The sequence below is a fragment of the Streptomyces sp. NPDC059743 genome (genome assembly GCF_042732975.1).
Lineage (GTDB): Bacteria > Actinomycetota > Actinomycetes > Streptomycetales > Streptomycetaceae > Streptomyces.
This window is the reverse complement of sequence record NZ_JBHWGS010000001.1, coordinates 230,720-343,776: the sequence shown is the minus strand read 5'-3', so window position 1 is coordinate 343,776 and position 113,057 is coordinate 230,720. Positions and strand designations below refer to the sequence as shown.

Here is a 113,057-nt window from a genome sequence, read left to right as displayed (position 1 = left end):
CCGGGCTGGATCTTCGTTCCGTTGCCCGGGTCGCCCGCCGCCACACCGATGTCGATGTCGTCGAACACCGCGTCGGCCTCGAGCTGGGCGACGTCGAGGTAGATGTTCGTCGCCACGACCGGGTTGTCGACGTCCTGCCCGGCACGCAGCTCAAGGCTGATGTTCCCGAACACCGGAACATCCGGAGTGACCACCGACTGACACATGTTGGTGATCGTGGCCGTGCTGAATCCGGAGACGGCGACCGGATGCGCGTTCTTCTTGCCCTTCAGATCCGTGCCTTCGGCGATGCTTCCGTACTGGACGAAGTCCTCACCGACCAGACTGTCGGCACTCACCTTGAAGCTCTGGCCGGACACACTGAACGAGGCCGCCAGCGCCCCCTGTGCCAGAGCGACACCTATCGCTGCCGTCGCGGCCACGCTCGGCACCATGACGACCGCGAACCGCTTCCATCTGGTCCCGCCACGCACTTGGGACTCCATGAATTTCCTCCTTCTCGGACGTACATCTCCGGATCGGGTTGGAGCCCGTCCTGGGATGGGAGAAGTGCTACGTCCTCGGGAAGGAGAGCGCCTGGCCCGGAGACGCGGACCGCGTCCGGAACCACCGGCGATCACCCCCGAGCGACAACCACTGGCCACGCCTTCGCGCAACCTCTGGACAGGCCCTGCCGGGAAGGCAGGAACCCCCCTGTCCGGCCCGGCGGCGCTGCCACCGGTCCGCTCGGTGGGGACCCAGGACCGACGGCGCGACTGGTTGCCGTGCTGGTGCGGAATTGGACCGAGCGTCGCCGATCGTGGTCCATTCACGGCCTTGACACAAGGGGGTTCGTTACTGGCTGGTAACGGCCCGATGAGCGGCAGGCGACCCGGCGCCGCCGGGCGGCCACACAGGGTGCCGCCCGGCAGTGCGGCAGAAGCGGCGAATGCCCCCCATAGCCGGACAGAACAAGGGGGGCGATTTACTGCCAGTAACAGCAGTCGCTTTTATCAAGATTTGGTAAAGCGCGGCGGCTGTTGCCGTTGCGCCGCCGCGTCAATGTGATGCGGCGGAGAGACCGACGGGAACCATCGGGCCGACGGACCGACGAAGAACGCCGGACCGGCCGGAAACGTCAGAAGAGCACTCTCGCGAGGGCCGAACGCGCCGCCGTCACCCGGGGATCGTCACCGCCGATCACCTCGAACAGTTGCAACAGCCGTACGCGCGCCGCCTCCCGCTCGTCACCGAACGTCCGGCGTACGGTCTCGACGAGCCGTCCGAAGGCGTCCTCCACATGGCCGCCGACCAGATCGAGATCCGCCGCGGCGATCTGCGCCTGGACATCGTCCGGCCGCTCCGCCGCGTCCTTGCGGACCTGCGTCTGGTCCATGGCCCGTACCCGGCCGAGCAGTTCGGCCTGGGCGAGACCGAGCTTGGCCTCCGTATTGCCGGGATCGTCGGCGAGCACATTGCGGTACGCCTGGGCCGCGCCGCCGAAGTCATTGGCGTCCAGCGCCTGTACGGCCGCCTCCAGCAGCGCGTCGTACGGGCCGACCGGAACGGCCTTCTCCGCCGGGCCCTCCGCCTCCGCGCCCGGATCGACCGCGATACCGGTGAGCCCGAAGCGCTCCTCACCGACCTGGATCAGCTGATCGAGCGTCTGGCGGATCTGGGCTTCCGGAGCCGCGCCCTGGAAGAGCGGCAGCGCCTGCCCGGCCACCACCGCGAAGACCGCGGGAATGCCCTGGATCCCGAACTGCTGCATCAGCATCTGATTGGCGTCGACATCGATCTTGGCGAGGACGAACCGGCCGTTGTACTCCCGCGCCAGCCGCTCCAGCACCGGACTGAGCTGCTTGCACGGCTCGCACCACTCGGCCCAGAAGTCGATGACGACCGGGACCTCCGTGGAACGCTGGAGGACATCGCGCTCGAAGCCCGCCTCATCGACGTCGGTCACCAGACTGGACGGAGGGACGGCACCGGTGCCTCCCTGGCGGGCCGCCTCGGCACGGGCCTGCTCCGCCTTCGCCTTGGCCTCGTTGGCCGCCTTCACCGCGGCGAGGTCGACGACGCCGCTCATGGACATGTTCCTAGGCTGCATGAGTACATCCTCCCCCTTCCGCGCGCACTTCAGAAAAGCGGTGCGTACACCGCGGTTCGACGCGCGGTCCCCACCTCGCGTCTTGTGGTTGTCGCCACGGGCCCGTCAAGGCCCCCCACGGGCCTCTGGCACAAGCGTTACGGGCTTTCGCTACGGCTCGTAGCGTAACTCCCGGCTCCGGGCCACAGGTGAGATCTTTCCGGTGAACTGGCTCACAACACATTCTCCACCGGCCGATATGGTCGCCGTCATGTGCAGCAGCCACAGCGGTCCCGTCGGCGCGCGTACGTCCCGTACGGGCCGTACGTCCCGGAGTACATCCGGTGGTACGGCCCGTACGGACCGCGGCACGTCCCGTACGGGCCGCCCGCGCAGCGCCGAGGCCGACGCGGCGATCCTGGCGGCGACCAGGGCCGCTCTGGTGGAACTGGGCTGGCCCAAGTTGACGATGAGCGATGTGGCGAGCCGCGCGGGCGTCGCCAAGACCACGCTCTACCGGCGCTGGCCGGGCAAGAGCGAGCTGGTGGTGGACGCGGTCGCGGCGCTCTTCGACGAGCTCGAACTCCCGGGCTCCGACAGCCTCGTCACCGATATCGAGGATGTGGTGCTCCAGTTCGCGGCGCTGCTGGAGCGGCCGGAGGCCAAGACCGCGCTGATGGCGGTGGTCGCGGAGGCCACCAGGGACGAGGCGCTGCGGCAGCGTATCCGTACCTCGATCGTGGACCGCCAGAAGCGGCTGGTGCTGCTCGGGCGCGAGCGCGCGCAGGCCCGTGGCGAACTTCCTCGTGAGCCGGACGCGGCGACGGCCGCCCGTACCGCGGATCTGATCTTCGATGTGATCGCCGGCACGGTGGTCCACCGTGCGCTGGTCAGCGCGGAACCGGTCGACCGGCAGTGGGCGCGCACCTTCACGGCCCTGCTGTTGGGCGGCCTGTCCGCCGTAACCGCCGGGCCCTGAGAGTGGCGCCCTGCTGGTGCTACCGCGCCAGACGGCCCAGCAGCGACGAGGCCGCCGCGATGCCCACGACCGCCGCGAACGCCAGCACGCCGTAGTCCAGCAGCAGATGGGACGGCGTACCGAGCAGCAGCCCGCGCAGGGCGTCCACTTGATAGCTCAGCGGATTGATCTTGCTGATCACCTGGAGCCAGCCGGGCATGATCGCCACCGGATAGAGCGCGTTCGACGCGAAGAACAGCGGCATGGTGATGGCCTGGCCGATGCCCATCAGCCGGTCACGTGTCAGTACGATCCCCGCGATCGTCATCGACAGACACGAGAAGAAGGCCGAGCCGAGGACCACCGCGACCGCGACGCCGAGCAGCTTCAGCGGATTCCAGGTCAGTCCCACACCGAGGGCCGCCGCGATGACGATCACCACCACCGCCTGGATCAGCGCCTTGACGCCGGACGCGAACGCCTTGCCGCTGATCAGGGCGGCTCTCGGCGTCGGAGTGACCAGGAGTTTGGTCAGTATGCCCGCGTCCCGCTCCCAGATGATCATGATCCCGTAGAAGATCGCGATGAACATCGCGGACTGGGCGATGATGCCGGGCGCGAGAAAGTCGATGTACGGGATGCCGCCGGTCGGGATGGCCCTGATCCGGGTGAAGGTCTCACCGAAGATCAGCAGCCACAGCGCGGGCTGGATGGCCCGGGTGTACAGCTCGGTACGGTCGTGGCGCAGCTTCTGGAGCTCGACCGCGCACATCGCCATGACCCGGGCGGGCAGCACCTGCCAGCCGGTACGGGCGCGCGGCGGCTTGAGCAGCAGACCGATCCGGGCGGGATCGAGGCCCTCAGCCGACCCGGGACGCTGTACGGCGCGTGTTCCTGACATCGCGGAAGTCGCCTCCTTCCTCGTCCAGTCCTCGGCCCGCCACCTCGCGGAAGACGTCTTCCAGCGTCGGCATGGCGTCGTCCTTGTCCGCCGACTCACCCTTCGCCGTGCCGGCCTCCGCCGTTTCGGCCGAGGCCCTGCGGCGCTCGCGCAGCTCGGTCCTCAGCTCGTCGGGAGTGCCGAGGGCATGGATCCGGCCGCGGTTCATCAGCCCGACCCGGTCGCAGTACTGCTCGGCCTCGTCCATGTAGTGCGTCGTCACCAGCACGGTCATGCCCGTGGCGTGCCGTACGGCGTTGATGTGCTCCCAGACGCTGGTACGGGCGATCGGGTCGAGGCCGATCGTCGGCTCGTCCAGCATCAGCAGCCGAGGCGCGCTGACCAGCGCCTGCGCGAGTTCGAGGCGGCGGATCATGCCACCGGAGTAGGTCTTGGCCATGCGGTCGGCCGCGCTCGTCAGATCGACGGCCTCCAGCGCCTGGGCGACACGTTCGGCACGCTCGCGGCGCGGGACGTCGAAAACCCGGGCGAAGAGCGTCACATTCTCGCGGCCGGTGAGCTGGGCGTCGGCGGAGAGCTGCTGCGGTACGTAGCCCAGCAGACGGCGTACGGCCATCTTCTCCTTGGCCGCGTCGTGCCCGAACACCCGCACCATGCCCGCGGGAACGGGCAGCAGAGTGGTGATACAGCGGATCGCGGTCGTCTTGCCGGCGCCGTTGGGACCGAGCAGTCCGAAGACCTCGCCCGCGCGGACGGAGAGGTCGAGGTGGGAGACGGCCTTGGTGTCACCGAAGGAGTACTCCAGACCACGGCAGCTCACGGCCTCAGTCTCGGCGCCAGTGCCGGTGCCAGCGCCCGTACCGGCGCCTGTGCCGGTGGCGGCATTGGCCGTATCGGTGGTGGTGCTTGCGGCTCTGTCCGTCATACGCCCTCCACTTCCTCATGCAGGTTCTGGGCGAGCTTGCGCAGTGCCGGAAGGGCCGCGGCCAGGGCCGCGCGCTCCTCGTCCGTCAGCCGGGCCACCTGCTCCCGTACCAGCGCGGAGCGCCGTGCCTCCCAGTCCGCCAGCCGCGAGGTGGCCGCCTGGGTGGGCAGCAGCAGCGCGGACCTGCGGTCGGACGGATCGGTCTCACGGCGCAGATATCCGGCCCTGCTGAGCTGGTTGACCAGGGTGGAGACCGAGTTCCCGGCGAGATACAGCTCCTTGGCCGCAGCCGACACCCGGATCCCGGGCCGCGCCGCGACCAGCCGCAACAGCTCGATCTGCGCGCCGCGCAGCCGCGGCGCCGTCATCCCTTCACGCAGCCGGCGCCGGACCATCCGCTGGACTCCCGCCAGTACATCGGCGAGCGAGTCAGGAAACTCGGCTGTGGTCATACCATCACTTTAGCTCTGACTAAGAGCTAACTGCCATGGGATGCGCCGAGAAAAAGCCGACGGCCGCCCTCGGAGAGAGGGCGGCCGTCAGTGGCTTGCGCAAAGGGCTCAGAAGCCGGGCGGCTCCGTGTACGTGCCCCACTCGTCCCGCAGGACGCCGCAGATCTCGCCGAGCGTGGCCTCCGCCCGTACCGCCTCCAGCATCGGGCCGATCATGTTCGAGCCGTCGCGCGCCGCGGCCAGCATGGCCTCCAGGCCGGCGCGTACCCGGGCGTCGTCGCGGGCGCCCTTGCGCTCCGCGAGCACCTTCACCTGCTCGCGCTCGACCTCATGGCTGACCCGCAGGATCTCCAGATCGCCGGTGACCGAGCCATGGTGCACATTGACGCCGACGACCCGCTTGTCGCCCTTCTCCAGCGAGCGCTGGTACTGGAACGCCGACTCGGCGATCTCGCCCGTGAACCAGCCGTCCTCTATCCCGCGCAGAATGCCGGAGGTGACAGGGCCGATCGGGTGACGCCCGTCCGGGTGGGCCCGCAGTCCGCGCTCCTTGATCCGGTCGAAAATCTTCTCGGCGTCGGCCTCGATACGGTCGGTGAGCTGCTCGACGTACCAGGAGCCGCCGAGCGGATCGGCCACATTGGCCACGCCCGTCTCCTCCATCAGCACCTGCTGCGTGCGCAGCGCGATCTCCGCGGCCTGTTCGCTCGGCAGGGCGAGAGTCTCGTCCAGCGCGTTGGTGTGCAGGGAGTTCGTACCGCCGAGGACGGCCGCCAGCGCCTCCACCGCCGTCCGTACGACGTTGTTGTACGGCTGCTGCGCGGTCAGCGAGACGCCCGCCGTCTGCGTGTGGAAGCGGAGCCACTGCGCCTTGTCGGTCCTCGCTCCGTACACCTCCTTCATCCAGCGCGCCCAGATCCGCCGGGCCGCGCGGAACTTCGCGATCTCCTCGAAGAAGTCGAGATGCGCGTCGAAGAAGAAGGAGAGCCCGGACGCGAACGTGTCCACGTCCAGACCACGGCTGAGGCCCAGCTCCACATAGCCGAAGCCGTCGGCCAGCGTGTACGCCAGCTCCTGTGCGGCCGTCGCGCCCGCCTCACGGATGTGGTAGCCGGAGACCGAGAGCGGCTTGTACGCGGGGATGGAGCGCGCGCAGTGCTCCATCAGATCGCCGATCAGCCGCAGATGCGGCTCGGGCTGGAAGAGCCACTCCTTCTGGGCGATGTACTCCTTGAAGATGTCGGTCTGGAGCGTGCCGTTGAGCACCGCCGGATCGACGCCCTGGCGCTCCGCCGCGACGAGGTACATACAGAAGACCGGGATGGCGGGCCCGCTGATCGTCATCGACGTGGTGACATCGCCGAGCGGGATGTCACCGAAGAGGATCTCCATGTCGGCGGCCGAGTCGATGGCGACACCGCAGTGGCCGACCTCGCCGAGCGCACGCGGATCGTCGGAGTCACGGCCCATGAGCGTCGGCATGTCGAAGGCGACGGAGAGCCCGCCGCCGCCCGCGGCCAGGATCATCTTGTAGCGCTCGTTGGTCTGGAGGGCGTTGCCGAAGCCGGCGAACTGGCGGATGGTCCACGTCCGGCCGCGGTAGCCGGTCGGATGGAGCCCTCGGGTGAAGGGATACTCACCGGGCCAGCCGATCCGCTCGAATCCCGCGTAGGTGTCACCGGGCCGGGGCCCGTAGACCGGCTCCACGGGATCACCGGAGAGCGTCGTGAAGTCCGCGTCACGCTTGCGGGCCTTGTCGTAGCGAGCCTGCCAGCGCTGGCGGCCCTCGTCGATCGCGTCAGCGTCCATGCCTTCAAATTTACTAGGACGTCCAAGTAAATGTCGATGGCAACCGCCCACGCGTTCGTCCGCGCGGGCGGGAAGGGCGGCCGTCAGGTCTTGACAATCGTTACGGCCGTTACGGTCGTCACGCCTTGACGAGGGCGGGATCACTCTCCGCGAGCTGCGCCCTGACCTCGCGGGTGACTCTCGGCTCGACGAAGAAGGACGCCACGGGGATACAGCCGGCGGCCAGCACCCAGAGCAGCTTGCCGAAAGGCCACTTCATCTTGGAGCCCAGATCGAAGGCGAAGATCACATAGATGATGAAGAGCACACCGTGGATCTGGGAGATCAGCATCGTGTCGCCGGTGTCGAACCCGTACTTCATGACGATCGCCACGGTGAAGACCAGCAGCCATACGGCGGTGACATACGCCATCACCCGATAGCGGGAGAGCACGCTTTGTTTCATGGCGACGAGCGTAACGGGACGCGATCGGCGATCTTCGGGCGGCCCGTACGCGGCGGGCTCGCACCCGGGAGGCGTCGCGGTACGGCCCGTACACCGGAGCCCGCACCCGCGCGGCCGGCGCCCGCTACTCCTCGAAGTCCTGCGCCGCCACCCGTAGCGGGCGCAGCATGGCGAAAATCTCCGCGCACTCCTCGGCGTCGTACGCCCCGAGCCCGAACTCCATCTCCATCAGATCGCGGGTGGCGGCCTCCACCACCTCGCGGCCCTTGTCCGTGATGGAGGCGAGTGTGCCGCGTCCGTCGTTGGGATTGGGCCGCTTGTCGACCAGTCCCGAGGTCACCAGCCGGTCCACGGTGTTGGTGACCGAGGTCGGATGGACCATGAGCCGCTCGCCGATCTTGGACATCGGCAGCTCGCCCTCCTTGGAGAAGGTGAGCAGCACCAGCGCCTCGTACCGGGCGAAGGTCAGTCCGTACGGCTTGACCACGGCGTCGACACCGGCGAGCAGGATCTGGTGCGCGCGCATGATCGAGGTGATGGCGCCCATGGCGGGAACCGGACCCCAGCGCCGCCGCCAGTGCTCGTCGGCGCGGGCGATGGGATCGAACGGAAGGTTGAGCGGCTTCGGCACGGCATCGACCTTACCCACTGGTCATATAGCGGTCAGCCCTGTCTCGCCCTTCGGTCCGACCGGTCCCGGCCGACGGGACCTCGCGGTGTCGCAGCCCGGCAGCGTTGTGCCGTTATGTCACGATTAGCCATCCTTTACCTGCCCAGTCACCACCCCACCATCCGGCAGTCACCGCATCCCAGTCACCACATCCAGTCCACCACTCCCCGGTGGTCAGCCGTCGTCCGAGGGGGCTGTATGTCCGGCCGCAGACCGCACCGCTCGTACTCACTCACCGCCGCCTTCACCGCCGCCGTCACGACCGTTCTGGCGCTGACCGCCGCCGCCTGCTCCTCGTCCTCCTCCGACTCCCGCCGGGCCTCCGCAGGTGAGCAGACCGCCTCGGCGGCCCAGGGCGAGGCGGCCCGGGGCGAGACCGTCCCCACGGCCGGTGGGCCTTTCTGGATCGATCCGGAGAGCGACGCGGCGCGCCAGGTCAGACAGTGGGAGAAGGAGGGCCGCACTGACGACGCGAAGGCCCTGAGGCGGATCTCGGAGCGCGCGGTGGCGGAGTGGCCGGCCGGGGACGATCCCGTTCCGGAGATCAGCAGGGCGGTACGCGGCGCCGCCGCGGACAAGCGGACGGCGGTCTTCGTCGCGTACAACATCCCGCACCGCGACTGCGGCCTGTACTCGGCGGGCGGCGCGCACGACGCGGCGTACTACCGGGAGTGGATCGACGCCTTCGCCGGCGCCATCGGTGACGCTCCGGCCATCGTGATCCTGGAGCCGGACGCCGTACCGCATCTCGCGGACGGCTGCACTCCGGCCCAGCACCACGCCGAGCGGTACGAGCTGCTCGCCCAGGCCATCAGTCGGCTGAAGCGGCAGCCGAAGACCAAGGTCTATCTGGACGCCGGTAATCCGGCCTGGATCTCCGATCCGGCGAGACTCGCCGAGCCGCTCAAACGGGCCGGGATCGAAGCGGCCGACGGCTTCTCGCTCAATGTGTCCAACTTCCAGACGAACGACACGGTCAAGGCGTTCGGTACCCGGCTCTCCGGCCTCCTCGGCGACGCCCACTTCACCGTCGACACCAGCAGAAACGGCGTCGGCCCGCTCTCGGGCGACCGGGACGAGGCCTGGTGCAACCCACCGGGCCGCGCCCTCGGCACACCGCCGACCACCAACACCGGCAACGAACTGCTCGACGCCTACCTCTGGATCAAACGCCCGGGCGAATCCGACGGCCCCTGCCGAGGCGGCCCCACCGCCGGCACCTGGTGGCCCGACTACGCCTTGGGCCTGGCCCGGAAGGCGAAGGTTTAGCACCCGGTCCGGGTTGCGGAGACGTGCCGGTTGCGCACGGCCGCCGGCGAGTGAGCCGAAGGGCGCGCCGCTGTCGAAAGGGAGGCTGTGCTCGATATGCGGCTCCGCCGCGCGGGCGGAGGGACCCGAGCACGGTCGACCGTCGGCAGTGCCCGCGGCCGGAGGCCGCTAATGGACACGGCAAGCGCCCGGAGGCGAACCGAGCCCTCAAAAAAGAGGGGCTACTCAACCAGCAGCCACTTCGCCTCGGACGGTGTGCCCGCCGTGTCCGTGACGAAGAGCATGTACCAGCCCGGAGGGACCAGGGTGCGGTCCCTAGGGACCTCTATCGTCACCGCGTCCTTGGTTCTCGTCAGGCCCACCTCTATCGAGCGCTGTTCGACGTCCGTCGTGTGGGTCACCGCGCTCGGGCGCATCAGGCGGGCCTTGGCTATGCGGTCCGGTTTCGCCGTGCGGAAGGTCGCCCGGCCGTCGTGGTCCGTGCGGCGCGGGCCGTCGCCGAGGGCCGGGCGGTTCTTGTCGGAGGCGCGGTCGCCCTGGAGGTAGGGCGGCGTGTAGATCTCCACGCGCTGCTCGAAGGTGCCGAGCTTGGTGTTGTCCGCGTCGTCGAAGAGCGGGTCCGAGCCGAAGGTGACCACCCGGCCGTCCGGCAGCAGCAGCGCCTCCGAGTGGTAGTTGCGGCCCACGGTCGGATCGGCCGCACGCCGGAAGGAGTTGGTGGCCGGGTCGTAGAACTGCGCCTTGAGGATGTCGCTGGCGCTGCGCCCGCGGTAGTCCGAGGAGCCGCCGGTGGTGAACACCGAGTCGTCGGGCAGCAGCACACTGCTCAGATAGCGCGTGCCCTGCGGCAGGCGCGGTCCTTCCTGGAACGTCGGGCTCTCCTTGTTCAGGTCGATGATCGCCGTACGCGGCGTGGCCTTGGCCGACTCGCCGACGCCTCCGCCGCCGAGCAGCATCACCCGCTGGTCCTGGACCGGCGCCAGCATCAGCGAGGCCGAGGTCTCGGTCTGGTCGCCGTCGGTGAGCCCGTCGACCGGTGTGAAGGTGTTCTTCACGGGGTCCCACACACCCGGCTGCCGGCCCTTGTCGGCGGGCCCGTACCCGGCGTTGGATCCCGAGTAGAAGAGCTTTCCGCCCTTGGTCAGAAAAAGCGCTGGATAGGTCGGGAAGTACCGTTCCGGGCCCTTGGACCACTTCTTGGTCTTCGGGTCGTACAGCTCGTTGTAGCCAGTGAGCACCGCGCCGACATCGTCCAGGCCCGAGACGGCGAGCACCCTGCCGTCGTCCAGACCGACCAGCGTGGGATACCAGCGGGCCTCCTTCATCGGATCCACCGGGATGTACTTCTCGGCCGTCGGATCGAACTCGTACGCGGACCTGATGCCCTGGAAGTCCTGCTTCTCCGTGGTGAGTTTCTGTGCCAGACCGTAGAGGTTGTCCGCGTCCTTGCCCTTCAGACCGACGATCTCGTACTGCGCGGCCTGCGTGGTCAGCGCCTGCGGGCCCTCCTTGACCGCCTCCACGAAGACCCGTGCCTCACCGGCCGTGACCTTCGTCTTCCAGGGCAGCATCCGGTCGCCCTTCCCGTATCCGACCTGGAGCTGCTTCTTCGCCCTCGGCACGGTGACATCGGTCGTGCTGACGTACTCGACGCCCGACGGAGAGCGGAAGCGGGTGCCCTTCTTGAACGTGTAGGACCGGTCCGGGTTCTCGTTCTTGACGCGCATACCGCCGCCCGCACGCCGGATCTCGCCGTCGAGCACCTCGTAGCGCGCCGTGCCGCCCGCCACCAGCAGCCGGCCGTCCGGGAGCTGCGCGTGGCCCGAGCAGAAGAAGTCCTCCGGAGTGGGGATCTTCTTGAAGCTGTTGTCGGCCGGGTTCCAGAGGATCGTGTCGAACGATCCCTCGTCGAACTTCTTCTGGTTGTTGCCCGAGCCGGCCACGATCAGCACCTTGCCGGTGTGCAGCAGGGCCGCGTGGATCGCGTTCGTACGGAACTCCTTCGGGACGTCGAGCCTCGCCCAGGAGCCGTACTGCCGCTTGTAGCCCGGCTGCGCGATCTTGTACGCGTGGTACTTCTCCTGGGCGAAGGAGAAGGCCGCGGGAGCGTTGAGCCCCACGAGCACGACCAGCGCTCCGCCGCCCAGCAGCGTCTTCTTGAACTTCGTCGACGGTGTGAACTTCTTCGACGGTCCGTACCCGTAGGAGTTGGACCCGTCGGAGTCGGATCCATCGGAGTGGGACCCGTAGGAGTTGGACCCGTAGGAGGCCATGGCTCAGTTCCCTCCGGTCGTCGTCACGAGCGCGGGCTCCGGCTCCTCACCCGGCTCGGGAGCGGTTACGGTGACGGCCGGGCCGCCGACGGCCCGGCGCTCCGCGGCCTCGCGCCAGGTGGTCCAGGCCCAGACACCGACCGGCGCGAGAGCGATGGCCAGGGCCAGCAGGGCCCAGGTGCGCATCGCCGCGTGGGTGTGGTCCAGGAACACCGACGCGATCAGGGAGACGATCAGGACTCCGGCCCAGTAGAGATGGAGCCGGAAGGTCATCAGCCGGTCCGGGCTGGCGCTGCCGCCCTTCGGCGTGACGACGAAGCGGCCTCGCGTGCGCAGTACGGCCGAGCCGAGCGATCTGAGATAGATCGGCGCGGAGAGCGCGGACATCGCCATCCCGGCCAGTCCGCCGGAGCCCTCGGGCTCGTGCGGCGAGACATTGTGCCGGCGGTTCCAGAGGTAGAGGCCGATCTGGAGGGCGGCGGCGTCGCTGTAGAGCATCAGCAGCACCGAGGAGGAGACCTGGGTGCCGGAGGCTCCGAGCCAGAGGAAGAGTACGCAGCTCAGGATGCCGAGGAGCCAGTTGACCGCGGTCATCGGGTAGTACACGAGCATCAGCGTGTAGCTGAACAGCCGGCCGCGCGGCATCCGCAGAGGCGCCTTCCAGTACTGCGTGAAGAGCGTCTCGTAGGTGCCCCGGGACCAGCGGAGCTGCTGGGTGAAGAAGTCGGTCCAGGATTCCGGGCCCTCGCCGACGGCGAGGACGTCGGGCGTGTAGACGGAGCGCCAGAACCGGCCGGTACGGGGATTGAGCCTGCGGTGCAGTTCGAAGCCGGTGGCCATGTCCTCGGTGATCGAGTCGTACAGACCGCCGATCTGCTTCACCGCCGCGATCCGCACGACATTGTTGGTGCCGACGAACATCGGCGCGTCGTAGCGGTTGCCGGCCCGCTGGATCAGCGCGTGGAAGAGGAACTGCTGCGACTCGGCAGCCTTGGTGACCGGTGAGGTGTAGTTGCCGTACACCTGAGGGCCGACGACAAAGGCGATGTCCGGATCGCGGAAGTAACCGAGCATCCGCTCAAGGAAGTTGGGGAGCGGTATGTGGTCGGTGTCGACGGAGGCGAAGAAGTCGTACTCCTCGCCGTGCATTGCGATCCAGGCGTTGTAGTTGCCATGCTTGGTGCGTGCCTTGTGGGAGCCCTTCGGCTGGTTCCACTCGGGCACACCGTGCCGGGTGAAGTGATGGACTCCCAGCTCCTCGCAGAGAGCCCTGGCCTCGCTGTCGTCGCCCTCGTCGAGCAGCCAGACGTCGAGCGGGCCGCGGTGGCGCAGCCGTACCGCTCCTTCGAGCGTCGCCCTCGCCATGGAGAGCGGTTCCTTGCCCGGCACGTACGTGGTGAGGAACGCGACCCGGGTGCCCGCCTCGGCGGGCACGGGTATCGGGTCCCTGGCGACCAGCGTGGCATGGGCCACGGAGGTGACGTTCACCAGCATGAAGAAGGCGATGAGGCCGATCGCGCCGAGCATCACCTGGTCGAAGACGACCAGCCAGCGCTCGCCGCCCTCGCGCTCGGTCCGGTGCGTGGGCCAGACCAGATAGACCAGCAGGACGGCCGAGAGCACCGGGGCGAGGGTCATCAGCAGGACCGCGCGTATTCGGTGCGGCTCGCGTGCGAGCAGGCTGTGATACCGCACCCGGTACGCGCCGGGCCCGTCCGGCTCCGTCAAGGGACCGGCCAGGCAGCTGTACGTGTCGTAGTCGTAGCCGTCGGGCCGCACGGTGCCTCCCCAGCAGATTCGCGAGGTCGTTATCCCCACAGAACGGGACAATGACCTGCGTGTCGACCGGGAGGCGTCCGTGCGAGCGGTTTTCCGGCCGCGGAGTACCGCTTACGGCTGCGGGCGGTGGCGCGTAGCGGCATACGGAGCTGACACTTCCACGTTGGGCAGGCAACTGTGCGCGAGGGCACGGGCTTCCGTCAGGGAGTCGCCCGCCATGGAGCCGGTGCTCAGGCGTCGGCGCTCGGCATGCGTCGGCGCTCAGGCGGAGAGGTGCCGTTCCACCGTCTCGACCTTCGAGGTGAGCGCGTCCGTGACACCGGGCCTGATGTCGGCCTTGAGGACGAGTGAGACACGCGGCGCGCGCGCCTCGACGGCGGCGACGGCGCGCTTGACCACGTCCATCACCTCGTCCCACTCGCCCTCGATGGAGGTGAACATGGCATCGGTGCGGTTCGGCAGCCCGGACTCGCGGACCACCCGGACGGCGTCGGCCACGTACTCACCGACGTCCTCGCCCACACCGAGCGGCGAGACGGAGAAGGCGACGATCATGCCTTCACCGTACCTTCGCGGTCCTCGCGGTCCTCGTGACGGGCGCGCGAGGCGATGACCTCGTCCTCGGCGGCGCGCTTGAGCTTCCGCTCGGCGAAGAAGCCGCCGGTCGGCAGGACGGAGAGGACGAAGTAGAGGGCCGCCGTCCCGAAGGACCACTTGGTGCGGTTCCAGGCGTCCAGCCAGAAGACCACGTACAGCACGAAGAGCAGACCGTGGATCGCGCCCATCACGGGCACCGCGTTGAAGTCCGTCGTCCGCTTGAGCACCGAGCAGACGAGCAGCAGCAGGAAGGACACGGCCTCGGGCGCGGAGACCAGGCGGAGTCGGTGGAGGGAGGAGGCGGTCTTGATGTCCACGAGGGAGGCACCTTCGTCGTCGGTCGTCGGGGCAGCACGAGGCTGTCGGGGCAGCACAAAGCTACGGAGACTGCATCAGGGCGGCGCGATCTTGTGAACGCACGCACAAGCGCGACCATTGTGGCAGCCCGCTTTTGCTTGACCGTTACCAGGGTGGGACGCGGCCGGGACGGAAAGACCTGTTCGTCCCCGCCTCGGCCCATTACCTTCGATCCGTGGCTCAGTTCCGACTGCAAGGCAGCAAGGTGCTCGCCGTGGACATGTCCGGCGACTCCGTCAAGGCGAAGAACGGCTCGATGGTCGCGTACGACGGCCAGATGGCGTTCAAGAAGATGTCCGGCGGCGGTGAGGGCCTGCGTGGGATGGTGACGCGCAGGCTCACCGGCGAACAGATGACCGTCATGGAGGTGAGGGGCCAGGGCACCTGCTACTTCGCCGACCGCGCGAGCGAGATCAACCTTGTCTCGCTGCACGGCGACAAGCTCTATGTCGAGGCCAGCAATCTGCTCTGCACCGACGCGGGGCTGCGGACCGGTACGACCTTCACCGGACTGCGCGGCGGAGCGACCGGCAACGGCCTGTTCACCACCACCGTGGAAGGCATGGGCCAGGCCGCGATCATGTCGGACGGCCCGGCGGTGATCCTGCGGGTGACGCCTCAGTACCCGCTCTCGGTCGACCCGGGCGCGTACATCGCGCACCAGGGAAATCTCCAGCAGCACTTCCAGGCCGGAGTGACCTTCCGCACGCTGATGGGCGAGGGCGGCGGCGAGGCCTTCCAGATCCGCTTCGAGGGCGACGGGCTCGTGTACGTACAGCCGAGCGAGCGCAACACGATCGGAGGTGACGTCTGATGCCGTTCCGTGAGATCAACTCGAAGATGGTCGAGGCCACGGTGGTGCCCGGCCAGAAGATGTTCAGCCAGCGCGGCGCGATGCTGGCGTACCGCGGCGAGGTCAGCTTCACGCCGAACATACAGGGCGGCCAGGGCGGTCTGATGTCGATGATCGGCCGGCGGGTGGCCAACGAGGCGACACCGCTGATGACGGTCGAGGGCAGCGGTACGGTGCTGTTCGGCCACGGCGGCCATCACATCCAGGTCATCGGGCTCTCCGGCGACACCCTGTATGTCGAGGCGGACCGGCTGCTCGCCTTCGACGGGACGCTCCAGCAGGGCACGATGTTCATGGGCTCGCAGGGCGGGATCATGGGCATGGTGCGCGGCCAGGTGACCGGCCAGGGCCTGTTCACCACCACACTCAAGGGCCATGGCGCGGTCGCCGTGATGGCACACGGCGGAGTGATCGAGGTGCCCATCAGCCCGGGCAGGGATGTCCATGTGGACCCGCAGGCGTATGTCGCGCACCACGGCGACGTACGGAACAAGCTCTCCACCGCGCTCGGCTGGCGCGACATGGTGGGACGCGGCTCGGGCGAGGCCTTCCAGCTCGAACTGAGCGGCAGCGGTGCGGTGTACGTCCAGGCGTCGGAGGAGAAGCTGTGAGCGCGCCCGTGATCTTCGACCCGATGACGCTGCCGAGCGACGACAACGTCAACGCGTACACCTTCTGTGTGGAGCTGAAGGGCGGCCAGTGGTTCCTCCAGAAGGGCAAGATGATCGCCTACTACGGGCGGATCGACTTCAACGGGATCGGCCACGGCCGCTTCGAGCGGCTGCTGCGTACGAGCTTCCACTCGCCGCTGCACGCCGCCGACTGGGTGGTGGCGGAGGGCAGCGGCAAGATGCTGCTCGCGGACCGCGCCTTCGACGTCAACTCGTACGACCTGGAGGACGGCAATCTGACGATCCGTTCCGGGAATCTGCTGGCGTACCAGCCCACGCTGGCGCTGAAGCAGTCGATCGTGCCGGGCTTTCTGACCTTGATCGGTACGGGCAAGTTCGTGGCGGCGTCGAACGGTCCGGTCGTCTTCATGGAACCGCCTATCAGGGTGGATCCGCAGGCGCTGGTGGGCTGGGCGGACTGCCCTTCGCCGTGCCACCACTACGACCACGGCTATATGACCGGCGTGCTGGGCGGGCTGCGCTCGATGACGGGCCTCGGAGGCACCTCGGGCGAGGAGCATCAATTCGAGTTCGTCGGAGCGGGTACGGTACTGCTCCAGTCGACCGAGATGCTGATGGCCGAGCAGGCGACCGGCGCGGTGCCGAACGAGCCCGGAGTGCCGGGCGGCGGCGCGGGCGTCCCGGGATCCGGCCACCCGGGCCAGGGCGCCGCACCCAGGCTGCCCGGGCAGCTCGGGGACCTCCAGCGTCGCTTCGGCCTGTGAGGGCTTCGCTCTGTGAACGGTAGGCTGCGGAGTGTGACGTCGAACGTGGGTGCGCGACGTCACCTCGCGGAAGCTTTGTACAGAATTCAACTTCTTAGGTAGAATCCACACATGGAGACCGAGACCGCCACCCGCTGGCTGACCGACGCGGAGCAGTGCGCCTGGCGCACCCATCTCGACGTCAACAAGCTTCTCACGCACCAGTTGGAAAAGGACCTCCAGCCGTTCGGACTGACCATGAACGACTACGAGATCCTGGTGAATCTCTCGGAGTCGGCGGAGCGGCGTATGCGGATGAGTGATCTCGCGGCGACGACACTCCAGTCCAAGAGCCGGCTCTCCCACCAGATCACCCGGATGGAAGCGGCGGAACTGGTACGCAGGGAACACTGCGAGTCGGACCGGCGCGGGCTCTACGCCGTACTGACCGACCACGGCATGGAGACCATGCAGAAGGTCGCGCCGCACCATGTCGCGTCCGTACGGAAGCACTTCATCGACCTGCTGCCACCGGAGGCCCTGGCGGAACTACGAGCATCCCTGGGCCCGGTGGCGGACCACCTACGGGGCCGCCGCGGCAAGCTGTGAGCCCCTCTTTTTAAAGGCTCGGTTCGCCTCCGGGCGCTTTATGCCACTGTCGACGGTCGACCGTGCTCGGCCCTTCGTTCCTCAGGGCCTCCGCCCGCGCGGCGGAGCCGCATATCGAGCACAGCCTCCCTTTCGACAGCGGCGCGCCCTTCGGCTCACTCGCCGGCGGCCGTGCGCAACCAGAGCGTTTCCGCAACCCAGGGGGCCGGAGCGGGGCTCAGGCGCTCGCTACGGGCAAGCTGAGAACGAAGTGGGCGCCGCCCGACGAGGAGTTGGCGACTGTGAGGGTGCCGTTGTGGCGTTCGGCGATGTCGCGGGCGATGGCGAGTCCGAGTCCCGCGCCGCCGTTGTCACGGCTGCGGGCGTCGTCGAGCCGTACGAACCGTTCGAAGATCCGCTCGCGCTCCGCCTCCGGCACACCGGAGCCGTCATCGCTGACCGCGAGGACCACCTGACCGTCGTCCGCGCGGTGTACGGACACCTCTACCGAACCCCGCGCGTGGCGCTGGGCGTTGTCGAGCAGGTTGCCGAGGACCCGGGCCAACTGGCCGCGTGAGCCTGTCACTTCGATTTCCTGACCGGTGTCGACCGTCACCGGTATACGGTCCGAGGTCCGCTGCGAGACCTCCTCGCGGACCAGCGCGCCCAGATCGAGCCGCGTCCGTCCCGGCCGCTCCCCGGCGTCCAGCCGGGCCAGCAGCAGCAGATCGGCGGCGAGTTGCTGGAGCCGTACGGTGTCCGCGACCGCGCCCGGCACATCCAGCAACTCCGGGTAGGCGTCGCCCACTTCGAGCTGAGTGCGGAGGGAGGCGATGGGACTGCGCAGTTCGTGCGAGGCGTCCGCGACAAAGCGGCGCTGCCGGTCGACGGCCGCCTCCAGCGCGGTGAGCGTCTCATTGGTCGTACGGGCCAGCCGGGCCACCTCGTCATGGGCGGCGGGCTCCGGCACCCGCCTGGACAGATCCTCGGACGCGGTGATGGCCGCCATCTCACGCCGGATGCCTTCCACGGGCCTGAGCGCCCGCCGGGTCACCAGCCAGGTCACTCCCCCGACGACCAGCAGCAGGACGGGCAGTCCCAGCAGCATCGCCACGGCGGCCGTGCCGACCGCGCTCTGCCGGGCGTCCAGTGACGCGCCCGCGTGGACGACGACCGTCTGGCCCGCGGTGTCGGTCACCGCGATGGTGGCGAAGCGGTAGTCGCCCGTCCTGCCGTCGACGGTGGCGCTTCCCGAGCTGCGATCCTTGATCTCACCGATCTCACCGATGGCGGGATCGTCGCTGCCGCGCCCGTGGCCCCCGTGGTCGTCCCCGCTGTCGTCGTCTCCTCCGCTGTCGTCACCTGGCTCGGCGCTCGGCTGCGAGGGAGGGCTCCGTACGACCCGTACGGCGGGCACTCCGGTGCCGCTGATCCGCTCCAGGTCCTCACCGGCCACGAGCAGCCGACCCTCCTCGGTGACCACCTGCACCGGATGCTCCTCGGTGGCCGGCAGTTCGAGATCCGCGTACGAGGTCCGGGCGGGAACCTGGGACGCGATGTCCAGGGCGACATCGCGCGCCGTGGAGTCGGCCTGGCGGTCGGCCTGGTCGGTGAGGTTCGCGCGGAGCGAGAGGAGGACGGCGATCCCGGCGGCCACGAGCGCGACCGCCACGACGGCCGTCGCCCCGAGGGAGGTCTTGGCCCGTACGGAACCGAACGGTCGTCTTACGGCGCTCATGACGACACCAGCCGGTAGCCCGCACCGCGCACGGTCTGGATGGCCGCCGCGCCTATCTTGCGCCGCAGGGTGCTGATGTAGACCTCGATGATGTTGGGATCGCCGTCGTAGGCGAAGTCCCAGACGTGTTCCAGGATCTCCGGTTTGCCGACCACCTCGCCCGCCCGGACCGCGAGTTGCTCCAGTACGGCGAACTCCTTGGCGGTCAGCGCCACTTCGGTGCCGTCCCGGAAGACGCGGCGGGCCGCGGTGTCGACGGTGAGATTCCCGGCCCGCAGGACGGGCGAGGCCCCGGCCGAACCGCGGCGGCGCAGCAGCGCCTTGACCCGCGCGACGAGCACGACGTACGAGAACGGCTTGGTCAGATAGTCGTCCGCGCCCGTGTCGAGCCCTTCCGCCTCGTCGTACTCGCCGTCCTTCGCGGTGAGCATCAGGATCGGTACGTCATTGCCGGCGGCGCGCAGGGCGGCGCAGACCCGATAGCCGTTCATCCCGGGCAGCATGATGTCGAGCACGACCAGGTCGTAGACGCCCTCGCCGGCCCGGTGCAGCCCTTCGAGACCGTCGTGGACGACATCCACGGCGAAGCCCTCGGCCCGCAGCCCCTTGGCCAGCGACACCGCGAGCCGCTTCTCGTCCTCCACGATCAGCAAACGCATGTCCCCACCCTGCCAAACGGAACCTGAAGATCTCTTCAGCCTGCTTCAGGCTGGCTTCAGCTTCCCTCAGGGACATTGAGGTCGTTCGCAATCGGACCGACTGGGGAGAACCTCATGAAGCGCAATCTCGTCATCGCCGCCATCACCGCGGCGGCTCTGATCGGCGGCGGAACGTACACCGCGGTCGCCATGGGCGGCGACGACGGCACGGCCGACCCGGGGACGCCGCCCGCGCCCGTGTCGCAGCTCGCGTCGTCGGACGACTCCCCGAGCCCGCGTGTGAGCCGGGCGGACTTGACGGCGGGACAGGCGGCGGACGCGGCCCTGAAGAAGGTCCCGGGGACGGTGACCTCCGTCGAGCGGGACGACGACCGTACGGGCCGCTGGGAGGTCGACGTACGCGGCAAGGACGGCCGCATCCACGAACTGAACATCCACGCACGCACGGGCAAGGTCACGCCGGACCGTACCGACGACCGGGGTGACGACCACGGCGGTCGGCACGGTGACGGCCGGGACGACGACGGTCGCGACGACTGACGGCCGTGGTTCCGGGGTGCGTTTCGGCTGGGCCCGGCCGGGCGCACCCACACCGTCCGGAAGCCCGGCGCCGGGGCGGGCGTTTCCGTCCTCAATCGCCGGACGGGCTGGTTTTTCCGGCCTGCGGCCGGTGGCGCGATGGGGCAGACCTCTACCGACTGCGAACCCGGCACCGGGGTCGCCGGTTCCGTCCTCAATCGCCGGACGGGCTTGATTTTGCCCCACCGTCTGGGCACCCGGCACCAGGGTTGGCCGTTCCGTCCTCAAACGCCGGACGGGCTTGGTGGGTGCCCGGCACGAGCCGCAGACGGCGTACGGCGGGAGGGGGGCGGGGTCGTAGGAGGTGCGTGTCCGGACACTAAAGCGTGATTTGTGCCGCACACGAAACCCGCACCAGACAACCAACCCGCACGCGGCGTAAATCATGCCGTCCGGACATGTACCTCCCGAGGCCCCGACACCCGCACCCACCACCGGCCCCGCGCCGCAGGCGCGCACCGCCCCGCCGTCAGGCGCCCTCCGTGAGGCCCGCCACCAGTTCGTCCGCCGCGCCGTACGGGTCCAGTTCGCCCGCTACGATCCGTTCCGCCAGGGCGCCCACGCGGCGGTCGCCGTGGAGGTCGGCGATGCGGGTGCGGAGGGCTGTGACGGCGATCGCTTCCACCTCGTGGGCCGCGCGGCTGATGCGGCGTTGGGCCAGGACGTCGTGTTCCTCCATCCAGGCGCGGTGCTTCTCCAGCGCCTCCACGACCTCGTCGATGCCCTCGCCCCGCGCCGCGACCGTCTTGACGATCGGCGGGCGCCAGTCGCCCGGGCCCCGGGACTCGCCCAGGCCGAGCATGTGGTTCAGCTCGCGGACCGTCGCGTCGGCGCCGTCGCGGTCCGCCTTGTTGACCACGTACACATCGCCGATCTCCAGGATTCCGGCCTTCGCGGCCTGGATGCCGTCGCCCATGCCCGGCGCCAGCAGCACCACCGAGGTGTCGGCCTGGGAGGCGATCTCGACCTCCGACTGGCCGACTCCGACGGTCTCCACCACGATCACGTCGCAGCCCGCCGCGTCCAGCACCCGGATGGCCTGTGGAGCCGCCCAGGCCAGACCGCCGAGATGGCCGCGGGTGGCCATCGAGCGGATATAGACGCCCGGGTCCGAGGCGTGTTCGGACATCCGGACGCGGTCGCCGAGCAACGCGCCGCCGGAGAAGGGCGACGAGGGATCGACGGCCAGCACCGCGACCCGCTTGCCCGCCCGCCGGTACGCGGTGACCAGCGCCGAGGTGGACGTCGACTTGCCGACACCGGGCGAGCCGGTGATCCCGACGACATACGCCCGGCCCGCGAGCGGTGCCAGCGCCGCCATCACCTCCCGCAGCTGCGGGGACGCCCCCTCGACCAGTGAGATCAGCCGGGCCACGGCCCGCGGCCGGCCCTCACGCGCCTGAGCCACCAGCTCGGGGACGTCCTGCATCACAGCTCCAGCTCCGTTACTCGGCCGTTCGGCCAATCGTTCAGCTACTCGTACTCAGCGGCGTATTAAACGTACGTACTACGGACTACCCCGCCACCCGCACAATCAGCGCGTCCCCCTGGCCCCCGCCGCCGCACAGCGCCGCCGCGCCGATCCCGCCGCCACGCCGCTTCAGCTCCAGCGCCAGATGCAGCACGAGCCGCGCGCCGGACATCCCGATCGGGTGACCGAGAGCGATCGCGCCGCCGTTCACGTTCACCTTTTCCGGCGACACCCCGAGGTCCTTCATCGACTGCACGGCGACCGCCGCGAAGGCCTCGTTGATCTCGATCAGATCGAGGTCGCCGACGGCCAGGCCCTCCTTCTTCAGGGCGTGCAGGATCGCGTTGGACGGCTGGGACTGGAGCGAGTTGTCCGGGCCCGCCACATTGCCGTGGGCGCCGATCTCGGCGATCCACTCCAGGCCCAGTTCCTCCGCCTTGGCCCGGCTCATCACCACGACCGCCGCCGCGCCGTCGGAGATCTGCGAGGAGGTGCCCGCCGTGATCGTGCCGTCCTTGTCGAAGGCCGGGCGCAGCCGGGCCAGCGACTCCACCGTGGTCTCCGGGCGGATGCCCTCGTCCTGGGCGAAGACCACCGGATCGCCCTTGCGCTGCGGGATCTCCACCGGAGTGATCTCGGCCTCGAAGACGCCGTTCTTCTGCGCGGCGGCGGCCCGCTGGTGGGAGAGCGCGCCGAACTCGTCCTGCTCCGGGCGCGCGATACCGAGCCGGGTGTTGTGCTTCTCGGTCGAGGCGCCCATGGCGATCTCCTCGAAGGAGTCGGTCAGCCCGTCGTACGCCATCGAGTCGAGCAGCTCGACCGCGCCGTACTTGTAGCCCTCACGGGACTTGGGCAGCAGATGCGGCGCGTTGGTCATGGACTCCTGGCCGCCCGCGACCACCACCTCGAACTCGCCCGCGCGGATGAGCTGGTCGGCGAGCGCGATCGCGTCGAGGCCGGAGAGACAGACCTTGTTGACGGTGAGCGCCGGGACGTTCATGGGAATGCCGGCCTTGACCGCGGCCTGGCGTGCCGGGATCTGCCCTGTCCCGGCCTGGAGCACCTGGCCCATGATCACGTACTGCACCTGGTCGCCGCCGATCCCGGCGCGCTCCAGCGCGGCCTTGATGGCGAAGCCGCCGAGCTCCGCACCGGAGAAGGACTTCAGCGAGCCGAGCAGCCGTCCCATCGGGGTACGGGCGCCCGCGACGATCACGGAGGTGGTGGTGTTCGTATCCGACATGAGACGCGATCCCCTTAGCTTGGAGCGTGAGGAGTGAACGATGGTTTACTTCCAATGTACTGAGCGGTACGCGCCGGGGTCATCCGGCCGTGCGTGTGATCGCGCGCACGTTGCGTAACCGGCGCCATGACGCTCCACTGTCTCCATGCTGACGCGAATCGACCACATCGGAATCGCCTGTTTCGATCTCGACGCCACCGTCGAGTTCTACCGGGCCACCTACGGCTTCGAGGTCTTCCACACCGAGGTCAACGAGGAGCAGGGCGTACGCGAGGCCATGCTCAAGATCAACGGGACGTCGGACGGCGGGGCTTCGTACCTTCAGCTCCTCGAACCGGTACGGGAGGACTCCCCGGTGGGCAAGTGGCTCGCGAAGAACGGCGAGGGCGTGCACCACATCGCCTTCGGGACCGCGGATGTCGACGGGGACGCCCAGGCGGTCCGTGACAAGGGCGTACGGGTCCTCTACGACGAGCCGCGCCGGGGTTCCATGGGCTCGCGCATCACTTTTCTCCACCCCAAGGACTGTCACGGAGTCCTCACAGAACTCGTCACCTCCGCCCCGGAGCACTGACCTTAAGGATTCCCGGCCCGGTAGAGTGGGGCGCTCCGGGCCGGGGCCGGGCCGGGGCCGCGCCCCTGCCGTTGATCTGACACCATTCCCCGGGGGGCCGTTCGCCGCGAACGGTGCTCGATTGGGCAGTTGCGACCAGGGGACGGATGGGACCGCGCAGTGCGGGGCTACGAACGCCAGGAGAGCCACCGAGCTGACGACGACCACCTCTCGCGGTTCGAAGCCGAGATGGAACGGCTGAAGACCGCGCGGGAGAAGGCCGTCCAGCACGCCGAGGACCTCGGTTACCAGGTCGAGGTATTGCGCGCCAAGCTCCATGAGGCACGCCGCACACTGGCCACGCGCCCGTCGTCCTACGACAACGGCGACCTCGGCTACCAGGCCGAGCAGCACCTCCGTAACGCCCAGATCCAGGCCGAGCAGATGCGCGCGGACGCGGAGCGCGAGCTGCGTGACGCCCGGGCCCAGACGCAGCGCATCCTCCAGGAGCACGCCGAGCACCAGGCCAGGCTCCAGGCGGAGCTGCACGCGGAGGCCGTCCAGCGCCGTCAGCGGCTCGACCAGGAGCTCGCGGAGCGCCGGCAGACCGTCGAGTCGCATGTCAACGAGAACGTCGCCTGGGCCGAGCAGCTCAGGGCCCGTACGGAGTCCCAGGCCCGGCGGCTGCTGGACGAGTCCCGCGCCGAGGCCGAGCAGTCCCTGACCGCCGCCCGCGCGGAGGCCGTCCGGGTCACCGAGGAGGCCCGCCGCCGGCTCGGCGAGGCGTCCGAGGCGGCCAGATCGGAAGCTGAAGCGATCCTGCTGCGGGCCCGCAGGGACGCCGAGCGGCTGCTGAACGCCGCGTCCTCGCAGGCGCAGGAGGCCTCCAGCCACGCCGAGCAGTTGCGTACGTCCACGACGGCCGAGGCCGATCAGGTCCGCCAGCACGCCGCCGAGCTGAGCCGCGCCGCCGATCAGCGGATGCACGAGGCGCAGGAGCGGCTGCGCGAGGCCCGCGCGGAGGCCGAGAAGGTCACCGCGGAGGCCAAGGAGAGCGCGGCCAAGCGGCTGGCCGGAGTCGAGTCGCAGAACGAGCAGCGCACACGTACGGCCAAGTCGGAGATCGCCCGGCTGGTCGGCGAGGCCACGAAGGACGCCGAGGCCACCAGGGCGGAGGCCGAGCAGGCGCTCGCCGACGCCCGCGCGGAGGCCGAGAAGCTGGTCGCGGAGGCCGCGGAGAAGGCCCGTACGGTCGCCGCCGAGGACACCGCGGCCCAGCTCGCCAAGGCGGCCCGTACCGCCGAAGAGGTGCTGACGAAGGCGTCGGACGACGCCAAGGCCACCACCAGGTCGGCGAGCGAGGAGGCCGACCGGATCCGCCGTGAGGCGGAGGCCGAGGCGGACCGGCTGCGCGGCGAGGCGGCCGAGCAGGCCGACCAGCTCAAGGGCGCGGCCAAGGACGACACCAAGGAGTACCGCGCCAAGACGGTCGAGCTCCAGGAGGAGGCGCGCAGGCTGCGCGGCGAGGCCGAGCAGCTCAGGGCCGAGGCGGTCGCCGAGGGCGAGCGGATCCGTGGCGAGGCCCGGCGTGAGGCCGTCCAGCAGATCGAGGAGGCGGCCAGGTCCGCCGAGGAGCTGCTGACCAAGGCCAAGGCGGACGCCGACGAGCTGCGCTCGGGCGCCACCGCCGAGAGCGAGCGCGTCCGTACGGAAGCCATCGAGCGCGCCACCACGCTGCGCCGGCAGGCCGAGGAGACGCTGGAGCGCACACGCGCCGAGGCGGAGCGGCTGCGCGCCGAGGGCGAGGAGCAGGGCGAGGCCACCAGGGCCGCCGCCGAGCAGGCCGCGGCCGAGCTGCGCGAGGAGACCGAGCGCGGGATCGAGGCCCGCAAGGACGAGGCCTCTGACGAGCTGACGCGGCTGCACACGGAGGCCGAGCAGCGGCTCGCGTCGGCCGAGGAGGCGCTCACCGACGCGCGCGCCGAGTCCGAGCGGATCCGCCGTGAGGCCTCGGAGGAGGCCGAGCGGCTGCGCGCGGAGTCCGCCGAGCGGGTACGTACGCTCCAGGCGCAGGCCGAGCAGGAGGCGGAGCGGCTCCGTAACGAGGCGGCGTCCGACGCCTCGGAGTACCGCGCCGAGGCGGAGACCGCGGCGGTACGGCTACGGAGCGAAGCCGCCACGGAGGCCGAGCGCCTCAAGACCGAGGCACAGGAGACCGCCGACCGTGTCAGGGCCGAGGCCGCCGCCGCCGCTGAGCGGGTGGGTGCCGAAGCCGCCGAGGCGCTGGCCGCCGCGCAGGAGGAGGCGGGCCGCCGCCGCCGCGAGGCCGAGGAGACGCTGACGTCCGCCCGTACGGAGGCGGACCAGGAGCGCGAGCGGGCGCGCGAGCAGAGCGAGGAGCTGCTCGCCTCGGCCCGTAACCGCGTCGAGGAGGCACAGACCGAGGCGCACCGGCTGGTCGCGGAGGCGGACTACCGCGCCACCGAGCTGGTGGCCGCGGCCGAGCAGACCGCCCAGCAGGTACGGGACTCGGTCGCCGGGCTCCAGGACCAGGCCGAGCAGGAGATCGCCGGGCTGCGCTCCGCCGCCGAGCACGCGGCCGAGCGGACGCGGACGGAGGCGCAGGAGGAGGCCGACCGGGTACGCGCGGACGCGTACGCGGAGCGGGAGCGCGCCTCCGAGGACGCCGGCCGGATCCGTGCCAGGGCCCAGGAGGAGTCCGACGCCGCGCAGTCCCTGGCCGAGCGGACCGTGGGCGACGCGATCGCGGAGGCGGAGCGGATGCGCGCCGACACCGCGGAGTACGCGCAGCGCGTCAGGACCGAGGCGTCCGACTCGCTGGCGGCGGCCGAGCAGGACGCGGCCCGCGCCCGTGCCGAGGCCCGGGCGGACGCGAACCGTATCCGCGGCGACGCCGCCGGCCAGGCCGACCGGCTCATCGCGGAGGCCACGGGCGAGTCCGAGCGGATGCGTGCCGAGGCCGCGGAGACGGTGGGCGCGGCGCAGCAGGCCGCCGAGCGGCTGCGCGCCGACGCCGAGAAGTTCAAGGCGGACACCGAGGCCGCCGCGGAGCGGCTCAGGAACGAGGCCCAGGAGGAGACGGACTGGCTCCTGGACGAGGCGCGCAAGGACGCGGCCAAGCGCCGCGCCGACGCCGCCGAGCAGGCCGACCAGCTCATCAACAAGGCCCAGGAGGAGGCGTTGCGTGCCGCCACCGAGGCCGAGGCCCAGGCCGACACGATGGTGGGCGCCGCCCGCAAGGAGGCCGGCCGTATCACCGCGGACGCGACCGTCGAGGGCAACTCCCTGGTGGAGAAGGCCCGTACGGACGCGGACGAGCTGCTCGTCGGCGCGCGGCGGGACGCGACGGCCATCCGGGACCGGGCCGAGGAGCTGCGCGTACGTGTCGAGAGCGAGATCGAGCAGCTCCACGAGCGCGCCCGCCGGGAGACCTCCGAGCAGCTCAAGACTGTTGGCGAGCGCGTCGACAATCTGATGAAGGCCGCCAACGAGCAGCGGGCCGAGGCCGATGCGAAGGCCAAGCAGCTCGTCGCCGACGCCGGTTCCGAGGCGAGCAGAGTACGGATCGCCGCGGTGAAGAAGGCCGAGGCCCTGCTCAAGGAGGCCGAGCAGAAGAAGGCCGGACTCATCAGAGAGGCCGAGGAGTTGCGCGCGGACGCCGCCCGGGAGGCCAAGCGTACGGTCGACGACGGCAAGCGCGAACTCGATGTCCTGGTGCGCAGGCGCGAGGACATTCAGACGGAGATCTCCCGCGTCCAGGATGTACTCGAAGCTTTGGAGTCGTTTGAGGCACCCGCCGGTCCTACGAAGGACACCCAGGTCAAGGCGGGCGCCGCGGCGGGAACAACCCGTTCGAGTGGCAAGTCGTCCGACAGCTAGCCACTCAAAAGGCTGGACATTCTCCAGATCAAACCGGCATCCGCTCGATGACACGCCGCTTAGGCCCCTAGGATTCCCTCTATCACCTCACCGGTCTCATTCGACAGGAACCCCATGAGCGACACTTCCTCCCCATTCGGCTTCGAGCTCGTGCGGCGTGGTTACGACCGCGGTCAGGTGGACGACCGCATTACCAAACTCGTCGCCGACCGTGACAGTGCCCTGGCCCGTATCACCGCACTGGAGAAGCGCATCGAGGAGCTCCACCTCGAAACGCAGAACGCCCAGGCCCAGGTATCCGACGCGGAGCCGTCGTACGCCGGACTCGGCGCCCGGGTCGAGAAGATCCTCCGCCTCGCCGAGGAGGAGGCGAAGGACCTGCGCGAGGAGGCCAGGCGCGCGGCCGAGCAGCACCGCGAGCTGGCCGAGTCGGCGGCCCAGCAGGTGCGCAACGACGCCGAGGCGTTCGCTGCGGAGCGCAAGGCCAAGGCCGAGGACGAGGGCGTCCGTATCGTCGAGAAGGCGAAGGGTGACGCCTCGACCCTGCGTACGGACGCGCAGAAGGACGCGCAGTCCAAGCGCGAGGAGGCCGACGCGCTCTTCGAGGAGACCCGCGCCAAGGCCGCCCAGGCCGCCGCGGACTTCGAGACGAACCTGGCCAAGCGCCGCGAGCAGTCGGAGCGCGACCTGGCCGCGCGTCAGGCCAAGGCCGAGAAGCGCCTGGCGGAGATCGAGCACCGCGCCGAGCAGCTCCGCCTGGAGGCCGAGAAGCTGCGTACGGACGCGGAGCGCCGCTCCCGGCAGACCGTCGAGACGGCGCAGCGCCAGGCCGAGGACATCGTGGCCGACGCGAACGCCAAGGCCGACCGGATCCGCAGCGAATCGGAGCGCGAGCTGGCGGCGCTCACCAACCGCCGCGACTCGATCAACGCCCAGCTCACCAACGTCCGCGAGATGCTGGCCACGCTGACCGGCGCCGCGGTGGCCGCCGCGGGCAGCCCGGCGGACGACGAGCCGATCTCCCGTGGTGTGCCGGCCCAGCAGACCCGCTGAGCCGCCCGCCGAAGCCCGTCGTCGTACGGAGCCTGAGCCCGATCGGCTGAGCCCGCGACGGTGGTCGAGCAGATCGACGTAGGTGTCGAGCAGGTCGACGTAGGTAACGATCGTGCAAGCCCCCTGTCACTCCGGTGGCGGGGGGCTTCGCGCGCCTCTAGGTTGTCCGCATGATCGAGGTATCCGCATGAGGTTGTCCGCATGATCGAGGTCGAGGGACTCACCAAACACTTCGGCCGCAAGGTCGCGGTCGATGATCTCTCCTTCCAGGTCAGGCCCGGAGTGGTGACGGGCTTTCTCGGCCCCAACGGCGCGGGCAAGTCGACCACGATGCGGATGATGCTCGATCTGGACATCCCGACCGGTGGCTCGGTCAGGATCGACGGCAGGCGCTACCGCGAACTCGCCGAGCCGCTCAAGCACATCGGGGCGCTGCTGGAGGCGAAAGCCATGCACGGTGGCCGCAGCGCGTACAACAATCTCCTCTGTCTGGCACAGAGCAATCGCATTCCCGCGAGCCGGGTGGACGAGGTGCTCGACATGGTCGGGCTGACCGCCGTGGCGGGAAAGAAGTCGAAAGGTTTCTCCCTCGGTATGGGGCAGCGGCTCGGAATCGCCTCCGCGCTGCTCGGTGATCCCGAGATCCTGATGTTCGACGAGCCGGTGAATGGTCTGGACCCGGAGGGCATCCACTGGATTCGCAATCTGATGAAGGCGCTGGCGAACGACGGCCGGACGATCTTTGTCTCCAGCCATCTGATGAGTGAAATGGCTCTGACCGCCGATCACTTGATCGTGATCGGGCAGGGCAGACTGCTGGCGAACACCTCGATGGCGGACTTCATCCGGGAGAATTCCCGCAGTTATGCCCGGCTGCGCTCACCGGACCGGGAGCGGCTGAAGGACGTACTGCACGCGGCGGGCTTCACCGCGGTCGAGGCCGACGGCGGAGTGCTGGAGATCGACGGGGCCACCACCGAGGAGCTGGGCGAGTTGGCGGCCGGCCATGGGATCGTGCTGCATGAGCTGAGCGCACAGCGCGCCTCGCTCGAAGAAGCGTTCATGCAGATGACGGCCGAGTCGGTCGAGTACCACGCCCACACGGGCCCCGAGGACGGCCAGGTGCAGCCACAGCCACAGTCCGCGTGGGGCCGCCCGGCCGCCGAGGACCCACAGCCCGCGTGGGGCCGGGCACCCAGGGACCAGGCCACCGAGGAGCCGCAGCCCGGCCGGGCCTCCGAGAGCGCTCAGGACCACCAGGGCGAGGGAGTCTGACCATGGCATCGGTACCCGCGGTCCTCCGCTCCGAGTGGACCAAGATCCGTACGGTCTCCTCCACGGTCTGGACGCTGATCAGCGCCCTGGTGGTGACCGTGGCCCTGGGCGCGGCCCTCTCCGCGCTGCTGAACTCGACCTTCGACGAGCTGACGGAGCCGCAGCAGGTCACCTTCGATCCGACCTTCACCAGCTTCTCCGGGATGGTCCTGGGCCAGCTCGCGATGGTGGTCTTCGGAGTGCTGGTGGTCGGCTCCGAGTACAGCTCGGGCATGATCCGTACGTCACTGGCCGCCGTACCGCGGCGCGGCACCTTCCTCTTCGCCAAGATCCTGGTGGCCGGAGTGCTGGCGCTGGTGGTCGGGCTCGTCACCGGTTTCCTGGCGTTCTTCCTCGGCCAGGCGCTGCTCGGTGACCACAGCACCGGTATCGGCGAGCCGAATGTGCTGCGCGCGGTGATCGGCAGCGGGCTCTACATGACGCTGATCGCCCTCTTCTCGATGGGCGTGGCCGCGATGCTGCGCAGTTCGATTCTCTCGCTCGGCATTCTGATGCCGTTCTTCTTCCTCGTCTCGCAGATCCTCGCGGCCGTCCCGGTCGCGAAGGAGGTCGCCCACTACTTCCCCGACCAGGCCGGCTCCAGGATCATGCAGGTGGTGCCCGGCGCCATGAATTCCGAGGAGGCTCCGTACGGTCCCTGGGGCGGTCTCGGGATCATGGTCCTGTGGGTGGCCGCGGCCCTTCTGGGCGGTTATCTGGTGCTGAGGAAGCGGGACGCGTAGCCCGTTCGTCATGGGCCCCGTAGCCCGTTCGTCACCGACTCTCCGCCTGAACGACTTGGCCGCAACCGTCAAGGCCCGGATATCCTCCTAACTCTTACGGGGGTTTTCAGCCGGGAACGGCGACTGCCCCGACGACCTGACCTGTCGATGGGGCTGGAGAATGATCGAGGCAGTCGGCCTGACGAAGCGCTACGGCGCCCAGACGGCCGTGTACAACCTTTCCTTCCAGGTACGGCCCGGCTCGGTGACCGGGTTCCTGGGCCCCAACGGTTCCGGCAAATCGACCACCATGCGGATGATCCTCGGCCTCGACCAGCCGAGCGCGGGCCATGTCACGGTCGGCGGACATCCCTTCCGGCAGTTGCCGAACGCACCACGTCAGGTGGGCGCGCTGCTCGACGCCAAGGCGGTGCACGGCGGACGCAGCGCGCGCAATCATCTGCTCTCGCTGGCCCAGCTCTCCGGGATCCCGGCGACCAGGGTCGACGAGGTGCTCGGTGTCGTCGGCCTCCAGGATGTGGCCAGAAAGCGTTCCAAGGGCTTCTCGCTCGGTATGGGCCAGCGGCTCGGCATCGCGGCGGCGCTGCTCGGCGATCCGCAGGTGCTGCTCTTCGACGAGCCGGTCAACGGGCTCGATCCCGAGGGCATTCTCTGGGTCCGCAATCTGATGAAACAGCTCGCCGCCGAGGGCCGTACGGTGTTCGTCTCGTCACATCTCATGAGTGAGATGGCCGTCACGGCCGACCATCTCATCGTGATCGGACGCGGTCAGCTCCTCGCCGACATGAGCATCAAGGACTTCATCTCGGCCAACTCGGCGGACTTCGCGCGGGTGCGGGTCGCGCGGAGCGACCAGGACCGCGACCTGGACCAGGAGCGCCGCGAGAAGCTGAAGTCGGCGCTCACCGAGGCGGGCGGCCAGGTGCTCTCCGAGCCGGACGGCGCGCTGCGGATCACCGGGCTCCCGCTGCCACGGATCAGCGATCTGGCCCACGAGGCGGACGTACGGCTCTGGGAGCTGTCCCCGCACCAGGCCTCGCTGGAGGAGGCGTACATGCGGATGACACAGAGCGCCGTGGACTACCGCTCGACGGCCGACGCGCTGGCCGGCTTCCAGCAGCCGCAGATGCCCGGCTACGGGCCGCCGTACGGGTACGGTGCCGGGCCGCAGGGTTACGCGCCGCCGGTCGTCCCGGACGTGCCGCAGCAGGGCTGGTATCCCCCGCCGCCGCCCGGAGCCAACCCGTACGCGAGCGACGGCCCGGCCGCCGCCCCGGACGCGACGGCGCCGGCCGCCGAGTCGGCCGCCCAGCCCGCCACGGCTCCCGCCACGGACATCACGAAGCGCGACAGCACCGAGGACCCCCGATGACGACATCGCCGACGCCGCCGACCCAGCCGACACCGCCGACCTCGTACCAGCAGATCCCTCCGCAGTCCTCCGGGCCGTACAACGGCTCCATCAGCGGCTCCGTCAGCGGCTATGTCTCGCCGATCCCGGCCCGCCGGACGCATCTCGGCGACGCGCTGGCCTCGGAGTGGACCAAGCTCCGGTCCGTACGTTCCACGATGTGGACGCTCGGTGTCATGGTCGTGCTGGTGGTGGGCATCGGCCTGATCGCCGCGCTGATCGTGGCCTCCGCGGAGACCCAGATCGCCGACAACGAGTCCGTACTCGCCCTCGGCTTCTTCGGCGTGCTGCTCGGCACGATGTGTGTGATCACGCTGGGTGTGATGACCATCGCCTCGGAGTACAGCACGGGCATGATCCGTACGACGCTGACCGCGTGCCCCAGCCGGGTCCGGGTGCTGGCCGCCAAGGCGATCGTCTTCTTCGTCCTGGTCTTCGTGATCACGGCCGTGACGACGATGACCGTGGCCGCACTCCAGACCTCGATCGTGGACACCGCCTCGCCCGACGCCGCGGCCTGGTTCCGGGCGACGGTCGGCATCAGTCTCTATCTGGCCACGCTCGGACTGCTGGCCATGGCTGTGGGCGCGCTGGTCCGGCACTCGGCGGGCGCGATCACTGTGATGATCGGTGTGGTCCTGCTGCCGCTGGTGCTGGCCATGTTCATGTTCTCGGACTCGCTCAGCGGACTGCGTGACTCGCTGTTCGAGTACTCGATCCCCAACCAGCTCTCGGTCTTCTACACCGACAGCGCGGGCATCGCGAGCTCGTCGGGCCCTCGTGGCTGGGAACCGCTGTGGATCCTGCTGGTGGTGACGGCCGTCGCGATGGCCGGCGCGTGCTTCGCCCTCGACAGACGCGACGTCTAGAGCGGGAACACGAGAGACAGCGCCTAGTACTTGGGCGCGTTGCGGGACCGCTGTACCCGTGAGGTACGGCGGTCCTTCGCGTTCCAGCAGGACTGGTGCCAGTGGCGCCGGTCGTCCACGCCGCCGTACTCGGGCCAGGCCACCACATGCGGCACGGCGGACGGGATCTCCTGGTCGCAGCCCGGGCAGCGGTACCGCTTGCCCTCGGCGCTCGCGCCCGCGACATGGCGGACCGACCACTCCTCGCCCTGCCAGGACTCCGACCGCTGGAAGCCGCCGTACCTGTCCCCCGGCTCACCGGCTCGCTCGGTCGTTTTCTCGCCGCCTCGGGGGCGGTTGCGGCGCGGGGACACAGGACACCTCACGGGGCAGACAGCACGGTTGCGCTCCCAGCCTACGACCCGTAACACCGGGTGGACGCCCCGTGCGGCACAGGACGTCCGGACTCACAGAACAGACTTAACGGACAATCGCATAACTTTTACGGACGGCCGTGCCTTTGGCACGTGTCAGACGTTGTTGCCCATAGGGGAGTCGCGTCGGCCGCAAGGAGGCAGAAGGCGATGCGTGTTGGAGCTTTCGTACTGTCCGCCCAGTTCCCTGGTCAGGGACAGGGAGAGGCACTGAACCGGGCGGTACGCACCGCCGAACTGGCCGAGGAGTCCGGGCTGGACGCCGTCTGGCTGGCCGAGCACCACTTCGTACCGTACGGGGTGTGCCCGTCCGCCGTCACCCTGGCCGCGCTGCTCCTCGGCCGGACCCGGCGGATCCGGGTGGGCACGGCGGTCAGCGTGTTGCCGAACGTACATCCGGTGGCGCTCGGCGAACAGGCGGCGCTGCTGCATCTTGTGTCCGGAGGACGGTTCACGCTCGGTGTGGGACGGGGCGGGCCCTGGGTCGATCTGGAGGTCTTCGGCTCCGGTCTGGCCGCGTACGAGTGCGAGTTCCCCGAATCCCTCGCCCTGCTGCTGCGCTGGCTGAGCGAGCCGTGTGTCTCGGCGGAGGGCGAGCGCTTCCGGTTCCGTGAAGTCCCGGTCGTACCCAGGCCGGACGAACTGCTGGACGCGGCGGGCCCGGAGGTGGTCATCGCCTGCACCTCGCCCAGGACCGTACGGCTGGCCGCCGAGCACGGTCTGCCGATGCTGCTCGGGATGCACTGCGGCGACGAGGAGAAGGCGGAGATGGTCGGGCTGTGGCGTACACACGCACGCGCGGCGGGCCGCAGCCCCGAGGAGATCGAGGGCGCCGCGCATGTGTCGGTCGGCGTCGCGCAGATCGCGGACGGCCGGGCCGAGGCGGCGGAGACGCTCGTCAAGGCGATGCCCGGCTGGCTGCGGCAGGGCCTGGGCGCGCATGTCACGGTCGACGGCAGGCCGCGGTCGATGCGGGATCCCGTGGAGTACACGGAGCTGCTGTGCGAGCTGCATCCGGTGGGACCGCCCGGGCTGGCCGTGGACCGGCTCACGGCCACGGCGGAGCGTACGGGCATCAGCCGCTTCGCGCTGCTCGTCGAAGGTTCGGGCGATCTGGCGGCGACGGAGGAGAACATACAGCGGCTCGGGACGGAGGTGCTGCCGGCGCTCTGCTGACGAGCGGCTGGCGAGCGACGCACGGACGGGAGCCGTACGCCGGCTGGCAGCACCGTACAACCGCCCGCCGCGCACGGTGTGTCCGTCCTTCCGTCCTCTCGAACGGGCCTCTCGGATCGAACGGGCCTCCAGGACTGCTGCTGCCGCTCCTGCACCCACGACACCTCCCCGGTGCGCGGAGCGGCAGCAAGGGACCTCAGCAGTCCCGGAGTTCGGGAGACTGGTTGAGCAACTGGGCCCTCACCGAAGTGAAGCGGGCCAGCCGCTCGTCGACTGAGGTGTCCAGCGGGAACACCGCGACGCGGTGGCAGTTCTGAAAAGCGAGACGCACTCCGAAGTGCCGCTGGAGCGCACCGCGAATCGCATCACTCGCGAGCGCGCGCAGCAGCTGACCACGTGCCTGCTCGTCCGGCGGGGGCGTCTGGTTGTCGGCGAAAGGTCCACCGTCCACCTTCAGCTCTGCCACCAGAGAACTGATCATCTCCCATGCGTAGGGCAGGGAGGTCCGGACGCAGTCGACGAAAGCCGCTTCGTCGACCTCGCCTCGCTCGGCCTGATCCAACAGTGCCGGTGAGACGTCGAGCGACATGGGTTCTCCTCTCGCGACCCCGGGAAGCGGGGTCTTCCGGGCAGGGAAGGAGGCGACGACGACGCAGCGTGCACGATCGGCGACCTCCTGCTTCCACGTTAGGCGCGCAGTCGGGACGGCACCAGGAGAATGGGAACACAACCGGCCAATAACGAACGGGGGCTTCCAGGGCGAATCGCGCGGGAGCTCGCCGGTCGAGTAGCGTTGCCGACCATGCGTCTCGTCATTGCCCGCTGCTCCGTGGACTACGCGGGCCGGCTCACCGCCCACCTGCCCTCCGCTCCCCGTCTCATCCTGGTCAAGGCCGACGGCAGTGTGTCGATCCACGCCGACGACCGGGCGTACAAACCTCTCAACTGGATGTCGCCGCCGTGCACGCTCAAGGAAGGCGCCGACAACGACGCCGGTGTGTGGACGGTCGTGAACAAAGCGGGCGAGAAACTGATCATCACCATGGAGGAAGTACTCCACGATTCCTCGCACGAGCTGGGCGTCGATCCCGGACTCATCAAGGACGGCGTGGAGGCCCATCTCCAGGAGCTGCTCGCGGACCGTATCGAGACGCTCGGCGACGGATACACCCTGATCCGCCGCGAGTACCCGACGGCGATCGGCCCGGTGGACATCCTGTGCCGGGACGCGGACGGTGTGACGGTGGCGGTGGAGATCAAGCGGCGCGGCGAGATCGACGGTGTCGAGCAGCTCACGCGCTATCTCGAACTCCTCAACCGCGATCCTCATCTCGCCCCGGTGAAGGGCCTGTTCGCGGCCCAGGAGATCAAGCCCCAGGCCCGGGTGCTGGCGACGGACCGCGGGATCGGCTGTGTCGTACTCGACTACAACGGCCTGCGCGGCATCGAGGACGACAAGCTCCGCCTCTTCTGACGTCCGGACACACGGCCCGGGACCCCCGGATCTCGCCGCGAGACCGGGGGCGTACGTCGCACCAGTTCTCCCGTCGCCCCCGCTCCCCTTATACAGAGCGCTTCTGGTCGCATTCCGAGGTGCCGCTCGGCGATCTTGGCAGGGAGCCGACACCCTCTTGACCGCTCCTCGGGACGGTAGACACGATGGTGACCGAGAAAGTTTCTCGTCCATGCGAGCAAGGAGAGCCATGCGCGCTCAGTTTCTCGGCAAGGACCCGGAATCGCAGGTAGGCCAGTCGCCGACGCTGTTCGCGACCGACCGCACCGACCGCACGACCTACATCGCCCAAGGGTGGGTCGTGACCGACCCCCAGGCGCTCGCCGACGTCGGCCCGATCCCCGAGGGCGAAGCGATCATCGAGATCCCCGAGGATGTCCTGAAGTTCTACGCCCGCCGGTACCAGGAGGAGGAAGGGCACTGAGCCGCATCATCGGCGACGAGTTCGGCGAGTTGTTCCGCACCTTCAGGCACACCGCGTTTCGCCTGGAAGTGCGGGACAGCTACGACTCGTCGTACGAGAACGAATCATTGGGCAAGTTCCTTCGCGGCGAACCCGACGATCTGCCATGGATGCAAGACTGGTTGACCATGATTCGCGAGGCAACGGACAACGGTCTGCGTTTCTCGCGAGTTCGTGTCGTCAGCCTGCCCCTGACCGACTACAGCCGCTTTGGCATCTGGTGCGCTCAATTCACCAACGGCGCGGGCGAGGACATTCGGTATCTCACCCGCTGCGAAGCCAAGACCGAGGGACTACCTGACCACGACTACTGGTTGTTCGACTCCAGTAAACTGGTGCGGATGCACTTCGATGATGCGGACCGCTTCCTGGGCGGTGAGCTGATCGAAGATCCGGCTGTGATCGTGGAGCACAACCACTGGCGTGATGTTGCCTGGCACCACGCCAGACGACGGGATGACTTTGCCACCGAACAACACGAACAGCGCGACCAACGTCCACGAGGCACGTAACGCGCTGGGCAAGCGACTCCGTGAGCTGCGGCACCAAGCCGGCTTGACCGGCAAGCAGCTCGCGGAGTCGCTGGCATGGCCGCCATCGAAGGTATCGAAGCTGGAGAACGGTCGGCAGACGCCGACCGATGACGACATCCACGGTTGGACGCAGGTCACGGGCACCACGGATGAAGCCGAGGCGCTTCTCGCCTCGTTGCACACCCTCGAAGTCCAGCACGCCGAATGGCAGCGGCAGTTCAAAACCGGGCTGAGTGCTCACCAGAACGAAATTGCCGATCTGGACGCGCGAACCAAGTTTTTCCGCGCCTTTGAAGCGACGGTTATCCCTGGACTGCTGCAAACACCCGAGTACGCGCGGGCTCGGTTCGCTCAAGGGATCGCCATGTTCAGGGCACCCAACGACATCAACGAGGCTGTACGGGCACGAGCGCAGCGCCAAGAAATGCTGTACCGGCCGGACAAGCGTTTCCACTTCATTCTGACCGAAGCAGCACTGCGCTTCCGGCTCGCCTCACCAGAGGTCACCCTTGGCCAGTTGGATCGGCTGGTTTCCCTGTCCGCGCTGCCGAACGTGAAGCTCGGCATCATCGGATTCGAGACGCACTACGTGGTGGCGCCGTGGCATGGCTTCTGGATACTCGACCACGATCGCGTCATGGTCGAGACCTACTCGGCAGAGCTGAACCTTGCCCAGCCGCAAGAGGTCGAGCTGTACGGCCAGGTCTTCGAGCAGCTTGCCACCGTCGCCAGCTACGGCAGGGCAGCGCGGGCGATCATCACGGGCGTCATTGACGATCTCGCACCGGACGCCACCGAGGATGGCTCCTGATTTCTGCGACCTTCACCTCTTCGTGGAGTTTCGAGAAATACTAAGAAACTTTCTATACGTGCAGCGCTGTGGCTCCTACGCTTCCCACAGGACGGCGAACCGCGTCCATCCTTCCGGGACTTGGGGAGAGTCAGGTGACCACCACTGTTCCGCTGCTGAGTCGGGAGCAGATCAGCCGACTGCCGGAGCGTGCACGAGAAGTCGTCGAGTACCGCAAGAGCGGTCTCAGCCTGAACCACATCCAGGGCTGCCCGCTGGACTGCGCCTACTGCATCCGTCACACCTACGGGTTATGGGATCAGCGGCAGCCGCGCGCCCTCATGACCGATGCCCAGGCCGTCGAAGAACTGGTCAATCACCGGTACTTCCAGCCCCACATCACCCCGGTGCAGCTCTTCAACCGGGCGACCGACCCGTTCCTCCCGAACGTCCGGCCGCACACCTTCACGGTGCTGGAAGACCTCGACAAGCACGAGCTGCGCAATCACGTGTTGGTCATCACCAGGCACCAGATGAAGGCCGACGACATCGACCGACTCAACCGGCTCCGGCACGTCAAGGTGACGCTGCTGTTCACGTACTCGGGGATCGAGAACAGGGACATCGAGCCGTACCCGTCCCACGTGGCCGCCGAGTCGCTCAAGCTCATGAGCGCACCAAAGAAACGCCGGTACCGGACGGTTCTGTACTGGCGACCGCTGGTGCCTGGCCTCAATGACTACCCGGCACACCTTGACCGGGCGTACGAGCTGAGCAAGCACGCCGACGCCACGGTCTTCACCGGCCTGTTCTACCGGGACCAGATCGCCGACTACTACAAGGCGAACAAGCTGCCCGAGCCGTACGACGAGACCGCCCGACGCAAGATCGTGCCCGAGACGCTGGAAAGGCGTGTCCTTTCAGCGTTCGCCGGCTGCGGGTCGTTGTTCCGCAAGACCTCGTGCGCCGTGTCGTTCGCCCATGGTGAGCCCGACTACAACGGCCACTACGGCGTCCGTGAACTGTGCGACATCTGCCCGCTCGCGCAGCTCGACCTCTGCAAGAGCGCACACCGGTCACCAAGTGCCGGGCAGGTTCTGGAAGTCGGCAGCAGCTTGCCCGAGGCCAGTGGACTCGTGGTCGTGGACATCACGGAGAGGGCGGCAGTCGTCGCCGGACTCGCCGAGGAACAGCCGCGCTACTACCTGCAACATGCGCTTGGGTTCCAGGTGCACGACGTACGCCACCCGCACCGCGACCGTCGCCATGGTCGGGCGGAAATCGGATGGAAGGAACCGAAGCAAGATGACTGACTGGACGAGCCTGGACTACGTCGTGGTGGACGTGGAGGGCAACGGACAGCAGCCGCCCGACCTGGTGGAACTGGCCGCCGTGCCGATTGTCGGGGGTGTCATCGGGGAACCGGTGAGCTGGTTGGTTCGACCGGAACAGCCGATCACGCCCATGGCTCGAAGGATTCACGGCATCACCAACGAAGCCGTTGCCGATGCGCCAAAGCTCGAGGACATCAAGGTTGACGTGCTGCCGGCCTTGTCGTATCCGGCGCTGGTGGCCCACAACGCGCACGTTGACGTCGATGTCCTTCAGCGCAAGCTGACGGGGTGGAAGTGCCCCGAGGTCTTCGACACGCTCAAACTGTCGCGCCGCTTCGTCCCGAACCAGATGAGCCACAAGCTGGGCTCGTTGGTCGAAGCGTTCAAGCTCGCCGAGGGGCTGTCGCCGGAACTGAGGCCCCACCGCGCCACATACGACGCGCTGGTCACGGCGCGGCTGTTCCAGATGCTCGCGACCACCAACAGCGTCCCGCGGTCGCTGGATGAACTACGCGACCAACGGTCAGGAAGTGGCGACGATGAAGCTGCGACCCTTTTCCAGTTATGAGCGAGGCATGTTCGTCACGGTCGACGGTCCCAGCGGGGCCGGTAAGTCCACGATCGTCAACCACCTGGCACAGATACTCGTCGCCAGTGGTGCAGACGTACACGTCACCGCCGAGCCGTCCAAGGGGCCGATAGGAGATCTCTGCCGTGAGCTGACGGAGACGGTCACCGGCCATGCTCTCGCGTGCTTGTACGCCGCCGACCGGTACCACCACGTCGAGACGGTAGTACGGCCGCACCTCGAAGACGGCCGGACGGTCATCAGCGACCGGTACATTCCCTCCGGTCTGGTCATGCAGCGCTTCGACGGCGTTGATCCGTCGTTCCTCTGGCAGCTCAACGCCGAAGCTGACCGGCCCGACCTCGCCGTCATCCTCGAAGCTGCCCCCGAGGTCATCTCGGAGCGGCTGACAGAGCGCGGACCGCATAACCGCTTCCAGCTCGCGCCGGGCAGCTCTCATGCAGAAGTGCACTTCTACCGGCAGGCGACCGACCGCCTGATCCAAGCCGGGTTCGATGTGCTGCGGGTGGACTGCAACCAACGACCACCCGAGAAGGTGGCAGGCGTCATCCGGGATCGGCTGACGACCCTCTTCGCAGCACCTCGTCCCTGGCCTCCGGACGCACAGCCCGGGACCGGCCATCTCGTCCGGCAGGGCATTGACATCGATGTGGGGGCCGCTCTTCGGAGCGGCCCCCATGTCGTGTACAGCGCGTATCGGTTGTCGGTGCCTGGTTCCTGACGAGGCGTCAGATAGGCGTGTCCGTGCTGGTGGCGGGCTCTGGGGCGCCTGCGCTGAGGCTTGGGGACATGTCGCTGGCCGTCGCGGGCGGTGGCGGTGCGGAGGAGCTCTCCGAGGGCGTCTCCGACGACGGTGTGCCCGTGGGCGTCGTCGGCGGGGTCGACGGGGTGCTCGAAGTGCCGGTGGTCGGTGGCGTCGACGGCTTGGTCGGCGGCTTCGGCGTCTTGCCCGGTGTGGAGGACGAACCGCCGCCACCGGGAGTCGAACCGCTGCCCGTGGGACTGTCGGAGGCCGACGCCGTACCCGAAGGCGTACCGCTGTCCGTCGGGCTGGCCGCGGGCGCGCCCTGTTCCGTACGGCCGCCGCCCGGGCTGCGGGTCGTGTCGGCGGCGGGCTGGTCGGCCGTCAGACCGCTGTCGCCCTCCTCCGGATCCGTGGACGGTTCCGTGCTGACGCGGTCCGGCTGCGAGGTGCCGTTGCCGGAGGTCGCGCCCAGCGTCACCACCGTGCCCAGGACGGCCGCGAGCACCGCGCCCGCGCCCGCCGCGACCAGATTGCGCCGGGCGCCGCCGAACGCCGGACGGCGGCCGTGTGCCGGGGCCTTGGGAGCGGAGTAGTGAGGTCCGGACGCGGTGGGTACGGGAGTGTCCCGCCTGGTCACCAGAGGCGTACTCGCTCCGGTGCCCACGCCGGTCCCGGACGGTCCCGGCAGCGCGGGCCGTGGCGAGCCCAGCGCCGGTGTGGAGGTGAGCGGCGGCGGCCCTTCGTACCGTACGAGCGCGGCACCCTCGCCCGCGGGCGCGCGTCCGCCGTGCGGCGGGTCCTCGCGGTCCGCGACCAGCGCCAGCGCGCGACGGCCCGCGACCGTGCCGATCTTGTCGGCGACAGCGCCGCGCATACCGATCGACGCCTCCAGCTCGGCGCGGGCCCGGTCGAGATTCCCGACACAGAGCGCGAGCACGCCCAGCTCATGGTGGAAGTACGCCTCTTCCGCGACCTCTCCGGCGAGCCTCGCGGCCTCGGAGCCGGTCCGCAGGGCCCGCTCCCACGCGCCCCAGTGCAGGCCCGCAAGGAAGGCGGGCGCGGCGCTGCGCGCCAGCAGTACGGCGGCGCTCGCGTGACCGGACTCCTGGCCGGGCACCAGCGGGCCCAGCGCGGCGAGTATGGCGTCCGCCTCGGCGGCGGCGCGCTCGGGAGTGACCGAGGGATGCCCGGTCCACCAGGCGTAGTGCTGTGCGGCGGTGTGCGCGTGGGCGACGGCGTCGTCGCCGTATCCCTTCGCCTCCAGCTGCGCGACGACACCGGTGGCGAGCCGGTAGCGCGCGCCGACCGGTGTGAGCAGCCCGCAGCTCATCAGCTCGCCGAGCGCGGCGTCCGCGTGGGTGTCGCCCACCAGGGCCGGCAGATGCGCCTGGTGCGGCACCTCGCCGCCGAGCGCGACCGCGAAGCGCAGGGTGGCGCGGGCGGCCTCGCTGAGCCGGGAGGCGAGCAGGGCCGCGGGCGCGGCGCCCTCGCCGAGGCTGGGCAGAGGTATGTCGTATCCGTCGGGCGTACTGACCGGCGTCTCACCGATGGACGGTTCGAAGGGCTCGAACTCGTCGAAGGCCCCGGGGCCGCCACGGAGCTGGTCGCGCTGGCGCAGCAGCGCACCGGCCTGTACGAAGCGCAGAGGCAGGCCCTCGGACTCGAACCAGAGGTCGCCCGACCAGTTCGCCTCCTCGTCGGTGAGCGGGCGCTCGACGGCGCGCTCCAGCAGTTCCAGCGAGGTGCCGCGGCCGAGCCCGCCGAGGGCGACCTCGTCCAGACGCGCGTCGGCCGACGGCGCGTCGGCGCCCGGGACCGGAGCGAGCAGATAGGCACACTCGGGCGTCGCGCCCAGCAGTTCGTCCAGCGCCTCGCCGCCCAGCTCCAGATCGTCCAGGACGACGACCGCGCCGATGTCCTGGACGAGAGCGAGCAGTTCCGTACGGTCGGGCCGCCGGAGGGCCGCCTTGTATACGGCGGAGTACAGCTCGTGGAGCAGCTCGGTACCGGTGCGGTGGTGGCCGGAGAGACGTACGACTCCGTCGGGCGCGAGGTTCGCGCAGTCCGCCGCGACGGCTTCGAGCAGCGCGGTACGGCCCGAGCCGGCGGGCCCGGTGAGATAGACCGAGCGGCCACGGCCCAGCAGCCCGGCCAGCCGCGCGCGTTCCTCGGCGCGCTCCAGCAGCGGGAGCGGTGGCGCGGCAGGGCCCGGCGGTACGGGCGGCCGGCCCGCGCGTTGGAGCGCGGCGCGCTCCTCAGCGGTGCGCCGGGCGGGCGCGGCGGGCCTGCGGCCCGGCGGGCAGAGCTCGATCTCACTGCCGTCGACGGGATTGACGGTCAGCAGGAGGTCGCCCGAGACGAGCTGGACCGTACGGGCGGGCGAGGGCGTGGCGGATCCGGAGCCCTTGAGATGGCCGAGGGCGGTCGCCGGGGGCGGGACGGGCGCGGGCTTGGGCGCGAGGGCCGCGGTGATGGCGGGAGTGATCTCGACGCGGGGCGGGCGCCGTGACTCGGGGCTGTCGGCGGGACGTTCATCGGTGTACGGGTTGTCGTCGTGACGGTTGTTGTCGTACGGGGCGTCGTCGCGGCGGCTGTCGTTGTACGGGGCGTCGTCGTGACGACCGTTGTCGTACGAACCGTCGTCGTGACGGCTGTCGCTGATGTACGAGCCGTCGCCGCTGTACGAGCCGTCGCTGTATTGGCCGCCGTTGTACGAGCTGCCGTCGGCGCGGACATCCTCGTAACGCCCGTCCTCGTAACGTCCCTCGTCCACGCGCTCGTCCTCGTAACGCCCGTCCGCCACGCGGCCGTCGTCGTAGCGTGGACTGTCCTGCGGGCTGTCGTGCGGGACATCGCGCGGGCTGTCGTATTGCGCGCTGTCTACGGGCTCGTTACCGGTGCGTTCGCCGCCGAAGCTGTCCTCGCCGTAACGCCTGCCGTCGGATCGCGGGCCGTCGGATCGCGGGCCGTCGGATCGCGGGCCGTCGGCGCTCGTACCGTCGGTGCGCGCACCATCGTGATGCCCGCCGTCGGGACGCCCGTCGTCGAACCGCTCGTTGTCGTGGCCGTATTCTTCCGGTCCCCGGCTCATCGGGTCCATGGTGAAAAGCCCCCCAGATCGTGGCGTGCCGCTGCCCCCGGCCTCGCACGCCCATCTGTCGCTTCTGGTCCGGTATCTGCTCCATGGGTCGGTCATCGGCAGACGGCCGAACCCTAGACCTCCGCACAGTATCCGTGAACAGCCGGGGTACCACCCCGTCCAAGACATCACGGTCTCATGAGGATTGCGAGGTCCGGCCCGGTCAGACCCTCGGCAGCGACTCTGCGGCGATTCCGCCCTCGATGGCGAGAATGCGGTGCAATCGGGTGGCCACGAGCAGCCGCTGCATCTGCGGCGGGACGCCGCGCAGCACAAGTCTGCGACCGCACCGCCCGGCGCGTCGGTGGGCTCCCATGATGACGCCGAGTCCGGTGGCGTCCCAGGAGTCCAGTTCGGTCAGGTCGAGCACCAGATCGCCGGCTCCGTCGTCGACGGCCGAGTGCAGGACCGTACGGGCGTCCGCCGCGCTGCGGACGTCGAGGCGGCCCCCGACGACCAGCTCGGCGTGGTCGCCCCTGATGTGCATATGCGCTCCCCGATGAGTGCTTCCGTACTCCGTGTCTGTTCTGTCTTCCAACAACTGACTGCCGCGCGTGCGGAGAAGTTGCCGTCTGTAAGCGAACCGATACCAAAATCACCCTGTGGGGTGATACCGAAACGGCTTGACGCGGCTCAGCGCCCGGCTCTCGGCTGGTGGCTCGGTGCTTGCAGAACTCAGTGCTTGTAGAACCCCTGCCCGCTCTTGCGGCCGATGTCACCCGCGTCCACCATCCGGCGCATCAGCTCCGGCGGGGCGAACTTCTCGTCCTGCGACTCGGTGTAGATGTTGCCGGTCGCGTGGAGGAGGATGTCGACACCGGTCAGGTCGGCGGTGGCGAGCGGCCCCATGGCGTGACCGAACCCGAGCTTGCAGGCGGTGTCGATGTCCTCGGCGGACGCGACGCCCGACTCGTAGAGCTTGGCGGCCTCGACCACGAGCGCGGAGATCAGTCGTGTGGTCACAAAGCCTGCCACATCGCGGTTGACGACGATGCAGGTCTTGCCCACCGATTCGGCGAACTCGCGGGCGGTGGCCAGGGTTTCGTCACTGGTCTTGTAGCCGCGTACCAGCTCGCAGAGCCGCATCATCGGCACTGGAGAGAAGAAGTGCGTACCGACGACACGCTCCGGGCGCGCGGTGGCCGCCGCGATCTTGGTGATCGGGATGGCCGAGGTGTTGGAGGCGAGGACGGTGTCGTCCCGTACGAGCTTGTCGAGCGCGCGGAAGATCTCGTGCTTGACGTCGAGCTTCTCGAACACCGCCTCGACGACGATGTCCGCGTCGCCGACGGCGTCCAGATCGGTGGTCGTGGTGATCCGGGCGAGCGCCGCGTCCGCGTCGGCCTCTTCGAGCTTGCCCTTGGCGACGAACCGCGCGAACGAGCCCTTGATACCGTCGATCCCACGCGCCAGCGCCGCGTCGGTCACATCCCGCAGCACCACGTCCCAGCCCGCCTGCGCGGAGACCTGCGCGATCCCGGACCCCATGAGTCCGGCCCCGATGACGGCGAGCTTCCCGGCCACGTCACACCCCACGATTCTTCTTCGGCTCTTCTTTGAGCCTTAACGCCTGTTTACATTCGAGTGCTCTGCCGGAGGTTAGCGCTCGTGGCGGGCCGTGTGACGGCGAAGAGATGCGCGTCACGTCTCAGATGACGGACATCACACCAGGGCGGTCCATCAGGCTCCGCGGACCGCGTACTTGAGCACCTCTTGAGCACCTGCTGTCCCTAGGACGTGTCCGCTGTCCCTAGGACGTGTCCGCCGTGCGCCCGGCGCCGCGCAGCGCGTCGAGGTAGTCGGCGATGGCGTCCCTGTTGCGGGTCAGACACTGGATGCGTTCGGACATCCGGTCGCGTTCGCGTTCCAGGATGGCGATCGTCTCCGGCGTCACACCGGAGAAATGGATGTCCCTGGGCGCTTCGAGGCACGGCAGGATCTGCTGGATGACCCGGGTCGGCAGTCCGGCGTCGAGCAGTCCTCTGATCTGAAGCACCCGCCCCACGAGCGACTCGTCGTACTCGCGGTAGCCGTTCGGGGAGCGGCCGGGCGCGATCAGCCGCTGCTCCTCGTAATAGCGCAGCAGCCGCCGGGACGTGCCGGTGCGCTCCGCCAGCTCTCCGATCCGCATCAGGCAGCTCTCCGAATCCACATCCGGTCGAGCGTATGACATCGGGGCCGGTGGCGGCCCTGGCCCGCGGCGCTTGACCTTCACACCGATGTGATGGTTTCAGACTGGCGAAGCGGCTGAGCAACAAGCCGGCTCCCCACACCGCGCACGGCGCACGAACGCACCGTACGAACACGCCGTACGAACGAACACACCGTACGAATACGACGCACGAGCACAACGCACGAGAGAGACACCGATCATGACCGAACTCCACGGCACGTACGAGCCCCGTTTCCATGCCACGCGCGCCGCCTTGCGGCGCAACCTCGACTCCGGCAAGGAACTGGGCGCCTCGCTGGTGGTCGACATCGACGGTGAGCGCGTCATCGACCTCTGGGGCGGATTCCGGGACCCCGCCCGGACCGTCGCGTGGGACGAGCACACCATCACCAATGTGTGGTCGGTGACGAAGACCGTCACCAGCCTCGCCGCGCTCATGCTCGTCGACCGCGGGGACCTTGACGTCCACGCGCCGGTGGCCCGGTACTGGCCCGAGTTCGGCGCCAACGGCAAGCAGGATGTCGAAGTCCGTCATCTGCTCTCGCACACCTCCGGCGTCTCCGGTCTCGACCAGCCTGCCACGATCGAGGATCTCTACGACACGGAGAGAGCCGCCGCCCGTATGGCAGCTCAAGCGCCGTGGTGGGCACCGGGCACGGCGTCGGGCTACCACCTCTTCAGCTTCGGGCACTTGATCGGTGAGCTCGTCCGCCGGGTCAGCGGCCGGCCCCTCAAGGAATTCGTCGCCGAGGAGATCGCGGGTCCTCTGGGCGCGGACTTCCGGATCGGGGCGGCCGAGCGGGACCGGAGCCGGATCGCGGACGTCGTTCCGCCGCCCCCGCTGCCCTTCGACCTGGAGGCCCTGGGGAAGGACAGCCCCGCCTACAGGACGCTGACCGGGCCGTCGGTCACCGCGGACGTGGCCAACACCCCGGGCTGGCGGGCCGCCGACATAGGGGCGGCGAACGGCCACGGCAACGCCCGCTCCGTCGCCCGGATCCTCTCCGTGCTCGCCCGTGGCGGCGAGGTCGACGGCGTCCGGCTGCTCGGCGAGAGGACGATCGACCTCGTCTTCGACGTACAGGCGGACGGTATCGACCTCGTCAACGGACTCCCTCTCCGCTGGGGCATCGGCTACGCGCTGCCTCGGCGGGACACGCTCCCCTGGATCCCCGACGGGCGGATCTGCTTCTGGGGCGGCTGGGGCGGATCGATGATCATCATGGACCTCGACCGGCGCATGACCATCTCCTACATGATGAACAAGATGGCGCCCGGCATCCTCGGTTCCGACCGCAGCGCCGCCTACGTACAGGCCGTCTACGACCACCTTCCGTAGCGGCACGGCAACGTCCGAGCGCGCAGGCGCCCCGCCCCGTCACAGCCCCTGCCGACCGGGAACGGCGCCTCTTGGCTTTACATGTGACCTTTTGGTCACCTATCCTGGAGCTGTGAGCGACGACGACCGTGTCTTCAAGGCGCTGGCTGATCCGACGCGTCGTTTTCTGCTGGACCTGCTCTTCGCGCGTGACGGGCGCACGTTGACCGAGCTGGAGTCCGAGCTGGAGATGACGCGGTACGGAGCGATGAAACACCTGAAGGTGCTGGAGGAGGCGGGACTTGTCGTCACGCGCAGATCGGGCCGGGAGAAGCTGCACTTCCTGAATCCCGTACCGATCCGGTTGATCCACGACCGGTGGATCGACAAGTACACCGAGCGCCAGGTGACGGCGCTCGCTGAGCTCAAGAACGAGCTGGAGGGGAACACATGACAGCCACGGCCGAGAAGACCACGACCGTCCAGATCCACCAGGTCTACATCAAGGCGACACCTCAGGCGGTCTGGGACGCGATCACCGAGCCGGAGTGGAACGCGAAGTACGGCTACCGCTGCGTGGGCGAGTTCGACCTGCGCGCGGGCGGTGCGTACCGGGTGCTGTCGAGCGACGAGATGCGTCAGCACGGCGCGGCGGAGCAGATCATCGAGGGCGAGATCATCGAGGCCGAACCTCCGCACCGGCTCGTCCAGACGTACCGCATGCTCTTCTCGCCCGCGCTGGCGGCCGAACCGTTCACGCGGCTCACCTACGAGATCGAGGAAGAGCCGTACGGAGGCGTCACCAAGCTCACTGTGACGCACGATGTCGCGGGCGCGCCGGTCCACGCGGCGCAGGTCGCCGGTGAGATCAAGGAGACGGGCGGCGGCTGGGCGATGGTGCTGAGCGACCTCAAGTCGCTGCTGGAGACGGGCAAGCCGATGGCGGGCTGAGCGGCGCGAGCCGGCCGCGAGTCGGCGGGGCGCGCCGGGCACGCCCGTACCGTACGCACTTGCCGTACGCCCTGCCGTACGCACCTGCTCGCGCACCGAGGCCGGCGTCCCCGACAGGCGCCGGCCTCGGCCGTACCCGACAGCCGCCCGGAGACAGTCCGGGCGGTCCGGGCGGTCCGGGCAGGATCTAGGCTGGCCGTATGGTCAATCTGACGCGTATCTACACCCGCACCGGCGACAAGGGCACGACCGCGCTCGGCGATATGAGCCGTACCGCCAAGACCGATGTGCGGATCGCCGCGTACGCCGACGCCAACGAGGCCAATGCCGTCATCGGTACGGCGATCGCGCTGGGCGGGCTTCCCGAGGAGCTGGTGAAGGTCCTCGTCCGGGTCCAGAACGACCTCTTCGACGTGGGCGCGGATCTGTCGACGCCGGTGGTGGAGAAGCCCGAGTTCCCGCCGCTGCGGGTCGAGCAGTCGTACATCGACAAGCTGGAGGCGGACTGCGACCGTTTCCTGGAGCAGCTCGACAAGCTGCGCAGTTTCATCCTGCCCGGCGGCACACCGGGCGCGGCCCTGTTGCACCAGGCCTGTACGGTCGTACGCCGCGCCGAGCGCTCCACCTGGGCGGCGCTGGAGGTGCACGGCGAGACCATGAACGCCCTGACGGCGACCTATCTGAACCGTCTCTCCGACCTTCTCTTCATCCTTGCCCGCGTGGCGAACAAGGAGGTCGGGGACGTGCTCTGGGTCCCGGGCGGCGACCGCTGAGACGGCCGGCCGTCACCGTTTCCGGGCAGCAGCAGCGGCAAGCTCCGCTTCGAGATCCACGAACGTACAGTCGCGCAGCTCCATCGCGAGCTGCGAGGCGACCACCCAGCGGATTCCGCAGTCACCGTAGGCCTTGACGACGTCCTCGACCGGCCCGTCGAAGGGGTTCGCCGGGTGGTACCGGGCGCCGTACACGCCGCTGACCCGTGGGCTTTTCACGCGTACGGCGACGAACCCGCGGCCCAGATGCGGGCAGGCCCGGACCGACTGCCCGGCGCAGGGCAGACAGACGGGCGGATGCGTCGCGGCCATGTTCTCCGGCCAGCCGGGCCAGTCCTCGCGGTGATCGCCGAGCAGCCACAGCACGCCCTGCTCGTTACGGTCGGCGGGCCCGCCGCAGACCTGGCACAGCAGTCTGCGCATGGCCCGGCGCTGACGCAGCGGATGGACATCGCCGAACTCGGGCCGTCCCTGTCCCGGTCTCGACAGGGCCCGGGTCCACAGGACGCCTTCTCCGTCGCGGTCGAACAGGTCCTCGTCCTCGTACGCGACGCCCACGCGCGGACGGCCCGTCACGATCGGGGCCGGTGCCCGTTCGGCGCTCCAGGCGGTGATGTACGGAACGGTCTCCGGCCGGCGCGGCGGTACGTCCCCGACGCCCTCGGGGATTCGGGCGCCCTCGGGGATTCGGATTCGGCTCATCGGTGCGCCACCGCCGTCGTTGTCGCCGTCGCCGCCGCCCGGACGGGAATCGAGCACCAGGTCTTCGTACCGTCGCCGCTCACACCCCAGTCCCCGCCGCGCTCGGCGACGACGGCGTCGACCACGAGCAGCCCGCGCCCGCCCTCGTCGCCCTGACGGGCGGTACGGATACGAGCCGGTACGGGAGATCCGTCGTCCACCTCGATCCGGAGCATCCCGAGCCCGGTGAGCCGGAGCCGTACGCCTACCTGATCGCCACGCCCGTACCGCAGCGCGTTGGTGACCAGCTCACTGAGCAACAGCCCGACGTCCCCGGCAAGTTCACCAAGCCCCCACGCCCGAACCCGAGCAACCCCAGCCCGCCGCACCTGCCCGGGCCACCGCGCGTCGCCGTCGGCCATCCCGGTCCGAGCGGGCCGTGGGGCTCGCTCGATGGTGAACTCCCATCCCGCAAATCCGTCCGAACCGGGTCCCGTCCGAGTGAGATCTTCGTATGCGTGTACGCGTGCTCTGAGAGTCATGGCCGGTCCTCCACGGCTAGTCGTACTGACAGATCGTCAGCGCACCCATTGGCGCTGCTCAACTACCCTGTCGGGAGCGACCATTCACCTGCAATCGAATCTGCTTCGAAAATTCAGAGCAGATCAAATTGGACTATGCCCAAACCTGCAAGAAGGGATGCGAGGGACGTACACGTGGTGTAACACTCTGCACACAGCGACATCTGATCAGCACAGAGACACAGCGAGGGATCACAGTGGCAGCAAAGCGTGGGGCAACCGGAAGGCGCCTCGAACTGGGCCTCCAGTTAAGGCAGATGCGCGAGAGCATCTTCATGGACAACGGCAAACCGATGCCCCGCAAGGTGGCCGTCCAGGGAACGAAGCTCTCCGAAGCCGCTCTCCAGCGCATCGAAACCGGAGGTCTGAGCTTCCGCAACACCGGCGATCTGCGCAAACTGCTGGAGAAGTACGGCGTGGACGATCCGGAGGTCATCGATCAACTGGTCGAGCTGAACCGCGATGCGACCAGCCAGGATTGGGTGACGCGATACCGCAGCCATATGCAGCCCGCCATGCAGGGCTTCGTCGGTATCGAGGCGGAGGCACAGGACATCCGGATCTACCACCCGGCGGTGGTCCATGGCCTGCTCCAGACCGAGGATTACGCCAAGGCGATCTTCGAGATCGAGAAGCCGGTCGAGGAGACAACAAGCGAGTTCGTCCGCCACAACGTGGCGCTGCGCATGGAGCGCAAGAGGCGGGTTCTGGACCGTGAACCGCGACCGGTCAAGCTCTGGGCGATCCTGGGAGAAGCGGCTCTGCGGTATGCCGTTGGCGGTCGAGAGGTGATGCTGGACCAGTACGAAGAAATCACGCGGCTGTCCAAGCTCGACCATGTCAAAATTCAGGTGCTTCCTCTCAACAGCCGGGGGTACCGGGCGAGTAGCGACCTCGCCATCCTTGACCTGGTGGACGGATTGCCGCCCATGGTGCAGGTCGACACTTCCTGGGGCGCCGTCTCGACCTCGGACAAGCCCAAGGAGGTGGCGCGGTTCACCCGACGGTTCAACACCATGATTGCCTCGGCGCTCCCTCCCGAGGACACACCAGAGTTCATGCAACGACTAGCGAGAGAGTTGTAGGGCCATTAACACTCACATCACAGCCGCAGAGCTGGCACCGGAAGACGCCTGGTACAAGTCGTCGTACAGCGGCGGCACCGGCAATAGCTGCGTGGAGATCGCCGACCTGACCGCCTCGCGGTCCCAGATCGGTATCCGCGACTCCAAGAACAAGCGCGGCCCCGCCCTGACCACCACCTCGCAGGGCTGGACCGCCTTCATCGAGTTCGTGCGCTCCACACACAACTGAACGCAACTCCCAACGAAGTGGCGGCTTTCCCCATAGTGCGGAGGGCCGCCACGCTCGTACCGTCTGAAGGGTGACGAGCCGACAGCCCAAGCCCGAAGAAGCAGCCTGGTTCAAGTCGTCATACAGCGACGGCACCGGCAACAATTGCGTAGAGATCGCGCACCTGGCACCCTGGGTCGGCATCCGCGACTCCAAGAACGCGGCCAGCGCCACACTCCTGGTCCCCGCCACCACGTGGACCGCGTTCATCGACCTCGTACGGTCGGCCGCGGCCGTTACGAACGCCTGAACACAGGCCTCCTGCCCGGACTCCCGACGAAGTGGTGGCCCTCTCCACCACGGTGCGGTGGGCCCCTGCCAACCCGACCAGATCTCGTAAACGGCTGCCACCCCGTGCCCGTCCAGCGTGACTTCTACTCCTCGCCCTCCGTCACGCCAGGGTCGAGCTCAACCACCCACTCCTGCGCCGCAGCGAGATCGGGGGCGGTGCCGACCGGTTCGTACGCGAAACCAGTCCACTCCTCCAGGACCCTCGCGGCGTGGGGGTGGAGATGGCGGGCGCCGCCGTGCAGGGGACGGTGACGGCGCGCGCCGTCCAGCGGCGCGCGACGGCGCTTCTCATACGCGGCGAGCGGATCGGCAGGGTCGACGGCCGGGACAGCGCGGGACGGCTGATTCGGTGGGCCGGGTCGGCGGTGCTTGCCCATGGTCCCGATGGTCTCAGGCCGTGACCACCGTTGGCCGGGCGGCCGCAAGATCCTTCGCCCGAGTACGTACCTCGTCGGCCGCGGAGGTGCGGTACGGGCGGGCGGCCTCCAGGAGGGTGTTCAGCCGGGAGGTCACGAGCGTGGAGTCGACGCGGGCGGCGTCGTCGAGTGCGCGCCGGGCTGCCTCCGCCGCCTGCTCGGGATCGCCCTCGTGGAAGAGCGCAGCTGCGAGTCCGACTCGGTCCATGACACGGACACGGTCGAAGCCGGGCGCCCGCAGCTCCAGTGCGTTGTGGAAGTGGGTGCTCGCGGGCTGATGGGGGCGGCCGAGCACGGCAAGATCGCGAGCGGATACGGCGCGGGCGCCAGCATGCTCGGCCGCGTCGAAGTACGCCACCCAATCAGGCAGCTCGCTGAAGCCGTCGGCCATGAGCTCGTCGGCGGCGCCCAGATATGTCTCGGCCTGGCGCTCGTCGCCAAGAGCTGCGTGCACCCGCCCGGTCTGTGAGGCGACCAGGGCCTTGACGGCGGGCTGCTCGGCCTTGGCCGCGGCAACGCCCAGGAGCCCGAGGGCGTCCTCCGGTCGGCCAAGATAGATCATCTGGTGAGACATACGGGTAACGATCTCCACCCCGCGATCGCGTTGCCCTGCTTCACCGGCCGCGTAGATGCCGTAGCTCCAATAGCGCTGAGCGGTCGCGTACCTGCCGGAGTCGTGACTCACCCATCCTGCGAGCGCGGCCAGATCGGCAGTCGCAGCGAAGATCCGGGCCTTCAGGCCGATCGGGACACCGACTTGGATGCGACGTGCGACCTCGGCGAGCTGGGCGACGATCGCCGACCGGTAGAGGCCGCCGCCCTTGGTGGCGTCGGCGTGGGTGAAGAACTCGGTGACCTCTTCCAGCGCGGTGACGATGTCAGCGTCGAAGCCTTGACGGGCGCGGTTCAAAGGCCGGGCGGTGCCACCGAGCATCCGTTCAGCCGCCAGGATCAGCGGGGCTCCGACGGCAAGCCTGAGAGTCTCGCGGCGGTCCATGAACAGGTCCATTCGGGTCCATCCGGCCAAGGTCTGGGCGGCTGCCTCGGTCAACAGCGGTACCTGGATCGTATCCAGCACCGCTCCGGGTGCCGATACGCCGAGATCACCTGGAGTGAGCGGCTGCCCGACCGCCTCGGAGAGCACAGCGGCGAGCAGGGCGGGAACCGGCGGGCGAGGGCGTTCGCCGTCGATCCAGCGGCGGATGCGGGTGGCGTCCGGGGCAATCTGCCGATGACCTTGGCGCACCGCTTCGGCGGCAACCCGGCGGGCGAGCTCGCCATGGGACAGACCGGTCGCACCGATCCACAGCGCAAGATGCGGATTGCTGCTTCTGCCGGCCATCGGTATTCGCCCTCCCCAACGCAATTTCACGGAGCGTAGCAATTCCGCCACGGTTCGCGACCCTTACGGTACTGGCCGGGGCCCCGCAAGTGGGCGGATCCTGCTGATACGGACAGTCGACCAGCTGTCCCTGGACACAAGAGACGGAGATCTCGCATGGCGACGCTTGTACCTCAAGCTCCGTGGGCGATGCGGCTGGTGACCGACCGGCTGCCGGTGGGCCCCCCGTCGTACGCTGCGGTGGCGCTGGACGAGGCCACGCAGACCGCCCGCTACACCGATGTCACCGGCCAGGTGGTGGAGATGGGCAAACACGGCACATCCAAGACCAAGGGCACCGCTTCGGTGTCCGGCGGCGGCGACGGGCAGAACCCGCAGCCGCAGACCCAGGACGACAACACCACCGACTACGAGTCGGACTGACCGATGGCTCCCCTCGTTCTGGTCGTCACGTCTCTGGAAGACGTCACCGCCGATCTGGTCATCAACGCGCTCAACACACGCGGGGTTCCTGTCGCGCGCGTCGACCCGGCCGACATCGGGTCAGGCCTGACTTTCGGTGCCCGCATCGGCGTCGGGGCACCGGCGTGGAGCGGGAGGCTGCGTACGGCAAGCCGCGAGGTGGAGTTGGAGGAGGTGGCGGCGGTGTACTACCGCCGCCCTACCCCGTACACCGCCCGGTTCGCGCATCTGCCGGTCCAGCAGCGCGACTTCGCCACCGCCGAAGCCCGGCACGGCCTCGGTGGCCTCTTGAGCAGCCTGGAGGGTGCCCAGTACGTCAACCACCCCGCAGCCGTCACCCGCGCCGATTTCAAGCCCGCCCAGCTCCGGATGGCCGCTCAGCTCGGGTTCACCATCCCGCCGACCCTGGTCACCAACGATGCCGAAACCGCCAGGAACTTCGCCGTCGATCATGGCCCCGTCGTCTACAAGTCCTTCCGCGGCCTGCCCCCTGACGAAGGTGGCCGCGCTGGGGCACTCTGGACCCAGCGCGTCGCTCCGGACACCTTTGACGATGCGCTCGCGGTGACCGCGCACCTGTTCCAGGCCGAGGTACCGAAGACCGGGGACGTCCGAGTGACTGTTGTCGGCCGCCAAGTGTTCGCCCAGCAGGTCGCGGCACCGGACGGCTCGCTGGACTGGCGCCGTGGCGACTGGAGCGAGCTGATGCACGCCCCCATCACTGTGCCGACCCCGGTCGAGACAGCTTTACACAGCTACCTGGCCGCCTTCGGCCTGGTCTTCGGCTGCTTCGACTTCGCCCTCACCGGCGACGGTGACGAGCCGGAGCACTGGATCTGGATCGAGTGCAATCCGAACGGCCAATGGGGCTGGCTTCCCGACGCGGGGGCCATCACCGAGGCGTTCGCCAACATCCTGAGCGGGAAGGAGGCGGCGGTTCATGACCACGCCTGCCGAGCGTGAAATCGAGGCGGCTCGCCGGCGTGAGGCCCTGGCAAGCTCCCTCGCCAAGGCCGGTTCCGCAGCCGATCCGGCCTGGCGTCAGGCGGTGAGGACGGTGCCCCGCCACCGCTTCGTGCCCGGCTTCTACCTGCCCGCCGATCAGCAGGACGAGCACGGACTGACTGTGTGGGAGCCGGTCACCGCGGAACTCGACTACGGTCGGTGGCTGGCCGCTTCATACTCCGACACCACGCTGATCACACAGTTCGACGGTGACGAGCCGGACTGGAAGCAGCCCGCCGTAAGGCACGGTGGGGCTCCGACCTCCTCATCCACTCTGCCGTCCCTGGTGGTGCGGATGTGGGCGGACGCAGACGTTGCCGAAGGGCACACAGTGCTTGAACTCGGCACCGGCAGTGGCTACTCCACCGCTCTCGCTTGCGAACGTCTCGGCTCCGGCGCCGTCACCTCCATCGACGTCGACGGCCGTCGGCTGGAGACGGCCGCCGCCGCGCTCCACGGGTGCGGCTACACCCCCACCCTGGCGGTGGCGGACGGACTGTACGGCTACTGGCCCGAAGCACCGGTCGACCGGATCGTGGCGGCCTGCTCCTTCCGCGCCGTACCGCCGGCCCTGACCGCGCAGACCAGGCCCGGCGGGAAGATACTGCTCACCCTGAGCGGCTGGCTCTACGGCTACGCGCGCGTTCTGCTGACCGTCGACGGTGATGGCACCGCCGAGGGGCCGTTGCTGGACGGCACCGTCTCATTCATGTCCGCCCGTACTCACGCGGCTCCCTCGTTCGGCAACCCCGCCCACTGGGCCACCAGTCTCCGAGTGGCCGCGCGTTCCGCCCGATACGGCCCGGAGCGGATCACGGCCTCCACCGAGGAAGCATTCCATCTGCGGTTCCTCGCCCAGTGCGCCGTACCGGACGCACAGATGGTCACCATCGGCGAGGTGGTGCACCTGGTCGACGTCGTCACCGGCTCCGCCGTCATGCTCACCCCGCACAACGGCGGGTGGGAGGTGCGCCAGGGCGGCCCGCTTAGCCTTTGGGACCGCGTCGAGGCTGTCCTGGCTGCCTATGACGCCGCGGGCCGTCCAGGGCCGGAGACATTTCGCCTGTACGTTCACGAGAACGAACAGCACGTGCACCACCCACGGATGCCGGAGCTGTCCCTGCCCCGCTCCTGACCGCTCCGCCCGTGAGCTGGCCGCCCGGCCTCGTCCACTCCGGCGCGGTCCGCTGCGGTATGTGTGCCCTGACACCGGGCTGGTCCGGCTGTCGTACGGGCAGGCACGCATGCTGCTGGACGAGCATGATCACGACAGGTTCGAGGTCACCACTTGCCTTCCATCGCCGTTACCTGGCCGTCACCCTCCGTCAGCGGAGCGCCCCACAGGCACCGCCCGCGGATGTCAATAGCCCATTCGAGGGCTATCGTCGACATATGTACGATGTTCGATGCGTCCGGAGCATCCGGACCGACGCCGGACAGCGCCTCCGTCGGCGATCGCGCCCGGCTCCCTCCGCAGCGCCCGAGGTGGCGTAGGCGTGGGAGAGCCGGGAGAGTACGGCAAGTGCGGCCGGCACGGCCAGTACGGCCGGCACAGTCAGTACGGCGACGACCGCACCGCGGCAGAGGTGGAGCGTGTCGTGGCGGAGCTGGTACGGGACACCGGTGCGCATATCGGTGCCCTGTATCTGCCCGTGCCGGAGGAACAGGTGCTGCGCATGGCCGTGGTGACCGGCGTGTCGCGGCACGTGGCCGGTCCATGGACCCGGGTGGCGCTGGCCGCGCCCGTCCCGGTGGCCGAGGCGGTGCGCGAGGGCCGGCCGGTGTGGGTGGCGAGCCATGCGGAGCTGGCCCAGCGCTTTCCCCGTACCGCGCTCGCGCTGCCGTACCACGTCGCCATGAGCGTCGTACCGCTGACGTCCGGCACCACGACGTCCGGCACCACCTGCTGGGGCGCCGTGCTCCAGTTGTGGCCCGGTACGCACGCTCCCGAGCTGTCCCGCCGGGAGGTGCGGGCGATCGACGGGGCCCGCCGCCGGATCGGCCGCCTACTGCGGCGGGCCGCGGACGACGGGCATCCGATGCGGCCCACGGAGCTGCGTGCGGTGAGCCCGCCGCCCACCCGGCACGAACAGCCCGGAGCCGAGCTGACGGAGCGCTTTCCGGAAGGCACCTGTGCGCTGGACCTCGAAGGCCGTATCACGTTCCTCAACGGCAAGGCCGCCGAACTGCTCGGCCGCGGCCACCACGAGCTGCTGGGAGCCCGACCCTGGGAAGCCCTGCCCTGGCTGAACGACCCGGTGTACGAGAATTCGTACCTGGCGGCGCTGTTCAGCCGTCTTCCCACGCCCTTCGTCGCCCTGCGGCCCCCGGACCACTGGCTCGCCTTCACCCTCTACCCCGACTCCACCGGCATCAGCGTCCGCATCACGCCCACCGAGGCACCCGGTCACGACCGCGAGCCGTTCCTGACTCCGCCGGTCACGGCGCAGGCCCGCCCGGGCGCCCTCTTCCATCTGCTGCACCTGTCCACGGCCCTCACCGAGGCCGTCGGGGTCAAGGACGTGGCCGAGGCGGTCACCCACCAGATCATGCCCGTCATCAGCGTCCAGGGCCTGGCGGTGCTCACCGCCGATGAGGGAAGGCTCCAGGTCGTCGCCTCCCGCGGCTTCCCGCAGGAAGCCGCGGAGCACTTCGACGGCCTGCCGTTGACCGCGGAGGGCGCGAGCCTGCGGGCCATCGCGACCGGCGCTCCCGCGTTCTACGCGAACAACGAGGAACTCCGGCGCACCTATCCATGCATCGACCTGTACCGGAGAATGGCCGCCTTCGCCTACCTGCCGCTGTTCGCCTCCGGCCGTACGATCGGCTGCTGCGTCCTCGGATACGACCAGCCGCATCCCTTCTCGCCGCAGGAACGCGCCGGTCTCACCTCGCTGGGCGGAGTGATGGCGCAGGCGCTGGAGCGGGCCCGTCTTTTCGACACCGAGAACCAGGTCGCACGAGGCTTGCAGGCCGCGCTGCTGCCGCACGACCTGCCGCGGATTCCCGGCCTCGAAGTCGCCGCCCGCTATCTCCCGGCGACCCGCGGCATGGACATCGGCGGCGACTTCTACGACCTGATCCGGCTGGACGACACCTCGGCCGCGGCCGTCATCGGTGACGTACAGGGCCACAATGTGAACGCCGCCGCCCTCATGGGACAGGTCCGCACGGCCGTCCACACCCACGCGAGTGCGGGCGCGCCGCCGGACGAGGTGCTCGCGCGCACCAACCGGCTGCTGATCGACCTGAGTTCGAGCCTGTTCACCAGCTGCCTGTACGCCCATCTCGACCTGCGGCACCACCGGGCCCGTATCGCGGCGGCCGGGCATCTGCCGCCCGTGCTGCGCCATCCCGACGGGCGTACGGAGATCCTGGACATACCGAACGGGCTTCTCCTCGGCATCGAGCCGGAGGCCGAGTACCGCACCGCCGAAGTCCCGCTGCCCGCCGGCGCCGTACTCGCCCTTTACACCGACGGCCTCGTCGAAACACCCGGCACGGATCTGGACACCGCCATCGCCGAACTCGCCGCCCGGCTGGCGGAAGAGGACCCGGAGCCGCTGGACGCGCTGGCGAAGACGCTGGTCCGGTGTGCCGGTCGGATCCAGCAGTCCGCGCGAGGCGGCGACGACATCGCGCTGCTGCTGATGAAAGTCGCCCAACTGGCCCGATGAGGTGGGCGGGTCAGGTAGGCGGGTTACGCGGACGGGCCGCCGGCCGAGGCGAGGCGTACGCGGAGGGCCTCGGTGTCGGGTACGAACCAGAGCTGGGTGCCGCGGTTGCTCTCGCGGACGAAGTCGCGCAGTGCGGTACTGGCCTCCGTGTACGAGGTGATGTCACCCACGACGGCAAGCTTCAGGCGGTAGTTGGCGAACTTCTGGACGATGTCCCCCGCCACGCGCGTGCGCAGCCGGAAGAAGTCGTCCGTGAACCGGGCGACCGGCACCGCGGCCCAGGCGGCGCCGTGGTACATCCCGTCGCCGATCACATCGGTCGCGGCGCGCTCGTCGCCCAGCGGAGGGCCGTCGGGCGCGCACATGAGGACGGGCGTGCCGTCGAGGTGCTGGAGTACGTCGGGCACGGGCGGTGTCCCTTTCGTATGTCGGCTGCTCATTGCGGCTGGTCGAGCAGGGTGTTGATGACTTTCAGCAGGTCGGCGGTGGTGTCCAGGGCGCCCAGGACAATGATTTTGAGGGTGGCCCGTTCCTCGTCGTATACGGTCTCGACCCGCAGGCGGTCACTGTGCTGGCTGCCGTCGCGGCTGAGGGCGAGGGCCATGACCGTGTTGGTGAGCCGGGGCATCGCCTCGGGACTGATGGCGTCGATCTGCACAATGCTGGACACCTCGGCATACCGCGTCCGCCGTACGGGCGGGGGCGCGGGGCTCCCGGTGAACGTCTCCAAGTCCTCCCGGGCGATGCGGTATTGCTTCCCGACCCGCGTCGCCTTGAGCCGCCCGTCCCGTACATAGCCCCGCACGGTCTTGACGTGCAGATCCAGCAGGCCGGCCACCTGCTCCACCGAATAGAACTCCCGCACCGCACCCTGCTCTCCGCCGCCACACGTGACTCCCTTTCCTTCCCTAAAGTAACACCTGATGGGACTGGATGGAGAAGTAAAGGGAAGTCACCCGACCGCTCGTCACTCCATGGTGCCCGTCGCACTACCCAACGTCACTCTTTTGGGCTAAATGGCGGCATGCGCGGCTTCTGCCGGAAGAGGGAGGGAATGCCAAGAGCAGCCCAGTAGGTACGGGGCCTGCCGCATCGCCCAAGGAGGGCTCAGAGATGACTACCGACACTCAGGCCGCGTCCCCGGACGACAGTCCGGACCTGCTGACGGCCGAGCCGGAGAGATTGCCGACGAGCGGCGAAAGCGCCGCCGATCAGGCCGCGTTCGTGATGTACATCCGCGCGCACCGGATTTTCCAGGTGCGGGCGTTCATCTCGCAGATCGGCGTCAACAGCGCGGTGCTCGTCTCGCTGACCGAGGTCGACGGCGGTCTGGTCCCCTTCATCGGCAGCGCGTCCATGAAGGTCTACAACGTCGCGCCGCGCCAGGGTTTCGTGGACATCCGGGGCGAGATCGACTGGGACGACGATCTGCTGGTCAGGGTGACCATGTTCGTGGCGTGAATCATCGAACTCCGCACCCGCGCATCACAGTTCGGGCCGTCTTCAGTGGTCGGTGAGCAGGTCCGCGTCGTGGGCCAGGACCGCGGCCTGTACGCGGTTGGCGCAGCCCGTGCGGGTGAGGATCCGGCTGATGTGCGCTTTGACCGTGCTCGCGCTCAGATACAGCTCGTCGGCGATCTCGGCGTTGGACAGGCCGGTGCCCAGCAGCCGCAGCACGCTCCGCTCGGCGGCGGTCAGGCTCTCGACCTTGCGCCGGGCGGCCAGGGTGTCATGGGCGGACCGTACATGCCGTTCCATCAACTGTCTGGTGATCCTGGGTGCCAGCACCGGCTCGCCGCTCGCGGCGAGCCGTACCGCGTGGATCAGCTCGGTGGGACCGGTGTCCTTGAGCAGGAAGCCGCTCGCGCCGACGCGCAGGGCCCGCGTCACGCTCTGCTCCTCACCGAATGCCGTGAGCATCACCACGTAAGTGGACGGCGAGATACGGGCGATGTCCTCGGCGGCGGCGATTCCGTCCCTGGCCGGCATCTGGATGTCGAGCAGCGCCACATCGATGGTCCGGTCCCGGCATCCCGCGACGGCTTCATGGCCGTCACCCGCTTCGGCCACCACCTCGATGTCCTCGGCGTTCTCCAGGATCAGCCGGATGCCGGCGCGCATCAACGCCTCGTCGTCGGCAATGAGGACTCGAATCACCACTTCATCTTAGGGCGGCTTCGTCCCGGACCTGCTCTATCCCCGGACCTGCTCTATCTCAGAGCGGCCATCGTCAGGAGCATGATCAGAAAGGCCGCGGTGGGCAGGATCACGAGCGTGGCCACGCAGCCCGCGCCCAGCACCCGTGGCCAGGTGAGGACCTCGTCCGACAGCGGAGGGCGGGTTCCCGCGTGTGGTGCGCCGCTGCCGCGAGAGGCTCCGGACACGCCGGCGGCGAGTTCGCCCGTACCCGACGGAAGTGTCAACGGGCCTACGGCCAGGGCGATTCCGTCCGGACGGCACGGCAGTACGGCGGCCAGGCGGAAGCCGCCACCGCGCAGAGGGCCCGCCGTGAAAGAACCTCCGAGCAGTGCGATCCGCTCCTCCAGGCCGGCCAGCCCGCTGCGGTTTCCGGCGCCCTGATGACTTCCCGCGCGCGGCGCCTCGTTGGTGACGGAGACCTCGATCCGGCCGAGGTCGTCCCTGACCTCCACTCGTGCGGGCGCGCCGGACGCGTGCTTGAGCACGTTCGTCAGCCCTTCGCGGACCACGCGGTGCAGCGACTGGCGGGTGCGCGGGCCCGGTTCGGCCGTGTCGGGGAGCGACCAGTCGAGTTCGACGGTGACACCCGCCTGCCGGGACTCCGCCACCAGAGCGGTGATGTCCTCGCGTGTCCCCCGGCTCCTCTCGGGCACGGCCACGGGCACCGTCACGGGCTCGGACGTCGACACCGACACCGACACCGCCGCGTCCTCGCGCCGCAACAGGCCCAGGATGTCGCGCAGTTCCTCCATCGCCGTACCGGCGGTCGTACGCAGCAGCTCGGCCTGCCCGGCCAGCGGCGGTGCCTGACGCGCGGCGGCCAGTTCCAGCGCGCCGGCGTGCACAGAGATCAGGCTCAGCCGATGGCCGAGGAGATCGTGCATCTCACCGGCGATCCGGGTACGTTCCTCCAGCCGCGCCGTGGCGGCGGTCAGTGAACGGGCCTGTTCCAGATAGGCGTTGCGTTCCCGCAGCAGACTGACCAGAGGCCGACGCCGGCCCAGCAGTATCCCGGCGAGCGCGGGAAGCAGCACCAGGAGAACGGCGGAGACACCGTTCCCGGCCAGCTCCTCCGCCCAGGCGCCCGGCCGGAACGGGCTTCCCACGACCGTCAGCACCGCGGTCACCGCGCAGGCCGCCCATACGGCGTGCCACGCGCGGCGCGGCGGCGCGATCCGGCGGGTGGCGGGCAGCACGACCAGCGGTACGACCGCCAGCACCCATACGTTGGGGCCGACGAGCAGTGGCGCCGTACCCAGCACCGCGAGGACCGGACGGCAGCGCCGCAAGGGCAGCAGGAACGCCGCGTACAGCGCCTCCAGTACGGCCAGGACGGGCCGGTCCCGGTGCAGCAGCAGCAACGGGATCAGTCCGAGGGCCGCCGTCAGCAGACAGCCCAGCACCTCGGCGGCGACGGTACGGCGCGGAGCACGGCGCAAGGCGGCCCGGCCCTCCGAGGCCTCGCGCCGCAGCGACCGCACCACGTGCGCCGGCCGCACCGACCACATGGCGTGCGCCGTCCCGGACCTCGCACGCGCCCATGCCCGCCGCGTACGCGTACGTCCGGGCACGCGCCTCACCGTCATCCCTGCTCTCGCCCGTAGGTCTTGCCGCGGCAACGGTAGCGTCGGCTGAACCGGCCGGATCATCGCGGGGTCGGCCTCCTTCCGCGGCTCCTCCCACGGTCCCTCCCGCTGTCCCTCCCGGATCGGCCGTTCACGCGCTCAGCCGGAGGCTCAGATCCGCCTTCAGCGCGGTCAAGTCCACGCCGTGCGCGCGCAGTTGTTCCGGAACCGGTCCCTCGGCACCGTCGAGAAGCGCGGTCACGAGGTGCACCGTTCCTACGGCGGGAGCGCCGTGCTCGGCGGCGGTGAGCCGTGCCACGGCCAAGGTCCGCTCGGCCTCGGCGGAGAACGGCACCTCGTCGGACACGGGGAGCGGATCGACGGCGAGAACCGACCAGGTCAGCGACGCCGGGCGCACTCCGTGCGTACGCAGCAGACCGGCGGCCTGGTTGGCGGACACCAGCGCCTCGGGCAGCGACCGTCGGGCGACGGACAGCGCCCGGTCCAGGCCCAGGACCGCCAGCAGCAGATCGACCGGTTCCGCCGCGCTCCGTCCGCACCGTACGGCCTGGCGTTTGGCCTCCACGGACACCGCGAACATGACGGGCGTACCGTTTTCGGTGCTGCCGGACGTCCACGACATCACTTTGCGCGCCAGCCAGTTGCTCCGGTCCTCCAGCAATCCGGACCGGCGCAGGACGGTGACGGCCGCGGACTGCGGCCCGTCGGTCTCCGCCGCGGCCTTGGTGTCGAGCGCGTCCAGCGCGGCGGACGCGGCGGCCGGGTCCAGCCGACTCAGTACGCACGCTTCCCGTGCCCTGGTGCCGGGCAGGTCCAGCAGGGCACGGGCCATATGCCGGGAGTACACACCGGAACATCCCTCCTCGCGAGCGAGCCGGAGGGCATGGAGCAGACAGGCGCGCAGCGCGCCGGACGGCTCGGGCCATACCCGATCGCTCGGCGCGTCGTCCTTTCCCCGGAAGCGCCACGTGGTGTGCCACTGCGCCAGGCGCCAGGCGGCGTCGACCTCGTGCTCGTCACCGGATGCGGCCGACGTGCCGTTGTCACTGCCTTCGTGGCCGGTGTCGCCACCGTCGTCGTCGCTCACCCATCCGCGCCCTGCCCGGCCCTGGATCATCCCGCTCAGCGAGCCGGCCCGCCGCATACCGGGCGCGATCGCCTCACCGGCCGGCGAGTCACCCATGACCAGTGCGGCCAGCAGGTCCTCCGTGCCCACATTCCGGGACTCACGCTTGAGCGCGCGGAACAACACCTCAGCGAGAAGGTCGATGACGTCGGACTCGAACTCCGTCGTCTCGGCATCCGTCGTCTCGGCGTCGATGCGCGTCGTGAGCGGCGGTCGGTTTTCCATCGGGTTCCCTCGGGATTCGGTGTGGCGGTGGCTGCGGTGGTCTGGCCTACGAACGACGCTAGGCGCGCACCTCGTACCGCCGCATCGGCCGACCGGCCATGCTCACCGGCCGACTGGCCATGCTCACCGTCCGATCGGCCACCGCCTCACCGCCTCACCGCTTCGTGATCGGCGACGGGCGCTCCGCAGAGGCCTCTTCGGAGTACGCCGGGGCCCTCTTCGGCCAGATCGTGTACGTCAGGGCGATCACACCGTGGATGCCCACGACCCGGAGGGCCGAGAACTGCCACTCGGTCAGGGATCCGGTGCTGCCGTCGTCGCCCACGTACCAGACCGCGAACTGGAGCAGGCCGATCGCGACGACGGCGGCCAGGACCGTACGGAGCCAGAGCCCGGCCTCGTGGCGGGCGCGGGCCCTGCCGTGGCGCGGCGGCTTGGGCGGGCGCGGCGCGCCGGCGAGACGGTGGGCGGCGTGGCCGTCGATCCATTTGACCGTGTAGTGGCCGTAGGCGACTGTGTAGCCGATGTAGAGCGCGGCGAGTCCGTGTTTCCAGTCGGGCTCGGCGCCGTTCTTGAGGTCGACGGCCGTGACGGCCAGCAGAACGAGCTCCAGCAGCGGTTCCAGCAGCAGTACGGCGGCTCCCAGCCGCCGCATTCCGGCGAGATAGCGCAGGGCCAGCCCGGCGGCCAGCAGCACCCAGAAGCCGACCTCGCAGACGACGATCAGCGTGACGATCACGGACCTCTCCTTCCGGTCCTCTCCAGGCTCCCGGCCGGGCCGCCGAGGCACGTCGTCGTCAGTGAGGAACCGCGACTGCATCCTTCGATGTACTGGGCGCTCCCCCGGGATGGGGACGTCCATGGCCCGGGCGCCGTGTTTCATGGGGAGGGTGAGTGTCTCCCTCCGGCTCCCGCGCCCGTACCGCGACGCCCTGTCCCGCCGCGACGGCCGACCACACGGCGACAGCCGTCCACACCGCGACGCCCTCCCCCGCCGCGTCGGCCGTCCGCACCGCCATGATCTGCTGATCGCCGCGGCCGGGCTGCTCGGCGGTCTGGCGCTGTGGGCCCTCGGGCTGCACACCATCCCAGACACACGCCCGCTGACCGGCGCGTGGGTGCTCCTGCCGGTGGCCGTCATGGCCGGGCTGGAGACGCTACGCAGGACCGCGCCGCGCACAACGGTGTTCGTCGGCACGGTCACGCTGGCCGCCGACCAGTTCACGAGCGGCAGTCTCGCGACAGTGCTGATGTTCACGGACCTCATGTACGCGGCGGTGCTGTACGGAACACCGGCCGCCGCCCGCCGTATCCCCTGGACCACGGCGCTGGTCACGGTCGCGGTGCCGATCGGGCTCGTCTCCTGGATCCACCAGGTGGACGCGCTGCTGATCGGTGTGTTCACCGGGCTGATCAGCTTCGGCCCGGCCACCACCGGCGCTCTGGTGCGCAACCACCGCGACGCGGCCGAGGCGGCACGGCTGCGGGCCGAACAGACCGCCCTGCTGGCCGAGATGGACCGCCGCCAGGCGGTGCTGGCCGAGCGCGCCCGGATGGCCCGTGAGCTGCACGACATGGTCGCCAACCATCTCTCGGCAATCGCGATCCACTCCACCGCCGCGCTCTCTCTGGACGACGAGGCGACGACCCGGAACGCGCTCTCGGTGATCCGGGAGAACAGTGTCGAAGGGCTCGCCGAGATGCGCAGACTGATCGGGCTGCTCCGGGACAACGGCTCGGGCAGTAGCTCGGGCAGCGGCCCGGGGAGTGACGAGACCGTACCGGCCGCCGCGCCCACGCTGCGCGCGCTGGACACACTGCTGGCCCAGGCCCGTACGAACGGCGCCTCCAGCGGCCTCGACTTCACCCTGGACGACCGCCGCCAGGACAGCCACCATGCCGACGCCCTCGCCCTCCCGGCGCCCGTCGAGCTGGCTGCCTACCGCATCGTCCAGGAGTCCCTCACCAACGCGCTCAAGCACGCCGCGCCCGGCACCGTCACCGTCCAACTGGCCCGTACGAAACGGGCGTTGACGGTCCGGATCGACAGCCCGTACGAGGACCGGCCCGGGCCTCGCGCGCCCGGCTCCGGCGCCGGTCTGGTCGGGATGCGGGAGCGCGTGGCGCTGCTGGACGGAGAGTTCGAGGCCGGGCCCGTCACCACCGGTGACAGCGGCAGAATCTGGCTGGTACGGGCCGAACTGCCCGTCACGGAACGACGAGGTACGGCATGACCATCCGCGTCCTGGTCGCCGAGGACCAGTCGGCGGTACGCGCCGGTCTGGTGCTCATCCTCCGCAGCGCACCGGACATCGAGGTCGTCGGAGAGGCCGCGGACGGCGAGGAGGCCGTCGCGCTGGCCCGTGAACTCCGCCCCGATCTGGTGCTGATGGATGTGCAGATGCCCAGGCTCGACGGCGTGTCGGCGACGCGGGCCGTGGTCGCGGAAGGGCTCGCGGACGTTCTCGTACTGACCACCTTCGATCTGGACGAGTATGTCTTCGGCGCGCTGCGCGCCGGGGCCGCCGGCTTTCTGCTGAAGAACGCCGAGGCCGGCGAATTGCTCACGGCGGTACGGACGGTGGCCCGCGGCGAGGGCCTGATCGCGCCGGCCGTGACGCGCCGGCTGATCGCCGAGTTCGCCGCGCCGACGTCCGTACGAGCGCCCGGCGCGGCCAGGACCGCGGCCGATCCCGGCCTGCTGAACAGCCTCACCCGCCGGGAGCGCGAGGTGCTCTCCTGTCTCGGTGAAGGACTGTCGAATGCCCGGATCGCCGTACGCCTGACGATGGCGGAGGCTACGGTGAAGACCCATGTGAGCCGGCTGCTCGGCAAGCTCGGCCTGCGCAGCCGGGTCCAAGCGGCGGTGCTGGCACAGGAGTTGGGAATCCGGTCCGACGAGCCGTAAAGCCCTTGGGACAAATTCCGGAACGCCCAGTTCCGCGGCCCGCTCCACCGCACCTTTGGTCTGGACCTATTGACGAGTGGTCCAGACCTTCCTACTCTCACCGCACACGCTGCGGTGAGCCGTCGCAGGGTGAGCAGTGCACGGACCCACCCCCCGCTTTGTCCGGTACTCACCTGAGGAGCACGCTTGAACATCCAACCCGCCCTCCACAGAACGCGATTCAGATCGAAGGCTGTCGCGGGCCTGACCGCGCTGCTGCTGCCGCTCGCGGCCCTGGTCGGACTGGCCACGCCCGCGGAGGCCGCCGCCTCGGCGACCGCCACCTACGCCAAGGTCTCCGACTGGGGCACGGGCTTCGAGGGCAAGTGGACGGTGAAGAACACCGGCACCACCAGCCTCAGCTCCTGGACGGTGGAGTGGGACTTCCCCTCCGGCACCGCCGTCACCTCCGGCTGGGACGCCGACATCACCGGTTCGGCCAACCACTGGACCGCCAAGAACAAGTCCTGGAACGGGACACTGGCCCCCGGCGCCTCCGTGAGCTTCGGCTTCAACGGCAGCGGTGCGGGAGCACCGTCCAACTGCAAGCTCAACGGCGCCTCGTGCGACGGCGGACCGAGCGTCCCCGGCGACAACCCGCCCTCGGCTCCCGGCACGCCCACCGCGAGCAACATCACCAACACCGCGGTGACGCTGAGCTGGACGGCGGCCACCGACGACAAGGGCATCAAGAACTACGACGTCCTGCGGGGCGGCACGAAGGTCGCCACGGTCACCGGTACGACGTACACCGACTCCGGTCTGAGCGCGGGCACCGACTACTCGTACACCGTCCAGGCGCGTGACAGCGCCGACCAGACGGGCCCGGTCAGCGGCGCCCGCGCGGTCCGCACCACCGGTGGCGGCGGCACCGACCCGGGCCCCGGCGGCAAGGTCAAGCTCGGCTACTTCCCCGAGTGGGGCGTCTACGGCCGCAACTACCACGTCAAGAACCTGGACACCTCGGGTTCGGCGGCCAAGATCACGCACATCAACTACGCCTTCGGCAATGTCACCGGCGGCAAGTGCACGATCGGTGACTCCTACGCCGACTACGAGAAGGCGTACACCGCCGACCAGAGCGTCGACGGCGTCGCCGACACCTGGGACCAGCCGCTGCGCGGCAGCTTCAACCAGCTCCGCAAGCTGAAGGCCAAGTACCCGCACATCAAGGTCCTCTGGTCCTTCGGCGGCTGGACCTGGTCCGGCGGCTTCGGCCAGGCGGCGCAGAACCCGGCCGCCTTCGCGCAGTCCTGCTACGACCTGGTGGAGGACCCGCGCTGGGCCGATGTCTTCGACGGCATCGACCTGGACTGGGAGTACCCGAACGCCTGCGGTCTGACCTGTGACACCAGCGGCCCGGCCGCGTTCAAGAACATGGTGCAGGCCATGCGCGCCAAGTTCGGTGCCAACTACCTGGTCACGGCGGCCACCACGGCGGACGCCTCGCCCGGTGGCAAGATCGAGAAGACCGACTACGCGGGCGCTTCCCAGTACCTGGACTGGATCAACGTCATGACGTACGACTTCTTCGGCGCCTTCGCCGCGCAGGGCCCGACGGCTCCGCACTCCCCGCTCACCTCGTACCCGGGCATCCCGCAGGCAGGCTTCAACTCCGCCGACGCGATCGCCAAGTTCAAGGCGCAGGGCGTGCCGGCCAACAAGCTGCTGCTCGGTATCGGCTTCTACGGCCGCGGCTGGACCGGAGTGACACAGGACGCGCCGGGCGGCAGCGCGACCGGCGCCGCGCCCGGTACGTACGAGGCGGGCATCGAGGACTACAAGGTCCTCAAGAACACCTGCCCGCCCACCGGCACCATCGCGGGCACCGCGTACGCCAAGTGCGGCAGCAACTGGTGGAGCTACGACACCCCGGCCACCATCGCGACCAAGACGGCCTGGGCGAAGCAGCAGGGCCTGGGCGGCGCGTTCTTCTGGGACTTCACAGGAGACACGGCGAACGGCGAACTGGTGACCGCGGTCAAGAACGGCATCGGATAACCAGCGGCACGGCATGAGTGAGGGGGCGGCGCCCGAGCGCCGCCCCCTTCACCATGTCCGTACGTACGAGCACCGGCGCAAGCCCCGGCTCAGGCCACATTCACCCGCTGCCCTGGCGGCGCCGCCTCCAGCCAGGCGAGAAAGCCCGTCAGCGCGTCGTCGCTCATGGCGAGTTCCAGCCGGACACCGCGATGCGCGCAGCCGAGAATGACCGCGTCGGAGAGCAGTGCGAGCTCCTCCTCGCCCTCGGGCGCCCGGCGTGCCACCACCTCGATGGAGGAGCGCTCCAGGGTGCGGCGCGGGCGCGGAGCGTACGAGAAGACACGGAACCAGTTGATCCGGTCGCCGTTGTAGCGGGCGACTCCGTACACCCAGCCCTTGCCCGAGAGATCGGGCTCCTCCGGCACATTCCAGCGCAGACTACAGTCGAACGTCCCGCCGGAGCGCTGGATCAGCCGCCGGCGCAGACCGAAGACGAAGAGCCCCACCGCAACCAGTACGACGACCAGTCCGCATACGAGCAGAGCGAGGACCATCAACACCGACCTCCTCGCCTCATTCAGTACCGGAACAGAAATCGCACCTGCATCGCCTCAGCCGCGACCCGGTCTGGAGAGTCCAGCCAGGGCCGCGGCTGAGGGTAGAACCGTTGTGACAGGGCTCAGCGCACCGCCACCGCACGCAGCCGGACATCGGCGCGCCGCTCGGCGGCGGCATCCTCGTCCGACTTCGCACGTTCCAGCGCCAGCTCCGCGCGCTGGGTGTCGATCTCGTCCGCCAGCTCGGCGATCTCCGCCAGCAGCGAGAGCTTGTTGTCGGCGAACGACAGGAAGCCGCCATGCACCGCGGCCACCACCGTTCCGCCGTCGGTCGTACGGATGGTCACCGGGCCCGACTCCAGCACACCGAGCAGCGGCTGGTGACCGGGCATGACGCCGATGTCGCCGGACGTGGTGCGCGCGACGACCAGGGTGGCCTCGCCGGACCAGACACTGCGGTCCGCGGCGACCAGCTCGACATGCAGCTCAGCAGCCAAGGGTGGCTCCTCGGGTCACCACCCGGCCGTTCGGCCGGGTGTTGGGCTTGATTCTATGGGTTGTCGTCGGGAGCGTCGGAGGGGGGCGGGAGGAACCCGCCCCCCTCCATGAACAAGGGCTCAGGAGATGCCCAGCTCCTTGGCGTTGGCCTTCAGGTCCTCGATGCCACCGCACATGAAGAACGCCTGCTCGGGGAAGTGGTCGTAGTCCCCGTCGCAGATCGCGTTGAACGCGGTGATCGACTCGTCCAGCGGCACGTCCGAACCGTCCACACCGGTGAACTGCTTGGCGGCGTGGGTGTTCTGCGACAGGAAGCGCTCGACACGGCGGGCACGGTGGACGACGAGCTTGTCCTCCTCGCCCAGCTCGTCGATACCGAGGATCGCGATGATGTCCTGGAGGTCCTTGTACTTCTGGAGGATTCCCTTGACGCGGCTGGCCGCGTCGTAGTGGTCCTGCGAGATGTAACGCGGGTCCAGGATCCGGGACGTCGAGTCCAGCGGGTCGACCGCCGGGTAGATGCCCTTCTCCGAGATCGGACGCGACAGCACGGTCGTCGCGTCGAGGTGCGCGAAGGTCGTGGCCGGGGCCGGGTCGGTCAGGTCGTCCGCGGGCACGTAGATCGCCTGCATCGAGGTGATCGAGTGACCACGCGTCGAGGTGATGCGCTCCTGGAGCACACCCATCTCGTCCGCCAGCGTCGGCTGGTAACCCACCGCGGACGGCATACGGCCGAGCAGCGTGGAGACCTCGGAACCGGCCTGGGTGAAGCGGAAGATGTTGTCGATGAAGAGCAGCACGTCCTGCTTCTGCACATCGCGGAAGTACTCCGCCATGGTCAGCGCGGAGAGCGCGACGCGCAGACGCGTGCCCGGCGGCTCGTCCATCTGACCGAAGACCAGCGCGGTTTTGTCGAGCACGCCCGACTCGGTCATCTCGTCGATCAGGTCGTTGCCCTCACGGGTGCGCTCACCGACACCGGCGAACACGGAAACACCATCGTGCAGATTGGCCACACGCATGATCATTTCCTGGATGAGGACGGTCTTGCCGACGCCCGCACCACCGAACAGACCGATCTTGCCGCCCTTGACGTACGGGGTCAGCAGGTCGACCACCTTCAGACCGGTCTCGAACATCTCGGTCTTGGACTCGAGCTGGTCGAAGGCCGGGGCCTTGCGGTGGATCGGCCAGCGCTCCGTGATCTGGGACTCGGCCTCGGGCAGGTTCAGGATCTGACCGAGGGTGTTGAACACCTTGCCCTTGGTCACATCGCCGACCGGTACGGTGATGCCGTTGCCCGTGTTGACCACCGTGGCCTGGCGGACCAGACCGTCGGTGGGCTGCATCGAGATGGCGCGGACCAGTCCGTCGCCCAGGTGCTGGGCGACTTCGAGAGTCAGCGTCTTGCGCTTGCCCTCCTCCGCCGGGTCCGCGACCTCGACGTGCAGGGCGTTGTAGATGTCCGGCATCGCGTCGACGGGGAATTCCACGTCGACGACCGGGCCGATGACCCGGGCGACGCGGCCCGTGGCCGCGGCCGTCACAGCATTCTCGGTAGTCGTCGTCATTTACCTGTCACTCCCCGCGGTCGCGTCGGCCAGGGCGCTTGCGCCTCCGACGATCTCGCTGATTTCCTGGGTGATTTCGGCCTGGCGGGCCGCGTTGGCACGCCGGGAGAGGCTCTTGATGAGCTCCCCGGCGTTGTCGGTCGCCGACTTCATCGCGCGCCGGGTGGCGGCGTGCTTGGAGGCGGCGGCCTGCAACAGAGCGTTGTAGATACGGCTCTCGACATAGCGCGGCAGCAGGGCGTCGAGGACGTCCTCCGCCGACGGCTCGAAGTCGAAGAGCGGAAGGATCTCGCCCTTCGCCGCGGACTCCTCGGCCGTCTCGCCGAGGCTGAGCGGCAGCAGCCGGTGCTGTACCGGCGTCTGCGTCAGCATCGAGACGAACTCGGTGAAGACGATGTGGAGCTCGTCCACGCCGCCCTCGGCCGTGTCCTGCTGGACGGCCTCGATCAGCGGCGCCGCGATCTTCTTGGCGTCCGCGTACGTCGGATTGTCGGTGAAGCCGGTCCACGACTCCACGATCCTGCGCTCGCGGAAGCCGTAGTAGGCGACACCCTTGCGGCCGACGATGTACGTGTCGACCTCCTTGCCCTCACCACGGAGCCGCTCGGTGAGCTGGTCCGCCGCCTTGATGGCGTTCGAGGAGTAGCCGCCGGCCAGACCGCGGTCGCTCGTGATGAGCAGGACCGCGGCACGGACCGGCGTCTCCGCCTCGGTGGTCAGCGGGTGCTTGGTCGTCGATCCCGTCGCCACCGCGGTGACCGCGCGGGTCAGCTCGGTCGCGTACGGCGTGGAGGCCGCCACCTGGCGCTGCGCCTTGACGATGCGCGAGGCGGCGATCATCTCCATCGCCTTGGTGATCTTCTTGGTCGCGGTGACGGATCGGATGCGACGCTTGTAGACCCGGAGCTGGGCTCCCATGAGTCAGGTCCCTTCCGTCGTCACTTGGAGACGTTGACGGCCGGCGCGTCCTCGCCCAGGAGCCTGCCGTCCGAGGTCTCGAACTGCCGCTTGAAGGCGGCGATCGCGTCCGCGATGGACTGGAGCGTGTCGTCCGACATCTTGGCGCCCTCGGCGATGCTGGTCAGCAGCTCCTTGCGCTCACGGCGCAGGTACTCCAGCAGCTCGGTCTCGAAGCGGCGGATGTCGAGGACCGGTACGTCGTCCATCTTGCCGGTGGTGCCGGCCCAGATGGAGACGACCTGCTCCTCGATCGGGTACGGCGAGTACTGCGGCTGCTTCAGCAGCTCGACCATGCGCTTGCCGCGCTCCAGGGACGCCTTGGAGGCCGCGTCCAGGTCGGAGCCGAAGGAGGCGAACGCCTCCAGCTCGCGGTACTGGGCGAGGTCCACACGCAGTCGTCCGGAAACCTGCCGCATGGCCTTGTGCTGGGCGGAGCCACCGACTCGGGAGACCGAGATACCGACGTTCAGCGCGGGCCGCTGGCCGGCGTTGAACAGGTCGGACTCCAGGAAGCACTGGCCGTCGGTGATGGAGATGACATTGGTCGGGATGAACGCCGACACGTCGTTCGCCTTCGTCTCGACAATCGGGAGGCCCGTCATCGAACCGGCGCCCAGGTCGTCGGAGAGCTTGGCGCAGCGCTCCAGCAGACGCGAGTGCAGATAGAAGACATCGCCCGGGTAGGCCTCACGGCCCGGCGGACGGCGCAGCAGCAGGGACACGGCGCGGTAGGCGTCGGCCTGCTTCGAGAGGTCGTCAAAGATGATCAGGACATGCTTGCCCTGGTACATCCAGTGCTGGCCGATGGCCGAGCCGGTGTACGGCGCCAGGTACTTGAAGCCGGCCGGGTCGGACGCGGGGGCGGCGACGATCGTCGTGTACTCGAGCGCGCCCGCCTCCTCCAGCGCACCGCGTACGGACGCGATGGTGGAGCCCTTCTGGCCGATGGCGACGTAGATGCAGCGGACCTGCTTGTTCGTGTCGCCCGAGCGCCAGTTGTCACGCTGGTTGATGATCGTGTCGACGGCCAGCGCGGTCTTGCCGGTCTGGCGGTCGCCGATGATGAGCTGACGCTGGCCACGGCCGATCGGCACCATGGCGTCGACGGCCTTGTAGCCGGTCTGCATCGGCTCGTGGACCGACTTACGGACCATGACGCCCGGAGCCTGAAGCTCAAGGGCGCGGCGGCCTTCGGTCTCGATCTCGCCGAGTCCGTCGATCGGGTTGCCGAGCGGGTCGACCACGCGACCCAGGTATCCCTCGCCGACGGCGACGGAGAGGACCTCGCCGGTACGGGTGACCGACTGTCCCTCCTCGATACCGCTGAACTCACCGAGGACGATCGAACCGATCTCGCGCTCCTCGAGGTTGAGGGCGAGACCGAGGGTGCCGTCCTCGAACTTCAGCAGCTCGTTCGCCATGGCCGAGGGCAGCCCCTCGACCTTCGCGATGCCGTCACCGGCAACGCTGACCGTTCCGACCTCCTCGCGCGAGGCCGCGTCCGGCTTGTACGACTGGACAAAGTTCTCCAGCGCGTCCCGGATCTCCTCCGGCCGGATCGTGAGCTCCGCCATCTGGGTTCCCTGCTCTCCTTGTTGGGCCCGAAGTTTCTTTGGGGGTCTATCTCGGGGTCTGGGGGCGACCCCCAGGAATCTTCTGCAATCTCTGCACGGCCCAACCGGGCCGCTGGTGTTGCTCTGTTCTGTTGGCCGGCGGCAGGCCGCCCGGCGATGCCCGCGGTCAGCCGGCGAGCCGCCGTTCCGCCTCTGCGAGACGGTCCGCGACCGTGCCGTTGATGATCTCGTCACCGACCCGCACCGAGATCCCGCCGAGGACCTCGGGGTCCACGTCCAGGTTCAGATGCATCGGGTGGCCGTACAGCTTCGCCAGTGCCGCGCCGAGGCGCCGCTTCTGGGCGTCGGTGAGCGGTACCGCCGAGGTGACGACGGCGACCATCCGGTCCCGGCGCGCCGCGGCGAGCCGGGACAGGGTCTGGAGACCCGATTCCAGGCTACGTCCCCGGGGCTGCGTCACAAGACGCGCGACCAGGCGTTCGGTGGCCGGTTCTGCCCTGCCGCCGAGCAGCCGGTGCAGCAGCGCGGTCTTGGCGGAGACCGTGGCCGACCGGTCGGTCAGCGCCGCGCGCAGCCCGGTGCTGGACTCCACGATGCGGCCGAACCGGAACAGCTCGTCCTCCACGTCGTCGAGCGTCCCGGTCCGCTGCGCGGCGGTCAGCTCGGCGAGGGCGGACAGCTCCTCGATGGAGTCGACCAGGTCGCGCGGCTGCGACCAGCGGGAGCGGACCATGCCGGAGACCAGATCGGCGGCCGGGCCGCCCACCTGGCCGCTCAGCAGCCGTCCGGCCAGCTCGGCCTTGGCCTCGCCGGGCTGCGCCGGGTCGGTCAGGACCCGGCGCAACGACACCTCGCGGTCGAGCAGCGCGGTTACGGCGGCCAGCTCCTCGGCGAGCTTCCCGGCGTCGACCGACGTGCTGTCGGTCAGTGCGTCGAGACGCTCACGTGCGGCAGCCAGTGCCTCGCGGCTCGCTCCATTCATCGCCTGGCCTCGGCCTTCTCGGCGCCGTCCTCGAGCTCGTCGAGGAAGCGGTCGATGGTGCGGCTCTGCCGGGCGTGGTCCTCCAGGGACTCGCCGACGAGCTTGCCGGCCAGATCCGTGGCGAGCTTGCCGACGTCCTGACGCAGCGCACTGGCCGCGGCCTTGCGGTCGGCCTCGATCTGGGCGTGACCGGCGGCGATGATCTCCTCACGCTGCCGCTGTCCCTCCGCCTTCATCTCCTGGATGATGACGGCGCCCTGCTCGGTCGCCTCCTGGCGGAGACGGGCGGCCTCGTGCCGGGCCTCGGCGAGCTGGGCCTTGTACTGCTCCAGCACGCTCTGGGCCTCGGTCTTGGCCTCCTCCGCCTTTTCGATGCCACCCTCGATGGCCTCGCGGCGCTCTTCCAAAACCTTGTTGATGTTCGGGAGGAGCTTCTTGGCGAGGAAGCCGAAGACGATGACGAAGGCGATAAGACCGATGACAAGCTCGGGAACCGGCGGAATGAGAGGGTTTTCCAACTCCTCAGCCGCGATATTGAGCAGTGGGCTCACATCAGTGCCTTTCGTCTGGTGGGCTGGTCGTGAGTCCGCGATCAGATGCCGTAGACGAACGGCATGACCAGACCGATGAGGGCGAGCGCCTCACAGAACGCGAAACCAAGAATCTGGTTCGTACGGATCAGACCGGCCGCCTCGGGCTGACGGGCGAGGGCCTGGGTGCCGTTACCGAAGATGATGCCGACGCCGACGCCGGGACCGATGGCGGCCAGGCCGTAACCGATGGAGCCGAGCGAGCCGGATACGGCGGCAAGAGTCTGGGGCATGCCAGTTCTTCCTTCTCTTTCACGGACCGGTGGGGGTTGGCCACCGGACGACTTTGGGGTCTGGGACGGGAGGACGGTCAACGAGGGCGATCAGTGGCTCTCGGCGAGCGCGCCCTGGATGAAGCTGCACGTCAGAAGCACGAAGACATACGCCTGAAGGGCCTGGATGAAGAGCTCGAAGACGGTCATCACGATGACCATCACGAACGAGACACCGGCGTATGCGATGCCGATACCGTTCAGCAGGTACCAGCTCGCGATCGTGAAGAGCAGCAGCAGCGTGTGGCCCGCGAACATGTTCGCGAAGAGTCGCACGGCGTGCGTGAACGGGCGGATCAGCAGGTTCGAGAACAGCTCGATGGCCATCGAGAGCGGCAGGACCGGGCCGAGCGACTTGTCGTAGCCGCTGAAGTTCTTGAAGGCGCCGACGAAGCCGTGTCGCTTGAAGGTCAGCGACACCCACAAGACGTAGACGATGAACGCGAGCACCGCCGGGTAGGCGATGATCGCCGTCACCGGGAACTGCGCGACCGGGATGATCGACCAGAGGTTCATCATCCAGACGAAGAAGAAGAGCGAGACGACGATCGGTACATACTTCTCGCCCTCCTTCTTGCCGATGATCTCGTAGACGACACCGCGGCGTACGAAGTCGTAGCCGGCCTCGGCCACCATCTGAAGCTTGCCTGGGACAACCTTCGGCTTACGGAAAGCGGCCCAGAAGAAGCCCACGATGATCAGGGAGCCGAGCAGCGCCAGCAGCATCGTCTTGTTGAAGTACAAGTTGCTGTCCGCGTTGCCCACGATGGGCTCGAACAGGAACGAGTGCAGGCCGGGTGCCGGGAAACCACATCCCTCGAAGATGTGGCAGTCGGTCTCGAAGGCGAGCACCTGCGTCGGGTCAGCACTCACCGCGGGCTCCTTCAGCATGGCGCATAGGTACGGCAACCTCGTTGTGTCGGCGCGGCGCGGAGCCGCGGTTCGGCACTGGACTGGGGGTGTTACGGATGTGGAGACGGCGGTCGGGCGTTGAGCCTCGCGTGAGAACAGGCGTCAGCTCGGATGCCCGCGCCCGCAATGCCGCAGTTGGCACCGGACGATAGCAGGATCTCGAACGGGCACTTATCCCGGCCCTACTCCTCACGCCGACGACCCCGACTTCTCGGCCGGGCTGGCGGACGTTCCGGAAGAGGTCTCGGGGTCGACGTAGAGAATCTTGGCCTTCATATGCGCACGTGCCTGGGCGGCGACCCAGACGAGCGTCGCCACAACGAGCGTGAGGGCAAAGGCCTTCGGGTTGAACAGCGTGGTGTCCTTGAACGTGGCCACGAAGATGAAGAGCAGCAGGAGCTGGGCCGTGTAGAGCATCAGGCCCATCGCCTGGAACAGATGCGGAAGCGACGCCGCCGTTCGCTGGAGGACCACCAGCCCGATGGCCATGAAGAGCACGACCACCACCGTGCCGACCGCGGCCCCCAGAGCGCCTTTGCCGCCCGCGACCACGCCACTGATCACCGTGGCGAGCACGCCGACGGCGGCCGTGGGTACGGCCGTGTGCAGGAGGATCCGGGCGTCGTTGGACGGCATGGCGGCAGCTCCGCTTACTGGGTGGGGCAGATGGTGTCGTCATGGACGAGCGTAGGCCCGGTCCGAGAGAAGGTTTCTCGGGCCAACGAACCGTCGCACTACGGTCCTTCGGCTCTGTCGCCGGGTCTCGTGAACAGTATCACAAACTATTTGATGAGGTCTTTACCATGGTGGTGTGCTGACTGTCACACGTGAGAGTTACCCCGCGCGTGTGTGCAGGACACCACGCCATCTTGTCTGGTATTGGCCCTCGATGAGGGAAATAACAACGCCGTCAGTTCCTCGAACCGGCCTTACGACGGTCGGGAAGACGCGAACGAGCGCCGAGCGCGGTCGCGCCGTTGACACCCGCGGGAACAGGCGTGCGCTCCTCCGTCACGTCCGTCACGGGCTGCGCCTCGCCGGCGAGCGCGAGCGCCGGGACGGGCGAGGCGAGTTCCCCGGCGGCCGGCTCGCCCTTCCGCTTACGGCGGTAGCGCGGCGGTACGAACGACTGTGCCCAGAGCGGAGCGCGCGGTGTGAAGCGCGGCAGCAGCAGAAGCACCAGGCCCACCGCGCTCAGCGCGACGATCACCAGCAGGATCCACATCGACGCCGAGTGCACCGAGTAGGCGACCACTCCGAACGCGATCAGCGCCGACCAGAAGTACATGATCAGCACCGCCCTGCTGTGCGAGTGCCCGATCTCCAGCAGCCGGTGGTGCAGATGGCCACGGTCTGCCGCGAACGGCGACTGGCCGTTCCAGGTACGGCGCACGATCGCCAGCACCAGGTCGGCGAACGGGATCGCGATGATCGTCAGAGGCAGCAGCAGCGGGATGAAGACCGGCAGTGCGGCGTGCGTGGCCTGCCGGGTGGAGCCCTCGAAGATCTTCAGCACATCGAGGTCGACCTGACCGGTCACCGAGATCGCGCCCGCGGCGAGCACCAGGCCGATCAGCATCGATCCCGAGTCGCCCATGAAGATCCGGGCGGGATGCATGTTGTGCGGCAGGAAGCCCACGCACATGCCCATCAGGATCGCCGAGAAGAGAGTGGCCGGGGCCGCGGCCTCGATGCCGTAGCCGTACCAGAGCCGGTAGGTGTACAGGAAGAAGGCCGCGGCGGCGATGCACACCATGCCGGCCGCGAGACCGTCCAGACCGTCCACGAAGTTGACCGCGTTGATGGTGATCACGACCAGCGCGACGGTGAGCAGTGTGCCCTGCCAGGAGGTCAGCGAGACCATCCCGGCGCCCGGCACCGGGATCCACAGGATCGTCAGACCCTGCATCACCATCACGCCCGCGGCGATCATCTGGGCGCCGAGCTTGATCAGCGCGTCGATCTCGAACTTGTCGTCCAGGACACCGATCAGCCAGATCAGAGCGGCACCGGAGAGCAGTGCGCGCGGCTCGTTGGAGAGCTCGAAAACACCGTTCAGGTTCTGGAGGTTGTCCGCCACGAGCAGTCCGGCGCACAGGCCGAAGAACATGGCGATACCGCCGAGCCTCGGCGTCGGTTCGCGGTGCACGTCACGGGCGCGGATCTCCGGCATCGCCCCGGTCGCGATGGCGAACTTCCGCACCGGGCCGGTCAGCAGATAGGTCACCGCAGCCGTCACACAGAGCGTCAGCAGGTAATCACGCACGGGCTGCCCCACAGGAATCGCTGGCCATCTCAGCCCCACACACTAGCCCGCGCCGGAACCGCTGTCGGATACCGAGTCGCCATATGAGCCAGGACGGGCTGCTGAGCGGGATGGTTCCACGGCTCGTCGCCGCGCCGTGTTCCCGTCAGGAGAGCTTCCCATACGGAGGGAACCCGTCGACCAGTTCCCGCACTTCGGCACGGACCCTGCGCGCCGTCTCCGCGCCTCCGCGCAGCGCCGAGGTGAAGAGCAGCGCGATCCGCGCCATTTCGGCCTCTGACATGCCCTGAGTGGTCACGGCGGCGGTGCCCAGCCGGATGCCGCGGCCCTCCACGTAGGGCAGTGCGCATGTGTCGAGCACCACACCCGCGGCGGCCAGCCGGCCGCGGGCCGTTCTGCCGTCCACACCGAGTGGCGCGGGATCGGCGGTGATCAGATGGGTGTCCGTACCGTCCGTGGTGATCCGCAGACCCTCCGCGGCCAGCGCCTTGGCGAGCGCGCGGGCGTTGGCGACGACCTGGTGCGCGTACGCCGTGAACGCCGGCGCCGCCGCCTCGCCGAACGCGACGGCCTTGGCGGCGATCGTATGCATCTGCGCGCCGCCCTGCGTGAACGGGAACACCGCGCGGTCGACACGCTCCGCCAGCTCCTCACCGCACAGGATCATCCCGCCGCGCGGTCCGCGCAGCACCTTGTGGGTGGTCGCGCACACCACATCGGCGTACGGCACCGGATTGGGCGCCGCGCCTCCGGCCACCAGTCCGATCGGATGCGCGGCGTCAGCGATCAGATACGCACCGACGTCCTCGGCGATCTGCCGGAACGCGGCGTAGTCGATATGGCGCGGATACGAGATCGAGCCGCAGACGACCGCCTTGGGCCGGTGCTCCCGGGCCAGCGCGCGCACCTGCGGATAGTCGATGAGCCCGGTCCCGGCGTCGACTCCGTACCCGACGAAGTCGAACCAACGGCCCGAGAAGTTGACCGGCGCGCCGTGTGTGAGATGCCCGCCGTACGGCAGCCCCATGGCCAGCACGGTGTCACCGGGCCGCAGCAGCGCGGCGTACGCGGCGAGGACGGCGGAGGAGCCGGAGTGCGACTGCACATTGGCGTGCCCGGCCCCGAACAGCGCCTTCGCCCGCGCGATCGCGATCCGCTCGGCGGCGTCGACCAGCTCGCAGCCGCCGTGGTAGCGGTGGCCCGGGTAGCCCTCGGCGTACTTGTTGGCGAGAGGCGAGCCGAGGGCGGCGAGAACGGCGGGCGAGGTGAAGTTCTCCGCGGCGATGAGCTGGAGACTGTCGGCCTGCCGCCGCGTCTCCCCGAGGATCACCTCGGCCATCTCAGGATCCTGCCGCAGCAGCGCGTCGGGCGTTGCGGTGTGGGGTGCGATGACGACCGGCATGACGGGCTCCGGACCTCGGGACGGGTGCGCCTCTCCAATGTAGGCGCTTGCGCCTGACGGCGCGGTGCGCCTCCCGGCGAGGGGCCGGTGCGGTGGGTGGTGCGGGGGCCGGGGCACTCCGGAGGTACATGTCCGGACGGCATGCTGTGTTTTCCCGGGGGACACCCCCGGACCCCCGTACGCCGCGTGCGGACCGGCTGTCGGGTGCAGGCTTCGCGTGCGGCACAAATCACGCTTTAGTGTCCGGACACGCACCTCCTCCGACCCCGACCCCCTCCCGCCGGACCCCGGGTTTCCGCCCGGTGCCGGCACCCACCAAGCCCGTCCGGCGATTGAGGACGGAACCGGCAACCCCGGTGCCGGGTTCCCAATCGGTAGGGGCCTGCCCCATCGCGCCCCGGCCGCAGGCCGGAAAATCCAGCCCGTCCGGCGATTGAGGACAAAGCAGCCTCAGAAAGAAGACGGCACGCCCGTCAGCGCCGTGACCACCGGGTCCAGCGCCTGGTGGATCTCCTCGCCGATCGAGCGGAAAAACGTGATCGGCGCCCCGTACGGGTCGTACACCTCGTCCGCCTCCGCCGTCGGCGCCAGCAGCCAGCCCCGCAGCGCCGCCGCCGCGCGGACCAGGGCGCGGGCGCGCTCGACCACGCCCTCGTCGACCGGGTCGGGCAGCGTCGCCGGGTCTATGGCCCGTACCAGCCGGGTGAACTCCTTGAGCGTGAAAGTGCGCAGACCCGCGGAGTGGCCCATGGAGATCACCTGCGCGCGGTGGTCACGGGTCGCGGTGAGGACCAGGTCCGCGCGGATCACATGCTCGTCCAGCAGCTCGCGGCCGACGAACCCGGACGCGTCCGCGCCGAAGTCGGCCAGTACGGCCTCCGCGTTGGCCTCCATGGGCGCGCCCTCGTGCCCCCAGGTGCCGGCGCTCTCCACGATCAGGCCACCGGTGAGCCGCTCGCCCAGGCGGACGGTCAGGGCATGCCGGTTCAGCCGCTCGGTGATCGGCGAGCGGCAGACGTTGCCGGTACTGACGTGGAGGATGCGGAAGGTGTTGCCGGTGTGTGCGGTCTCCGCTATGCCACGCCCCTCAGGGGCGGTCAATTGGCCACCTCGAGGTCGGGTACCACCTTGCGCAGCTCCTCCGCGTCGAGGGCGCCGGCCCGCAGCAGCACCGGGACCGTACCGGTGACATCGACGATCGAGGAGGGCACGATGCCGGGCGTGGGACCGCCGTCGAGATAGACCGAGACGGAGTCGCCGAGCATCTCCTGTGCCGCGTCGCAGTCCTCGGGAGACGGGTGTCCCGTGAGGTTGGCGCTGGAGACCGCCATCGGGCCGACCTCGGTGAGCAGTTCGATGGCGACGGGATGCAGCGGCATCCGGATCGCGACGGTGCCACGGGTGTCGCCCAAGTCCCACTGGAGGGACGGCTGGTGCTTGGCGACGAGGGTCAGCGCGCCGGGCCAGAACGCGTCGACCAGTTCCCACGCCTGCTCGGAGAAGTCGGTGACCAGGCCGTGCAGGGTGTTCGGGGAGCCGATCAACACGGGCGTGGGCATATTGCGTCCGCGGCCCTTGGCGTCGAGCAGATCGGCGACTCCCTCGGAGCTGAAGGCGTCCGCGCCGATCCCGTACACGGTGTCGGTGGGCAGCACGACCAGCTCACCACGGCGTACGGCCGACGCGGCCTCACGCAGACCCGTCGAACGGTCGGTCGCGTCGTTGCAGTCGTATCGCCGTGCCATCAGCCTGACTCCCTTTGTTTCAAGGCTCGGTTCGCCTCCGGGGCGCCTTTTGCCCCTGTCGACGGTCGACCGTGCTCGGTTTGTTCGTTCCTCACAAACCTCCGCGCGCTCTCCCTTTCGACAGGGGCGCGCCCCTTTGGCTCACTCGCCGGGTGCCCGGGGCGCGCGCTCGCCCGAAAGGCACTCGCCGGGGCGAGGAGGTGTGCCGCGGTCGTCACGGCAGGGCCTTGCGTGCCGTGGCGAAGCGGGGGCGCTTGTTGAGGTCCGGGTGGTCCGCCGCGTCCGCCCAGCCGGACTCCTCGCTGAAGATCCACGGGACCTGTCCGCCCTGGGTGTCCGCGTGTTCGACCACGACCAGGCCGCCCGGCCGCAGCAGCCGGTGCGCGGTGCGTTCGATGCCGCGGATCGTGTCGAGTCCGTCCTCGCCGGAGAAGAGCGCCATCTCCGGGTCGTGGTCACGGGCCTCGGGCGCGACGTACTCCCACTCCGTGAGCGGGATGTACGGCGGGTTGGAGATCACCAGGTCGACCTGGCCGTCGAGTTCGGGAAGGGCCGTCAGGGCGTTTCCCTGGTGCACGGTGACCCTGGATCCCTCGGCGTTCTTCCGCGTCCACGCGAGGGCGTCCTCGGACAGCTCCACGGCGTGCACACGTGAACGCGGCACCTCCTGCGCCATGGCGAGCGCGATCGCGCCGGAGCCCGAGCACAGATCGACGATCAGCGGCTCGACCACATCCATCGCCCGTACGGCGTCTATGGCCCAGCCGACGACCGACTCGGTCTCCGGGCGCGGTACGAACACACCGGGCCCGACCTGGAGTTCCAGATAGCGGAAGAAGGCACGGCCGGTGATGTGCTGGAGCGGCTCCCTGGCCTCGCGGCGGGCCACCGCCTCCCAGTAACGCGCGTCGAAGTCCGCGTCCTTGACGCGGTGCAGCTCTCCTCGCTTGACGCCGTGCACATACGCGGCCAGTTCCTCCGCGTCGAAGCGCGGTGAGGGTACGCCCGCGTCGGCCAGCCGCTGGGTGGCCTGTGCCACCTCCGCGAGCAGCACGGAACGGGGGTGCGGGGGTCGCCCCCCGGGGGGTAGCTGCACGCTGGTCCTCCGGGCTGGAGTCGTACGGTCGTTTACGCGGGCTTGCTTACTGCGCGGCCGCGAGCTTCGCGGCCGAATCGGCGTCGACACAGGCCTGGATGACGGCGTCCAGATCTCCGTCGAGCACTTGGTCCAAGTTGTACGCCTTGAAACCGACACGGTGGTCCGAGATCCGGTTTTCCGGGAAGTTGTACGTACGGATCTTCTCGGACCGGTCGACGGTTCTCACCTGGCTGCGCCGCGCGTCGGCGGCCTCCTTCTCCGCCTCCTCCTGCGCCGCCGCGAGCAGCCGCGACCGCAGGATACGCAAGGCCTGCTCCTTGTTCTGGAGCTGGCTCTTCTCGTTCTGGCAGGACGCGACCACTCCGGTGGGCAGATGAGTGATCCGGACGGCGGAGTCCGTCGTGTTGACGGACTGGCCGCCGGGCCCGGAGGAGCGGTAGACGTCGATCCGCAGATCGTTGGGGTTGATCTCGACGTCGATCTCCTCGGCCTCGGGCGTGACCAGCACACCGGCGGCGGAGGTGTGGATACGGCCCTGCGACTCGGTCGCGGGCACCCGCTGCACGCGGTGCACGCCGCCCTCGTACTTCAGCCGGGCCCACACGCCCTGTCCGGGCTCGGTGGCGCCGTTGCCGCCCTTGGTCTTCACCGCGACCTGGACGTCCTTGTAGCCGCCCAGCTCGGACTCGGTGGCGTCGATGATCTCGGTCTTCCAGCCGACGCGCTCCGCGTACCGCAGATACATCCGCAGCAGATCACCGGCGAAGAGCGCGGACTCGTCGCCGCCCGCGCCGGCCTTGACCTCCAGGATGACGTCCTTGTCGTCGCTCGGGTCGCGCGGTACGAGCAGCAGCCTGAGGCGCTCGGTCAGTTCCTCGCGCTGCTTCTCCAACTCCTTGACCTCGGCGGCGAAATCGGGATCGTCGGCCACGAACTCACGGGCCGTGACGATGTCCTCACCGGTCTGCTTCCAGGAGCGGTACGTGCCGACGATCGGAGTCAGCTCGGCGTAGCGCTTGTTGAGCTTGCGTGCGTTCGCCTGGTCCGCGTGGACCGACGGGTCGGCGAGCTTCTTCTCCAGATCGGCGTGCTCGCCGATCAGTTCCTCGACCGCCTCGAACATCGGGTGCTCCTGGGTTCGTACGAAGGTGCTTCGGGACGCCAAAGCGCCGGTCTCGGCACCCCGGAACGGGGCACCGAGAACCGGCGCAGATGGCTCGCTACTTCTTGGCGGAGGCGGCGGCCTTGCCGAAGCGGGCCTCGAAGCGGGCCACACGGCCACCGGTGTCGAGGATCTTCTGCTTGCCCGTGTAGAACGGGTGGCACTCGGAGCAGAGGTCCGCGCGGATGGTGCCGGACTCGATGGTGCTCCGGGTGGTGAACGACGCGCCGCAGGTGCAGCTCACCTGGGTCTCGACGTACGCGGGGTGGATGTCGCGCTTCAAGGGTTTCTCCTAGTTCCGGGAGGGCACCGGGTCGTACACGCGGATTGCTCGTACGTGAACCGGGGCCGACGTACCAGTCTGCCAGGACCGGCCGTATCTCCCAAAACCGGGGTGTGGCCGGAGGTATTCCTGCGGGCCTGCGGGCAGGCGCGCGGGCGCACCGGAGGCGCGGCCCGGAGGGCGCTCAGCCGCCGCCGATCGTGCCGGCCGCCTCGCCTCTGTCGCCCGCGGAGTCCTTCGTCGCGGAGGCCGGGATCGGTTTGTCCTGCTTGAGGGCCGTCCAGACCTGCTGGGCGCCGTCCGGGATGGGCAGGACACGGTTCGGATCGGCGGGATCGTAGGCCACCGGAAGCGTGATCATCCGCATATTCCGGGCATCGAGGTCCTTGAGACCGCCGACGAAGCCGATCAGCGCCTTGACCGAGCCGAGCCGGGAGTCGGGAGTGATCGCCCGGGTGGCGGTGTCGGCGAGGTCGTAGAGCTTCTTCGGGCTGCTGAACAGGCCGACGCTTCTGACCTGCTCGATCAGCGCCTTGACAAAGGCCTGCTGGAGCTCGATACGGCCCAGGTCGCTGCCGTCGCCGATGCTCTTGCGCGTCCGTACCAGACCGAGGGCCTGCTCGCCGTCGAGGACATGGGTGCCGGGCGCGAGCGTCAGATGGCTCTTGGCGTCGTCGATCGGCCGTGTGGTGGTGACCCTGACGCCGCCCAGCTCGTCGATGAGCTCCTTGAAGCCGGTGAAGTCGACCTCGATGTAGTGATCCATCCGGATACCGGACATCGTCTCGACGGTCTTCACCGCGCACGCGGCGCCGCCGACCTCGTACGCGGTGTTGAACATGGCGAGCCGCTCGCCGGGAACGGTGCCGCCGTCGGGTCCGGTGCAGTCAGGGCGGTCGATCAGGGTGTCGCGCGGTACGGAGACGACGCTGGCCTTCTTGTGGCCCGGATATACGTGGATGATCATGGCCGTGTCGGAGCGCGCGCCGCCCGCGCCGCCTCCGTACACCGCGTTGGCGCCGGAGCGGGAGTCCGAGCCGAGGACGAGGATGTCCTCGGAGCCGTTGTCGACATCGGCCGGGCGGTCCCGGCCCAGGATGCGGTCGATGTCTATGCCTCGGAGATTGCCGTCGAGCTTGACATAGACATAACCGAGGCCCGATCCGCCGAGAAGGACCAGGACTGCGGCCGACCACGCGACGACGGCGGTCGCCCTGCGGCGCTTGCCCTTCCTGGCCTCGCGGCGTCCGCCACGGCCGGGTATTCGGCTGCTGCTCCGGTCGGTCATGGTCTCCCTCCGCCCGTCCAGTCAGTCAAACACCAAGGACGGAGCACGGCACCCCGGAGGCCGTCAGCGGGCCGTACAGGGCCGCAGCGGGCCGCTGACGGCCCCGTACGGCCCGGAACGCGGAACCGCCCCGGCGCACGGGCGCCGGGGCGGTTCGGTGGGGCAGCGGGCCTGATCAGTCGTTGCCGTTGCCCGGACCGGGTGTCGTCTTCTGGATCTGGAGCAGGAACTCCGCGTTCGACTTCGTCTGCTTCATCTTGTCCAGGAGCAGCTCGATCGCCTGCTGCTGGTCGAGCGCGTGCAGCACCCGGCGCAGCTTCCAGACCACGGCCAGCTCGTCGCTGCCGAGCAGGATCTCTTCCTTACGGGTGCTGGACGCGTCCACGTCCACCGCCGGGAAGATGCGCTTGTCCGAGAGCTTCCGGTCGAGCTTGAGCTCCATGTTGCCGGTGCCCTTGAACTCCTCGAAGATCACCTCGTCCATGCGCGAGCCGGTCTCGACCAGCGCGGTGGCCAGAATGGTCAGCGAGCCGCCGTCCTCGATGTTGCGCGCGGCACCGAAGAAGCGCTTCGGCGGGTAGAGCGCGGTCGAGTCGACACCACCGGACAGGATGCGACCGGAGGCGGGCGCCGCGAGGTTGTACGCACGGCCCAGACGCGTGATGGAGTCCAGCAGGACGATCACGTCGTGGCCCAGCTCGACCAGGCGCTTGGCGCGCTCGATGGCCAGCTCGGCGACGGTGGTGTGATCCTCGGCCGGGCGGTCGAAGGTCGAGGAGATGACCTCGCCCTTGACCGACCGCTGCATGTCGGTGACCTCTTCGGGACGCTCGTCGACCAGGACGACCATGAGGTGGCACTCGGGGCTGTTGACCGTGATCGCGTTGGCGATGGCCTGGAGGATCATGGTCTTGCCGGTCTTCGGCGGGGCCACGATCAGACCGCGCTGGCCCTTGCCGATGGGCGCGACCAGATCGATGATCCGCGTGGTCAGCACACCCGGGTCGGTCTCCAGACGGAGCCTGTCCTGCGGGTAGAGCGGAGTCAGCTTCTGAAACTCCGGGCGGCCACGGCCGGTTTCGGGCGCCATGCCGTTGACGGAGTCGAGGCGCACCAGCGCGTTGAACTTCTCGCGGCGCTCGCCCTCCTTGGGCTGGCGCACGGCGCCGGTGACATGGTCGCCCTTGCGCAGACCGTTCTTGCGGACCTGGGCGAGCGAGACATACACGTCGTTGGGGCCCGGCAGATAGCCGGAGGTCCTGATGAACGCGTAGTTGTCGAGGATGTCGAGGATGCCCGCGACGGGGATCAGCACATCGTCGTCGGCGACCTGCGGCTCACCGGGACCGAACTCCTCACGGCCGCGGCGGCCACGGCGGTCGCGGTACCGGCCGCGCCGGCCGCGCCGGCCGCCCGCCTCGTCGTCGAAGTCGTCCTGCGGGCCGGTGTTCTGGCTGCCGCGGCTGTCCCGCTGCTGGCGCTGGCCGCCGCTCTGCTGCTGGCCGCCGCCCGGACCGCTCTGGCCGCCCTGGCCGCTCGGCTGGTCATCGGGCTTGCCACGGCGGTCGCGCTGCCGGTCGCGGCGGTCACCGCGGTCACGGTCACCGCGCTGGCCGCGGTCCTGGCGCTCGCCGCGCCGGCCGTCGGCGTCGCCCTGTGCCGCTCCGGACACGGCGACGGCGGCCTCGGCCCTGGTGTCCGGCTGTGCCTCGACCTTGACATCGGCCGCGGCCTCCGCCGTGGTCTCCGGGCTGCCCGCCTGTGCGGTGGCCCGGCGGCGACGGCGCTCGCCCGCGGGCTGGTCGTCGCTGGCGGGCTGGCCGGGAATGTCGATCTGCTGCGGGGCCACGGCCTTCTCGGCCTCGCCCGCGCTCTCCTCGGCAGCCGCGGCCTCACCCGTACGGGCCTTGGAGGTGGCGCGCCGCTTCGGCTTGGTCTCGGCGTCGGCGCTGCCCGCCTCGGCGGTCTTGGCAGCGGACGGGCTGCCGGCCTGCGCTTCCTTGATGACCTCGATCAGCTGGCTCTTACGCATCCGCGCGGTGCCCCTGATACCGAGGCCGGACGCGACCTGCTGCAGCTCGGCCAGGACCATGCCCTCGAGGCCGGTGCCGGAGCGGCGGCGCCGTGCGGTGGTGCCAGTGGCAGCACCTGCGGCGGGCGCGGTGGCGTCGACACTGTTGTCGGCAGTCACGCCCATCAGATCGGTGGTGTCGCTCACGAAGGGTCCTTCCCTGGAGCGGACGTCGGCCTTCTGGCTCGGCGACCGGTTGTGCTGTCCGACTGCGGTCCCATCCTGTGGACCGTGCCGGGGCGGTGGTCCCGCCGGGTACGGCGGAGAAACATGCATACGTGCGATGGGTCCGGCGCGAGGTCCCCCTGCTCGGCCCTCCGCTAGGAAAAAACGGGGGGTGTCGTGCCGGTTCCGGTGCGTGCTCAAAACTGCTCAGGCAGGCTGCTCAGGCAGTTGGGGAGGCTCCCGGAAGAAGATTGGCCCCGAAACGGGACACGAAGCACCGCGCCTCAAAGACGTCGGTTGCAGACTTGAGGTTAACACTACCGGCTCCAACAAACATTCCCCCTCTCACTCACCGGCAATCTTGTGCGACTAAGAGCCGAGCGGCAGTACGCTCGCGCCCGCGGCGTCGAGGGCCAGCCGGTTGGCCGCCCATCCCTCGCCCGCGAGCCGTGCGACCTTGTCGGCCGCACCGTCCTCGACCAGCGCGAGCACCGTGGGGCCCGCGCCGGAGATGACCGCGGGGACGCCGTCCGCGCGCAGTCGGTTGACAAGGGCGATGCTCTGCGGCATCGCCGGTGTCCGGTAGTCCTGGTGGAGCCGGTCCTCGGTGGCCGGGAACAGCAGCTCGGGACGCCTGGTCAGCGCCTCCACGAGCAGGGCCGCGCGGCCGGCGTTGACGGCGGCGTCCACATGCGGAACCGTACGCGGCAGCAGGCCACGGGCCGTCTCCGTGAGCACCGGGCTGTCCGGGACGAAAACCACCGGAACGATGGAATCGGCGGGATCCATCCTGATGGCGCGCGCCGCTCCGCCGTCCATCCAGGCCAGCGTGAATCCTCCGTAGAGACAGGCCGCGACATTGTCGGGATGTCCCTCGATCTCGGTGGCCAGCTCCAGCAGCGCCGCGTCGTCGAACCGGGCGTCGCCGCCTATGGTCACGGCGCGGGCGGCGACGATGCCCGCGCAGATCGCGGCGGAGGAGGAGCCCAGGCCCCGGCCGTGCGGAATGCGGTTGGCGCAGACGACCTCCAGACCGCGCGGCTGTCCGCCGAGCAGGTCGAAGGCCGTGCGCAGGGAGCGTACGAGCAGATGACTCTCGTCCCGTGGCAGCGTTTCTGCGCCCTCACCGGCGATGTCGACATGCAGGCCGGAGTCGGCGACGCGGACGACCACGTCGTCGTAGAGCCCCAGCGACAGGCCCAGGGCGTCGAAGCCCGGACCGAGATTGGCGCTGGTGGCGGGGGTGCGCACCCGTACGGCGGCGGCGCGGAACGCGGGACCGGCCATCGCTCTGACGACTCTCCTTGTGACGGCGTGACTGCGTGCTGGGGACTGTGCTGACTATGACGGTGGTGTGGGGCGACTGCGAGATGTTCGAGGACATGCGGAACGCCCGGGGGCCACGGGGGCGACAACACCGCGGCATATGCGGCGGGGCGGGTTGGGTACAGCCTATCGAAGGAAGGTTGTATGGCGACATAGGGCGCACAGGAGGCGCACGATGCGTGTCGCGTGCCTCCTGTGCGCCTTTGTCGGCCTTGCCGCCCTTGGGGCGACGAGCGGGCGGCGGCCGGACGGCGAACAGGCGGTGGCCAGGTCCTGTCCGGCCGATGGCGTCAGCTCAGACCGAGGCGCTGTGCGGCGACGGTGGCGTCGACCGGCACGGTCACCGGCTGCGGCGCTCCCGCGACCGCCCAGTCCGGATCCTTGAGACCGTTGCCCGTGACCGTGCAGACGATGCGCTGGCCGGCATCGACCTTGCCCTCCTCGGCGGCCTTGAGCAGACCGGCCACGGAGGCCGCCGAGGCGGGCTCCACGAAGACACCCTCCTGGGCGGCCAACAGCCGGTAGGCGGCCAGGATCTGCCGGTCCGTCACCTCGTCGATGAAGCCGCCGGACTCGTCGCGCGCGGCCAGCGCGTACCGCCAGGAGGCCGGGTTGCCGATCCGGATCGCGGTGGCGACGGTGTGCGGGTCCTTGACGACCTCGCCGCGCACGATGGGCGCGGAGCCGGAGGCCTGGAAGCCCCACATACGCGGGGTACGGGCCGCCATGCCGTCGGCGGCGTACTCGGTGTAGCCCTTCCAGTACGCCGTGATGTTGCCGGCGTTGCCGACGGGCAGCACATGGATGTCCGGCGCCTCGCCGAGCGCGTCCACGATCTCGAACGCGGCGGTCTTCTGACCTTCGATACGTACCGGATTGACCGAATTGACCAGTGCCACCGGGTAGTTGTCGGAGAGCGAGCGCGCCAGCGTCAGACAGTCGTCGAAGTTGCCGTCGACCTGGAGGATCTTCGCGCCGTGGACCAGCGCCTGGCCCATCTTGCCGAGGGCGATCTTGCCCTGCGGCACCAGTACGGCGCAGACCATGCCGGCCCGTACCGCGTAGGCGGCGGCCGAGGCCGAGGTGTTGCCGGTGGAGGCGCAGATGACCGCCCGGGCGCCCTCCTCCTTGGCCCGGGTGATGGCCATGGTCATGCCACGGTCCTTGAAGGATCCGGTCGGGTTGGCGCCCTCGACCTTGAGATGAACCTCACATCCCGTGCGCTCGGACAGCACCTGCGCCGGGACGAGCGGCGTACCGCCCTCACGGAGCGTGACGACCTGCGTGGTGTCCGTCACCGGGAGGCGGTCCCGGTACTCCTCGATGATGCCGCGCCACTGGTGGGTGCCCCGCTGGGTGCCGATGCTGGTCATGGGTCCCTTACTCCCCTTCAACACGCATGATGCTGGCGACACCGCGCACGGTGTCGAGCTTGCGCAGCGCCTCGACGGTCCCGGAGAGGGCGGCGTCGGGCGCGCGGTGGGTGACGACGACGAGGGCTGCCTCGCCGTCGCCGTCCTGGCGGCCTTTCTGGCGCACCGTATCGATGGATACGCCGTGCTCGGCGAAGACCGTGGCGACCTGGGCCAGTACGCCAGGTTTGTCGGCGACGTCGAGGCTGATGTGGTAGCGCGTGACGACCTCGCCCATACCGCTCACGGGAAGCCGTGTGTACGCGGACTCGCCCGGGCCGGTGGCGCCGCTCAGCCGGTTGCGGCAGACGGCGACCAGATCGCCCAGTACGGCGGAGGCGGTCGGTGCGCCGCCGGCGCCGGGACCGTAGAACATGAGCTGTCCGGCCGCGTCGGCCTCGACGAAGACCGCGTTGTACGCCTCCCGCACGGAGGCCAGCGGATGGCTGAGCGGGATCATCGCCGGATGGACACGGGCGGTGACGGAGCGGCCGTCGGCGGCCCGCTCGCAGATGGCGAGGAGTTTGACCGTGCAGCCCATCTGTTTCGCGGAGGCCAGATCGGCGGAGGTGACCTCCGTGATGCCCTCGCGGTACACGTCGTCCAGCCGGACCCGGGTGTGGAAGGCGATCCCGGCGAGGATGGCGGCCTTGGCGGCGGCGTCGAAGCCCTCGACGTCCGCGGTCGGATCGGCCTCGGCGTAACCGAGGGCGGTGGCCTCGTCCAGCGCCTCCGAGTAGCCGGAGCCCGCGGAGTCCATCCGGTCGAGGATGAAGTTGGTCGTGCCGTTGACGATGCCGAGGACGCGGTTGACCTTGTCACCGGCGAGCGACTCGCGCAGCGGCCGGATCAGCGGTATGGCACCGGCGACGGCCGCCTCGAAGTACAGGTCCCTGCCGTGCCGCTCGGCGGCCTCGTAGAGCGTCGTACCGTCCTCGGCGAGCAGCGCCTTGTTGGCGGAGACGACGGAGGCGCCGTGCTCGAACGCGGTGGTGATGAGCGTACGGGCGGGCTCGATCCCGCCGATGACCTCCACCACCACATCTATGTCACCGCGCTTGATCAGGGCGGTGGCATCGGTGGTGATCAGGGCGGGATCGATGCCCGCACGGACCTTGGACGGGCGCCGTACGGCGACTCCGGCCAGCTCCACCGGGGCACCGATCCGGGCGGTGAGGTCGTCGGCGTGCGTCGTCATGATGCGCGCCACCTCTGAGCCGACCACGCCACAGCCCAGCAGCGCCACCTTCAGCGGACGCGTACGCATCATCCGACCTACGCCTTTCATCCATCACAGCCTTTTCAAGCAGGAATCCGAACCAGTCTCACTCACCGGACGGGGCTTTCTGCCCTCTGTCCAGATTGCGAGACATGTATTTCACTCTCCGACGTCGAGACGCAGAAGATCTTCCTCCGTCTCACGCCGGACGATCACCCGGGCCCCGCCGTCCTTGACGGCGACGACGGGCGGCCGGAGCGCGTGGTTGTAGTTGCTCGCCATCGAGCGGCAGTACGCGCCGGTGGCGGGCACGGCGATCAGATCCCCGGGCGCCAGATCGGCGGGCAGGAACGCGTCCCGTACGACGATGTCGCCGCTCTCGCAGTGCTTGCCGACGACACGCGTCAGCATCGCCTCGGCGTCGGAGCGGCGCGAGACGAGCGCCACGCTGTACTCGGCGTCGTACAGGGCCGTACGGATGTTGTCGGACATGCCGCCGTCCACACTGACATAGGTACGCAGTCCTTCGAGCGGCTTGATGGTGCCGACCTCGTAGAGCGTGAAGGCCGTGGGCCCGACGATCGCGCGGCCCGGCTCGACGGAGATACGCGGTGTGCGCAGCCCGGCGGACTCACACTCACGGGTGACGATGTCGCTGAGCGCCTTGGCGATGTCGTGCGGCTCGCGCGGATCGTCCTCGGAGGTGTACGCGATCCCGAGGCCGCCGCCGAGGTCGATCTCGGGCAGCTCCACACCGTGCTCGTCGCGCACCTGCGCGAGAAGCTGCACCACACGGCGGGCGGAGACCTCGAAGCCGGCCATGTCGAAGATCTGCGAGCCGATGTGCGAGTGGATGCCGATCAGTTCGAGACCGTCGAGCGTGAGCGCCCTTCTGACGGCCTCGGCGGCCTGCCCGCCGGCCAGCGCGATACCGAACTTCTGGTCCTCGTGGGCGGTGGCGATGAACTCGTGCGTATGGGCCTCGACGCCCACGGTGACCCGGATCTGCACCCGCTGACGGGTGCCCAGGCGCTGGGCGACATGCGCGACCTGGACGATCTCCTGGAAGGAGTCGAGGACGATACGGCCGACACCGGCGGAGACGGCGCGCTCGATCTCCTGGAGCGACTTGTTGTTGCCGTGGAAGGCGATGCGTTCGGCGGGCATTCCGGCGGCGAGCGCGGTGGCGAGTTCACCGCCGGAGCACACGTCGAGATTGAGCCCTTCCTCGTGCAGCCAGCGGACCACGGCCCGGGAGAGGAACGCCTTGCCCGCGTAGAACACGTCCGCGTCCGCGCCGAAGGCATCGGACCAGGCGCGGCAGCGCGCGCGGAAGTCGGTCTCGTCGAGGATGTACGCCGGCGTGCCGAACTCCTCGGCCAGCCTGGTCACCTCGATACCGGCGACGGTGGCGACGCCGTCCTCGTTCCTGCGGACCGTACGCGACCAGACCTTCTCGTCCAGGACGTTCAGATCGGCGGCCGGGGCGGTGTAGTGGCCTTCGGGGAGTACATCCGCGTGACGTGGGCCTGCGGGGTGTGCGGAACGGCTCATCTCGTGGCTCTCTTGGCTCTCTCAGAGGTGTGCTTGTGCGGTGTGTCCGGGACGTGGGACAGGCGTCGACATGCGTCGACGTGCGACATGTGTCACAGCGGTCAGAGGTGTTCTGGGGCATCGATGCCGAGCAGGGACAGGCCGCCGGCCAGCACGGCTCCGGCGGCTTCGGCGAGTGCGGTCCTGGAGCGGTGGGCGGCCGAGGGTTTCTCGTCTCCGAGCGGCAGCGGACGGCAGATCTCCTGGAAGCGCAGGAACGCCTCCGCGGTGTGTTCGAGATGGCGGGCGAGCCGGTCGGGCGCGCGCAGCCGGGCGGCGGCTTCGAGGACGGCGGGATGGTTGCCGAGGGCGGTGAACAGGGCGGAGGTGACGGTGACCTGCGCGGTGGGCTGTGTGGTGGCCTGCTTGGTGGCCTGCGCGGCGCTGTCACGGCCGGGGGATTCGGTGTCGTACGCGTCGGAGTGCGCGTCAAGGTCGGTGTACTGGCTCGGGATGCCGCTCGGGATGCCGAGGTGCGCCGCGTTGCGGACGAGCGCGCGGGCGCGCGCGTACGCGTACCGCACCCGGAACAGGGCGTTGCTCTCGCGCTGGACGAGCAGCTCCGGGCCCGTGTACGGACGGTCATGGGCGGCGGGCCGCAGCAGCGCCCAGTGCGCGGCGCCATGGCCGAGCCGGGCGAAGAGATCGTCGGGGCCGGTGCCGGAGTCGAGGCCTGCGGGTACGACTGTGAGGCGCTCCATGGCGCCCGGTACGACGGCCGCCTCGGCGCCCTGGCTGCGGAGCAGCCGTACGACGGTGTCGGTCCAGACGCGGGCGCGCGAATCGCCGTCGGGCGCTGTCGCGAAGGCCACGGCCGTACCGGCGAGCGCGTCGCCGTGTCCGTACCGGGCGGGATCGCCGAGGATCGTACGGACCAGATCGGCCCGGCTGTCCCGGCCGAGCGTGAAGTTCAGAAAGCCGGGCCCGGTGATCTCGACGCGTGCGATGCCGTGGCTCGTGTCGACGCGGCTGCGCAGGATCTCGGCGATCTCGCGCGGCGGGCGTCCGGCCGGGCCCGCGAGCCGCAGCGCGACATTGGAGGCGTAGTCGCCGAGGCCGCCGGGACGGGAGCGCTCGACGGTGATCCGTTCGGGTACGGGCCCCGGCAGGACGTCGTCCTCGACCGCGCGGCACACGGCGTGCCGCACGGTTCGGGAGAGTTCTGCGGGGGTCACGGGACCAGCGTAGGGGAGGAGGGGGGCCACTCCGCGAACCGGTTTCGCGATGCGGTCAGGATGCGGTCGGCCCGATGGCCTCGGAGGCTCCGGGCGCCCCGGCCGACCGGCGTCGTCAGCCCCGCGCGCTTTCCGCGTGGCCCGCCGCTCCGTGTCTGCCGTCGAGGTCGAGCGGAGGCGGCGCGTCCTGGTGGGTCAGTCGCCGTACGAGACGGACCAGCTCGGACGGTTCGAAGGGCTTGGCCAGAAAGGCGTCCACACCGACGGCGATACCGGACTCCACCTCGTACTGCGTACAGGCGCTGATGATCGCTATCGGCAGCCGTCTCGTCCGCGGATCCGCGCGCAGCCGCGCTGCCGTGTGAGGTCCGTCCAGGCGCGGCATCACCACATCGAGGGTGACAACATCGGGCATGACCTCGTGCACCACGTCCAGGCACTCGGCACCATCGGCCGCGGTCACGACCTCGAAACCCTCCAGTTCGAGATTGACCCTGATCAGCTGCCGGATGACTCTGTTGTCGTCCACGACAAGCACCCGGCCGGACGCGCCTGACACATGTCGAGAGTAGGTCGGACTCCGGGGCCGCGTCCGGGTTTTACCGACTTCCGGTCGGCGTCCGGCCGGCGGGCGGTCGGCGGACGGCACGGGCGCCGCGGCGCGGCCCGCCTAGGCTCTCCGTATGGAACAGAGCGAAGTCGTTCTCAGGGCCATCGGCATTCTGACCCAGTCCGCGGAGTGGATCCGTACCGCCGACCGGGATTCGGCCACCGGCGCCGAGTCGGGAGCGGGCCAGATCGGGTCGTTGCTCGCCGAGGTCTTCCCGTCGTTCACGGTCTCTCCCGAGGCCACGCCGCTGGAGGCGGCGCACGCGGTGACCGAGGCGGCGCTGCCCGCGATCATGCAGCTCATCGGGGCATTCAGCTTTGTCTACTCCGAGCTGGCGGAGGTCCATGACAGCGGGCGTACGGACATCACGTCGGAGGCGCTTCTGCGGGAACTGGCTCTCCGGATGTCGCGCCCGAACGACCCGGTGTAGGGGCAGGAGCCGCAGGAGAGGGAGACGAGGCCTCAGAGGCCGACAGGACGGCGGCCAGGTAGGCGTGGATGGCGTCGCGGTTGCGGGCCAGGCAGTCGATGCGCTGCTGGATCCGCTCCGCCTCGCCGCGCAGCAGGGCGGCGGTCTCGGGCGTGAGGCACTCCGGGTGGAGATGGATCTCGTCCGGCTTGTCCAGAAAGGGCAGGATGCGGCGGATGATCTCAGTGGTGAGGCCGGAGTCGAGCAGTCCGCGGATCTGCTGGACGCGGTGGACCGCGGGCTCGTCGTAGGAGCGGTAGCCGTTGTCGGCGCGCTCCGGGTGGAGCAGGTCCTGCTCCTCGTAGTAGCGCAGCATCCGGGTGGGGACGCCGGTACGGCGGGAGAGTTCACCGATCTTCATGGCGCTCGCTCCGTGCGGGATCGGGCCTCAAAGGGCGAGGGCCTCCTGGGGCCGGGCTTGAAGGGCCGTGCTTGCAGAGCCGGGCTTGCTTTCACACTGGTGTGAAGGTTTCACCATGCTCGCATGTCCATCGCATCGAGAGACGCATCGACAGTCGGCTCCGGCACCGAGGCGGAGTCCACGCCCGCACGGTTGCCGCTCCTGGGGCTGCTCGCCCTGTTCACCGCGGCGTTCACCGCCGTACTGACCGAACTGCTGCCCGCCGGGCTGCTGCCCGGGATGAGCCGGAGCCTGGGCGTGTCCGAGGGCCGGGTCGGGTTCCTGGTGACCGGTTACGCCGCCGCCTCCTTTCTCGCGGCCATTCCGCTCACCGCCGCGCTGCGCGGTCTGCGCCGGCGTCCGGTGCTCATCGGCACGCTGGCCGGCTTCGCGCTCTGCAACGCCGTCACCGCCCTCTCGTCCAGCTACGCGCTGACCTTCGGCGCGCGGCTGGTGGCCGGTGTCATGGGCGGCACGCTGTGGGCGATGCTCGCGGGCTACGCGGCCCGTATGGTCCCGGCCGAGCGCCGGGGCCGCGCCATCGCGATCGTGCTGGCCGGGATCACGGTCGCGCTCTCCTTCGGCATCCCGGCGGGCACGGCCCTGGCCGGACTGGCGGGCTGGCGGACGGCCTTCGCGACGGTGGCCGTGCTGGCGGTGGTGCTGGTGGGCTGGGTGGTGTGGCGGGTCCCGGACTTTCCCGGGGAACCGGCCTCGGAACGCGTTCCGTTGTGGCGTATCGCCGCCATGCCCGGCATCCGGACGGTGCTGACCATCACGCTGCTCCTGCTGCTGGGCCACCAGGCGATGTATACGTACATGGCGCCGTTCACCGAGCGCTCCGGCTTCGGCCGTACGGGCCTGGTCCTGTTCGTCTTCGGGCTCGCCACGGTTGCCGGGATTTGGCTCGTCGGCGTACTGATCGACCGTCATCCACGGCGGACGCTGCTGGGCGCCCTGGCCCTGATCGCGGCGGCGATGCTCGCGCTGGGCCTCTTCGGGCGCAGCCCGGTGGTCCTGCTGGCCGCTGTCGCGGCATGGGGCGTCGCTTTCGGCGGAGCGCCCACGCTGTTGCAGACCGCGCTGGTACGGATCTCGGGGCCCGGGCGGGCGGATGTGGCGACGTCGATGCAGACGACGGTCTACAACGCGGGCATCGCGGCGGGATCCCTGGCGGGCGGCGTCGTCCTGGAGAGCGCGGACGCCGGAGCGGGCGCACTGCCCTGGACCGCACTGCCACTGATCACCGTGGCCCTGACCACAGTCAGGGCCTCCCGCCGCCACGCCTTCCCACCACGCTGAAAGCCGGGGCCGGACCTCAGACCGGCCCGTCCGCCTGGGCCTCCGCCTCGGCCTCTGCGGACAGCCTCGCACTGACCGCCCGGCGCAGCCGTCCCGCCAACTCGGCGCTCTCCTCCGGCGTTACGGTCAGGACTCCGTTCTCCGCCATGAGCGCGTGATACTGCTGCCGCCCGTACGGCACGCCCGGTGGCAGGCCCGCGATGTGCCAGTGGAGATGGGCGTTGCCCTCCTGGCTGCCGAGCGAGAGCAGATACGTACGCTCGGGCTTCAGCACATCCTCCATCGCCAGCGCCACCGCCCGTACGAACAGCATCAGCCGACTGTACGCGGCCTCGTCCAAGTCACGGACGACATGCTCGACATGGCGCTTGGGCGCGACCAGTACCTTCCCGGGCAGGGTGGGCCAGCGATCGAGGAAGGCGACATGCTCGTCGTCCTCGTACACCACGTCATGCCGATAGCCCGGCTCGCCCGCCAGAAACGCGCAGACAAAACAGGGCCCGCTCCGCGCCTGCCGCTCGTACTGCTCAAGATCCATGGCCCGGCGTTCCGTCGACACGCCCAAACCCTATCGGGCCTATCCGAAGCGGCCGTTGACGTAGTCGGACGTCCTCGGGTCCTGCGGGCTGTTGAACATCGCGTCCGTGGCGCCGTGTTCGACGATGACTCCGGGCGTGCCCTGTTCCGCGAGGAAGAAGGCGCAGGAGTCGGAGACCCGGGCGGCCTGCTGCATGTTGTGGGTGACGATGACGATCGTCACCTCCGACCTGAGTTCGGCGATGGTCTCCTCGATACGGCGCGTCGAGGTCGGGTCGAGGGCCGAGCAGGGCTCGTCCATCAGCAGGACCCTGGGACGTACGGCCAGGGAGCGGGCGATGCAGAGGCGCTGCTGCTGGCCGCCGGAGAGGGCGCCGCCCGGCTGGCGGAGGCGGTCCTTGACCTCGCGCCAGAGGCCGGCCTTGGTGAGGCACTCCTCCACGAGGTCGTCCTTGCCGTCGCGGTGGGCCTTGATGCCGTTGAGCTTGAGTCCGGCCACGACATTGTCGTACAGGGACATGGCCGGGAACGGATTGGGCTTCTGGAAGACCATGCCGATCTGGCGCCGGGCATGGGTGATACGGCGCCCGCGGTCGTAGATGTCGCCGCCGTCGAGCAGCACGCGTCCGGCGAGACCGGCGGACGGGATCAGCTCGTGCATACGGTTGAGAATGCGCAGGAAGGTCGACTTGCCGCAGCCCGACGGGCCGATCAGCGCCGTGACCTCGTGCGCGGGCATGGTGAGCGAGACACGGTCGAGCACCTTGTGGTCGCCGAACCACGCGGAGATGCTCTCGGCCTCCAGCGAGGCGGCGGTGTCACGGCCGGTGTCACGGCCCACCGCGGGCAGGCCCACGGTGTCGGCGAGTTGCTGCGAGGTGGTGGCGGTCATGATGGATCAACTCCCGGTGTTTCAGAGCAGGTTGGGCAGAAGGCGGGTGACGGCGCCGGCGCAGGCCAGGCCCAGGGCGGCCAGTACGGGCACGGCGCAGATCCAGGTCTGCCAGCGGCCCCAGACACGCTGTGTCCAGGCGGCGAGCAGCGCGGCGAGGAAGAGCGCCTGGATCCAGAGGAAGACCGCGAGCCAGGCTCCGCTGTCGCCCTTCAGCGCCTCCTCCGCCGTACCGATCCAGCCGGAGGGCCGGTCGCGCGGCGGACTGGGCTGTACGGGACTGGTCAGTTCGGCGTCCACGCGCAGCACTCCCGAGGGCGTGTACGCGGGCCCGGTGGCGGTGATCAGTGTCAGCCTGCCCCGGTTCGGATCGGTGCTGGGCGCGGGCAGCGCGTCACCGGCCCGCCGGGCGCCGGTGACCCGGTACTCCGCCTTGCCCTGACCGGTCATCACCGTGATCGTGGCGTTCACCGGGAGCCGATCGAGATTGGCGAAGGGACTGCCGTATCCCCACAGCCTGCCCATGATCACGGCGGTGCCGGCCTGTCCCGGCAGCGGAGTGTCACGGCGGTGGCCTGGCCCGGACATCAGGACACCCGAGGTGGTGCCCTCGCCGACGACCTCGTGGACACCGAGGTCCGGGATGTCCAGCAGCGCGACGGGCGCGCCGAGCGCGAGCTGCTTGCCTTCGACATCGCGCCCGCCCACCGGCGCGGTGCCCTCGGCGAGTTGCTTGCGCAGCTCGTCGTACGAGACCTGCTGGTCGCGCGCGTGCTTGAGATGCCCGACGACGGTGAGATTGGCGGCGAAGCCGAGCAGCACGGCGGCGAGCACGCACAGCGCGGCCCCGGTCAGCGCCAGGCCGGGACGGGTGGCGGTCGGGGCGCCTTTCCCGCGCTGGACGGGCCGTCGGGGCCCGGCCTGCGGGGCGGAGGCGGAGGGCGGCGATATCAGAACGGCCACGGTGGCTGCGCTCCTCGCTCTCGGGATGGAGTGGTGGTAGGGCGGTGGGTGGCGAGCGGAGGGGATGGGCCGGATCGCGGGTGCCGCCACCGGTACAGGCGTACGGGCGGCACCGGTACGGGCACGGCTCCGGTACTACGGATACGAGCGCGGGCCCGGGGGCAGGCATACGGTCTGCCCCCGGAAGCCCTCGCCCGCGCGTTCCGTCTGCCGTTGCGCGTCAGTCGACCGGCGTACCGGACGGCGCGGCGAACGTGAGCAGGCCCTTGCGCCGCGCGCTGACCACAAAGGCCGCGCCCACGAAGAGCAGTGCCAGCGAGCCGAGGCCGATCGCCGCGACACCGGTACCGGTGGAGGCGAGAGAGCCGTCTCCGCCACCGCTGCCGCCGTCCGAACCGCCTGTACCGCCGGTGTCCGAGCCGCCGGTGTCGCCACCGGTCGCACCGTCCGTCGTACCGCCGTCCACGCCGGTGCTGTCACTGGGCTCGGGGCTGGGGTCCGGGTCGGCCACCTCGCCGGTGGTGAAGGCGAACGCGACGCTGTGGCCGTCCGCCTTGTCCTCGGCGAGCGTCAGCGTGTGGTCGCCGTCGGCGATCTCGTCCGGGACGGTGAAGTCGTAGCCCTGCACGATGCCGTCGGCGTCCGCGGTGGCGTCGGCGAAGGCCGTCTCGCTGTCGGAGAGGGAGACCTTCACCGTGGCGTTCGCGGAGTAGCCGCGGGCGGTGATGGCGACCTTCTGACCAGCCTCCAGGGGCGGGTTCTCACCCAGCGGGTTGCCGTCCGCGTCGACGACTTCGAGCTCGGCGGGCTCCTCGGGGGACTCGGAGTCGCTGGGCGACGGGGAGCCCGACGGCGGGCCGGACGGGTCCGTGGCCGGCTGGACGGTGTAGCCGGTGATGGATCCGACCGAACCGGTGTAGGCGTCCGGGTCGGCGGGCGTGAACTGCGCCCCGATGTTCATCAGTCCCAGGGGCAGGGCCGTGGTGGTGAACACGGCGCTGCCGTTCTCGGCCGCCTTGCTGCCCAGTTCGATCGGCTCGGCGTTGAGCTGCTGCGCGGTCAGGGTGAAGTCACCCGCCACGGCGGGCGTGACCTTCGCCGTGAAGGTCACCGTGTCGCCCAGGTTCGACCCGGTCGCCGGGACCGCCGTCAGCTCGACACTGGTGGCCTCCGCCTGAGGCACCGCCCACGTGTCGCCCGTGACCTGGATGGTCGTGCTGAAGAAGGAGAACGCGTTCGGATCGTCCCAGTTGGGGCACTCAAGCTGGAGCGTGTAGGTGCCGTCATGGGGGTCACTGCCGAACCAGCCGATGAGGACCCCACCGAGAGAGGTGCCCCACACCGGCAGGTCGGTGTCCACGGGCGCGGTGTCATAGCCGCCTGCGCTCACCTGGCCGAGACTCGTACGCGATCCGTTCGTCGGGTGGACCACCTTGAACTGCACGGCGTCGCCCTGGCCTGTCGGGCACGGCACGTCCGTGGTCACATGCGGGACCAAGGGGTCGTCGGTGATGCTTCCGGAGGTCTTGCTGAGGGTCAGATCACCCAGCCGGCCCGCCGCGCTCGCGGTGGCCGCGGCGCCGAGTACGGCGGCTGCCGCACCCATCAGCAGGGCGCAGCACATCAGCAGCGCCGGAAGTGTTCTCGCTCGCGCGAGGCGTGTCATGGTCGGGTCCCCCACGGGGTGTCGGGCACGAGGTACCAATGTCGGTCAACAGGTGCCGGGTTCGGATGGATATCGGATGGACAAGGGATGGGACAGTCGGACGGCCTCGGGATACGCCGCGGGGCCGGGCACCCGATGAGTGCCCGGCCTTCGTACGGTGGAGAGTGCTCGGTGAAGAACCGGGGCGGAGACCGTGGTCAGTGCCCGCCCCGGGTCATCAGCGCTCGCCCTTGATGCTGGTGCCGCCGCAGGCGGCACCGATCGTGCCGAAGCCGTACTGCTCGATCGTGGCCGTCTGGGCGCAGACCTTGGCGATGACGGCGGGAGTGGTGGGAGTGGCGGGAATGGTCTCGAACGCGCTGATGAGGTCCGCGTCCGGGGTGGTGCCGCCGTTCAGCCGGGCGGTCGGGACGACGTTGTAGACGTCACGGGCGTACGGGAAGGCGGTGTTCAGCTTGCCGGCGACGCGCGGCGCGACACCGTTCACCCGGGTGAGGACCGTGACACCGTGACGGTCCGGCACTCCCGGCACACTACCGGTCTGGGCGATGTACTGGGCGATGGAGTACGGGGCGAGGTGACCGGGGTCGGTCAGCGCGGTGCCGTCGTGCTCCTGGACGGTGCCGTCGACGCACGAGCCGGGCGTCGTCACACCGATCTTCTCCAGGAAGAAGGTGCGGGTGCCGGAGCCCGACTGCGGCAGCAGCGGCTTCAGCGTGATGGTCACGGGGCCGCTCGGGGTCGAGTAGGTACGCGTGAGCGCCGCGGGAACGCAGTTGTAGATGTCGGTGAGCTGGGCGGTGGTGAAGCCCACACCGTCGTTGAGGAGGCTGTTCGAACGGACCGCGACGGTCACCGCGTCCTTGGCGAACGGAACGAACGTCAGCCGGTTGCTGGTGGTGGTGTCGACCGGGCCGCGGGAGGAGCGGGCGAAGTCGATGCAGTTCTTGGTGGGACCGGCCGGGGCCGAGAGGTCGGCACGCAGCGCGTCGATACCGGCCGAGGAACCATTCGGCCGGGTGATGGAACAGTTGAGGGCGCGGGTCTTGATGGGCGTGGGGGGCGTGGTGCCCGTCGCGTTGTACGAGGCGATCAGCCGGGGGCTGGGGGAGTTGTTGGGGTCGGCGATGGCCAGGCCGAGACCGTTGCCGACGTCCTGGGTGGTGTCGGAACCCACACCGACGAGCTGGCGGAACTCCGCCGCACCGGTCGTGGGGTTGACCGGGTCGGCCGACGCGGGGGACGCGAACAGGCTCAGACCGAGAGCGGCGGCGCCGACAGCGGCAGCCACGCGAATACGGGACTTGACGTTCACTTCTGTTCTCCTCCGTGAATACGGATTGCGAGCATTGGATGGTCAAGAGGAATCCGGATTTCGTGCCGCCGACCCGTCGGCCGGCACCATGAACATTTCCGCATCCCCACCCGCAGGACCACCAACTCCATTGAATTAAAAGGTTACGGGAGCATTTCCTAGGTGACACCTAGGGAATTCACCGGTGGTTACACGGAATTCCCGGAGGGCGGATCGCCGCTCCGGGAATTCCGGGGCCACGGTCCCGTCAGCTCATCCGGAGCCGCCCGTCGCCGCCCGCCGTACGGAGAGCCGCAGGAGTACGGGACCGGCCAGCGCGGCGACACCGCCCGCGACCAGGACGCCGAGCAGCACCCACCGGACGATGCCCAGCACCTCGCCCGGAGTCAGTCCGCCGGACGAGGCGAGACCGCTGTTCGCCGGGCCGGGACTGCCCGAGCCGCCCGTGCCCGAGCCCGTGCTCGCGCCCGGCGCGTCCGACGGATCGGGCGTACCGCCGTCGGCTCCGGCGCCTCCGTCCGTCGCTCCGCCGTCCCCGGCGCCCGCCGTGGTGCCCGAGCCGTCACCGCCGGTGGATCCGCCGGTCTCTTCGGCCGCGGCGCTGCCGCCACCGCTGCTGCCGGCGACCGAGTTCTCGTCGGACGGCGGGGCGTCCGGGTCGGCCGGCTTGCCGCGTTCGAGCCGGTCGGCGGCGGAAAGAGCCTGGTCACGCATCGTCTTGGGCATCGGCGCGTACCCGGGCGGCAGCTCTCCGGGCTCCAGCCCCAAGGTCTGGCCGGGGCCCGCCGCGTACCGGATCAGCCGCGCGTAGTCCCGGCGCGCGTCCGCGGGCTGGTCGAGCGGAGCGACGGCGTACGCGACCGCCGTCAGCGGATAGGCGCCGTTCTTCGCCGTGGCCGGCGTCGGTGCCTTGACTCCCGCCACGGCCGAGTCGGGCATACGGTCGACCGCCTTCAGCAGGGCGTCGGCGGTCGGCTTGACATACACACCGTCGGCGTTCGGGAGCGCGGCGAAATTCAGCCCGTAACGCATCGCGGACACGGCGTCGACAAAGGCGTACGCCTTGCGCTGTCCCGGGATGACGTTCGGTGCCACGAGCTTGACGCCGCTGGGTGCGCTGACGTCCTGGGCGGGTTGGAAGGTCGCCCCGTTGGAACCTCGCCGGACCTTCAGCGCCCCGTTGTGCATGTCGTTGGAATAGGGGGACTTCTCCAGTTGGCCGTACGAGATCTTCCGTATCTCGTCCCCGGTCGTCATCGACACCTCGGTGAGCGTCGGGTCCGCCTTCGGGAAGTCGATCGGGGCGTCCTTGTCAAGACCCAGCGGCAGATAGAAGGAATTCACCTTCATGCCCCAGGGATCCGGCTTCCCCTCCAGGAATTCCCGGGCCTCGGTGTCCGACTGGAGGTAGCGCCAGATCAGGGCATTGACGTCCGAATTACCGGCCTGAAGGATTATCGCGTTGGGCCCGAGCTGAGGCGCCGTGTCACGGTCGAAATACGGGTTCAGCTTTCTGAATTCCGGATCGACAATGAGGGACAGCGCATTTGTTTTGAGATGGTCCGGAACCGGATCCTGGAAGGTCATCTCCCGGATGTCGTAGGGGTACGAACCGGTCAGCAGCTTGGCCAGCAGGCGTGGACTGAGCTTGAGATCACGCACCTGCCCGGCGTTCCCGTCCTCCCAGAAGAAGCCGACCGTCAGAGCGCTGACCGCCACGGGAGCGTGCACGACCTCCGTCCCGCCCTCGACCGGCGCCACGGTGATGGCCGTTCCGGGCGAGGTGGATGTGGGATTCTCGATGAGTCTGCGCGCGTAGTCCTCGCCGGACTGGCTGAAGGAGAACCGCGCGTCGGCGCCCGAGCACAACTGCGTCTGCCAGGACGTGATGGCGTCGGTGAGCAGCTCGGACCCGATGACGCGGCGCTCCTGCTTGTCGGCGGGACAGGTGTCGCCCACCGGACTGAAGTCCATCGGGAAGACCATCCGCTGGTCCCAATTGGTCTGGCTCAGGGCGGAGGTCGTCAGCCCCGTGCTGACCTCGGAGGAGCCGTTCGGATCGTGTGTGCCACGGGGGATGACGACCAGCCAGCACCGCCGGGGCGTCGTCCGCCCGGCAGCCGGGTCGATCTCACCACAGCCCAGATACGGGGCTTCGAGTGCCGACTTCACCTCGAAGACCGCCTCGCCGGTGCCGTCCTGCCTCATCCGCAGGTAGGGCTGGGCGTTCGTGTCGTTGTTGCTGAAGTACGTCGCGTCGGTGTTCGTGTCGGTCGGTTCACCGACCACCGGCTGGAACGGCACGAACGGGTTGCTGCCCGCCGGGGCCTCGGCGTACTTCCGCTCCAGGGGATCCGTGCCCTTGGGCAGCGTTCGCAGGCCCAGGTTGCGGTCGCTCGCGTTGTTCAGTCCGTACTCGCACTGTTCACGTTCGGGCCCCGCGGCGCCGTCCCCCCAGCACTGCATGATCTGGAGAAAGTTCATGTAGTCCGTGGACGTCGACGTCTCAGGGCCCTTCCAGGTCACCTCGACACCCTGCGCACGCAGGTTCTCGGTCTGGTGGACCGTCACCTCAAGGTCGGAGAAGTCGTCGTACGGGCCCTTCTTGCCGCTCAGCGTCATCGCGGAGTCCTCCGCGTCGGCGTCCGCCGCCCGTATCTCGGGCGCCTCCGCCGCCTGGACAGGTCCGGACGGCAGCGGTACGAGGGCCAGCAGAAGGGCGCCGGCCAGCGCGCCGAGACCCGTCTTCACCCGCCGGGAGACGGGCATGCCGCGCACGCTCATCCCGATCCCTCCCTACGGCGTGTCCGCGCGGCCAGCGCGCGTGCCGTCAGCGGCGGGCCGACGATCACGCCGACGAGCAGCAGGGCGGAGAGCGCCATCAGCGCGCCACGCAGTCCCGATGCCTCGCCGGAGGCGAGGGTGACCGGGTTCGCGACGACCGAGGAGTCACCGCCGCCGGACGCGCCGTCATTGGTGATCAGTTCGCCGGTGTCCGGGTCGATCGTCCCGCCGGAGGCGCCGGCCGCCGCGGCCGGGTCCTGGGAGCCGGACGCGCCACCCGTGGCGCCGCCCGAGGCAGCCGCTCCGCCGGTGCCGGCCGAGGTGCCGCCCGTACCGCCGGTCGCTCCCGTACCGCCGGTGCCGCCCGTGCCGCCGCCAGAACCGCCGCTGCCCGAACCGCCGTTGGTGCCCTGCGCCGAGGGCTTCACCGGTGTGGACTCGTCCTTGGCGCCCGCGGTGCCGGTCGAGCACTGGGTCGAGCCCCGCTTGTCGCAGTCCTTGGGCTGCGGAGCGTTCTTGGCGAGCGTGTTGGTCCCGTCCGAGGAGAAGGTGGGATTGCGGCAGGAGTTGATGTTGACCTTGTCCTTGGGCGCGCCCGGGATCCGCTTGACCTGCTCGAAGCCCGCCAGGACCAGGTTCTTCGGCAGCGGCGAGTAGCCGAGTTCCTCGGCCATCTGCTGGCCGTCGCAGAGGAAGTAGTTGGCGAAGGTGCCCAGTGAGAGGCCCTTGGCCTCGGTCATCGGATTCTGCTCACCGGTCAGCGACGTGGGAATGATCATGTAGCTGTAGCTGGAGAGCGGATACGACCTCTTGTCCCCCGACCGGTAGACGCCGTCGAGAATCTGGGTCAGATAGTTGGTCGAGTTCTTGTCCGGGTTGATCCTGGCGTCGAGCAGGGCCACGGCGACGCTGGACGCGGTCGGCTCCACGTAGTAGTCCGAATCGTTGAGCACCTTGGCCACCGGGAAGCCGGTCGCGATCGCGTACGAGTACTCGACATAGGTGATCGCGCCCTCGGCCTGGCCCTGCTTCACAAAGCCCGAGACACCGAGGGATCCGGACTTGGCGATCGTCGACGTACCGGGCACCACCGGGAAGTACGAGGTGAGACCGCACGGCGTGGCACGGCCGGCCCGTCCGCAGTAGTCGTTCCAGGTCGAGCTGTGCTCCTTGGACAGCCAGGTGGTGAGCTGCGCCGTGGTACCGGAGCCGTCGGAGCGTACGACCGGGACGATCCTGCGTGCGGGCAGGGTGAGTCCGGGGTTGTCCGCCCTGATCTCGGGCGCGTTCCACATGGTGATCTTCGAGGTGAAGATCTTGGCGAGGACATCGCCGGACAGCCGCAGATTGGTGACCCGCTTGCCGCCGATCTTCAGGTTGTACATGAAGGCCGTACCGCCGGCCACGATCGGCATATAGGCATAACCGCGCTGCGGCGGGACATCGGTGACGCCGCCCTCCTTGAGCCCGTAGGGGATCTCGGAGACACCGAAGTCGACCGTGCCGTTCTTGAACTGCTCACGGCCGTTGGACGATCCGGTCGCGGCGAAGTTGACGGTCATACCGAAGTTGGAGGCGACATTGCGGCGCCACTGGTCGAGCGCGTTGGCACTCCAGGTGGAGCCCGCGCCGTTGATCTTCGGATAGGTCACCGCCCAGGCGGGCGGCGGGCCTACGGCGAGCAGCGCGCAGAGCAGCGCGGCCAGCACCATGGCCAGTCGGGAGACGGTCGCGGGTCTCACGGGGAACTCCTGAAGGGTGTGGCGGAGGGTGCGGCCGGCTTGTGGCCGTCCGTACCGGTGCGGGTGCGGGTGGCGAAGCGCTCGGCGTCACGGCGTGAGGCGAGCACCCGCCGATGGGTCTGACGGCGTGTCAACTGGCCCGGCGCGCGCCCGCCGATGATCCGGGCGGCGATGAACAGCAGCAGCACCAGGGCCATCAGCGTCGCCGCGGTGCCGAAGCCTCGGGCGATCATGTTCGGTTCGGGCGACTTGACGAACTCGAAGGTGGCCAGCGGCAGCGAGACCTGCGATCCGTCGAACGGATCGGCGTTCATCTCGGCGCTGAAGCCCGCCGTGAGCAGCACCGGAGAGGTCTCGCCGACTCCGCGCGCGGTGCCGAGGATCACCGAGGTGGTCAGGCCCGAGCGCGCGGTGGGCAGCACCACATGCCAGGCGGTGCGCCAGCGCGAGGTGCCCAGCGCGTACGAGGCCTCGCGCAGCGTGCCGGGCACCAGCCTGATCACCACGTCGGAGGCGCGGATGATGATGGGAAGCATCATCACCGCCAGCGCGAGGGAGGCGGCGAGGCCCGACCTGCCGGTGCCCAGGGTGAGGATCACGGTCGCGTAGATGAACAGGCCCGCGACGATGGACGGCAGCGCGGTCATGGCCTCGACGACGGTACGGACGAACCGCGCGAACCGTCCCGGCACCTCGTTGAGGAAGACAGCGCAGAGCAGCCCGGTCGGCACGGTGAGCACCAGCGCGATACCGATCTGCTCCAGTGTGCCGACGACGGCGTGCAGAATGCCGCCCACGCTCAGCGGTTCGAGCGGGCCCGAGAGCTTCATGTCCTCGGTGAAGAAGTTGAGATGAGGCAGTGCCTTGCGGCCCTCCCAGAGCGTGTAGACGATCACGAAGGCCAGGGCGGCGAGCAGAACCAGGCCCGCGGTGCGGACGACGACGCCGGCGAGCCGGTCCCGTACGGTCGCGCCGTCCTCGTCGAAGGAGACCAGCAGGGCATACAGGGCGAGGAAGATCACGTACCCGACGCAGACGAAGCCGACCGCGCCGTTGAACGGCAGCAGCCATACGAAGAGCAGCGCGGTCAGCCCGACGGCCGCGACGGCCGCGCCCAGCAGCGCATAGGTGTCCGAGGCCCGGCCCAGCGCCAGGGAACGCCGCCGCTCGCCGCCCGGCTCGGCGGGCCGCGGCCGGCTCGCGGGCAGCACGGTGCGCCGTTCCGCCGTGACGGACGGCGGCGTCTCGGGTGCGAGGGTCATAGCGGGTGAATCCCTTTGAGAGGCGGGCGTGAGAAGCGGGCGTGGAGTGGCGGGCGGCGGACCTGCGGCCGGACGGGCCCGGTGAACCGGCCCGGTCACGGCGCTACGCGTCGCTCGCCGCGCCGGAGCGGCTGCGGGCGACGATCGAGGAGGCGGCGAAGTTGACGATCAGGGTCATCACGAAGAGCGCGAGGCCGGCCGCCATCAGCGCGGACATGGCGAAGGGACTGGCCTCTCCGTACCGCAGCGCGATCAGCGAGGAGACCGAGCTGGTACCGCTCTGGATGATGTGCCACTGGATCACAAAGACCGGCGAGATGATCAGATAGACGGCGATGGTCTCGCCCAGGGCCCGGCCGAGACCGAGCATGGTGCCGCCGATCATGCCGCCCTTGCCGAACGGCAGGACGACGCTGCGGATCATTCCCCAGCGGGTGGCGCCGAGCGCATAGGCGCCCTCGCGCTCACCGGCCGGAGCCTGGGTGAACACCTCACGCATCACCGAGCAGATGACGGGCGCGACCATGAAGCCCACCACGATGCCCGCGATCAGTGTCGAGGAGGTGTAGACGGTCGCGGTGGAGAGCGGATCGTTCGGGTCGACGCCGACCACGCTGAACGGCGGGAACCAGCCCAGATAGGTGGCGATCCAGCGGGCGGTGGGCAGGATGGCGCCCTCGAAGAAGAAGAGCCCCCAGAGTCCGTAGACCACGCTGGGCACGGCCGCCATCAGGTCCACGACGCTGATCAGCGTGGAGCGGATACCGGGCCGCGCGTACTCGGAGATGTAGAGCGCCGCGCCGACCGCGAGCGGCACCGCCACCACGATCGCCACCAGGGCGATCAGCACCGTACCGACCATGACGGCCGCGATACCGAAACTTCCCGCGTCCGGCTCCCAGGACTCGGTGGTCAGGAAGGACCAGCCGGCCCGGTCGAGCGCCGGCCACGCGCGGTACAGCAGAAAGCCGCCGACCAGCAGCATGACGGCGAGGACCAGGCCGCCGCCGCCTCGGGCCACCCCGCGGAAGATCCGGTCGGGCAGCCCGGGGTCGGCGTACAGCACGCGTGAACTGTCGACGGCCGGCATCTCGCCGGAATCACCGTCGAAAGGCCCACCGGTCACCCCGGCGGCCACAGTTCGCTCCCTTGTTCGTCTCAGCACAACCAAGACGCTCACGGGGCGCGGTTGACACGTGGGCACCTTCCTATGAACGAGGGGCGCCCTAGAGGCAACTTCCGGTTACGAACGTGTGCAAGTGGCGTGCGAAGAACCGTGCGCGGCGCCAGACTCCTGTGCGCATGAGGACCGGATCACCGCTTCAGCTTCACCGGATCAGCGCTTCGGGTTCAACGGCCGCTCCACGGGAACTCGCCACTCTCGCCCAACTCCCGCAGCAGATCGCGGAAGCGGGCGTAGGCCGCCCGGCAGGTCGAGTACCGCTCGTACGAGCGCGCGGAGACTATGGTGCGCTGTCCGACCTCGTTCCTGACGATCCACATCCAGCCGTTGTTCTCCTGCGTGTGCTGGACACCTCCGGTGAGGACCGCATGTTGTCGGCAGACCTCCTCGAAGGAGGCGCGGCACCGCTCGTACGTGGCGAAAGCGATTGCCGATACGGCCACCACACGCCCGTTCTGTGCGACGACGCGCCATCCGTAGCGGCCGTCGGCGTCGATGTCGGTCTGACACCGCACGCCGGCGGCGCTCCGTAATCTCCCGGTCTCATCGGGCGATCCCATGTCCCCACCCCTGCCACTCGTCCCAGTCGGGCCGCGGTTACGGCCTTTGGAGCAGCAGGTGCAACCTAGTGAGACGTTCGTGACACGTGGGATTCAACCGACTACCTGGCGGGATGATTCGCCAGGAAGTTGCCCCTTGGTTACGGCCAGGCCACCAGGAGACATCGGGAAAAAGGTGGGAAACCGCGTTCTATCGCAACGAACTACGCGCGTCACACCGGGCGGGAGCGCCCGGTGTGACGCGCGTTCGAACGCACCCCGACGGGCGTCCGGTATATGGGGCCTTCGGCCCGAAAGTGCCCAGCCGAAAGGGCCTAGCCGAAGCGGCCGTTGACGTAGTCGGAGGTGCGGGGATCGGTCGGGCTGTGAAACATCGCGGTGGTGTCGCCGTGCTCGACGATCCCGCCCGGAGTGCCCTGTTCGGCAAGGAAGAAGGCGCACCGGTCGGAGACGCGGGCCGCCTGCTGCATGTTGTGGGTGACGATGACGACGGTGACCTCGCCGGCCAGTTCCTTGATCGTCTCCTCCACCCGCCGGGTGGAGGTCGGGTCGAGCGCCGAGCAGGGCTCGTCCATCAGCAGCACGCGCGGTCTGACGGCCAGTGAGCGGGCGATGCAGAGCCGCTGCTGCTGGCCGCCGGAGAGCGCGCCGCCGGGCTGGCGCAGCCGGTCGCGCACCTCGTTCCACAGACCGGCCTTCGTCAGACAGTGCTCGACCAGCTCGTCCTTGGCGTCGCGGCCGAGCCGGACACCGGTGAGCTTCAGTCCCGCGGTGACGTTCTCGTACACGGACATGGCCGGGAAGGGATTCGGCTTCTGGAAGACCATGCCGATCTCCTTCCTGGCGTCGGTCAGCCGCCGCTCCGGCGCGTAGATGTCCCGTCCGCCGAGCAGCACCTCGCCGGCGAGCGCGGCCGACGGGATCAGCTCGTGCATCCGGTTGAGGATCCTCAGGAAGGTGGACTTGCCGCAGCCGGAGGGACCGATCAGCGCCATGACCTCTCCGGCCGGCATGGTCAGCGACACCCGGTCCAGCACCTTGTGGTCACCGAACCAGGCCGAGACGCGGCGCGCCTCCAGCTCGGCGGCGGTGCCCGGGGCGGGAGTCCCCGCCGACGGAAGTGGGATGGTGTCGGAGGTGGAGGCGGTCACGTCATGTCCTTCGAGGTCGCATGGGATTGCTGGGAGGTTGAGGGCTCCGGCGGCCGGAGGCCCGGCGGTCGGAAGCCCGGCGGTCAGAGGAGATTGGGCAGCAGCAGCGCGGCCTGGTCCGCGACGACGAAGCCGAGCGCGCCGAGTACGGGTACGCCGATGACCCAGGACTCGCGGCGGCCCGAGCGGGCCCGTATCCAGGTCAGGGCCGCGGCGGCGAGCACCAGGCCCTGGCCCCAGAGCACCAGCGGCATCCAGGCGGACGTCTGGATCGCCATCGGCTTCTCGTCGGCGGGCAGTGCGACGGTCGTATACAGCGGCGCGGCGCCGGGCTGGATGGCGGAGACGAGATCCGCGTCCACCCGCAGCAGTCCGCCGGGCAGGAAGGCATGGCCGTCGCCGGTGATCAGCGTGAGCCTGCTCTTGCCCGCTTCGAGGGCGGGCGGCTGCGGATCGCCCTCCCGGCGCACACCCAGCACCTTGTAGGTGTGCCGGCCCTGGCCGGTGCTGACGGTGAAGGTCTCACCGGCCCTGACCTCGTCGAGATGCGCGAACGGTCCGCCGTACGCGGCCTGACGGCCCATCACGATGCTGACGCCAGGCTGGCCGGGCAGCACGGTGTCCCTGCGGTGTCCCGGCCCGGTGGCGAGCACCTGTGCGGTGGTGCCCTCGCCGATGACCTTGCGCAGACCGAGCTGCGGGATCTCCAGTACCGCGACCGGAGTGCCGAGGGCCAGCGGCTCGCCGTTCTGGTCGCGCGGCCCGACCGGCGCCGTGGCGTTGGCCAGCTCTCCGCGCAGGGCGGAGTTCGCCACCTGCTGGTCCCGGCCGTGGCGCAGATCGCCAAGCGGCCCCAGATTCGCGACGAACGCGAGGAGCAGTACGGCGAGGATGCTCAGCGCGGTGCCGGTGGCGCGCAGCGCCGGGCCGGCCGGGCGCTGGTCGCGCGCCCGGCCGGCCGGTGGGGCGCTCGGCGGGCGCTCCAGGGTTTCCTGAGTCACCGTCAGGTCACCTTCACTGACTTCGTGGTGGCGGCGCCGTTGGCGTATCCGGCGCGCTTGGCGGTGACCGTGACGGTCAGCTTGTGGTTCTTGTCGGCCTTGACCGTCGTGTACGTGGACTTGGTGGCGCGGCTGATCGCCTTGCCGTCCCGCTTCCACACATAGCTGTACGACGTGGCGGCGGGCGTCCAGGTGCCGGCCTTGGCGGTGAGCTTCTTGCCGACCTTGGCCGTGCCGCTGATGGCCGGTGCCGTCTTCACCTTGAGCGCGAGGCCGGTGGCGACGGTGACGGACGGGCTGGTGACCGTGGTGGTGCCACCGCTGTTGACGCCGCTGGGCCGGCAGGCGACCTTGTGCGTCCGGTCGGTGGAATCCAGCGTGCGGGTCGAGGCGGTCGCGCCGGTGATCACCTTGCCGTCGCGCAGCCACTGGTAACGCACGGTGGTGGCGCCGCTGAACTTC

At 69.4% G+C, this 113,057-nt stretch carries 110 protein-coding genes and 1 pseudogene (2 of these 111 running past the window's edge); 40 read left to right on the top strand and 71 right to left on the bottom strand.

Annotated elements, in window-relative coordinates:
* Positions 1-485, bottom strand: partial view of a DUF6230 family protein gene (locus ACFV6H_RS01540; RefSeq protein ID WP_385537198.1) — the 5' portion only. It extends 160 nt beyond the left edge of the window; only the first 485 of its 645 coding nucleotides appear in the window; its start codon is at positions 483-485; its stop codon lies beyond the left edge, outside the window.
* Between the two features lie 632 nt (positions 486-1,117).
* A complete protein-coding gene (locus ACFV6H_RS01535; protein ID WP_384975831.1) occupies positions 1,118-2,089 on the bottom strand; it encodes a tetratricopeptide repeat protein in 972 nt (323 codons plus the stop codon).
* Positions 2,090-2,339: 250 nt separating this feature from the next.
* Here ACFV6H_RS01535 and ACFV6H_RS01530 point away from each other — a divergent pair, with 250 nt between their 5' ends.
* Entirely contained in the window at positions 2,340-3,047 is a 708-nt protein-coding gene (locus ACFV6H_RS01530) for a TetR/AcrR family transcriptional regulator (RefSeq protein WP_385537193.1), read from the top strand.
* 19 nt (positions 3,048-3,066) lie between these two features.
* Here the strand turns inward: ACFV6H_RS01530 and ACFV6H_RS01525 are convergent, their stop codons facing one another.
* The 6 genes from ACFV6H_RS01525 to ACFV6H_RS01500 form a co-directional block, all read right to left on the bottom strand.
* Complete coding sequence (locus tag ACFV6H_RS01525) at positions 3,067-3,927, bottom strand: ABC transporter permease (protein WP_384784739.1); 861 nt, start codon at positions 3,925-3,927, stop codon at positions 3,067-3,069.
* Positions 3,887-4,852, bottom strand: a complete 966-nt coding sequence (locus ACFV6H_RS01520) for an ABC transporter ATP-binding protein (RefSeq protein WP_385537189.1) — start codon at positions 4,850-4,852, stop codon at positions 3,887-3,889. The genes ACFV6H_RS01525 and ACFV6H_RS01520 overlap by 41 nt, the downstream gene beginning before the upstream one ends.
* Positions 4,849-5,304, bottom strand: coding sequence for a MarR family winged helix-turn-helix transcriptional regulator (locus ACFV6H_RS01515; protein ID WP_093599865.1), 456 nt, complete (start codon positions 5,302-5,304; stop codon positions 4,849-4,851). Before ACFV6H_RS01515 ends, ACFV6H_RS01520 begins: the two co-directional genes overlap by 4 nt.
* 108 nt (positions 5,305-5,412) lie before the next feature.
* Positions 5,413-7,113 carry a methylmalonyl-CoA mutase gene (locus ACFV6H_RS01510; protein ID WP_385537185.1) on the bottom strand — a complete coding sequence of 567 codons (1,701 nt, stop codon included), beginning with the start codon at positions 7,111-7,113 and terminating at the stop codon, positions 5,413-5,415.
* Between the two features lie 118 nt (positions 7,114-7,231).
* Positions 7,232-7,558, bottom strand: coding sequence for a DUF3817 domain-containing protein (locus ACFV6H_RS01505; RefSeq protein ID WP_385537182.1), 327 nt, complete (start codon positions 7,556-7,558; stop codon positions 7,232-7,234).
* A gap of 124 nt (positions 7,559-7,682) precedes the next feature.
* Positions 7,683-8,189, bottom strand: coding sequence for a MarR family winged helix-turn-helix transcriptional regulator (locus ACFV6H_RS01500; RefSeq protein WP_384784747.1), 507 nt, complete (start codon positions 8,187-8,189; stop codon positions 7,683-7,685).
* A gap of 237 nt (positions 8,190-8,426) precedes the next feature.
* Here ACFV6H_RS01500 and ACFV6H_RS01495 point away from each other — a divergent pair, with 237 nt between their 5' ends.
* Complete coding sequence (locus ACFV6H_RS01495; RefSeq protein WP_385537178.1) at positions 8,427-9,497, top strand: glycoside hydrolase family 6 protein; 1,071 nt, start codon at positions 8,427-8,429, stop codon at positions 9,495-9,497.
* A gap of 221 nt (positions 9,498-9,718) precedes the next feature.
* Here the strand turns inward: ACFV6H_RS01495 and ACFV6H_RS01490 are convergent, their stop codons facing one another.
* The 4 genes from ACFV6H_RS01490 to ACFV6H_RS01475 all read right to left on the bottom strand — a co-directional run bounded on the left by ACFV6H_RS01490 (position 9,719) and on the right by ACFV6H_RS01475 (position 14,463).
* Positions 9,719-11,770, bottom strand: coding sequence for a galactose oxidase-like domain-containing protein (locus ACFV6H_RS01490; protein ID WP_385537175.1), 2,052 nt, complete (start codon positions 11,768-11,770; stop codon positions 9,719-9,721).
* Positions 11,771-11,773: 3 nt separating this feature from the next.
* Positions 11,774-13,549: a glycosyltransferase family 2 protein gene (locus ACFV6H_RS01485; RefSeq protein ID WP_384784753.1), complete on the bottom strand. Its 1,776-nt coding sequence runs from the start codon at positions 13,547-13,549 to the stop codon at positions 11,774-11,776.
* 261 nt (positions 13,550-13,810) lie between these two features.
* On the bottom strand, positions 13,811-14,104 hold the full coding sequence (locus ACFV6H_RS01480; RefSeq protein WP_093599886.1) for an MTH1187 family thiamine-binding protein: 294 nt from the start codon (positions 14,102-14,104) through the stop codon (positions 13,811-13,813).
* A complete protein-coding gene (locus ACFV6H_RS01475) occupies positions 14,101-14,463 on the bottom strand; it encodes a DUF3817 domain-containing protein (RefSeq protein WP_385537170.1) in 363 nt (120 codons plus the stop codon). Before ACFV6H_RS01475 ends, ACFV6H_RS01480 begins: the two co-directional genes overlap by 4 nt.
* A 215-nt stretch (positions 14,464-14,678) precedes the next feature.
* On the opposite strand from ACFV6H_RS01475, the gene ACFV6H_RS01470 reads away from it, so the two are divergent.
* From ACFV6H_RS01470 to ACFV6H_RS01455, 4 genes are all read left to right on the top strand, one after another.
* The gene (locus ACFV6H_RS01470) at positions 14,679-15,317 is read left to right on the top strand and encodes an AIM24 family protein (protein ID WP_093599889.1); all 639 of its coding nucleotides are present in this window, start codon (positions 14,679-14,681) and stop codon (positions 15,315-15,317) included.
* A complete protein-coding gene (locus ACFV6H_RS01465) occupies positions 15,317-15,967 on the top strand; it encodes an AIM24 family protein (protein WP_385537165.1) in 651 nt (216 codons plus the stop codon). The genes ACFV6H_RS01470 and ACFV6H_RS01465 overlap by 1 nt, the downstream gene beginning before the upstream one ends.
* Positions 15,964-16,752: an AIM24 family protein gene (locus ACFV6H_RS01460; protein WP_176732614.1), complete on the top strand. Its 789-nt coding sequence runs from the start codon at positions 15,964-15,966 to the stop codon at positions 16,750-16,752. Before ACFV6H_RS01465 ends, ACFV6H_RS01460 begins: the two co-directional genes overlap by 4 nt.
* A 111-nt stretch (positions 16,753-16,863) precedes the next feature.
* Positions 16,864-17,340 carry a MarR family winged helix-turn-helix transcriptional regulator gene (locus ACFV6H_RS01455; RefSeq protein ID WP_384975845.1) on the top strand — a complete coding sequence of 159 codons (477 nt, stop codon included), beginning with the start codon at positions 16,864-16,866 and terminating at the stop codon, positions 17,338-17,340.
* Positions 17,341-17,557: 217 nt separating this feature from the next.
* Here the strand turns inward: ACFV6H_RS01455 and ACFV6H_RS01450 are convergent, their stop codons facing one another.
* Both ACFV6H_RS01450 and ACFV6H_RS01445 read right to left on the bottom strand, forming a co-directional pair.
* Positions 17,558-19,057, bottom strand: a complete 1,500-nt coding sequence (locus ACFV6H_RS01450) for a sensor histidine kinase (RefSeq protein ID WP_385537160.1) — start codon at positions 19,055-19,057, stop codon at positions 17,558-17,560.
* Positions 19,054-19,716 (bottom strand): response regulator transcription factor, encoded by a 663-nt coding sequence (locus ACFV6H_RS01445; RefSeq protein WP_385537157.1) that lies wholly within the window; start codon positions 19,714-19,716, stop codon positions 19,054-19,056. Before ACFV6H_RS01445 ends, ACFV6H_RS01450 begins: the two co-directional genes overlap by 4 nt.
* 114 nt (positions 19,717-19,830) lie before the next feature.
* On the opposite strand from ACFV6H_RS01445, the gene ACFV6H_RS01440 reads away from it, so the two are divergent.
* Positions 19,831-20,256 carry a PepSY domain-containing protein gene (locus ACFV6H_RS01440; protein ID WP_385537154.1) on the top strand — a complete coding sequence of 142 codons (426 nt, stop codon included), beginning with the start codon at positions 19,831-19,833 and terminating at the stop codon, positions 20,254-20,256.
* Between the two features lie 508 nt (positions 20,257-20,764).
* On the opposite strand, the gene meaB is transcribed toward ACFV6H_RS01440, so the two are convergent.
* Both meaB and ACFV6H_RS01430 read right to left on the bottom strand, forming a co-directional pair.
* Entirely contained in the window at positions 20,765-21,724 is a 960-nt protein-coding gene (gene meaB, locus ACFV6H_RS01435) for a methylmalonyl Co-A mutase-associated GTPase MeaB (RefSeq protein ID WP_384976259.1), read from the bottom strand.
* An 85-nt stretch (positions 21,725-21,809) separates the two neighbouring features.
* The gene (locus tag ACFV6H_RS01430) at positions 21,810-23,009 is read right to left on the bottom strand and encodes an acetyl-CoA C-acetyltransferase (protein ID WP_384784769.1); all 1,200 of its coding nucleotides are present in this window, start codon (positions 23,007-23,009) and stop codon (positions 21,810-21,812) included.
* 145 nt (positions 23,010-23,154) lie between these two features.
* Here ACFV6H_RS01430 and mce point away from each other — a divergent pair, with 145 nt between their 5' ends.
* From mce to ACFV6H_RS01395, 7 genes are all read left to right on the top strand, one after another.
* Positions 23,155-23,583: a methylmalonyl-CoA epimerase gene (gene mce, locus ACFV6H_RS01425; protein ID WP_093604356.1), complete on the top strand. Its 429-nt coding sequence runs from the start codon at positions 23,155-23,157 to the stop codon at positions 23,581-23,583.
* 159 nt (positions 23,584-23,742) lie between these two features.
* Complete coding sequence (gene scy / locus ACFV6H_RS01420) at positions 23,743-27,462, top strand: polarized growth protein Scy (protein ID WP_385537149.1); 3,720 nt, start codon at positions 23,743-23,745, stop codon at positions 27,460-27,462.
* 114 nt (positions 27,463-27,576) lie between these two features.
* The gene (locus tag ACFV6H_RS01415) at positions 27,577-28,515 is read left to right on the top strand and encodes a cellulose-binding protein (RefSeq protein ID WP_066952029.1); all 939 of its coding nucleotides are present in this window, start codon (positions 27,577-27,579) and stop codon (positions 28,513-28,515) included.
* Positions 28,516-28,716: 201 nt separating this feature from the next.
* Complete coding sequence (locus ACFV6H_RS01410; protein WP_385537146.1) at positions 28,717-29,790, top strand: ABC transporter ATP-binding protein; 1,074 nt, start codon at positions 28,717-28,719, stop codon at positions 29,788-29,790.
* A gap of 2 nt (positions 29,791-29,792) precedes the next feature.
* A complete protein-coding gene (locus tag ACFV6H_RS01405; RefSeq protein WP_385537143.1) occupies positions 29,793-30,572 on the top strand; it encodes an ABC transporter permease subunit in 780 nt (259 codons plus the stop codon).
* Positions 30,573-30,732: 160 nt separating this feature from the next.
* Entirely contained in the window at positions 30,733-31,944 is a 1,212-nt protein-coding gene (locus ACFV6H_RS01400) for an ABC transporter ATP-binding protein (RefSeq protein WP_385537140.1), read from the top strand.
* On the top strand, positions 31,941-32,852 hold the full coding sequence (locus tag ACFV6H_RS01395) for an ABC transporter permease subunit (RefSeq protein ID WP_385537137.1): 912 nt from the start codon (positions 31,941-31,943) through the stop codon (positions 32,850-32,852). The genes ACFV6H_RS01400 and ACFV6H_RS01395 overlap by 4 nt, the downstream gene beginning before the upstream one ends.
* Positions 32,853-32,875: 23 nt before the next feature.
* Here the strand turns inward: ACFV6H_RS01395 and ACFV6H_RS01390 are convergent, their stop codons facing one another.
* Positions 32,876-33,205: an ATP/GTP-binding protein gene (locus ACFV6H_RS01390; RefSeq protein ID WP_384784782.1), complete on the bottom strand. Its 330-nt coding sequence runs from the start codon at positions 33,203-33,205 to the stop codon at positions 32,876-32,878.
* A gap of 210 nt (positions 33,206-33,415) precedes the next feature.
* On the opposite strand from ACFV6H_RS01390, the gene ACFV6H_RS01385 reads away from it, so the two are divergent.
* On the top strand, positions 33,416-34,441 hold the full coding sequence (locus tag ACFV6H_RS01385; RefSeq protein ID WP_385537133.1) for an LLM class flavin-dependent oxidoreductase: 1,026 nt from the start codon (positions 33,416-33,418) through the stop codon (positions 34,439-34,441).
* A gap of 196 nt (positions 34,442-34,637) precedes the next feature.
* On the opposite strand, the gene ACFV6H_RS01380 is transcribed toward ACFV6H_RS01385, so the two are convergent.
* Positions 34,638-35,030, bottom strand: coding sequence for an SCO5389 family protein (locus ACFV6H_RS01380; protein WP_066954020.1), 393 nt, complete (start codon positions 35,028-35,030; stop codon positions 34,638-34,640).
* A 213-nt stretch (positions 35,031-35,243) separates the two neighbouring features.
* On the opposite strand from ACFV6H_RS01380, the gene nucS reads away from it, so the two are divergent.
* The 7 genes from nucS (at position 35,244) to tmk (ending at position 40,384) form a co-directional block, all read left to right on the top strand.
* Positions 35,244-35,915, top strand: a complete 672-nt coding sequence (nucS, locus tag ACFV6H_RS01375) for an endonuclease NucS (RefSeq protein WP_384975867.1) — start codon at positions 35,244-35,246, stop codon at positions 35,913-35,915.
* Between the two features lie 229 nt (positions 35,916-36,144).
* Complete coding sequence (locus tag ACFV6H_RS01370; protein ID WP_385537128.1) at positions 36,145-36,378, top strand: hypothetical protein; 234 nt, start codon at positions 36,145-36,147, stop codon at positions 36,376-36,378.
* Complete coding sequence (locus ACFV6H_RS01365) at positions 36,375-36,929, top strand: DUF6879 family protein (RefSeq protein ID WP_385537912.1); 555 nt, start codon at positions 36,375-36,377, stop codon at positions 36,927-36,929. The genes ACFV6H_RS01370 and ACFV6H_RS01365 overlap by 4 nt, the downstream gene beginning before the upstream one ends.
* Positions 36,844-37,761: a helix-turn-helix domain-containing protein gene (locus ACFV6H_RS01360; RefSeq protein ID WP_385537125.1), complete on the top strand. Its 918-nt coding sequence runs from the start codon at positions 36,844-36,846 to the stop codon at positions 37,759-37,761. The genes ACFV6H_RS01365 and ACFV6H_RS01360 overlap by 86 nt, the downstream gene beginning before the upstream one ends.
* Before the next feature lie 134 nt (positions 37,762-37,895).
* Positions 37,896-39,053 carry a radical SAM protein gene (locus ACFV6H_RS01355; protein ID WP_385537122.1) on the top strand — a complete coding sequence of 386 codons (1,158 nt, stop codon included), beginning with the start codon at positions 37,896-37,898 and terminating at the stop codon, positions 39,051-39,053.
* Positions 39,046-39,642: an exonuclease domain-containing protein gene (locus ACFV6H_RS01350; RefSeq protein ID WP_384975874.1), complete on the top strand. Its 597-nt coding sequence runs from the start codon at positions 39,046-39,048 to the stop codon at positions 39,640-39,642. Before ACFV6H_RS01355 ends, ACFV6H_RS01350 begins: the two co-directional genes overlap by 8 nt.
* Positions 39,614-40,384 carry a dTMP kinase gene (tmk, locus tag ACFV6H_RS01345; RefSeq protein WP_385537117.1) on the top strand — a complete coding sequence of 257 codons (771 nt, stop codon included), beginning with the start codon at positions 39,614-39,616 and terminating at the stop codon, positions 40,382-40,384. Before ACFV6H_RS01350 ends, tmk begins: the two co-directional genes overlap by 29 nt.
* 7 nt (positions 40,385-40,391) lie before the next feature.
* Here the strand turns inward: tmk and ACFV6H_RS01340 are convergent, their stop codons facing one another.
* The 4 genes from ACFV6H_RS01340 to ACFV6H_RS01325 all read right to left on the bottom strand — a co-directional run bounded on the left by ACFV6H_RS01340 (position 40,392) and on the right by ACFV6H_RS01325 (position 45,678).
* Entirely contained in the window at positions 40,392-43,499 is a 3,108-nt protein-coding gene (locus ACFV6H_RS01340; RefSeq protein WP_385537114.1) for an ATP-binding protein, read from the bottom strand.
* Positions 43,500-43,710: 211 nt separating this feature from the next.
* Positions 43,711-44,034, bottom strand: a complete 324-nt coding sequence (locus tag ACFV6H_RS01335) for an STAS domain-containing protein (protein WP_066956508.1) — start codon at positions 44,032-44,034, stop codon at positions 43,711-43,713.
* Between the two features lie 188 nt (positions 44,035-44,222).
* Positions 44,223-45,071 (bottom strand): 3-hydroxyacyl-CoA dehydrogenase family protein, encoded by an 849-nt coding sequence (locus ACFV6H_RS01330; protein ID WP_385537910.1) that lies wholly within the window; start codon positions 45,069-45,071, stop codon positions 44,223-44,225.
* A gap of 226 nt (positions 45,072-45,297) precedes the next feature.
* Positions 45,298-45,678, bottom strand: a complete 381-nt coding sequence (locus ACFV6H_RS01325; RefSeq protein WP_385537907.1) for a MerR family transcriptional regulator — start codon at positions 45,676-45,678, stop codon at positions 45,298-45,300.
* Positions 45,679-45,919: 241 nt separating this feature from the next.
* On the opposite strand from ACFV6H_RS01325, the gene ACFV6H_RS01320 reads away from it, so the two are divergent.
* The 4 genes from ACFV6H_RS01320 to ACFV6H_RS01305 all read left to right on the top strand — a co-directional run bounded on the left by ACFV6H_RS01320 (position 45,920) and on the right by ACFV6H_RS01305 (position 48,762).
* The gene (locus tag ACFV6H_RS01320; RefSeq protein WP_385537110.1) at positions 45,920-47,059 is read left to right on the top strand and encodes a serine hydrolase domain-containing protein; all 1,140 of its coding nucleotides are present in this window, start codon (positions 45,920-45,922) and stop codon (positions 47,057-47,059) included.
* 112 nt (positions 47,060-47,171) lie between these two features.
* Positions 47,172-47,492, top strand: coding sequence for an ArsR/SmtB family transcription factor (locus tag ACFV6H_RS01315; protein WP_384784795.1), 321 nt, complete (start codon positions 47,172-47,174; stop codon positions 47,490-47,492).
* A complete protein-coding gene (locus tag ACFV6H_RS01310) occupies positions 47,489-47,989 on the top strand; it encodes an SRPBCC domain-containing protein (RefSeq protein ID WP_384975884.1) in 501 nt (166 codons plus the stop codon). The genes ACFV6H_RS01315 and ACFV6H_RS01310 overlap by 4 nt, the downstream gene beginning before the upstream one ends.
* Positions 47,990-48,189: 200 nt before the next feature.
* The gene (locus ACFV6H_RS01305; RefSeq protein ID WP_093604021.1) at positions 48,190-48,762 is read left to right on the top strand and encodes a cob(I)yrinic acid a,c-diamide adenosyltransferase; all 573 of its coding nucleotides are present in this window, start codon (positions 48,190-48,192) and stop codon (positions 48,760-48,762) included.
* Between the two features lie 12 nt (positions 48,763-48,774).
* Here the strand turns inward: ACFV6H_RS01305 and ACFV6H_RS01300 are convergent, their stop codons facing one another.
* Both ACFV6H_RS01300 and ACFV6H_RS01295 read right to left on the bottom strand, forming a co-directional pair.
* Positions 48,775-49,464, bottom strand: coding sequence for a hypothetical protein (locus ACFV6H_RS01300; protein ID WP_385537904.1), 690 nt, complete (start codon positions 49,462-49,464; stop codon positions 48,775-48,777).
* Positions 49,461-49,865 carry an ATP-binding protein gene (locus tag ACFV6H_RS01295; RefSeq protein ID WP_385537901.1) on the bottom strand — a complete coding sequence of 135 codons (405 nt, stop codon included), beginning with the start codon at positions 49,863-49,865 and terminating at the stop codon, positions 49,461-49,463. The genes ACFV6H_RS01300 and ACFV6H_RS01295 overlap by 4 nt, the downstream gene beginning before the upstream one ends.
* Positions 49,866-50,281: 416 nt before the next feature.
* Here ACFV6H_RS01295 and ACFV6H_RS01290 point away from each other — a divergent pair, with 416 nt between their 5' ends.
* The 3 genes from ACFV6H_RS01290 to ACFV6H_RS01280 all read left to right on the top strand — a co-directional run bounded on the left by ACFV6H_RS01290 (position 50,282) and on the right by ACFV6H_RS01280 (position 51,627).
* A complete protein-coding gene (locus ACFV6H_RS01290; protein ID WP_385537105.1) occupies positions 50,282-51,109 on the top strand; it encodes a DUF5753 domain-containing protein in 828 nt (275 codons plus the stop codon).
* 4 nt (positions 51,110-51,113) lie between these two features.
* Complete coding sequence (locus ACFV6H_RS01285) at positions 51,114-51,338, top strand: DUF397 domain-containing protein (protein WP_385537898.1); 225 nt, start codon at positions 51,114-51,116, stop codon at positions 51,336-51,338.
* 70 nt (positions 51,339-51,408) lie between these two features.
* A complete protein-coding gene (locus ACFV6H_RS01280; RefSeq protein WP_385537102.1) occupies positions 51,409-51,627 on the top strand; it encodes a DUF397 domain-containing protein in 219 nt (72 codons plus the stop codon).
* A 124-nt stretch (positions 51,628-51,751) separates the two neighbouring features.
* Here the strand turns inward: ACFV6H_RS01280 and ACFV6H_RS01275 are convergent, their stop codons facing one another.
* Both ACFV6H_RS01275 and ACFV6H_RS01270 read right to left on the bottom strand, forming a co-directional pair.
* A complete protein-coding gene (locus ACFV6H_RS01275) occupies positions 51,752-52,045 on the bottom strand; it encodes a DUF6087 family protein (protein WP_385537099.1) in 294 nt (97 codons plus the stop codon).
* A 13-nt stretch (positions 52,046-52,058) separates the two neighbouring features.
* Complete coding sequence (locus tag ACFV6H_RS01270; RefSeq protein WP_385537096.1) at positions 52,059-53,426, bottom strand: Tat pathway signal protein; 1,368 nt, start codon at positions 53,424-53,426, stop codon at positions 52,059-52,061.
* 156 nt (positions 53,427-53,582) lie between these two features.
* Between ACFV6H_RS01270 and ACFV6H_RS01265 the strand changes: the two genes are divergently transcribed.
* The 5 genes and pseudogenes from ACFV6H_RS01265 to ACFV6H_RS01245 all read left to right on the top strand — a co-directional run bounded on the left by ACFV6H_RS01265 (position 53,583) and on the right by ACFV6H_RS01245 (position 58,570).
* Entirely contained in the window at positions 53,583-53,849 is a 267-nt protein-coding gene (locus tag ACFV6H_RS01265) for a putative ATP-grasp-modified RiPP (RefSeq protein ID WP_384784813.1), read from the top strand.
* 3 nt (positions 53,850-53,852) lie between these two features.
* On the top strand, positions 53,853-54,851 hold the full coding sequence (tgmB, locus tag ACFV6H_RS01260) for an ATP-grasp ribosomal peptide maturase (RefSeq protein ID WP_385537092.1): 999 nt from the start codon (positions 53,853-53,855) through the stop codon (positions 54,849-54,851).
* Positions 54,829-56,028, top strand: coding sequence for an ATP-grasp peptide maturase system methyltransferase (gene tgmC / locus ACFV6H_RS01255; RefSeq protein ID WP_385537089.1), 1,200 nt, complete (start codon positions 54,829-54,831; stop codon positions 56,026-56,028). The genes tgmB and tgmC overlap by 23 nt, the downstream gene beginning before the upstream one ends.
* Before the next feature lie 55 nt (positions 56,029-56,083).
* Positions 56,084-56,155: pseudogene (locus ACFV6H_RS01250) on the top strand (site-specific integrase); the annotation flags it as partial.
* A 234-nt stretch (positions 56,156-56,389) separates the two neighbouring features.
* A complete protein-coding gene (locus ACFV6H_RS01245) occupies positions 56,390-58,570 on the top strand; it encodes a SpoIIE family protein phosphatase (RefSeq protein WP_385537086.1) in 2,181 nt (726 codons plus the stop codon).
* A gap of 23 nt (positions 58,571-58,593) precedes the next feature.
* Here ACFV6H_RS01245 and ACFV6H_RS01240 read toward each other — a convergent pair whose 3' ends face one another.
* Both ACFV6H_RS01240 and ACFV6H_RS01235 read right to left on the bottom strand, forming a co-directional pair.
* A complete protein-coding gene (locus ACFV6H_RS01240; protein WP_385537083.1) occupies positions 58,594-59,010 on the bottom strand; it encodes a DUF4180 domain-containing protein in 417 nt (138 codons plus the stop codon).
* Positions 59,007-59,435, bottom strand: coding sequence for a helix-turn-helix domain-containing protein (locus ACFV6H_RS01235; RefSeq protein ID WP_385537080.1), 429 nt, complete (start codon positions 59,433-59,435; stop codon positions 59,007-59,009). Before ACFV6H_RS01235 ends, ACFV6H_RS01240 begins: the two co-directional genes overlap by 4 nt.
* A gap of 248 nt (positions 59,436-59,683) precedes the next feature.
* Between ACFV6H_RS01235 and ACFV6H_RS01230 the strand changes: the two genes are divergently transcribed.
* On the top strand, positions 59,684-60,031 hold the full coding sequence (locus ACFV6H_RS01230; RefSeq protein ID WP_384784825.1) for a hypothetical protein: 348 nt from the start codon (positions 59,684-59,686) through the stop codon (positions 60,029-60,031).
* Between the two features lie 42 nt (positions 60,032-60,073).
* On the opposite strand, the gene ACFV6H_RS01225 is transcribed toward ACFV6H_RS01230, so the two are convergent.
* The 4 genes from ACFV6H_RS01225 to ACFV6H_RS01210 form a co-directional block, all read right to left on the bottom strand.
* Complete coding sequence (locus ACFV6H_RS01225; protein ID WP_385537076.1) at positions 60,074-60,727, bottom strand: response regulator; 654 nt, start codon at positions 60,725-60,727, stop codon at positions 60,074-60,076.
* Positions 60,728-60,780: 53 nt separating this feature from the next.
* The gene (locus ACFV6H_RS01220) at positions 60,781-62,340 is read right to left on the bottom strand and encodes a sensor histidine kinase (protein ID WP_385537073.1); all 1,560 of its coding nucleotides are present in this window, start codon (positions 62,338-62,340) and stop codon (positions 60,781-60,783) included.
* A 145-nt stretch (positions 62,341-62,485) separates the two neighbouring features.
* The gene (locus ACFV6H_RS01215; protein WP_385537070.1) at positions 62,486-63,706 is read right to left on the bottom strand and encodes a Clp protease N-terminal domain-containing protein; all 1,221 of its coding nucleotides are present in this window, start codon (positions 63,704-63,706) and stop codon (positions 62,486-62,488) included.
* Between the two features lie 154 nt (positions 63,707-63,860).
* The gene (locus tag ACFV6H_RS01210) at positions 63,861-64,445 is read right to left on the bottom strand and encodes a hypothetical protein (RefSeq protein ID WP_385537067.1); all 585 of its coding nucleotides are present in this window, start codon (positions 64,443-64,445) and stop codon (positions 63,861-63,863) included.
* A 283-nt stretch (positions 64,446-64,728) separates the two neighbouring features.
* On the opposite strand from ACFV6H_RS01210, the gene ACFV6H_RS01205 reads away from it, so the two are divergent.
* From ACFV6H_RS01205 to ACFV6H_RS01195, 3 genes are all read left to right on the top strand, one after another.
* Positions 64,729-65,940 (top strand): sensor histidine kinase, encoded by a 1,212-nt coding sequence (locus ACFV6H_RS01205; protein ID WP_385537895.1) that lies wholly within the window; start codon positions 64,729-64,731, stop codon positions 65,938-65,940.
* Complete coding sequence (locus tag ACFV6H_RS01200) at positions 65,937-66,614, top strand: response regulator (protein WP_385537064.1); 678 nt, start codon at positions 65,937-65,939, stop codon at positions 66,612-66,614. The genes ACFV6H_RS01205 and ACFV6H_RS01200 overlap by 4 nt, the downstream gene beginning before the upstream one ends.
* Positions 66,615-66,800: 186 nt before the next feature.
* Positions 66,801-68,654, top strand: a complete 1,854-nt coding sequence (locus ACFV6H_RS01195; protein WP_385537061.1) for a glycosyl hydrolase family 18 protein — start codon at positions 66,801-66,803, stop codon at positions 68,652-68,654.
* 89 nt (positions 68,655-68,743) lie between these two features.
* On the opposite strand, the gene ACFV6H_RS01190 is transcribed toward ACFV6H_RS01195, so the two are convergent.
* From ACFV6H_RS01190 to ACFV6H_RS01070, 25 genes are all read right to left on the bottom strand, one after another.
* Complete coding sequence (locus tag ACFV6H_RS01190) at positions 68,744-69,190, bottom strand: DUF2550 domain-containing protein (protein ID WP_093596797.1); 447 nt, start codon at positions 69,188-69,190, stop codon at positions 68,744-68,746.
* A gap of 125 nt (positions 69,191-69,315) precedes the next feature.
* A complete protein-coding gene (locus ACFV6H_RS01185) occupies positions 69,316-69,690 on the bottom strand; it encodes a F0F1 ATP synthase subunit epsilon (protein WP_093596794.1) in 375 nt (124 codons plus the stop codon).
* 120 nt (positions 69,691-69,810) lie between these two features.
* Positions 69,811-71,262, bottom strand: coding sequence for a F0F1 ATP synthase subunit beta (gene atpD, locus ACFV6H_RS01180; protein ID WP_384975922.1), 1,452 nt, complete (start codon positions 71,260-71,262; stop codon positions 69,811-69,813).
* On the bottom strand, positions 71,263-72,180 hold the full coding sequence (locus ACFV6H_RS01175; RefSeq protein WP_384975924.1) for a F0F1 ATP synthase subunit gamma: 918 nt from the start codon (positions 72,178-72,180) through the stop codon (positions 71,263-71,265).
* Positions 72,181-72,200: 20 nt separating this feature from the next.
* The gene (gene atpA, locus ACFV6H_RS01170) at positions 72,201-73,796 is read right to left on the bottom strand and encodes a F0F1 ATP synthase subunit alpha (RefSeq protein WP_385537053.1); all 1,596 of its coding nucleotides are present in this window, start codon (positions 73,794-73,796) and stop codon (positions 72,201-72,203) included.
* A 166-nt stretch (positions 73,797-73,962) separates the two neighbouring features.
* On the bottom strand, positions 73,963-74,778 hold the full coding sequence (locus tag ACFV6H_RS01165) for a F0F1 ATP synthase subunit delta (RefSeq protein WP_384975928.1): 816 nt from the start codon (positions 74,776-74,778) through the stop codon (positions 73,963-73,965).
* Positions 74,775-75,329, bottom strand: coding sequence for a F0F1 ATP synthase subunit B (locus tag ACFV6H_RS01160; protein ID WP_384975930.1), 555 nt, complete (start codon positions 75,327-75,329; stop codon positions 74,775-74,777). The genes ACFV6H_RS01165 and ACFV6H_RS01160 overlap by 4 nt, the downstream gene beginning before the upstream one ends.
* A gap of 41 nt (positions 75,330-75,370) precedes the next feature.
* Positions 75,371-75,601 (bottom strand): ATP synthase F0 subunit C, encoded by a 231-nt coding sequence (gene atpE / locus ACFV6H_RS01155; protein ID WP_384975932.1) that lies wholly within the window; start codon positions 75,599-75,601, stop codon positions 75,371-75,373.
* Positions 75,602-75,691: 90 nt separating this feature from the next.
* On the bottom strand, positions 75,692-76,513 hold the full coding sequence (gene atpB, locus ACFV6H_RS01150; protein ID WP_093593285.1) for a F0F1 ATP synthase subunit A: 822 nt from the start codon (positions 76,511-76,513) through the stop codon (positions 75,692-75,694).
* A gap of 228 nt (positions 76,514-76,741) precedes the next feature.
* Positions 76,742-77,188: a hypothetical protein gene (locus ACFV6H_RS01145; protein ID WP_384975934.1), complete on the bottom strand. Its 447-nt coding sequence runs from the start codon at positions 77,186-77,188 to the stop codon at positions 76,742-76,744.
* A gap of 274 nt (positions 77,189-77,462) precedes the next feature.
* Entirely contained in the window at positions 77,463-78,818 is a 1,356-nt protein-coding gene (locus tag ACFV6H_RS01140) for an MraY family glycosyltransferase (RefSeq protein WP_385537046.1), read from the bottom strand.
* A gap of 145 nt (positions 78,819-78,963) precedes the next feature.
* The gene (glyA, locus tag ACFV6H_RS01135) at positions 78,964-80,220 is read right to left on the bottom strand and encodes a serine hydroxymethyltransferase (protein WP_385537043.1); all 1,257 of its coding nucleotides are present in this window, start codon (positions 80,218-80,220) and stop codon (positions 78,964-78,966) included.
* A gap of 450 nt (positions 80,221-80,670) precedes the next feature.
* Entirely contained in the window at positions 80,671-81,321 is a 651-nt protein-coding gene (locus tag ACFV6H_RS01130; protein WP_093593270.1) for a protein-tyrosine-phosphatase, read from the bottom strand.
* On the bottom strand, positions 81,318-81,965 hold the full coding sequence (locus ACFV6H_RS01125; RefSeq protein ID WP_093593267.1) for an L-threonylcarbamoyladenylate synthase: 648 nt from the start codon (positions 81,963-81,965) through the stop codon (positions 81,318-81,320). The genes ACFV6H_RS01130 and ACFV6H_RS01125 overlap by 4 nt, the downstream gene beginning before the upstream one ends.
* Positions 81,966-82,179: 214 nt before the next feature.
* On the bottom strand, positions 82,180-83,061 hold the full coding sequence (gene prmC / locus ACFV6H_RS01120; protein WP_176732481.1) for a peptide chain release factor N(5)-glutamine methyltransferase: 882 nt from the start codon (positions 83,059-83,061) through the stop codon (positions 82,180-82,182).
* A 46-nt stretch (positions 83,062-83,107) separates the two neighbouring features.
* A complete protein-coding gene (prfA, locus tag ACFV6H_RS01115; protein ID WP_384794152.1) occupies positions 83,108-84,187 on the bottom strand; it encodes a peptide chain release factor 1 in 1,080 nt (359 codons plus the stop codon).
* 97 nt (positions 84,188-84,284) lie between these two features.
* A complete protein-coding gene (rpmE, locus tag ACFV6H_RS01110) occupies positions 84,285-84,509 on the bottom strand; it encodes a 50S ribosomal protein L31 (RefSeq protein ID WP_066950131.1) in 225 nt (74 codons plus the stop codon).
* A gap of 184 nt (positions 84,510-84,693) precedes the next feature.
* A complete protein-coding gene (locus tag ACFV6H_RS01105) occupies positions 84,694-85,797 on the bottom strand; it encodes an LCP family protein (RefSeq protein ID WP_385537035.1) in 1,104 nt (367 codons plus the stop codon).
* A gap of 175 nt (positions 85,798-85,972) precedes the next feature.
* On the bottom strand, positions 85,973-88,015 hold the full coding sequence (rho, locus tag ACFV6H_RS01100; protein ID WP_385537032.1) for a transcription termination factor Rho: 2,043 nt from the start codon (positions 88,013-88,015) through the stop codon (positions 85,973-85,975).
* 387 nt (positions 88,016-88,402) lie between these two features.
* Entirely contained in the window at positions 88,403-89,320 is a 918-nt protein-coding gene (thrB, locus tag ACFV6H_RS01095; protein ID WP_385537029.1) for a homoserine kinase, read from the bottom strand.
* Positions 89,321-89,649: 329 nt separating this feature from the next.
* Positions 89,650-90,732, bottom strand: a complete 1,083-nt coding sequence (gene thrC, locus ACFV6H_RS01090; protein WP_385537026.1) for a threonine synthase — start codon at positions 90,730-90,732, stop codon at positions 89,650-89,652.
* Between the two features lie 7 nt (positions 90,733-90,739).
* Complete coding sequence (locus tag ACFV6H_RS01085; protein WP_385537023.1) at positions 90,740-92,041, bottom strand: homoserine dehydrogenase; 1,302 nt, start codon at positions 92,039-92,041, stop codon at positions 90,740-90,742.
* A 108-nt stretch (positions 92,042-92,149) separates the two neighbouring features.
* Positions 92,150-93,544, bottom strand: a complete 1,395-nt coding sequence (lysA, locus tag ACFV6H_RS01080) for a diaminopimelate decarboxylase (protein ID WP_385537019.1) — start codon at positions 93,542-93,544, stop codon at positions 92,150-92,152.
* Between the two features lie 101 nt (positions 93,545-93,645).
* A complete protein-coding gene (gene nrtL, locus ACFV6H_RS01075) occupies positions 93,646-94,758 on the bottom strand; it encodes an ArgS-related anticodon-binding protein NrtL (RefSeq protein WP_385537016.1) in 1,113 nt (370 codons plus the stop codon).
* A gap of 115 nt (positions 94,759-94,873) precedes the next feature.
* A complete protein-coding gene (locus ACFV6H_RS01070) occupies positions 94,874-95,317 on the bottom strand; it encodes a response regulator (protein ID WP_384784280.1) in 444 nt (147 codons plus the stop codon).
* Positions 95,318-95,441: 124 nt separating this feature from the next.
* Between ACFV6H_RS01070 and ACFV6H_RS01065 the strand changes: the two genes are divergently transcribed.
* Positions 95,442-95,798: a hypothetical protein gene (locus tag ACFV6H_RS01065; protein WP_384975948.1), complete on the top strand. Its 357-nt coding sequence runs from the start codon at positions 95,442-95,444 to the stop codon at positions 95,796-95,798.
* Here the strand turns inward: ACFV6H_RS01065 and ACFV6H_RS01060 are convergent.
* Positions 95,734-96,198, bottom strand: coding sequence for a MerR family transcriptional regulator (locus ACFV6H_RS01060; RefSeq protein WP_385537012.1), 465 nt, complete (start codon positions 96,196-96,198; stop codon positions 95,734-95,736). The genes ACFV6H_RS01065 and ACFV6H_RS01060 overlap by 65 nt on opposite strands.
* A gap of 123 nt (positions 96,199-96,321) precedes the next feature.
* On the opposite strand from ACFV6H_RS01060, the gene ACFV6H_RS01055 reads away from it, so the two are divergent.
* Positions 96,322-97,539 carry an MFS transporter gene (locus ACFV6H_RS01055; RefSeq protein WP_385537009.1) on the top strand — a complete coding sequence of 406 codons (1,218 nt, stop codon included), beginning with the start codon at positions 96,322-96,324 and terminating at the stop codon, positions 97,537-97,539.
* A gap of 16 nt (positions 97,540-97,555) precedes the next feature.
* Here ACFV6H_RS01055 and ACFV6H_RS01050 read toward each other — a convergent pair whose 3' ends face one another.
* The 13 genes from ACFV6H_RS01050 to ACFV6H_RS00990 form a co-directional block, all read right to left on the bottom strand.
* Positions 97,556-98,098, bottom strand: coding sequence for an HIT family protein (locus tag ACFV6H_RS01050; RefSeq protein WP_385537006.1), 543 nt, complete (start codon positions 98,096-98,098; stop codon positions 97,556-97,558).
* A gap of 18 nt (positions 98,099-98,116) precedes the next feature.
* Positions 98,117-98,968, bottom strand: a complete 852-nt coding sequence (locus ACFV6H_RS01045; RefSeq protein WP_384784270.1) for a phosphate ABC transporter ATP-binding protein — start codon at positions 98,966-98,968, stop codon at positions 98,117-98,119.
* Between the two features lie 21 nt (positions 98,969-98,989).
* Positions 98,990-99,931: a sortase gene (locus ACFV6H_RS01040; RefSeq protein WP_384784268.1), complete on the bottom strand. Its 942-nt coding sequence runs from the start codon at positions 99,929-99,931 to the stop codon at positions 98,990-98,992.
* A gap of 220 nt (positions 99,932-100,151) precedes the next feature.
* Positions 100,152-101,597, bottom strand: a complete 1,446-nt coding sequence (locus ACFV6H_RS01035; RefSeq protein WP_385537002.1) for an Ig-like domain-containing protein — start codon at positions 101,595-101,597, stop codon at positions 100,152-100,154.
* A gap of 217 nt (positions 101,598-101,814) precedes the next feature.
* Positions 101,815-102,912 (bottom strand): hypothetical protein, encoded by a 1,098-nt coding sequence (locus ACFV6H_RS01030; protein WP_385536998.1) that lies wholly within the window; start codon positions 102,910-102,912, stop codon positions 101,815-101,817.
* Positions 102,913-103,164: 252 nt separating this feature from the next.
* The gene (locus tag ACFV6H_RS01025; protein ID WP_385536995.1) at positions 103,165-105,696 is read right to left on the bottom strand and encodes a hypothetical protein; all 2,532 of its coding nucleotides are present in this window, start codon (positions 105,694-105,696) and stop codon (positions 103,165-103,167) included.
* Positions 105,693-107,438 carry a phosphate ABC transporter substrate-binding protein PstS gene (locus ACFV6H_RS01020; protein ID WP_385536991.1) on the bottom strand — a complete coding sequence of 582 codons (1,746 nt, stop codon included), beginning with the start codon at positions 107,436-107,438 and terminating at the stop codon, positions 105,693-105,695. The genes ACFV6H_RS01025 and ACFV6H_RS01020 overlap by 4 nt, the downstream gene beginning before the upstream one ends.
* Positions 107,435-108,700 carry a phosphate ABC transporter permease PstA gene (pstA, locus tag ACFV6H_RS01015; RefSeq protein WP_384975963.1) on the bottom strand — a complete coding sequence of 422 codons (1,266 nt, stop codon included), beginning with the start codon at positions 108,698-108,700 and terminating at the stop codon, positions 107,435-107,437. The genes ACFV6H_RS01020 and pstA overlap by 4 nt, the downstream gene beginning before the upstream one ends.
* A gap of 103 nt (positions 108,701-108,803) precedes the next feature.
* Positions 108,804-109,838 carry a phosphate ABC transporter permease subunit PstC gene (gene pstC / locus ACFV6H_RS01010; protein WP_384784256.1) on the bottom strand — a complete coding sequence of 345 codons (1,035 nt, stop codon included), beginning with the start codon at positions 109,836-109,838 and terminating at the stop codon, positions 108,804-108,806.
* Positions 109,839-110,050: 212 nt separating this feature from the next.
* Positions 110,051-110,398, bottom strand: coding sequence for a hypothetical protein (locus ACFV6H_RS01005; protein ID WP_093604571.1), 348 nt, complete (start codon positions 110,396-110,398; stop codon positions 110,051-110,053).
* Positions 110,399-110,757: 359 nt separating this feature from the next.
* Positions 110,758-111,570, bottom strand: a complete 813-nt coding sequence (locus tag ACFV6H_RS01000) for a phosphate ABC transporter ATP-binding protein (protein WP_384976270.1) — start codon at positions 111,568-111,570, stop codon at positions 110,758-110,760.
* A gap of 107 nt (positions 111,571-111,677) precedes the next feature.
* Positions 111,678-112,595: a sortase gene (locus tag ACFV6H_RS00995; RefSeq protein ID WP_385536985.1), complete on the bottom strand. Its 918-nt coding sequence runs from the start codon at positions 112,593-112,595 to the stop codon at positions 111,678-111,680.
* 2 nt (positions 112,596-112,597) lie between these two features.
* Positions 112,598-113,057, bottom strand: partial view of an Ig-like domain repeat protein gene (locus ACFV6H_RS00990; protein WP_384784252.1) — the final stretch only. It continues 833 nt past the right edge of the window; only the last 460 of its 1,293 coding nucleotides appear in the window; its start codon lies off the right edge, out of view; the stop codon is at positions 112,598-112,600.

Excerpts from the sequence above, each read along its gene's own strand:
- ACFV6H_RS01405 (WP_385537143.1), top strand. The coding sequence starts at position 29,793 with ATGGCATCGGTACCCGCGGTCCTCCGCTCCGAGTGGACCAAGATCCGT.
- ACFV6H_RS01295 (WP_385537901.1), bottom strand. The coding sequence starts at position 49,865 with ATGGCCGACGGCGACGCGCGGTGGCCCGGGCAGGTGCGGCGGGCTGGG.
- tgmC (WP_385537089.1), top strand. The coding sequence starts at position 54,829 with ATGACCACGCCTGCCGAGCGTGAAATCGAGGCGGCTCGCCGGCGTGAG.
- ACFV6H_RS01490 (WP_385537175.1), bottom strand. The coding sequence starts at position 11,770 with ATGGCCTCCTACGGGTCCAACTCCTACGGGTCCCACTCCGATGGATCC.
- ACFV6H_RS01350 (WP_384975874.1), top strand. The coding sequence starts at position 39,046 with ATGACTGACTGGACGAGCCTGGACTACGTCGTGGTGGACGTGGAGGGC.
- ACFV6H_RS01145 (WP_384975934.1), bottom strand. The coding sequence starts at position 77,188 with ATGCCGTCCAACGACGCCCGGATCCTCCTGCACACGGCCGTACCCACG.
- ACFV6H_RS01310 (WP_384975884.1), top strand. The coding sequence starts at position 47,489 with ATGACAGCCACGGCCGAGAAGACCACGACCGTCCAGATCCACCAGGTC.
- thrB (WP_385537029.1), bottom strand. The coding sequence starts at position 89,320 with ATGGCCGGTCCCGCGTTCCGCGCCGCCGCCGTACGGGTGCGCACCCCC.
- ACFV6H_RS01230 (WP_384784825.1), top strand. The coding sequence starts at position 59,684 with ATGACTACCGACACTCAGGCCGCGTCCCCGGACGACAGTCCGGACCTG.
- ACFV6H_RS01175 (WP_384975924.1), bottom strand. The coding sequence starts at position 72,180 with ATGGGAGCCCAGCTCCGGGTCTACAAGCGTCGCATCCGATCCGTCACC.
- ACFV6H_RS01360 (WP_385537125.1), top strand. The coding sequence starts at position 36,844 with ATGTTGCCTGGCACCACGCCAGACGACGGGATGACTTTGCCACCGAAC.
- tgmB (WP_385537092.1), top strand. The coding sequence starts at position 53,853 with ATGGCTCCCCTCGTTCTGGTCGTCACGTCTCTGGAAGACGTCACCGCC.
- ACFV6H_RS01370 (WP_385537128.1), top strand. The coding sequence starts at position 36,145 with ATGCGCGCTCAGTTTCTCGGCAAGGACCCGGAATCGCAGGTAGGCCAG.
- ACFV6H_RS01440 (WP_385537154.1), top strand. The coding sequence starts at position 19,831 with ATGAAGCGCAATCTCGTCATCGCCGCCATCACCGCGGCGGCTCTGATC.
- tmk (WP_385537117.1), top strand. The coding sequence starts at position 39,614 with ATGAAGCTGCGACCCTTTTCCAGTTATGAGCGAGGCATGTTCGTCACG.
- ACFV6H_RS01505 (WP_385537182.1), bottom strand. The coding sequence starts at position 7,558 with ATGAAACAAAGCGTGCTCTCCCGCTATCGGGTGATGGCGTATGTCACC.
- ACFV6H_RS01265 (WP_384784813.1), top strand. The coding sequence starts at position 53,583 with ATGGCGACGCTTGTACCTCAAGCTCCGTGGGCGATGCGGCTGGTGACC.
- ACFV6H_RS01520 (WP_385537189.1), bottom strand. The coding sequence starts at position 4,852 with ATGACGGACAGAGCCGCAAGCACCACCACCGATACGGCCAATGCCGCC.
- pstA (WP_384975963.1), bottom strand. The coding sequence starts at position 108,700 with ATGACCCTCGCACCCGAGACGCCGCCGTCCGTCACGGCGGAACGGCGC.
- ACFV6H_RS01325 (WP_385537907.1), bottom strand. The coding sequence starts at position 45,678 with ATGCGGATCGGAGAGCTGGCGGAGCGCACCGGCACGTCCCGGCGGCTG.
- ACFV6H_RS01395 (WP_385537137.1), top strand. The coding sequence starts at position 31,941 with ATGACGACATCGCCGACGCCGCCGACCCAGCCGACACCGCCGACCTCG.
- ACFV6H_RS01065 (WP_384975948.1), top strand. The coding sequence starts at position 95,442 with ATGGAACAGAGCGAAGTCGTTCTCAGGGCCATCGGCATTCTGACCCAG.
- lysA (WP_385537019.1), bottom strand. The coding sequence starts at position 93,544 with ATGAGCCGTTCCGCACACCCCGCAGGCCCACGTCACGCGGATGTACTC.
- ACFV6H_RS01525 (WP_384784739.1), bottom strand. The coding sequence starts at position 3,927 with ATGTCAGGAACACGCGCCGTACAGCGTCCCGGGTCGGCTGAGGGCCTC.
- ACFV6H_RS01445 (WP_385537157.1), bottom strand. The coding sequence starts at position 19,716 with ATGCGTTTGCTGATCGTGGAGGACGAGAAGCGGCTCGCGGTGTCGCTG.
- ACFV6H_RS01385 (WP_385537133.1), top strand. The coding sequence starts at position 33,416 with ATGCGTGTTGGAGCTTTCGTACTGTCCGCCCAGTTCCCTGGTCAGGGA.
- ACFV6H_RS01515 (WP_093599865.1), bottom strand. The coding sequence starts at position 5,304 with ATGACCACAGCCGAGTTTCCTGACTCGCTCGCCGATGTACTGGCGGGA.
- ACFV6H_RS01415 (WP_066952029.1), top strand. The coding sequence starts at position 27,577 with ATGAGCGACACTTCCTCCCCATTCGGCTTCGAGCTCGTGCGGCGTGGT.
- ACFV6H_RS01240 (WP_385537083.1), bottom strand. The coding sequence starts at position 59,010 with ATGAGCAGCCGACATACGAAAGGGACACCGCCCGTGCCCGACGTACTC.
- ACFV6H_RS01270 (WP_385537096.1), bottom strand. The coding sequence starts at position 53,426 with ATGGCCGGCAGAAGCAGCAATCCGCATCTTGCGCTGTGGATCGGTGCG.
- ACFV6H_RS01125 (WP_093593267.1), bottom strand. The coding sequence starts at position 81,965 with ATGGCACGGCGATACGACTGCAACGACGCGACCGACCGTTCGACGGGT.
- nucS (WP_384975867.1), top strand. The coding sequence starts at position 35,244 with ATGCGTCTCGTCATTGCCCGCTGCTCCGTGGACTACGCGGGCCGGCTC.
- ACFV6H_RS01290 (WP_385537105.1), top strand. The coding sequence starts at position 50,282 with ATGCGCGAGAGCATCTTCATGGACAACGGCAAACCGATGCCCCGCAAG.
- ACFV6H_RS01055 (WP_385537009.1), top strand. The coding sequence starts at position 96,322 with ATGTCCATCGCATCGAGAGACGCATCGACAGTCGGCTCCGGCACCGAG.
- ACFV6H_RS01275 (WP_385537099.1), bottom strand. The coding sequence starts at position 52,045 with ATGGGCAAGCACCGCCGACCCGGCCCACCGAATCAGCCGTCCCGCGCT.
- ACFV6H_RS01105 (WP_385537035.1), bottom strand. The coding sequence starts at position 85,797 with ATGACCGACCGGAGCAGCAGCCGAATACCCGGCCGTGGCGGACGCCGC.
- thrC (WP_385537026.1), bottom strand. The coding sequence starts at position 90,732 with ATGACCAGCATCGGCACCCAGCGGGGCACCCACCAGTGGCGCGGCATC.
- ACFV6H_RS01335 (WP_066956508.1), bottom strand. The coding sequence starts at position 44,034 with ATGCACATCAGGGGCGACCACGCCGAGCTGGTCGTCGGGGGCCGCCTC.
- ACFV6H_RS01320 (WP_385537110.1), top strand. The coding sequence starts at position 45,920 with ATGACCGAACTCCACGGCACGTACGAGCCCCGTTTCCATGCCACGCGC.
- prfA (WP_384794152.1), bottom strand. The coding sequence starts at position 84,187 with ATGTTCGAGGCGGTCGAGGAACTGATCGGCGAGCACGCCGATCTGGAG.
- ACFV6H_RS01035 (WP_385537002.1), bottom strand. The coding sequence starts at position 101,597 with ATGACACGCCTCGCGCGAGCGAGAACACTTCCGGCGCTGCTGATGTGC.
- ACFV6H_RS01085 (WP_385537023.1), bottom strand. The coding sequence starts at position 92,041 with ATGATGCGTACGCGTCCGCTGAAGGTGGCGCTGCTGGGCTGTGGCGTG.
- ACFV6H_RS01455 (WP_384975845.1), top strand. The coding sequence starts at position 16,864 with ATGGAGACCGAGACCGCCACCCGCTGGCTGACCGACGCGGAGCAGTGC.
- meaB (WP_384976259.1), bottom strand. The coding sequence starts at position 21,724 with ATGCAGGACGTCCCCGAGCTGGTGGCTCAGGCGCGTGAGGGCCGGCCG.
- mce (WP_093604356.1), top strand. The coding sequence starts at position 23,155 with ATGCTGACGCGAATCGACCACATCGGAATCGCCTGTTTCGATCTCGAC.
- atpD (WP_384975922.1), bottom strand. The coding sequence starts at position 71,262 with ATGACGACGACTACCGAGAATGCTGTGACGGCCGCGGCCACGGGCCGC.
- ACFV6H_RS01535 (WP_384975831.1), bottom strand. The coding sequence starts at position 2,089 with ATGCAGCCTAGGAACATGTCCATGAGCGGCGTCGTCGACCTCGCCGCG.
- ACFV6H_RS01190 (WP_093596797.1), bottom strand. The coding sequence starts at position 69,190 with ATGGTCCTCGCTCTGCTCGTATGCGGACTGGTCGTCGTACTGGTTGCG.
- ACFV6H_RS01430 (WP_384784769.1), bottom strand. The coding sequence starts at position 23,009 with ATGTCGGATACGAACACCACCACCTCCGTGATCGTCGCGGGCGCCCGT.
- ACFV6H_RS01510 (WP_385537185.1), bottom strand. The coding sequence starts at position 7,113 with ATGGACGCTGACGCGATCGACGAGGGCCGCCAGCGCTGGCAGGCTCGC.
- ACFV6H_RS01400 (WP_385537140.1), top strand. The coding sequence starts at position 30,733 with ATGATCGAGGCAGTCGGCCTGACGAAGCGCTACGGCGCCCAGACGGCC.
- ACFV6H_RS01495 (WP_385537178.1), top strand. The coding sequence starts at position 8,427 with ATGTCCGGCCGCAGACCGCACCGCTCGTACTCACTCACCGCCGCCTTC.
- ACFV6H_RS01165 (WP_384975928.1), bottom strand. The coding sequence starts at position 74,778 with ATGAATGGAGCGAGCCGCGAGGCACTGGCTGCCGCACGTGAGCGTCTC.
- atpE (WP_384975932.1), bottom strand. The coding sequence starts at position 75,601 with ATGCCCCAGACTCTTGCCGCCGTATCCGGCTCGCTCGGCTCCATCGGT.
- atpA (WP_385537053.1), bottom strand. The coding sequence starts at position 73,796 with ATGGCGGAGCTCACGATCCGGCCGGAGGAGATCCGGGACGCGCTGGAG.
- ACFV6H_RS01380 (WP_066954020.1), bottom strand. The coding sequence starts at position 35,030 with ATGTCGCTCGACGTCTCACCGGCACTGTTGGATCAGGCCGAGCGAGGC.
- ACFV6H_RS01530 (WP_385537193.1), top strand. The coding sequence starts at position 2,340 with ATGTGCAGCAGCCACAGCGGTCCCGTCGGCGCGCGTACGTCCCGTACG.
- ACFV6H_RS01480 (WP_093599886.1), bottom strand. The coding sequence starts at position 14,104 with ATGATCGTCGCCTTCTCCGTCTCGCCGCTCGGTGTGGGCGAGGACGTC.
- ACFV6H_RS01450 (WP_385537160.1), bottom strand. The coding sequence starts at position 19,057 with ATGAGCGCCGTAAGACGACCGTTCGGTTCCGTACGGGCCAAGACCTCC.
- ACFV6H_RS01045 (WP_384784270.1), bottom strand. The coding sequence starts at position 98,968 with ATGACCGCCACCACCTCGCAGCAACTCGCCGACACCGTGGGCCTGCCC.
- ACFV6H_RS01215 (WP_385537070.1), bottom strand. The coding sequence starts at position 63,706 with ATGGAAAACCGACCGCCGCTCACGACGCGCATCGACGCCGAGACGACG.
- ACFV6H_RS01200 (WP_385537064.1), top strand. The coding sequence starts at position 65,937 with ATGACCATCCGCGTCCTGGTCGCCGAGGACCAGTCGGCGGTACGCGCC.
- ACFV6H_RS01340 (WP_385537114.1), bottom strand. The coding sequence starts at position 43,499 with ATGAGCCGGGGACCGGAAGAATACGGCCACGACAACGAGCGGTTCGAC.
- ACFV6H_RS01305 (WP_093604021.1), top strand. The coding sequence starts at position 48,190 with ATGGTCAATCTGACGCGTATCTACACCCGCACCGGCGACAAGGGCACG.
- ACFV6H_RS01410 (WP_385537146.1), top strand. The coding sequence starts at position 28,717 with ATGATCGAGGTCGAGGGACTCACCAAACACTTCGGCCGCAAGGTCGCG.
- ACFV6H_RS01465 (WP_385537165.1), top strand. The coding sequence starts at position 15,317 with ATGCCGTTCCGTGAGATCAACTCGAAGATGGTCGAGGCCACGGTGGTG.
- glyA (WP_385537043.1), bottom strand. The coding sequence starts at position 80,220 with ATGCCGGTCGTCATCGCACCCCACACCGCAACGCCCGACGCGCTGCTG.
- ACFV6H_RS01025 (WP_385536995.1), bottom strand. The coding sequence starts at position 105,696 with ATGAGCGTGCGCGGCATGCCCGTCTCCCGGCGGGTGAAGACGGGTCTC.
- ACFV6H_RS01060 (WP_385537012.1), bottom strand. The coding sequence starts at position 96,198 with ATGAAGATCGGTGAACTCTCCCGCCGTACCGGCGTCCCCACCCGGATG.
- ACFV6H_RS01300 (WP_385537904.1), bottom strand. The coding sequence starts at position 49,464 with ATGAGCCGAATCCGAATCCCCGAGGGCGCCCGAATCCCCGAGGGCGTC.